We start from the raw sequence: 115,343 nt of genomic DNA, 5'->3' as shown, positions 1-115,343 counted from the left end.
CGCCGATCGGCTTGCCGTAATATCGCCACTGCCCGAGCTTCTGTGCATACTTTGCGCCGTCGGCAGCAAGCGTGGCACGAAGTCCCTGCAGCATTTTCTTCCACCGCTCGGCAGCGTCCTCGCCCAAGAGCGAGGCGTCGAACGTCATACCGGCTCCCACGTTAACGGCAGAAAGTTTTTTCAGCAGTTCTTCGTCAGCGTCTGCCGGCGGATTGACCTGCATCAGCCTATTGGCGGTATTGAAAAATTCGTCCGGCGTCATGGAAAGAACCTTGTCTATCGGAACAAAGTCATTTTCCTTCGCATACCGTCCCTGCGGCGCAGTATATCGCCCATCCTCGCCATAGGCAGAGAGAGGAAGAAGCTGCATTTGATCCTGAATGGCATAAACATGGGGGAGATCCTCGTCGCCGGACAGCACGACACGGGCGATCGACCACACCGTTGCGGTAGGCACGTCCACGCGCGTCACCCCGTCAGGCAGTTCGCCCTCCCAATCGGGAAGCGCAATCGCATAGGCGCCCGCCGTATCCAGCACGGCAGCGGTGTTCGTCCATGCATCCAAAATCTGCACGTTGCAGAAACGATCCGTTTCCGGCAGGACATAGATCATGGGTTCTGCACCGATATCGAGCCATGCCTGCGAATAGACGGTATCGACGTTCGGCGTCACAACGGTGCGGAAAGAGGCATCCGCCAGCTTTTTTGCGTGGTTGAACTGATTGACAGGCGCACGGCTTGCCACGGTTCCGTCCGTATTGGTCGATAATGTCTTGGTTGCATCCGTGAGTACCAGCGGGAACGCATAGATATACGCTTCGCCGACCGTTTCCCACACAGCATCGGTATCCGGCTGTGTTTTTTCGGCAGAGCAGTCGGAAAAAATTCCGCATGTCAGCAGCGTGAACACCGCTAGAAGTGTTGCAAGCATCTTCTTCATTTTGTTCTCCTTTTCTGCTTTCTTGGCCGCTTTTGCTTTTTCTGTGTGTCGTTTATGGCTCTTTCTAAAAAGGGGCTGTGGATAAAACGCTCTCGCATTTTCCCAGCCCCTCTTCTCACTTGCCGCAGAAATACTCGTATGTACGCCGAAGCCCCTCGGCGAGCGTTGTGACAGGCCGCCAGTCAAGACCGCGCCGTGCGCGGCTGTTCGAGAGCATCGATTTGTAAATATCGCCCTCTCTCTCTGCACCGTACTTCGGGACGATCTCGCGTCCGCAGATCTCCGCAAGAAGAGAGACAAGCTCCCGCAGACTTGTCTCCGTCTGCGTTGAAAGGTTGTAAGCGGCATTCACTTCTTCGGTCTGAAGCGCCGCCCGGATGCCCTCGGCGACGTCGCCTGCATAGATGAAGTCGCGCGTCTGCTCGCCGTCGCCGTAGATCGTGATGTCACGCCCTTTTGCCACCGCCTTGGCGAAGATGCTGATGACGCCGCCCTCACCGCCGTCGCCCTGCCGCTCGCCGTAGACGTTCGCAAAGCGCAGAACGACGTACTCCATCCCGTAGAGCTTATGATACATCTCAAGGTATTTTTCGACCGTCAGCTTCGAAAGTCCGTAGAACGACATCGGCTCCGTCGGCTGCGCCTCGCGCACGGGCAGGTCGTCCTCCTTCACATCGCCGTAAGCGGCGGCGGTCGAAGCGAAAATGACACGCTTGACGTTCGCCGCACGCGCCGCTTCCAAGACATGCACCGTACCCAAGAGATTTTCACGCGTATCAAGCAGCGGATCCTTGATCGACGTATCGACCATCGTCTGCGCCGCAAGGTGAACGATGGCGTCGAAAGCCCCCGCCGCCACGACCTTCGGCAGTTCTCCATCCAAAATATCCATCTCGATGAGCTGCGCTTCCGGCGGCAGATTCCCGGCAAGCCCCGTCGACAAATTGTCCATCGCCGTGACGCTCTCCCCCTTTGCGAGAAGCGCACGCACAAGATGCGAGCCGATAAAGCCCGCACCGCCGGTCACCAGTATATTCAAATGCAGCACCTCCTAAACAAAATGCAGCCATGCCGCATTTTCTCATGCGAACTCATTATAGCCCACTCATGCGGATGCGTCAAATCAGATCGACATACCGCGCCACGGCGTCGCGCCAATCGGGCAGGCGCGAGAAGCCCGCATCATCGAGACATTTCTTCGACAGGCGCGAATTCTTCGGCCGCTTCGCCTTCGTCGGATATTCCTCCGTCTTGATCGCCTTCACGCGCGTCGTCTTGCCCGCACAGCGAAGCGCCTCTTTCGCAAGCTCCGCCCACGAGCAGACGCCCTCGTTCGTCGCGTGATAGACGCCGTATTTCTGCGTCGCAATCATATCGGCGAGCAGCACGGCGAGATCTCTTGTATACGTCGGCGAGCCGATCTGATCGCCGACGACGGAAAGCTCTTCATGGGTTTCGGCAAGGCGCAGCATCGTCTTGATGAAGTTCTTGCCGTTTTCCCCAAACACCCATGAGATGCGCACGATGAACAGCTCTTCAAGCGCTTTTTGCGCCGCCTCTTCGCCGAGGAGCTTCGACTCGCCGTAGACGTTGCACGGCGCTTTTTCATCGGCAGGCTCATAAAAATCCTCGCCCGTGCCGGGAAATACATAATCGGTGCTGATGTAGAGGAGCTTCGCGCCGATTTCCTTCGCCACGCGAGCAAGCTCTCCCGTCGCCGCCGCATTCACCTCGCGGCAAAGCTCCGGCTCATCCTCCGCCTTGTCCACTGCGGTATATGCCGCGCAGTGGATGATCGCCGTCGGCTGATAGTCTTCAACGAAACGGCGCATGGCAGCAAAATCCGTCAGCGAAAAGTCCTCAATCCCTACGCCCTTCGCCGCAACGCCGCGCGACAAAAATTCCCGCACGACATCAAAGCCCAACTGTCCGCTCACGCCTGTGACAAGTACCTTCATCTAAAACTCCTTTCCTTATGCCCAACGCACCCGCGCTCTTCCTTTCCGCCGTCAGTCGATCACACGCACCGTCCGCAGCGTCGCATCCGCAGCGCCCGTGACCTTGAGCCCCGCCGCCCGCATGGCTTCCATATAGCGGCAGACGTCCGCCGTAAAGACCTCACCCGTACAGATCACGGGAATGCCCGGCGGATAAAAGGCAATCGTCTCCGCAGCGATACGTCCTGTTGCATCGTGCAAAGGACACGAAACAGCGCGGCGATAGAACGCTTCGCGCGGCATGAGCGCTAAGGGCGGCGCAGCAGGCAGCAACACCTCAGACGCACACTTCTCTACGGTGCGCGATGCCGCACGCCCCGCGGGCGGCTGTATCAGCATCGCAGTCTGCGCAGTGCGCCCCGCATCCGCTGCGTCCTTCGCCAGCGCACGCAAAGCCGCCAAGAGACGCGCTGCACTCGCCTCCGTATCGGCATACGTCAAAAGAAACAGCACGTTTCGCGCATCGAAAAGCTCGGCTTCGATCTTATACGCGCGGCGCAGGATGTGCGCCGCCTCAGCGCCCGTAAGCCCAAGTCCCGTGACCGTCACCGTGATCTTCAGCGGATCGAGCGCAAATGCGCCCGCGCCGCCCATGCGCTCCTCGCCGAAGCAGAAAAGACCCGCGATGCCATTGATCTCGTAGCGCAGCTCCCGCGCAAGCCCCACGGCGCGCGCAAGATACGCCGCACCCGCCTCCGCCATCTGCAGCCGCGCAATGTCCAAGGACGCCATTAAGAGATAATTCGGGCTTGTTGTCGTCAAAAGACGCATCGCCCGCTGCACGCGCTCCTTTTCCACGCGCGTTTCTCTCAGCAAAAGAAGCGACGCCTGCGTCATCGCACCCAAAAGCTTGTGCGTGCTCTGTGCGACAAGATCCGCGCCTGCCGCCATCGCCGCTTCAGGCAGCTCTTCAAAAAAAGCGAGATGTGCGCCATGCGCCTCGTCGACAAGGAGCGTCATACCCGCTTCATGCACGATCTCAGCGATGCTGCGCACGTCGGATGCGACGCCGTAATACGTCGGCGATACGAGAAAGAGCGCCCGCGCCTCAGGATGCCTGCTGCACGCATCGCGCACAGCTTCAACGGAAAGTCCGTGCGCGATGCCGAGCGCTTCGTCAACTTCCGGCTCAATATAAATGGGGCGTGCATCCGCAAGCACAAGGCCGCCGAATACGGAGCGATGCGCGTTGCGCGGCACGAGCACAGCGTCGCCCGGCGAGAGCGCCGCAAGGAGCATCGCATGGATCGCCCCCGTCGTGCCGTTGACGGCGAAAAACGCCGCATCCGCGCCATAGAGCGCGGCGGCGAGATCCTGCGCCTCCTTGAGACAGCCCCTCGGCTCGTGCAAGTCGTCAAGCTCATCCATCAGCGAGACTTCTTCTCGAAGCCCCGTCTCCGTCACAAGCTCACGCAGCAGCGCATGTGCGCCTGCCCCCTGCTTATGCCCCGGCGTATGAAAGGCAAGAGCGCCGTCTTTTCGATACGCGCACATGGCGGCGGCAAGCGGCGCTCTCTTTTGACTTTCGTCTGCGATCACTTCTTCGCTGCCTGTTCCGCTGCCAGCACATTCGGACGGAACGGCAGACGCAAGTGTATGCAGGTACCCTTGCCGATCTCGGAGATGATGTTGAGTTCCGCACCGATGATGGCGGCGCGCTCTCTCATGCCGAGAAGTCCGAACTGCCCGTAAGCGCTGCGCGATACCGGATCATTCACGTCGCGATCGTCGTCAAACGGCTCTTCTGCGTTCGGCACAGCATCCTCTTCCGCGTCCGGATCGAAGCCCCTGCCCTCGTCCTTCACGGTGATGGCAAGCGCCGACGCTGTATAGAGTATACGCACCTCCGCCTTCTTGACGCCCGCATGACGGCTGACGTTGTTCAACGATTCCTGCACAATGCGGAAAACGCTGACTTCTGCATACTTCGCGAGCTTCTGCTCCTCGCCCTCCACGGCGATGGAAGCATCGAGCATACCGCGTTCACGCATCTTGCTGATGAGCTGGCGCAGCGCCGGCTCAAGACCGAGATCGTCGAGCGACATCGGGCGCATATCAAAGATGATCTGGCGTATATCCGTCAGGCAGCCGCGTATCTGCTGACGAAGCTCCTGCAAGCCGCGCTTTGCCTCCTCGGGATCGCGGTCAACCATGCGCTCGATGATCGACGCCTGGAAGATGAGGTTCGCGATCTCCTGCGCCGAACCGTCATGCAGCTCGCGCGAAACGCGCAGGCGCTCCTCTTCCTGCGCCTTGATGATCTGCGCACCGATGAACTTGCTTTTCTGCGCCTCCTCAATCTGCCAAACGACGCCGTTGATCTGGTCGCTCAGATAGCTCAAGACCGAGCCGATGCAGATCGCCAGATGCTCCGCCGTCTTCAAAATATCCTTCAAACCGTGCAGGCGAAGCTCCAAAGCATCGCGCTGCGCACGCAGCTGACCCTCCTTCTCCCGCGCCGCACTGAGTTCAATCTGGATGCCCTTGACCGACTCGTAATACTCGCGTATGCGCTCCTCGGAATAATTGCCGAAGTCACTGCTCGTCTCAGCGAGCTTCCTCTTCTCCCGCTGCTCGATCTCCGAAAGCTCATCGACCTTCTTGATCGTCTGTCGCGTGAGTTCGCGCAGATCCTCAAGCGTGCGGCGGCTCGTCTCGACCTCGCCGCGCGCCGCCTCATAGATGTCAAAGATCTGTGTCTTATTCATCTCGATGGTACTGACCGTATTTTTTAGAATACTATCCAGCGACTTGGCGCTGAGCTTGTCGATCACGCCGCGAGGAAACTCCAGCGCGGTACTCTCCTGCCCCATAATATCGCCGCCCCCTTTTTCAACGAATATTTCATCTCATTATATAACAGACATTGCCTCGTGTTCAAGGATGAGTTTAAGCACAAACCGCTTGCTTTTCCACCCTGTTGCCGTTAAACTAAGAAGAAGCACTTTTACTACTATATCCCATCGTGAAGGAGAATTGACATGAGCATTTTTTCCAGATTCCTGCCCAAGAAAAAGCCGCCGGAAATCAAGAACAATATTCCGAAGGAAAAGGCGAACATCAAGAAAACATTCGCCGTCTACTGTCATAAGGAGCACGGCACTGCGGGAGACAAACTCTGCCCCAAGTGTACGGCGCTTCTCGCCACCGTGCTGATGAAGATGAACCGCTGTCCTTACGGCATCACAAAGCCAATCTGCGACCGCTGTGAAAATCCGTGCTTTTCGAAAAGTCAGAACGTCGAGTTTCGTAAGATCATGACCGCAAATCAGAAGAGTATGCTGCTTCGCCATCCGATCATGACGATCAAACACAAGCTCGCAAGCATGGGCGTCGACTACGCCCTCAAAGAGCGCGACAAAAAGGAGCAGCAAAAGATCGAAGCGAAAGAAAAAGCTGCAAAGCGCCGCGAAGAAGCGCGCAGCAAAAAAAAGAAGTGAGGATCGCCCCTCACTTCTTTGCGATGACGCCCGCAAGCTCTCGCACACTGTCGTTCAAAGCGCCGAGCTTCGCTTCGATGCGCACGAGCAAAAACGCCGTGACCGCCATCGGGAAGCCGTAGCTGCCGAACGCCGCCAGCAGATCGCTCATCTCATCACCCCCTCGCACGCATACATGCAGCGAGGGGGGCTTTTCCTATCATGGCTGTCGGCTAGGCAATCACATTCCTTAGCTCACCGATTCCCTCGATCTTTACGACGACCTCATCGCCTGCCTTGAGCCAGACGCGCTCTTTTTCCGGCAGTCCAAAGATCACACCGTGCGGCGTGCCTGTGAAAATGACGTCGCCAGGCTCGAGCGTCATGCACTTCGAAATGTAGCTGACGATTTCGGCGGGCGAGAAGATCATGTCCGCCGTCGTCCCGTCTTGGCGCATCTTCCCATTGACGAACGTTTGAATAGCCAAGCGTGATATGTCGATCTCCGCTGCGGGCACGATATAGGGGCCGAGGGGTGCAAAACCGTCGGGCGTCTTGCCGAGCAGCCACTGCGATGTACGCCGCTGCAAGTCACGCGCCGTGAAATCGTTGCCCGCCGTATAGCCGAAGATGGCAGCGGCGGCTTCTTCTGCCGCCGCATCCTTGATACGCCTGCCGACGACGACGACCAGCTCCGCCTCATAATCCAACTCTTTTGCGCCTGCGGGCAAATATACTTCACCGCCGGCAGCGTTGAGCGCATTGCTGAACTTGCTGAAGAGCGCAGGATACTTGGGCGCACCGAACGGTACCTCCGCGCGATGGCTCGCATAATTGAGTCCGACGCAGAGGATCTTGCCCGGCGCCGTCACGGCAGGCGCAAAGCGTATGGCGTGCGCCAAAGGTTTCGCGTGCTGCAAGATGCTTTCGATCTGCGGTGCAATCCTTTCCCAATCGGAAAAAATCTCCTGCCATCCCCAGCTGTAACCGACGGCGCTGACATCGACGATCTTTTCCCCGTCGCTTGCACCGATATGAACATCCCCGTTCGCCGTATAAAAATTTAAGAGTTTCACGATCATTCCTCCTCGTATAGATATTTTTATTTATACGACACATTCTTCGCCATTCCCGCAAAATATTTTAGAAAATTCAAAACCGATATTGTATTTTGTTTTCTGTCATGTTATAATAAAGCCGTAAAGAGGAGAAAGGACGGATAACGTCGGCAGCGAGGACAAGCCTGCATGCAGGTTGGACTCCGCAGGCAAGGCAAGTGTCGGTCAGCCGAAAGAGGCTCTTCTCAATATAGTTACACGAAAGGTGTGAGGTTTATTGAGGAATAGGCTTTTCCTTCTCCACCTGAAGGTTTTCGGCTAGGAAGTGCGTCATTTGCAGACAGATGCCGCAGCGAGGAGCGACGAAAGGCTCCAAGGTCTTGCGGAACAAGGCACAACGTCGAAAACAACGGTGGAGAAGTCCGTGGCAGCTTTCACCTTGTCGATGCGTACGCAAAGGTCATTCAGTAAATTGCGCAGTCCCCATCGGAACCGAGATACCTGCCGAGCTTGGGATTTTGAACGATGACGAGTGATGCATCCAACTGTGATATTCCATCACAACTGTTCGATCGAACCGCTTTATACAGCACGGAAGCCCCTCGACGAGGCATCCATGCACGACAACTGAATACGAAGGAAAAGGGTATATGACGATGAAAAAGTAAACCCGCCGACAGATTCCTATGAGATTTCTGCGGCGGGTTTATTGTTGTTTCAGCTTCCCTCGTACGGACGCACGCGCAAATCAAGCCCCCGCGCCTCACACAATGCACGGCATTTTGCGATTTCTTCCGCGCCCTCGACCTTTTCGACGATCGTGAGGACGACGTGTCCTGCGTACGCCTTCATCTTCTCGGCAAAAGCGAGCATCGCTTCGAAGGATTCGATGCCGAACTCGCTTTGCGTCAGCGCCAGATAGCGCTCAGCGTTCGAAGCGTTGAGGCTGATGGAAACCGTGTCGAGTATGCCGCCCGCGAAATCTGCCGCCGTGTCGCGTCCGTAGACAAGGTCGGAAAGTCCGTTCGTATTGACGCGCGTCGGCATCTCGGGATGCTTCTCTTTGACGAAGTGCAGCAGCTCGATGAGGTCGGCAAGCCGCATCGTCGGCTCACCGAAGCCGCAAAATACGACTTCCTTCACATAGTCCCACGGCGCAGCGATAAGCGCCGCCTTGACTTCCTCGACCGACGGCTCCTTGCCGCCGAGCCACAAGCTCATATCTGCTGGCATATCTTTCATCGTGCGCAGGCAGAAGGTGCATGAGCATGGACATTCATTCGTGATGTTGACATAGAGTCCGCGCTTCCCTTCGGGACGGCGCTTGAGACTCTCTTCGGGCAAGAGATACTTCCCCCGCTCGACCATATAGACAAGCATAAGTACATTTTCCTTTCAAATGAAGCAGCTGCCGCAGGCGTATTGCCCTGCGGCAGCTGCTTTTTCCTATCAATCCGCGCGGCGGTCATTGAGCGGTACAGGCACCCGCCAATAGACGACAGCCATGACGATGGCGAGGATCGTCGCCGCGACGGCAAGCCCCGCCCAGCCGTTCATCGTGAAGCCGTCAACGATGTAGCCGACGGTACAGGCGCTGACGACGACGAGCACATAAGGGATCTGCGTCGATACATGGTCGATGTGATGGCACTGCGCACCCGCAGACGCGAGGATCGTCGTATCAGAAATCGGCGACGCATGGTCGCCTGCGACAGCGCCCGAAAGGATCGCCGCGACGCAGAGGGAGAGCACGGGGCTGTCCGTGCCGACGATGGCGAGCGCGATCGGAATCAAGATGCCGAACGTGCCCCACGACGTACCCGTGGCAAAGGCCAGCCCTGCGCCGACGAGAAAGAATATGACGGGCAGGAACGTGACGACGCCCGCATTGGCGCTGACGAGCTGACCGACGTAACCGCCGAGATCAAGATATTTGTCGCTGCAAATCCCCGACAGCGTCCATGCGAGGCACAGAATGAAGAGCGCCGGCGACATCGCCTTGAAGCCAAGAATGAAGCTCGTGCAGAAATCATTGAAAGAAACGACGCGGCGCGGCAAATATAAAAGTCCCGTAAAGACGAACGCAATGAATGAGCCGAGTACGAGCGACTTCGACGAATCGCAGTTCGCAAACGCTTCGGCGACGCTCAATCCATCGTGGATGCCGCCCGTGTAGAGCATCCCGTAAACGCACGCGGCGATGAGCACCGCCAAAGGCAGCAGAAGATCGTAGATCTTGCCCCTGCCCTCGATCTTCTCTTCCTTGACATCGGCGTACTCCGGCGGAATATAAAAACTCTCCGCATTCTTTCGGATCGACGCGCCCATCTCGGAAAAGTCCTTCTCCGACCATACGAGGAAACACATGAAAACGAGCGTCAGCCAAGCGTAGAGGTTGATCGGGATCGTCTGCAGGAACAGCCCGAAACCGTCGATGCTGCTTCCCTCGGGCAAAGACGAGCCGACCGCCGCCGCCCAGCTTGAGATCGGCGCGAGGATGCAGACGGGAGCCGCCGTAGCGTCGATGATATAAGCGAGCTTCGTACGCGCGATCTTGAACTTGTCCGTCACGGGGCGCATGACCGTGCCGACCGTCAAGCAGTTGAAATAGTCGTCAATGAAGATCACGACGCCGAGAAGAGCCGTGATCGCGAGCGCGCTGCGCCTGCCCTTGATCGTGCGCACTGCCCAGTCGCCGTAAGCCTTCGTCGCGCCTGAGCGCGTGATGGCGGCGACGAGAATGCCCAAGATTACGAGGAACACGAGGATATTGACGTTCGCTCCAACCTTGCTTTCCATGACGGCAAACATCGTGAGAACAGCTTCCAAAACATTAAAATTCGCGTAGAGCATCGCTCCGGAAAAAATGCCGATGATCAGCGACATATAGACTTCCTTCGTCGCGAGAGCCAGTACAATAGTAATGACCGGCGGAAGGACAGCCCATGCCGTCTCTGCCATAAAATCCCTTCCTTTCCTTTGGCAAATCTCTTGCCATGATACGAAATCCATTATAATACAGATTATTTTCCGTGGCAATGAGATTCGCAAAGCGACGCACCAAAGGGGATGTGCGTCCCAAAAAGCGCAAAAGACAGCAGGCGCGAAACCCGCTGTCTTTTGTGCCAGTGCTTCTTATATAAGCGACTTCGTTTTAGGGAACGCTGATAAAATGAAGTCGCCCGGATTTGCACAGATGCGCTGTTCCTATCGAGGATTTGTGACGACGAGAGGACAGTGCAGATGTGTGAAGATGGGTGGCTGAATTTATCCGTGTTTCCTTAGATCGCATGAAAATTCACGAGACGTGCGCCGAAAATGCCATCGACGGCAGTGATCTTCTGCAAAAGATCTTCCGGGATGTCGTGATCGACGGTCAGCACCATGACGTTCGTGCCTTCCTTGTCCGTCCTGCCGACCTGCATACTTGAGATGTTGACGCCGCGCTCGCCCATCATTGTGCCGACCGTGCCGATGACGCCGGGACGATTGATGTGCGGGCAGATGAGGATGCGCTCATGCGGATCGACATCGACGCGATAGCCGTTGATCGAGACGATGCGGCCTTCCGTACCGAAGAGCGTGCCTTTGACCGTCGTCTCTCCCTTCGCCGTCTTGACGCATACGGAGATGAGGTTCTGGAAGTCCTGCGATTCCTTGTGCTTGACCTCGCGCACCTTGATGCTGCGCTCCTTGGCAAGGCTCGGCGCGTTGACATAGTTGACGTTGAACTCAAGGACGGGGTTCAGCATACCCTTGATGACGCCCGTCGTGAGCATCTGCGTGTTGACCTCGGTGATATCGCCGCTGTATTCGACGGCAAGCTCCGTGATCGCGCCGTCAGCCAGTGAGCATACCGTACAGCCAAGGCGCTCGGCAAGGTCGAGATAGGGACGGATGACGTGCATGACGTCCGCCGACACGGGCGCCATGTTGACCGCCGTCAAGACAGGCTCGCCCGAAAGCGCCGCGCGTATTCCCTCCGCCACGTCGAGAGCGACGCCGATCTGCGCCTCGACCGTCGATGCGCCGAGATGCGGCGTGAGGATGATGCCCGGTACGCCGACGAGCGGATTGCCCTCTTCCAAAGGCTCGCTCGTAAAGACGTCGATCGCCGCGCCCGCGACATGCCCCGCCTTCACGGCGTCGGCGAGATCCTGCTCGTTGATGATGCTGCCGCGCGCGCAGTTGACGAGACGTACACCCTTCTTCATGCGTGCGATCGCCTTCTTGTCGAGCATATCCTTCGTATCCGGATTGAGCGGCATGTGTACCGTAATGAAATCCGCCTTCTCGATCACTTCGTCGAGCGTGCCGACCGCGACGCCCATCGCCTTGGCACGCTCCTCGTTGATGTACGGATCGTAGCCGATGACGTTCATATCAAAAGAGAGCGCACGCTTGGCGACGCCCGAGCCGATGCGGCCCATGCCGATGACGCCGAGCGTCTTGCCGCGCAGCTCGACGCCGACATACTTCTTGCGGTTCCACTCGCCCTTCTGCATCGTCTCGTTGGCGATGGGGATGTTGCGGCTCATCGCGAGCATCATCGCCATCGTATGCTCCGTCGCCGCGATCGTGTTGCCGCCCGGCGAATTGATGACGATGATGCCGCGCGCCGTCGCCGCCGCCACGTCAATGTTGTCAACGCCGACGCCCGCGCGGCCGATGATCTTGAGCTTCGCCGCCTTGTCGATGACGTCCTTCGTCACCTTCGACGCCGAGCGCACGATGACAGCTTCAAAATCGCCGATGATATCCAACAGCTCCTCATGCGAAAGCTTCGGCTTCTCGACAACCTCGAACTTCGGGGAAAGAATGTCAATCGCTTTCTGAGATACGCCGTCTGCCACAAGAATTTTCATACTCATCGCTCCTCTACGACTAGATGTTCACTCCACAAATAGTATCATACCATTTTTTCAGCAACTTATCCAGTGGACAATCGTATGGCAAGCATACTTACCGGAAAAACAAAGATTCACTTGACGAAAACACGACGAAGGGGGTAGAATTGAATGTATATTTATCTAGGAGACATTTTTTCAATCTGTCAGGAGGTCTTTCTGTGGAAGCGAATCGCATTTACAATTTCAATCCCGGCCCCGCCGCCCTGCCGCTCGATGTGCTCAAGGAAGCGCAGGCGGAGTTTCTCAATTTCGGCAACTCGGGCATGTCGATCCTTGAGATCTCGCACCGCGCCAAGGCGTATGACGAGGTGCACAATCAGGCGAAGGCGGATATCCTCTCACTCATGGGACTCGGCGACGACTACGACGTACTCTTCGTGCAGGGCGGCGCGAGCCTCGCTTTCGCTATGGTCGCGATGAACTACGCGACGAAGGAGAAGAAGGGCAGCTATGTGCTGTCGGGCAGCTTCGCGACGAAAGCTTATGAAGAAGCAGCGCTCTTGGGCGTCGGCGAGATTGCGGCTTCCTCGAAGGACGGCGACTTCCGCCATGTGCCGACGCAGGAAGAGATCAAGCTCGACCCGAACGCAGCGTATCTGCATCTTTGTTACAACAACACAATTTACGGCACGGAATATCACTACATTCCCGAGACGGGCGAAGTTCCTCTCTTTGCCGACATGTCGTCCGACATGCTCTCGCGTCCCCTCGACTTCAAGAAGTTCAGCTTCATCTATGCGGGTGTTCAAAAGAACCTCGGCCCCGCCGGCACCTGCCTCGTCGTCGCGAAGAAGTCGCTGCTCGAAAAGAGCCCGGAGACGCTTCCCACGATGCTTCGCTACTCGACGCATTACAAGAAGAACTCCCTCTACAACACGCCGCCCGCCTTCGGCATCTACATGGTCGGCAAGGTCGCTGCATGGATCAAAGCGCAGGGCGGTCTTTCCGAAATGGCGAAACGCAACGAGAAGAAGGCGGCGCTGCTCTACGACGCAATCGACAGCTCCGACGGCTTCTACAAGGGTCATGCGGACAAGGACAGCCGCTCTTTCATGAACGTCACCTTCCGCCTGCCGAGTGAGGAGCTTGAAAAGAAATTCGTCGCCGAAGCCGCAGAATACGGACTCGGCGGCGTCAAGGGACACCGCTCCGTCGGCGGCATGAGGGCGTCGATCTACAACGCGATGCCCTACGAAGGCGTCGCCGCCCTCGTCGACTTCATGCAGAAGTTCCGCAAGGAAAACTGAGCAGACAATGAAACCATCCATACCGCTAGCGCAAATTCGTGAAAAGTTGCTGGCAGATGCGAACTTTGCTGTAGAATATGAACGTCTACAACCACACTATAAACGGAAAGCTCAGCTTATAGCCGTTCATGCCAAGCAAAATATCTGCACGATACAATTCTCTGGCAAAAAACTTCGATAAATGCGTACAAAAGAGCCGCCCGAAGCTGGAATCCAGCTTTGGGCGGCTCTTTTATATGCTTTTCTTACATCATTGTGCCGTCACGATGTCGGCTTCGAACATGCGGTTCCACGGGAAGTTGACCTTTATCTCGCGCAGTGCGGGCAAAGGCGGCAGATTGTTATCGGCGAACTCGCGCATCATGCGGTCAGCGCGGTACTGGACGCCGAGGATCTTGTCGTCGAGGCTCATGTAGACGCCGCTGCCGCGCAGCCAGCCGAGCTGACGCGCGATCGTGTTGCGGACGTTCGCCTGATATGCCCAGTCGTCCAAGTAGCGCGTGAGAAGCAGATTATCCCGCGCATCGTCTGTCATGCGTTCGGCAAGAAGCCCTTCGGCGACGGCGAACCCCGTGCTGTTCGTCGGCGTGTTCCAGCCGGAATAGGCGCGCAGCTTGAACAGCAGATCTTCGCGCTTCAAGCCTTCCATCAGCGCGTTGTCGGCGCCGTTCGCGTAAGCGACGTCGGCGATGCCGACGGGATAGCCTTTGGCGATGTAGTCCTTGAGCAGATCGAGGAAGTACTGTGTGCCGTCGCGCACTTTTCCGTCGTTCGTGCGGTCGTTCGCTTCATACGTCTTGCCATTGGGATTCGTGTTGACGAGCAGGACGTACTCCGACTTCTCGGGCTTCGGGATCAGTACGGCGCCCGCCGCCGTGGCAGCGGCGCGCACCGAATCCTCGATATGCTCATCCGAGTACGCAGGCACGGTGCGTCCGCCCGTCCCCTTGTTGTAGCGCACATGGATAAAGGGCATCTTGTGCTCGATGTTGTTGACCGCGCGAGAGAGCAGAAGCAGCCCCACCTCATCGATGCCCGACATCGTCTGGAACTTTGAAGGTCCGAGTCCGTCGCTGTATGCAAGCAGCTTCCTGCCTTCCATGTGCGTCTGTGAGTACGGTGCATTGTCGTCGCGCCCAAGCACGAAGTAGTCGAACACACCGCTCTTCGTGAAGTCGATGAGTTTTTCGTTCGCCGCAAAATTCTTCGTGCGGCGGCTCATCCAGTCTGCCATAGACTTTTCGGGAATCAGCTCTTTCAAAAAAGCGTATTCTTTCTTTTCCCGCGAAGTCAGACCTTCGACTTCCTGTTTATCCGTCAGCAGCGTGTAACGGAAGATGTCCGCGCCGTAATTCTTGTAGTACCCCGGCTCTTCCGACCCCGATGCTTCGCCCGAGCGCGGCGTGCGCATGATCGAGCCGAATACATAAAGCGGCAGCGCCGGGTGCGCAGCACGGAACGCCTCGAAGTTCTCCAAGCGTGCCATGACCTCAGCACTTGTATAGTCATGCTTCCTTGAGCCGACAAGACTGCCGTAAAGCATGGAGTCCGACGAGATGACGGCAGCGCTGACGGAGGACGCCTGTTCTTCCGCCCAAGCCCAAAGTTCCTCGGGATGCCCGAGATCGGTACGGCTGCCAAGCATATCGTCGGGCGGCACGACGACTTCGTAGCCAAGTTCGCGCACGACGTCTGCCGTCTGCTTATCCGAGATCGGGCGATTGTCATGCGGAATAAACAGGATGCGCTTCTGGCGTGACATCTCCTCCGTCTTATCCTTTTTGCTCGCCTCAACGGCAGGCAGGATGAGGAAGGCGAGCGCGAGCAAAAGCGCTAAGACCTTGCATGTTTTCTGCAATTTGCACTTCCCTTCTTTTTACCATGAAGCCCCAAGAGGTCAAGCCGAAGGTGCAGACCGATTGGCTAGGCTTCTGTAAGGGCGGCGCACAATGTCCACAAAGTGGACGTTTGTGCGTGTAGTTCACTCTGCCGGAGCCTCTTCAGCCGCAGCGTCGGCGCGCTCTTCCTTCATCTTGTCGCGCATATCCGACCACAGATCCTTCGCACGTTCGACCGTCACGCGCTCCTTCGTCTCAAGCTCCTTGTTGTGCATGAGCATGGACAGATACCTGCCCGCCGTGTCGTAGTCGCCCAAGCGGAAGTGGATGGCGCCGATCAGGTATATGCAGTCGGCTTCCGACATCTGCCCCTGCGGAAACACTTCGCGCGAGCGCGATTCGATGTAAAGCTTTCCCGCTTCCGTCAGGAACTTTTCCTCGTTTTCTTTGTCGCCCGCCTCGCGGTAGAGCCATGCAAGCGTGAGGTTCAAACCCGCCTTATGGGCAAACGTCTCCCTCGTGAACTTCGTGTAGAAGATCGCGAGCTTCAAAGCCTTGATGGCGTCGTCGCGCGTGCGCTGCTCCGTGAACTCGGTCGCTGCGTGGCGTTCGGCAAGGAAGTCTTGAATCTCTTTCTTCTCCTTGGGCGAAACGCCGTTCAAAAAGTGACGCTCATCCTCGGCATAGCCGCAGTGTTCACAGACCCATATACGATAGTAGTAAGGATTGATGTCCTTGTAATGCGTGCAGAGATCGTTGTCCACTGTCTCCGTGATGAGCCGTGAGCGCACCTTCGTCGCACGCGTTTCCATGCTGCAAATCGGGCACGGTTTCTTCACTACATAGAGATAATCCTTTTCAGCCATTGTATCAGCTCTCCTTTGCTTTTTATCCGCCTCTGAAATTTCAAATCGGCTCGCCCAAAGGGTGCATACGACTCGGCATTTCATATAAGGCGGGCGGACATCGAACATGTCCATAAAATTTATATCTGCACGGACGGCAGGTCTTTCCCGCCGTCCCATTGCATACGCTACCTTTCGTACATTTCGCACAATCTTCTGAGCCGCTTCGCATCTTCTTCGGCGTGCGCGAAATCCTTGAGCCGCCAGCGCCAGTTAATACCGACGGTGCCGGGCACGTTCATGCGGCTGCGGCTGTCGAGGGCGCGCACGTCCTGCATCGGGATGACGACAAGCCGCGCGTTCGACGCATAGGCGAACTCGACGAGCTTTTCACAGATCTCCTTCGGTCGATCGACGCGCGCATTCAAAAGCTCCGCGACCGCCGCCTGCGCAGGCGCATCGAGATCCTGCGTGAACCAGCCGACCGTCGTGTTGTTGTCGTGCGTACCCGTGTAGACGATGGCGTTCTCGGGCACGGCGAGCCCGACGCGGCGCATCTCGTTGAAGTTCAGGCAGAAGTGCAGAACCTTCATGCCGGGATAGCCGCAGTCGTCGCGCAGCTTCTCGACTGCATCGGTGATGATGCCAAGATCCTCCGCGACGATGGAAAGATTCTTGACCGACTTCTCCATCTCGTCGAAGAACGCCTTGCCCGGTCCCTTGCGCCAGCAGCCGTTGACCGCCGTCTTTGCCTTGCCGTCGATCTCCCAATACGCCTCGAAGCCGCGGAAGTGATCGAGCCGCACGACGTCGACGAGTGAACAGAGCTTTTGAAAACGCTTCTTCCACCAGCTCCAGCCGTCTTTTTCCATCGCCGCCCAATCGTACTGCGGGTTGCCCCAAAGCTGCCCCGTCGCGCTGAAATAATCGGGCGGCACGCCTGCGACCGTCTTTGCCGTACCGTCCTCGTTGAGGCAGAAGAACGATTGATGCGCCCAGACGTCCGCACTGTCGTGTGAAACGAAGATGGGCATATCACCCATGATGCGAACGCCCTTCCTGCACGCATATTCATGCAAATGACGCCACTGTTTATCAAAGAGATACTGCCAGAACTTTTGGCAGCCGATCTCATCCGCCAGACGATCCCGTGCGGCGCGAAGCGCAGCGTTTTGCCTTTCCTTCAGTTCGGGCTTCCACTCGAACCAGGGTGCGTCCTTCATCTCAGCTTTTAAGGCTTCAAAGAGCGCATAGTCGTCAAGCCATGCGGCTTCTTTGCTGCAAAAGTCTTGGTATGCGGCGCTTTCTTCTTGCTTTTGAAAGTTTTTCCATGCGCGTTCCAAGTGCTTCTTCTTGAATCCCCAAGCACGCTCGAAGTCAATGAACGACGTCGTGCTGTCAGCGGCGACTTTCACATCACGCGCCGCTAAAAGCCCGTCGTCAATGAGCATGTCGAGCGATATGAGCATGGGATTGCCCGCAAACGCCGACGGCGATTGATAGGGCGAATAGCCAAAGCTGCTCACCGGACCGAGGGGCAAAACCTGCCAAATCTTCTGCCCTGCTTCAGCAAGGAAGTCGACAAAACGGTAGGCGGCGCCGCCGAGATCGCCGATGCCGTACTTCGACGGCAAGGACGTCGGATGGAGCAGGACGCCTGCCTCGCGCGAAAAACGGCGCGTCTCCTGCACCGCTTCGTAGATGTGCGCAGAAAGCGGTGCGAGCTTCACGGTCATGACACCGCGCTGAATCGCTGCCGTTTCTTCCGGCGCAAGCGCATCACGCATCGTCCCCTGCACGAAGTCGCCGACGTTCAAAGAGACCTTCGCCTCCTGCGTGCGGCTGCGGTTGACGACGATGACGAACACCTCATTTTTCGCCGATGCGCCAAACTCGTCCGTACCGTTTCGGATTGTACGTGCGTAAGCGAGGACGTTGCCCTCACCTGCGAGCGGCAGGATGTCGCCCGTTTGAAGCGCCGTATGCTCATTCCTTAAGCGGATGAGCTTCTTGTACCATTCGCGCACCTTCTCGTCGGGATTCTTCCAGTCGTAAGGGCTGCGGTTGTATGGGTCGCGGAAGCCCTGCATACCGATCTCATCGCCATAGTAGATGCACGGCATCCCCGGATACGTCATCTGTAGGAGCGCCGCGAGCCGCAGCCGCTCGACGCCGAGCTTGTAATGTTCGGCGTCGAGCTTGAAACGCGACTGATGGATCGCCGGCATACCGTCGTAAAACGGCGCTTCTCCAAGAAGCGTGACGGCGCGCTCTACATCGTGACTGCCGATGAGGTTCATCATCGCGTAGAAGTTTTCCTTCGGATAGTTCTCCCGAAGGCTCTCCAAAAGGCGCATCGCCTGTCGTCCGTCGATATAGTTGAGCAGGAAGTCCAAAACGGTCTTGCGGAACGGATAGTTCATCGCCGAGTCGATCTCCTGTCCGCAAAGGTACTCACGCGGCACGCCGTAGCTGATCTTGTTCGACGCATCCTCCCAAACCTCGCCGATGAGAATCGCATCGGGATTCAGAGATTTCAGCTCACGATAGAAGCTCTGCGTAAACTTCGCGGGCAGCTCATCGACGACATCGAGCCGCCAGCCGCCAATGCCCATCTTCGTCCAATAGTGCAAAACGCTGTCCTCGCTGCGGATCACAAAATCCATGTAAGAAGGCGTCGTCTCCGACACGTTCGGCAACGTCGAAAATCCCCACCAGCTGTCGTATTCATAGGGATATTTGTGGAAGTTGTACCAACTGTAGTAGGGCGACTCCTGCGACTGAAACGCACCGAGGCTGTCGTAATTGCCCTCGCGGTTGAAGTATATGCTGTCGCTTCCCGTATGACTGAAAACACCGTCCAAGACGATGCGTATGCCCAAAGTCTTCGCTTCATTCACGAGGTCTTGAAACTCTTCGTTTGTACCGAAGATCGGGTCGATCTTGTGGTAGTCGCCCGTATCGTAATGGTGGTTGCTTGGCGATTCAAAGACGGGATTGAGATAGATGACGGAGATGCCAAGCTCCTTCAGGTAGGGGAGCTTCGACTTCAGACCTTTGATATTGCCGCCGAAGAAATCGTACTGCACGATCTCTCTTGTATCGACGTCCTTGTAGTAGCATGGCTGGTCGCCCCAGTGCGCGTGTACGACGGCGCCCTTCTTCTCAATGATCGCATCTCCCTCGCGGCAGAAGCGGTCGGGGAAGATCTGATACATGACGGCGTGCTTCGCCCAATCGGGCGTCTTCGCGCCCTTGTTGAACACGGTGATCTGAAAGGACGGCGGCGCGTTGTCATAAATGCCGCCCATACCGCCCAAATGCTCGCTGTTGTTGCCATAGTACCAAGTGCCTGCGGACGTGGCAACGATGAAGTAGTACCAAAGCAGGCAGCCGACATCAGGCAGGTCGATCTGCGCAGAGTAAAAGCGCTCTTCTGCGCCTTCCGCTGATTTCGCCGCGAGTTCGATGAGCCGCTCTCCTGCGCCTTCCTGCCAAAGGCGCAGGATGACCTTCGATACTTCATCCTTTGTCTTAATGCGAATGCCGAGCTGCACGGAGGATGATGCCTCAGCAGGTCCAACGGGCGAGCGGTAAAACACATCCTGCGAGTTGTGCTCCGCTTCTCGCTGCGCCATAATATCGCCTCCTAAATTCTTCGAAGAAGCCAAGACGTACATATCTTGCGCTCATTCGCTTTCTCCTTCTTATTTCGTCGTTTCTTTGTACAAAGTTAATAGGTGGGAAAGGCACGAAAGCCCAACGCAAGCGTCGGGCTTTGCCAAATCTCACTTCGCCAGGAGTTTTTCATAGAGCGCCTTGTATTCTCCTGCCGATTTTTTCCAACTGAAATCCGCCTGCATGGCGTTTCTGACGATTTTCGGCCAGATTTCCACGAGGTTGCTGCATTCGCGAATGGCACGCTTTACCGCATACATCATTTCATGCGCATTATAGTTGTGGAAGAGGTAGCCCGTACCCTCGCCCGTCTTGTTGCTGAACTGCGTGACGGTGTCCTTGAGACCGCCCGTCTCGCGTACGACGGGAATCGTGCCATAGCGCATGGCAATGAGCTGCCCGATGCCGCACGGCTCATAGTTCGACGGCATGAGGAATACGGTCGCGCCCGCATAGATGCGCTGCGCAAGCTCGTTCGAGAAGCGGATGTTCGCCGAGACCTTGCGCGGGAAACGCCACGCAAGCCCCTTGAACCAATCTTCGTAGACCTTGTCGCCCGTGCCCAGCACGACGAACTGAATATCTTCGTGCTGCAGGATCTCATCCATGACGCGCACGATGAGATCGAGCCCTTTCGGCGGCACGAGGCGCGAAACGAGTGCGATCAGGGGAATATGACGGTTCTCGGGCAGACCGAGCTGCCGCTGCAAGGCGACCTTATTGTCGAGCTTGCGGTCGAGAGACGTCACATCGAAGGTTTCGTAGATGTCCTTGTCCGTCGCGGGGTTGTAAACCTCGTAATCAATGCCGTTGATAATACCGTAAATATCGTTGCTTCTCTTGCGTAAAAGTCCGTCAAGCATTTCGCCAAAGTATTCGTACTGAATCTCTTGGGCATAGGTATGCGATACCGTCGAGATGTAGTCGGCGTAGGTCAGACCGCCCTTCATGAAGTTGACGGCATCGTAAAATTCCAAGTCGCCGTTCGTAAAGTATTTCCAGTCAAGACCCAAGACGTCATGCATCACGTTCTTAGGAAAGACCCCTTGATACTTGAGGTTGTGAATCGTATAGATCGTACGAATCCGCTCGTAGCGTTCATCGCCCATGTGTTCGAGCTTCAAGAGTACGGGGACAAGACCCGCGTGCCAGTCGTTCGCGTGGATGACGTCGGGCCGGAAATCCATCGCATCGAGGAGATTCAAGACGGCGCGTGCGAAGAAGGAAAACCGCTCGGCATCGTCGTCATAGCCGTAGAAGCCCTCGCGATAGAAATACTCTTCGTTGTCGATGAAGTAATAGGTCACGCCATCCTTGACGAGGCGATCGAGCCCGACGAACTTATCGCGCCATGCAACGGGAAGCGTGCCGTCGTAAAGATGCTCCATCTGATCGATATATTCCGCTGCGATCTTGCCAAACTTCGGCATGACGACGCGTATATCCACACCCTGTTTGACCAGTTCCTTCGGGAGAGATCCGGCAACGTCCGCCAAACCGCCGGTCTTGGCAAAAGGCACAGCCTCGGCAGCAACATAAAGTACCCGCATGATATAAACCCCCTTCTGTGCTGCGGCGCTGCCAGCCTCGCCCCGCAGCGCAACACCCTTTTATCGTTATCCCCCGCCCGCTTCCTTGAAAGGCACGGGATGAATACTGTTCCCCTCGTTGATTTCGATCGATCTTACTGCGCGGCAGCCGCTTTCTTCTTGCCGTTCTTTTTCGGCGGCTCTGCCTTTTTCATGCTCTTCGTAGACTCTGTCTTGCGCGAACGCGCCTTGACGGCAGTCTTTTTCTCTTCGCTCGCCTTAGCTGCCGCCTTTTGCGGCGCGGCTTTTGCCGCCGGCTGCTTCGCCTTTTCCTGCGCCGCCGGGCTTTTTGCTGCCGGCTTCTTCGGCGCCTTTGCCTTTTTTTTCTCCACGCCTTTGACGACAAGGACAGCGTCCTCTTCCTCAGACACGGAACGTTTGACAAAAGGGACGGCGTCTCTGTGCCTCAAGTAGATCGTCGCCATCGGCGGCACGGTAATGACAAGCGACTGTTCGCGCTCATGCCAGCCATAGTCCTCCGTATAAAGCTCGCCCTCATTCTTCACGCCGGAACCGCCGAACTCCTCGGCGTCGCTGTTGAACACCTCGATGTAAGCGCCCTTCTTCGGCACGCCGATGCGGTAATCATGGCGCACCTCCGGTGTGAAGTTGCAGAGGACGACGATGAAGTCGTCGGGGGCGTCGGACTTTCGAACGAATGTGATGATGGAATTCTCACTGTCGTTGCAGTCGATCCACTCGAACCCGTTCCAGTCGAAATCGACTTCCCAGAACGGACGGTTTTCCGTGTAAAACTTGTTCAGCGCACGCGAGTATTCGAGCATCTTCGTGTGCATCGGGTATTCTTCGACGAGGTGCCAATCGAGACTGTCGTCGTAGTTCCACTCGATGAACTGTGCAAACTCGCCGCCCATAAAGAGGAGCTTCTTGCCCGGATGCGCCATCCAGTAGCCGAAGAAGCCGCGCAGTCCTGCAAATTTCTGCCAGTAGTCGCCGGGCATCTTGCTCACGAGCGAGCATTTGCCGTGCACGACCTCGTCATGCGACAAAGGAAGCACAAAGTTCTCGCTGAACGCATACATGAAGGAGAACGTGACCTTGTCCTGATTCCACTTGCGATAGATGGGATCAAGGCTCATGTACGAGAGCATGTCGTTCATCCAGCCCATGTTCCACTTGTAATTGAATCCCATGCCGCCCATGTAGACAGGCTTTGAGATCAAAGGCCACGACGTCGATTCCTCCGCAATCATCAGCGCGTTGGGATGGAACTTGAAGATCGCTTCGTTGAGCTTCTTGATGAAGTCCATCGCTTCTAAGTTGCCCGTGTCGCCGTACTTGTTCGGCTGCCACTCGCCATCCTTCCTGCCGTAGTTCAGGTAGAGCATGTTGGCGACGGCGTCGATGCGCAGACCGTCGATATGGTACTCCTCGAACCAGAACATGGCATTCGAGATGAGGAAGCTCTGTATCTCCGTCCTGCCGTAGTCGAAGTTCGTCGTGCCCCATTCCCAATTCTCAGCGCGCTGCTCGTTATCTGACTCGTAGAGTGTCATGCCGTCGAAGTGGCGAAGTCCCTGCTCGTCCTTGCAGAAGTGACCGGGCACCCAGTCCATGATGACGGCGATGCCATTCTTATGCGCCGTGTCAACGAAGTAGCGGAAGTCGTCCGGCTCGCCATAGCGGCTCGTGACCGCATAGTATCCCGTCGCCTGATAGCCCCACGATCCGTCGAACGGATGCTCGCAGAGCGGCATGATCTCGATGTGCGTAAAGTTCATCTTCTTCGCGTAGCCGACGAGCTGATCGGCAAGCTCGCGATACGAAAGGTACTCGCCGTCGAGCGTGCGCCGCCACGAGCCGAGATGCACCTCGTACGTCAGCATGGGATTTGCATACGATGGATGCGTCTTTTTGCGCTCCTGCCACTTCGCATCGTTCCATTGATATTTATTGAGGTTGTACAGGCGCGACGCCGTCTTTGGCTTTTTCTCCGCATAGAAGCCGTAAGGATCCGCCTTCATGATGTGCGGGCCGCCCCACTGCGGCTCAATCGCGTATTTATAGACCTCGCCTTCTTCGAGCCCTTCGATGAAGATCACCCATATCTCGCCGTCGCCGATCTTTTGCATCGTATGCGTGCGCGTGTCCCATTCGTTGAAGTCGCCGACGACGCTCACGGACTTCGCATGGGGCGCCCATACGGAAAAGCGCACGCCCTGTTTGCCGTCCTGCTCTAGGAAGTGGGCGCCGAGCATCTCGTAAGCATGGTAGTTTGTCCCTTGGTGGTATAAGAATAAATCAAACTCACTCAAAGCAGATACGTTCACAATAATTCCTCCCAGCTTAGAAAAACTCTCGAAAGTATGGGGAAGCGGCAAAGCCTTGCCTTACCTGTCAGACGATAATTACAGGCTTCACATGCCAAATATCATCTGCATACTCCTTGATCGTGCGATCCGAGGAGAACACGCCCGCGTTGGCGATGTTGATCGCCGACGACTTGAGCCATTCCGCTTGATGCTCGTACTTGCGGTTCATGTTCTTATGCGCCCGATCGTAAGCGCCGAAATCCTTCAGGACGAAGAATTCGTCGTTGCCCTGAATCAGATAGTCGCGCAGCGAGTGGAAGTCGCCGTAAGTGCCGTCAACAAGCTGCGAGACGACAAGGCGCACAGCAGGATTCGTGTTGAACTCGTCCCATGCCTTGTAGCTGCCCGTCGCATAGTAGTTCAGGACTTCTTCTGCACGCAGACCGAAGATCTCGCAGTGTTCACGACCGACCGCCTGGCTGATCTCGACGTTCGCACCGTCGAGCGTGCCGAGCGTCAATGCGCCGTTCATCATGAACTTCATATTGCCCGTGCCCGAGGCTTCCTTCGACGCCGTCGAGATCTGCTCGGAGATATCGGCTGCCGGATAGACGATCTCGCCGATGGAGACGCCGAAATTTTCGATGAACACGACCTTGAGCACGTCGCTGACGTCCTTGTCGTTGTTCACCTTGTCGGCGACGGCGTTGATGAGGCGGATCGTCTCCTTCGCGATATAGTAGCCCGGCGCTGCCTTGCCGCCGAAGAAGCGCGCCGTCGGGGGGATGCTGAAGCGTTTGTTCGTCTTCAGCTCGTGATAGAGATACATGATATGCAGGATGTTCATGATCTGGCGCTTGTACGAATGGATGCGCTTGACCTGAATATCAAAAATCATGCCGGGATCGACGAGAACGCCGCCGTGCGCGTGTATGAAGTCAGACAGCTCGCCCTTGCGGAGCCGCTTGATCTTAGCCAGTTCCGAAAGGAACGATTTGTCCGTCACATGGTCATTGAGACGCGAAAGCTCTTGTGGAGCTTTCTGCCATGCGTCGCCGATCGCATCGTCAATCAGAGCCGTCAATTCGGGATTCGCGCCGATGAGCCAACGGCGGTGCGTAATGCCGTTCGTCTTGTTGTTGAACTTCTTCGGATAGTAACGGTTGAAGAATTTCAGCGTATCGCTCTTTAAGATGTCCGTATGAATCGCCGCAACGCCGTTGACGCTGTGGCTGCCGACGATGGCGAGACGCGCCATGTGTACCTGCCCGTCCTCGATGATCGAAAGCTCCCGCACCATCTGCTCGTCGTTCAAGAAGCGCTTGCGCACTTCTTCCAAGTGGCGGCGGTTGATCTCGTCAATGATCATATAGATGCGCGGCAGAAGCGGACGGAACATATCGACAGGCCACTTCTCCAGCGCTTCGGGCATGATCGTATGATTCGTATACGCCATCGTCTCGCGCGTGATCTGCCACGCCTCATCCCAGTCAATGCTCTGTTCATCGACGAGGATGCGCATGAGTTCGGCGACGGCGACCGCCGGATGCGTGTCATTGATATGAATGGCGATCTTCTTCGCGAAATCCCTAAGTTCCATGCCGGAAGCGAGATAATGGCGCACGATGCTCTGCACGCCCGCCGATACGAAGAAATACTCTTGGATGAGCCGCAGGCGGCGTCCCTCATAAGAGCTGTCATCGGGGTAAAGATACTCCGTGATGCTCTCAACGAAATTGCGGTACTCCTTCTTCGCCTGAATCTGCTCGCGCGTCATCGTGCCGTAGTCGGAGAAGTCACGGTTGACTTCGGCGTTCCAAAGGCGCAGCGTATTGACCGTATTGTTGCGGAACCCGACGATCGGCACGTCGTAAGGGATCGCCATGACGGTCATATAGTCCTCATGCACGAGAGCGAGGCTGCCGTCCTCTTCTTCCTTCATGTAGGCGTTGCCATTGAACTTGACATTGACCGCCTTGTCTGCCTTGCGGTACTCCCACTCAAAGCCGTTGCCGAGCCAGTTGTCCGGAATCTCCACTTGGTTTCCCTTGATGATTTTCTGCTCGAAGAGACCGTATTGATAACGGATGCTGCAGCCATGCCCGGGCAGCCCCAAGGACGCCATCGAGTCGATGAAGCACGCAGCAAGACGACCCAAGCCACCGTTGCCGAGACCCGCATCCGGCTCTTCGGGGAAGCAGTTGCTGAGATCGACGTCGAGCTCTTCCAAAGCGTCATGGAAAAGCTCCATCTCCCCGAGATTGACAAGATTCGAACGCATGAGCCGACCGAGCAGAAATTCGATGGAGAAGTAATACACCTGCTTGTCGCGGCGGTTCATATACGCCTTGTTCGTCTTGACCCAATTCTCACTGATATACTGCTTCACGACGGCAACGATCGTCGCATAAACCTCATGCGATGTGAGCTCGGCGAAATCCCTGCCCCACAGGATATGCGCCGTAGCCAGGAATCTTTGTTTCAAACCTTCCTTTGCCAGCCCCAGCTCATTCCTCTTATTTGCCATGAGATCAGTCCTCCTAACTTGCTTTGGCAGTCACATGGATCTACACGCCTTTTTTCTTTCGCGAGGCGAGAAACCGCTGCTCGAAAAAATCCACTGCGGCAAACATCCGCCGCCCGGCTTGATACAGACTGCTGTCTTTTCTTACTGCATATTCACCGCTGACGAAAAAGCCGCTCCGACGCGCATCCCCGCCTTAGTCCAACAGGCAAGCGCCTCGGAGCGGCTTTCCGACCCGCCCGAAAGGCGGGCGCACCTTCGATCAAATCACAACATTCTTGTTGACGATCAGCGGATAGTTCGGCGCTCCCTTGAGCCAGCGCCCTTGCGTGATCACTACGTTCTTGTCGCAGATCACGTTCTCGACGAGCACATTCTCCTCAAGATCACATTTTTCCATGATGATGGAATTTCGAATCTTCACCCCCGGCGCTACGGTCACGCCGCGAAACAGGATGCTGTTTTCGACTTCGCCATAGACGACGCAGCCATTGGCGACGAGCGAGTTCTGCACATGCGATGCCGCCTTGTACTGCACGGGTACGCCGTCCTTCGACTTCGTGAAGATGAAGCCGTTCTGCATAAACAGCTCATCCCAGTTCGCAGGTTCGAGCGCCTCCATGCTCGCCTTGTAGTAGGACGACGTCGAAGAAACGCACGCCGTATAGCCCTCGTGCATACAGCCGTACATCGTATAACGGTCGGCGCGGCGAATGATGCCGTCGAGCACGAGATGCGTGCCGCCGTGCTCATACGTCGATCGCACCATTTCAACGAATACGCGCTTTTCCATGAGCAATGCGCCGTTCGAGACCTTCGAGCCTTGGTAGATGACAGGCTTCAAGGCGATGTCCTCGACGAGACCGTTCTCCGCCGTCTCAATGACGACGCCCTCATCCGGCTCCTCTTCCGTTGCGATGTTGTAAACCATCGTGATGTCGGCGTTCGTATTCTGATGGAAGCGCAGTACCGGCGCGAAGTTCATGTTGTAAATGTAGCTCGCACTCGCGAGAAGCACATACTTTTGCGCACTGTGTTCGACAAAATCGATGTTGTGGTAGAATGTCTTGAGATCGCCGGGGCGCGTGTCCTTGTCATCCTTTGCAAGCGGCAGATAGAAAAGACCCTCGTGACGCCTTGCAAGATCCCAATCCTTGCCTGAACGCAGGTGATCCATGACTGAACGCGACTGCGAGGGCAGCACGATGCCTACATGGCTGATGCCGGAGTTGACCATGCTCGAAAGCACGAAGTCAATGACGCGGTAACGCCCTGCGAACGGCATGGAGCCGATGGGGCGGCTCTCCGTCAGCTCTTTGATGCGACCGTTGTCCTCATGCAGGTTGATAAGACCCATGACCGTATTCACAATGTTTCACTCCGTTCCCTTAAATTCCTTTTGCAAGGATTTCAGCCCGCCTGCTTGCTGCCTGTCTGCGCCATGACAACCTCATTTTCCGGGATGACGGCGATCGCGCCCTCTTCTCCCTCGACCTTAGCGCCGGCGGCAATCGTCGCCCCCTGCGCTATGATCGCATGATCGATGACAGCGCCTTCCTCGATCCTTACAAACGGCATGATGACCGAGTTCGTGACGCGCGCGCCCTTGCCGATGCGCACGCCCTGGAAAATCACGGAATTTTTCACCTCGCCGAATACCATAGAGCCCTCGCTCACCATCGAGCGGGTCACATCGGCTTCGCGTCCGACGTAGTGCGGCGGCAGCGATGGATTTGACGAATAGATGCGCCAGCTGCCGTCAAGGGCAAACGGCGGCTCATCCTGCAGGAGATCCATGTTCGCCTGCCAAAGGCTCTCGATCGTGCCGACGTCCTTCCAGTAGCCGTCGAAAGCGTACGTGAAGAGACGCGCCTTGTCCGCGAGCATCTTCGGAATGATGTTCTTGCCGAAGTCATGGCTCGACATGCTGTCCTTCGCATCTTCTTCCAGATACTGCTGCAGGAACCTGCGGTTGAAGATGTAGATGCCCATAGATGCGAGGTTCGATTTCGGCTCGGACGGCTTCTCCTCAAACTCGACGATGCGCCCATCCTTGTCAGCGTTCATGATGCCGAAGCGCGACGCCTCTTCCCAAGGCACTTCAATGACGCCGATCGTCGCTTCCGCCTTATGCCCCTTGTGCGCTTCGAGCATCCACGAATAGTCCATCGTGTAGATATGGTCGCCGGAAAGGATCAAGACGTATTCAGGATCAACGCTGTCGATGAAGTTGAGGTTCTGATAGATAGCGTCCGCCGTGCCCTGATACCAGTCGGCGCCCTTCTCCCGTGCGTACGGCGGCAGGATGAATACACCGCCGTCCTTCTTGTCGAGATCCCATGCGCTGCCCGTGCCGAGGTAGTTGTGAAGTTCCAAGGGGCGATACTGTGTGAGCACGCCGACCTTGTCAATGCCGGAATTGGCGCAGTTGCTCAAAGGAAAGTCAATGATGCGGTATTTGCCGCCGAACGGAACGGCAGGCTTCGCAATCTTCTTCGTCAAGGCGCCGAGACGGCTGCCTTGACCGCCGGCTAAGATCATCGCCAAGTATTCTGTTTTTCTCATGTGAATCCCTCCCGGGGCATGCTGTGGCACGCCCATATTTCTGCCCTTACTGAACCAGCAAAATTATGCCCGCCCCTGCGGGAAAGCGAAGGTCTTTCCTCTCGTGATCTTATGTTTCTGTTATTGTTATTATTCCACAAAACACATGGATTTCCTGCCGCATCCCGCGGGGAAAATGTTTTTTCTTGATTTTTCAGACGCTTGTCCACGAGCGGCGAGACCTTTCACTAAAACGGGAGACCCTCTCAGAAAAACAGCATGGCGATCGCGCCGATAAAGGCTGCGATGCCCACGCCGCGCAAAAAGCCCGAAACGATCTTGCCGAAGCTGCCAAGATGCTTTTCTGCAAGCGGCTGCAAAAAGAATAGCAGGATCGCCAGCGCGGCGATGAGAAGCGGCACATCGTGCCTGTAGAGCGCATAGCTAAGCCCCAAGATGACGAGCGTGAGGTTGCGCTTCGTGTTGCGCCCGCGCGTCTCCTGCGCCGGATCTTTCGGCGGCGGCTTGGGGATGCGCCTGTAGTGATACGACTCGCTCATGCCAGCCTCCTATAGCCGAGACGCACTCGTGCAAAGCCCGGAAAGTTTCGCGTAAAGATTCTTGCCGGGGCAGAGCGTCGAGTTGAAATCTCTATGTCCGAATACCGTACCCGCACCGGGTTTCAGCTTGTACCGATGCGAAAGCTCGGCAATGAGGCGCATGGCGGCGTCAAGCTGCACCGTCGTCGGCCCCGCCTGCTCGAAGTCGCCGACGAGATTGATGCCGATCGACGTCGCGTTGTGATGCCAGCAATGCGCCCCCACAGCGTCGAGCGGTCTGCCGCGTTCGATGATGCCATTCTTATGCACGACGAAATGATAGCCGATGCCTGACCAGCCGTTTTTCAGATGCCATTGGTGGATCGTCGCCGCCGACACATCGCGATCCGTATCGCCGATGTGGTGCAGAATGATGCTGTCCGTGAAACTGCGCTTGTCAAGCGATAAAAACTTCAAATTTGTTTCGACGACATGCACGCCGTTTGAAACGGCTGCCTTCGCATCCTCGGGAATGAGGATGTTCGGCGCGATGCACGCGCCGGCGGCAAGAAGGACCGTGTTTTTAAGGAAATTTCTGCGATTCATATATGGGATACCCGCTTTCCAGTTTTTCGTTTACCATGAAGCCCCAAGAGGTCAAGCCGAAGGCGCAGACCGATTGGTTAGGCTTCTGTAAGGGCGTGAGGACCTATGTGCAGCGTACTTCTTTGATGAACCTACCGCAGGAAACGGGCTAGAAATCGCATCATGCCATTTCGTGTGACGGCTGAACATAGGTCCTGAAAGTTTACGTTGGTTCTGTGATGGTGCGCGTCGTCCAGCCGCCCGCGCCATCGAGATGCAGCTCTCTTTCGTGCTGTGAAAAGAGCGCCGAGCGATGTCCGACGCTCACAATGCCCATCGCAGGCAGCTCGTGCGCCAGCATCGCATAAAGCGCCTTCTCCCGCGCCTCGTCGAGCGCACTCGTCGCTTCATCAAGAAACGCCCACGCCGGGCGCACGAGAAGGATGCGTGCAAAAGCGATGCGCTGCTGCTCGCCGAGCGACAAGATATGGCTCCAATCCGCCGTCTCATCAAGGCGCGCGATGAACTGCTCCATGCCGCAGAGACGCAGCACGCGCTCCATCTCAGCGCGCGGCGGCTCTGCCGTCAGCGGATAGCAGACGGCGCGGCGCAAAGAGCCGAGCGGCAGGTATGGCTTCTGCGAGAGAAAGAGCCGCTTCTCTTCCGCAGGAAATGCCGCCGAACCTCGCGCAAAGGGCCAAAGCCCCGCAAGCGCACGAAGAAGCGTCGACTTGCCCGCGCCCGAAGCCCCCGTGACGAGCAAAGATTCTCCGGCAGCAAGCGAAAGCGAGCAGTCCTTCAAAAGATCCGTGCCGTCAGGCAGCGCAACGGATAGCTCCCGCACAGAGAAGCCGCCCGCAGACGACGCAGACGTGACGGCGCTCTCTGCGCCGTCGACTTCCTCGATGTGCGCCGTGAAGCCGCTGAGTCGGCGCACGACAGCCGCATAGGCAGCAATCGAGCCATACGCCTCAACGAAATACGACAAAGCGCCCTGCACTCTGCCGAACGCCGAAATCGTCTGCATGAGACCGCCCAGCGCCATCTCGCCGCCGAAGTAGCGCGGCGCCGCCATGATGAGCGGCACGATGATCGCAAGCTGCGCATAGCCGTTGATGTAGAAATTCAAGATTTTCGTCTGGCGCATAAACTCGCGAAAGTTGCCGATGACGCGTGCGAAGCGCTCCTTGAAGCCGCGCACTTCCTGCATCTCGCCGCCGTAGAAAGCGATGCTCTCGCTGTTTTCACGCACACGCATCATGCTGAAGCGAAAATCCGCCTCAAAGCGCTGCTTCTCGAAATTCAGCCCGATGAGCTTTCGTCCGACGCGATGTACGCCGACCGTGCCCACGACAGAATAAATCAGCGAGAACCACAGCATATAGCCGTAGACATGAAACTCCCAGCTGCCGATGGGAACGGTCAAAACGCCCGACAGATTCCAGAGCACGACGGCAAACGCCACAAGCGTCGTCAGCTGCTTCAAGAATCCTACGGAAAGCGAAAGCGTCAGCTCGACGAACTGATCGATATCCTCCGATATGCGCTGGTCGGGATTGTCCGTGCCCTCGACGAGCGTTTCGAGCTTATAGTACGCGCGTTTTTCCATCCAACGTGCGAGGTAACGCTCCGTAAGCCACGAACGCCACTTGATCTGCAGCATCTGCCGCAGATAGATGGCATAGACAGCGACGGCAATATGCAAAAAAGCGAGGCCAGCAAACTTGCCGACGAGCGGCCAAAAAAGCTCATACTCGTAGCCTTGTAAAGCGTTGTAAAACTCGTTGTACCAATCGTTGATCAAAACGAGCATACCGACCGTGATGAAATTCAGCGTAACGACGACGGCAAGCAGCCCGCGCGCCTTCCACTTCTCCTCAGAAACCCAATAGCCGCGAATCAGCTCACGGCAAATGCGCCAAACGCTCTTTTCTTCCACAAACGCTCCCCCTATCCCTGTTTCTGCGCCGATATCAGCCATTGATACGTACGAAGCTCCACCGGATCGACATCCGGCATCAAAAAATCCGTCAACCGTTCCAAAAGCGCCTGATCCCGCTCGCCGTCGAAAAGATCCGCACGAGCAATCTGCTGCGGTTCAAGCCCAACGCCGCGCAGGAGCGCCAAGCTCTCTGCGAGCGTGAAAAAGCGCAGGTGCGTGCGGTCAAGAATCCCCTCTTCCTCATACGTCCAGCGGCCGGCAAACATCATGCGAAATACAGACACATGCATGACGTTTGGAATGCTGACGACGACATGACCGTTCGGCTTCAACAGGGCGGCGAGATTCTTCATCGCCCGCCACGGATCGCGCAGATGCTCAATGACATCGCCCAAGATGATACAGTCAAACTTTTCATGCCACAGAGGCTTATGCAGCGTTTCCACATCCAGCGCCTCGACGACAGCGAAACGCCTCGCAAACGCCGCCGCCTGCTCATCAAATTCAATACCGCAAAGCTCCGCATTCGGATTCCTGTTGCGAACAGCAAGGAGCGTCGCCCCGCAGGCACAGCCGACCTCAAGCACGGAAAGCTCCGGCTTTTGAACATCCATCATCTGCAAAAGGTCCATGCGCGGTATAAAAGAATACGGATACCGAACCCCATATTTGCGGAAAAACAATTCCGTATCGCGCATACCGTAGGCAGCCGTTATGCCATTTCGATGCGCAAACGCCCCATGCGCGGCAACACAGAAGCGCCCTTCTTTCCAAAAGCGCAGGCAAAGATCGAGCATGAGAAACGGTATGCTTTGAAACTCTTCAGAAAAACATCCCTGCTCCAGCAAAACTTGGCGCTTCGCGAAAAAGCAAAAATCCAACGATGCGAAAACAAACGACGTCCTCTGCTCTGCGGACAAGCTTTCAGCAAAGCGGCAAAGCCCCGCTGCATCTTGATAATCCGCACACGGTTCGGCGGGAAGTTCCTGCTCCTTGCCCACCCCCACGGATTCTCGCAGCATGGGAAAAATCAGCGCCGCCCCGTCAAAAGCGGCAGCCGCCCGCTGCATAGCGCGAATCGCCGGCGGCATGAGAAAATAAGGCGCTGTCAAAAACAGCACATCTTCACCGCGCGCATGGCGAAGAGCCGCATTGCAGGACGCCGCTATGCCTGCGTTCCTGCCGTCAAACAGCGTGCCGCCGCCTTCCCCTTCCAAAAACGCCAAGACCGCCGGATCCTTCCCGCAATACATGAAGATCTTCTCACAATCCCCCTGCGGATAATTCTCGTGCAGATACGCCTGCATCATGCGCGCTTCCTGCAAATCCCCCGTCAAAAGCAAAAGGACGGTAAGCATATACTCCACCTCATTCCTATGGGAATCCTTCTCATGTTCTGCACTGCTTTTCAGTATAACGACTTTCATCGCTTCACGCAAGAGCTTCCGTATGCTACAATGAGAGAAAGTTCTCCCTCTTTCGCCGCCGCCCTGATGGAAAGGAAGATTTCCCATGCCGTCCTATAAATATCTCCTGCTCGCTCTCGTTTTCCTTGCACTCGTGCTGCTCTACCGCTGGATCCCCAGCCGCAAGATCTGGGCGATCTTTTCGCTTACGCTCCTTCTTACAGGCGCGGCGGCATTTTGGAGTTTCCCGCCGCCGCCCCCACCGAAGATGACGCCGGAAGAACGCGCCGAAATCCATCAACAGCAGGAGATTTTCAGCGCATGGTACGACGAGCATAAAAAAAACATCACGCAGCTCGACTACAACTGGCAGCAATACCACAACACGCTTGAGAGCTTCAAGGAAGGCGCCATCGACATCCAGACAACATACGTGCGGCTCACGCAGCTCGCCAAGGACGCCAAGCGCACACAAAGCGCCGTCGATGCACACGTCCCGCCGCTCGCGCTCACGGGAATCAACTACGATCTCGTCGCCGCCGTGCGGCAAAAGACGCTCGCCTACGCCGAAGCGCAGCAGCAAGCGATCAGCCGCACGAAAAACGCCGCTGACCCTGCGCAGCTCCTCACGAGCAGCCCCGCCGAGCAGAGCCGCATCTTAGAAGACACGATGATCCGCGAATCCCCCCCGGGACTTTTTCTCGCCGAAGAGATCAGCGCACTCCGGGAAAATCTCACAATTCCACCGGAAAAGGACGAATGACGAGGCATACTGCCCCACAAGCGAAACCTTTTGGAGCGAGCGTCAAGAAGCCCGCCCATTCCCCCTTCGACCAAGATTCTCGTTCAAATGAAGCGCGTTTGAATCTTGCTCGTTATTTAGAGGAATGGGCGGGCTTTACGCCTTCACGTTGGGCGGTGCAGCACACGCCTCTTGCGTTAATTTCTGCGTTACGATTCAGCCATTTCTCGCCGCCGCCACACGCGCACGATACACACTGCGCAGACGATACCAGAGCATCGGCACGACGAGCATCGGCACGCCCAGGTAGAACGCCTCACGAAGATCCGGCGTGAAGGCGAGCACGACGAGACAGACCACCTGCGCCCAGATGCCAAAGAGCGTCACATAGGGAAAGAGCGGCGTCTTGTAGCGCAGCGTATGCTCAAGCCCCGCCGCGATGAGATGTCGGCGGAAGCGATACTGGCTCCAACAGATCGAAATCCAAGCGATAGCCCCCGTGCAGCCGGAAACAGCGAGAAGGTACGTATAGACGGCAGAATCGGGATTGCATGTATAAAGGAGAATGACGAGCCAGCACGCGCATACCGAGACGAGGATCGAATTGCGCGGCACGCCCTTGCCGTTGATCTGCCCGAGAAAAGCCGGCGCCATATCCATGCGTGCGAGCGAGTAAAGCGCCCGTGCGCTTGAATAAAGACCCGAGTTCGAACACGACACCGCCGCCGTCAGCACGACGAAAGCGAGCGCAGCCGCCAAGGAATCAAGCCCATGCGCGGCGAGCGCCGCCGCAAAGACGCTCTCCGAAAGTCCCGCCTGCTCCCACGGCAGAATCGAAATCAAAAGAGATATGGGAACGATATAGAGGGCGATGATGCGCCACGTCACATTGCGCACGGCGAGCGGAATGCTCTTCTCCGGCTCCTTGCACTCGCCGGCGGCAAGACCGATAATCTCCGTTCCCTGAAAGTTCACAAGAATAATGACCATCGTCAGGACGATCGCCCACCAGCCGTTCGGCGTAAAGCCGCCGCTTCCCAAGAGGATGCGCGTACCGATGAAACCCTCGCCGCCGAACAGCCCAAGGCAAATGAGGAGAGCCACGGCGCTGAACGCGACAAGAGCGAGAATCTTCACGAGCGAAAGCCAAAACTCGCTCTCACCGAACTTATCCACGCGGAAGAGATTCAGGACGGTCACGACAAGACCGAAGAACACAGCCCACCAGAGCTGGCTGACTTCAGGTACGAAATTGTTCATGATGATGCCTGCGGCAATCATCTCCGACGGCACATACGCCATCCAGTTGAGCCAGTACGCCCAACCTACGCCGCACGCCCACGTCGAGGAAATATTCTCTCGCGCATAGGCGACGAAAGAACCCGAAACAGGTTTCGCGACCGCCAGCTCCGCCAAGGAGAGCATGACGCAAAGCACGATGACCCCGCCCAAAAGATACGCAAAGATCGCCGCAGGTCCCGCCTTTTCAAGCACATAACCCGTGCCGAGAAAGTAGCCGCTGCCGATGACCCCGCCGAGCGAAATCATCTGCACATGCCTGTTTTTCAGCCCTCTATTCATCTGCGTTCCATTCATGGCCTTGATAACACAACCTTCCTTATAGAGGGAGCTAACCCCCCTGGAAAAATCCCCTGCACAAATACAGCTTACGCTCAATATACACTAAAAATCGACAAATGCCAAGCGGATATTTTGAAAAAAATCGGCTTGTATTTGCCGCGGACTTTCCCCTCGTTTCACGAAGGATTCTATGTTACTATATATGGTGGAAAGGCGTACGTACGCAACGAAAATACGGGCTAACTAAGGAAACTATCATGAAAAATTTTACGACGATTGAAACGAACGGCAAGGCGGAATACGAGATCCAACGATCGCGTTTCATCGCAGAAGCCGTTCATGCAGCGACGGAAGAGGACGCCCGCGCGTTCCTCCTCTCCTGCAAGAAGAAGTACTACGACGCGCGTCACAACCCGAGCGCTTGGGTGCTAGGCGCAGGCGGCGAAAAGCAGAAGTCGAATGACGACGGCGAGCCGGGCGGCACAGCCGGCAATCCGATCCTTGAGGCGATCAAAAAGCGCGGCTTGACCGATACGCTCGTCGTCGTCACGCGCTACTTCGGCGGCATCAAGCTCGGCGCGGGCGGTCTCATCCGCGCCTATGGGCACGCCGCGCACCTCGCGCTCGAAGCCGCCATCCTCGTGCGCTGCCTGGAACTTACGCGTCTCGCCGTGACGATCGACTACACGCTTCTCTCGCTCGTCGAAAATTTCGTGCGGCAGGAGAATCTTCGCACGGATGATACGATCTACGAGGAGCAAGCGACGTGCATTTTGCTGTTGGAAGAAGAGCAGCTCGCCCCGACAGAAGCGGCGCTGACCGATCTCACGGCAGGCAGAGCCGCTTTCGAGAATCGCGGCACGGTTCAGGGCAAGTCGGCGGTTTGAAAAGCGCAAAACCTGCCGGAAGCCGGGCGAAGCCACAATATTCGGCTTGCATGAGATGCGATTGGAAAATGTACCCAACAACATCACCGATCCCCTCTTTCCTGCGCCAGTCCGGAGGCGGCACGCATCAAGCATCGCATGGCTTAGAGCAACATTCCGCAAACTTTGCCGTCCACAAGATTCCGACAGCATAAGAGCCGCCCGCGCGACAACGCGGGCGGCTCTTATGCCGGAAACCCTTTCTTACACTCTCGGATCACGCAGAATCGGTTCGACTACCTGCGGAAACCTCGCGCGCAGATAATTGCTGATCGTCTCGCCGATGAAGCGTTTCGCCACGCTGTCGGGATGCAGGCCGTCGGTCGTGTAGTCATCTTCGAGCTGCCCGTGCGCATCGGAAAGCACCGTCGTGACGTCAACACAGTAAGGCTGCGACAGGATCCAACGGTTGATGAGCGCCTGCTCGTCGCTCCAATCGGCGGGCGGCGTCTGCGCATACTGGAGCTTCGCGATCTTCGCCGGATTGAGCGAGGTGGCCGTCGCGAAAACAGGCGTGATGCCGCGCGCCGTACACTTGTCGCGAATCCGTGCGAGCACGGCGATGACGTCCGCCGCCTTACCGCCCACGCGATAGTTGTTCACACCGCCCATGATGACGAGGATGCGCGGGCGAAAGGGCAGCACATCGCGCTCAAAACGCGCTTCCATCGCCTCTACGGTGTCGCCCGAGTAGCCGAGGTTTTTGATTGGAAACGCGGCATATGATTCCCAGTCGTACAAGACGCGGTCAGGCCCGTTGACAATGGCGCCGCCGCCGTGCGTGATGCTGTCGCCGAGGGCAGCGACGACGACGGGGGTCTTGACCTCAAACGGCACATTTTCCGACCATGCGCCGATAGGCTGACGCGACGCATCGAGGGCGCGCACCTTCCAGTAGTAGCTGCCGGGCGTCGTGAAGCCATAGGTATCGTAGCAGGTGAGATCCGTCGAATAGAGGATATGAAGAAGCGACGGCTCCTTCTTGCCGCGCTTCCACACGGATACTTCGTACTCTTTTGCACCGAACGCAGCAATCCACGAATACGTCGGATAGAGCGGCACATAGTCCATCCGATCAAACTCACTTGTCGGCAGGGGCGCTGCCGGCTCCTTCTCACCCAGCTCAAGCGCAGCCGCAGGCGTAAACGCAGAGCGCCCGTTGCCGTCGTAGTCGAGCGCGCGCACGCGCCAATAGTGATTCTGATCGAGCCAGCTGCGTCCGACGAGCGAAAGTTCCACGCCATTATTGAAAATATGCGCATCGCGATAAACGATTTTCGCCTTCTCGCCCACGCCCTCTTCCACGACAATCTCGTAGCGCACAGCGTCGGCGACGGGCTTCCATGTAAGACGCAGCTTCTTCGGCGTCTGCCGCGCCGCCATTTTCACATTCCCGCGCATCGCCATCGGCTCCTTTGCAGCTTCTCCCGCTGCAGTATCTTGGGACAGAGACTTCTTTTCAGCGTCTTTTTCCGCACCTTTCGGTTGCTCATTCGCATCTCCCGCTTTCTCTTCTGCGGGAGCGTCCGCTTCCTTCTGCGCCGTATCGCGCGCAAGTATGACCGTGCGATCCTTCGTCACGGTCATGCGAGCCGCCGTATGCGCTTCGCCTGCCGAAGACGCTTCTAAGGTCAGCGCTCCCTGCGGCGCAAATGCTGCCGCCGCAAGGCAAAAAACCAAGGCGGCGGCGCTTTTTTTCCAAAAACAATGCGTTTTTTTCTGCAAGATCAACCCTTCTCTTCCGGATCGAGCGGCATGGGGCGGAACTGGCGCGATTCGTCATACTGCATATTCGTGATGATGCGGCCGAGGCGCGTACCCGACAAGAGGTTCCACGTCCACTTCAAAAGCACCGTGATGTTCGTATGCGCACCCGAAAGCCGCAGCAAGTGAACGAACATCCAGACGACCCATGCAATGAACCCCTTCATCTTCGTGCCGTTCATATTGACGACGGCTTCCGTCCTGCCAATCGTCGCCATCGCTCCTTGATCCTTATAATGAAATGTTTCGAGATTCTCATCGCCTGCCAACAAGCGTTTGATATTGCGCGCAGCGACGGCGCCTCCCTGCGTCGCAACGGGCGCGACCGTCGGCAGGGGCCGCTCCGTGCCGTGGCAGAAGGAAGCGCAGTCGCCGATGGCGAAGATATCGCGCTCGCCTTCCACTTGCAGCTTCTCGTTGACGATGATGCGTCCCGCGCGGTCACACGCGAAGCCGAGCTTGCCGATGATCGGCACAGCCTTGACCCCCGCCGCCCAAATCACCGTATTCGTCGGAATGACCCGCCCGTCCTTCAAGGTCAGGCTGTTCTTGTCGCAGCCCGCGACCTGCGTGTTGAGCATGACGTCTATGCCTTTATTCTCCAAGACACGCACCGTTTCCTGCTGCAAGTCGGGCGGCATCATGGGCAGAAGCCCTCCCGTCGCTTCGACGAGCTTGACGCTGATCTCATCGGGCGAGAGGTTGTGATACTCGTCCTTCATGATGAGGTTGATGACTTCCGCCAAAGAGCCGGCAAGCTCGACGCCCGTCGGCCCGCCGCCGACGACGACGAAGCTCAACATGCGGCGGCGCTCCTCCTCGTTATGCTCTATCTTGTTGGCGCGCTCGAACATGTGAATGACATGGTTGCGGATGTGCAGCGCCTCCTGCAAGGTTTTCATCGGGAAGGAGTGTTCCTCGACGCTCTCCATGCCGAAAAAGTTCGTCGTCGCACCCGCCGCAAGGACCAAATAATCGTAGGGCACTTCCCCGTGATTCGTAATGACGACCTTGCGCTCCTTGTCAAGTCCGCGCAGCTTCGCCATGAAGAGATCGACGTTCTTATTATGCCGGAAAAAGGCGCGGATGGGATAGGCGATCTCGTCGGTTGAGAGAAGCGACGTGGCAAGCTGATAGAGAAGCGGCTGGAAAAGGTGGAAATTGCGGCGGTCGATGATCGTGATGTCAAGACTCTTATCCTTGGCAAGCTCGCGGACGACCTTCACTCCGCCAAAGCCTGCGCCGACAACGACAATGCGTGTTTTGCTGCTCATGGTTTTACTCCCTTCTGGGTGCGGGGATGCTCCCCGACTTTGCCGAGGCGAGGCAGATGCAGCCGCTTCAATCAACGGCTGTCATTCTTCCTGCGCTCTAAAAACTTATCGACGTATAAATTTTATATATAGAAAAAGCGGCGCAGGGGCTTATGCCCTCACGCCGCTCTCGCTTCCCTGTCATTTTTTCTCCTGCTCCTCGCAGCTTTCTTCGTCATACTTTATTCTGCCCTTTCCCCATAGCGTCCATCCGATGCCCCCGTCATCACCACTTCGGCAGAACTTCAAGCCAATAGCCGTCGGGGTCGCTGATGAAGTAAATGCCCATCGCCGCATTTTCGTAGCAGATGCACCCCATCTCCTCGTGCAGTTTGTGCGCCGCATCGAAGTCGTCGACGCCAAAGGCGAGGTGGAATTCGTTGTCGCCAAGGTTGTACGGCTCCTCGCGCCCCTTGAGATGCGTCAGTTCAAGCTCGTGCGGCGTCGTGCCGCCGTCGCCCAAGTAGACGAGCGTGAAATCCGGCAGCTCCTTTCGGCGCACTTCTTTCAGCCCCAGCGCTTTCTCGTAGAAAGCAAGCGAACGCTCCAGATCGCGCACGTTGATGTTGTTGTGCAAAAACTTGAATTTCATACTGTCTTCTCCTCACTGTTCCATATCGAAGAATGTAAAATTCCTGCAATAGTCAATCACGAGGAATTTTTCCTTGTCCTTGCCCTCGCCGCCCAGATTCTCGCAGAAGCGCATGCCTCTGCCAAGCATCTGACTGAACTTGCTCAGGGAATGAACCTTGCGGAAAAAGACGAGATTGACGACCGGCGGCATATCGAAGCCCGTATCCAAAACATCCACGGATACGGCGATGGTCGGCTGCTCTTCCTGCGCTGAAAAAGCATGAACCGCCGCCGCCAGATCGGGCGTACGCGCATCGAGCGCACGAATGAAGTCTGCGCCATATTCGGGATGCAGCCGCTGGAATATGAAAGCGATGGCTTTCGCCTGTAAGCTGTTCTTCGCGAAGATGATCGTCTTGCCAAGCTTGCCGTCCTTCGCTTTGAAACCATGCTCCAAGAGATTTTCGAGCATCGCCTGGATCTTCTCCTCGCTGAACAGCCAGTTGTTCACGGCTGGCAGATCGAAATCCTTGCTGGTGATCGCCCCCGTATCGGAATACTCCATCTCAGCAATTGTGCGCTGCTCATCCGTGAGTTCGGCGTAGCGAAGGTGCGAATCCATGAGTGCATCCGGCGCTTCGTCGCGCAGCGTGAAATCAACGAGCCAGCCGTCCCGCCGCGCTTCCTCGATGCTGTAGACGAACGTCGGCTTGCCCGGCGCAAGGTCGTAGAAGCGATAGACGTCCGCCTCCCCGGGCGCCGACGGCGCAACGGAAGAAAAGCCCAAAAGGATGGCGTCAAAGTAGCGCAGGAGTACGAGATGATCATCGTAAACGCTCGGATGCGACTCGTCGATGACGACGAGATCGAAGTGTGCGGGATCGTAAAGGCGTGCGCCGTCCTCCGTACGATTCTCGTTCACGGCGTCCATCATGGCGGTCGCCGTCGCAAAGACGATGTCCGCCTGCTCTTCTTCGCGCACATCGCCGAGAAGATCGACGCTCTTCATGTCCGGCAGGATCATGGCGAATTGATCGTATGCCTGATGCACAAGCTCTTCGCGGTCGGCGAGGTAGAGCACCTTGCCGATCGCTTTCTGCTGAAACAGCGCCTCGATGGCGCCCGCTGCCATGCGCGTCTTGCCCGTGCCCGGCGGCGTGGAAACGAGGAGACGGCGCACGCCTTTATGCACGTCCTCGCATATATGCCAGACGGCTTCCCTTTGATAGGGGCGGTTCACGATGCCGCTTGAGAGATCCGGATGGCTCTCGGGATCATAGAGACGACGAAAGCCCATGCGCCGCTCCAAGTCGATGCGCGAAAAACAGCCGGAGATGCGGCGCAGGGCGTCGCGCCGCTCATCCAAGAACCAATACTTCCCTTCATGCAGGAGAAAAAGGTACGGGCGCTCGGCATATTTTTTCTCGATCAGCGCCGCCCATTCCTTCACCTGCGCCACGCCTTCTTCCAAAGACTGCGCCGTCTTGACTGCCATGACGGCAAGCGGCTTCTTCTCTGCATCGGTGAAGAGGAAATCGACCGGCGGCGCTTTCTTCCCCGCGCCTTCGATCGCACAGTTCATGAAGCAGTCCTCATCCAACGTCCAGCCTGCCTGCGCACCATCGACCAGCAGATAGCGGCCGCGGCACTCGGCGACGAGATCCGGCGGTACGCTGACAACTTCACCGTTGTTATTCTTTTGACGAAGCTTTGCAAGACGCTCCGCCGTCTCGCGGTTCTTCTTACGCCGCGGCAAGAGGGCGCCGCCCTCGAACGGCTCCTTGTAAAGCGCACGAAGTTTCAGCGGATCCTTGACCTTTTCCCTGCCGTCCGCAGACAAGAGCGTTTCGTCAAAGGGGCGCGGGGAGAAATCCTCTGCATAACACGCCGCCAGCCATGTGAGCGAGCAATGCAGCGCACGCAGAGAGAGTACGGCGGCTTCACGCGGGACATCTATGCTGCGGTAGGCGACGATATTGCCCAAGTGCAGGATGTAATGCACGATGGCGTCCATCCCCTCGGGGCGCAGCTTTTTGAGCGTCGGCTCATGAATGAGACGCGCGATCGCCTCATGGTACGGCAGCGCCAGATCCGCATCATGCGTGAACATCCAGCGCACTGCCAGCTTCAAGGCGCGCGCCGCCAAGACCGTACTCTTCGGATATGACGTCTTGAGACTCTGCTCCGCCTCCATCGCCGTCTTTGCGATGGCTTTATAATTCTTTTGCGCTAACAAAAAATCAAAATTCGATGCCATGTCCTCACCATTCTTTCCCTAGATATGGCTGCTCAGCCAGAGCGCCGCTCCAGCCAGCCGCTATTCCCCCTTGCGAAAGTTGTCCTCTCAGCGATTTCCCCGCACGCCCTTCCCTTCCTTGCGGCGTGCGCCTATATGTTTTGCGCTGTCCGCTTTGCGCGGCTGCGTGAGATCGACGATCTCATCATGCTCCTTCTGCGGTTCGCGTCCGAGGCGGCAGAGGACGCGCGTGATGCGCACGCCCTCCGTCTCCTCGACGAAAAACTGTGCATCGGCAAACGTCGCCTTCTGTCCGATGCGCGGCGGGTTCTCAACGTGCGCGGAGAGCCAGCCGCCCACGCTGTCGATGTCCTCTTCGTCAATAGCGACTTCCAAGACGTCCTCCAGCTCCTCCAACAGCATCTTGGCGTCAACGGAGTAAAGGCGCGCGCCCTTCTTTTCCACCAGAGGGCGATCCGTATCAAATTCATCTTGGATATCGCCGACGATCTCCTCGACGACGTCCTCGATCGTGACCATCCCCGCCGTACCGCCGTACTCATCGACGACGATGGCGAGCTGCGAACGCTCCTTCTGCATCGTCTGCAGCAGGCGGCTGACCGCCATCGCCTCAGGAACGACGAGCGCGCGGCGTGCAAGCTTCCGAAGATCCGGCTCTTCCTTTCGGTAGAGCGTCTCTAAAAAGTCCTTGATATGCAAAAAACCGATGATATTGTCCTTGTCTCCATCGCAGATCGGATACCGCGTGAGCCTTTCTGCCATCGCCGTATGAATGCTCTCTTCGATGGAATCCTCAAGGTCGAGGCAAATCATATCCGTGCGCGGAATCATGATCTCGCGCACAGAAAGGTCGGCGAAATCAAAAACATTGTCAACGAACTCCAACTCCGTCTTGTCAATGAACCCCTGCCGATGACTCTCCTCCATGAGAACGCGAATCTCTTCTTCCGTATGCGCCACATCTTCGCCCTTCGTCACGACGGAAAAGCCCATGCGCTCTTCCGCCCAATTCGCGACGTGGTTCAGCAGCCAGACAAAAGGATACATGACGCGCTGAAACACGAGAAGCGGCAAGGCGACCGAAAGCGCGACGCTCTCCACCTTGCGGATCGCGACGTTCTTCGGAATCAGCTCGCCCCCCACGATGTGCAGCGACGTAATGAGAAAGAACGCCAGCGCAAAAGAAACGGTCGCAACTGCGCTCTCCGGCACGCCCAGCCAAGAAAAGGCAGGGTGCAGAAGCGAGGCGACGACAGGCTCGCCAAGCCAGCCAAGACCCAAGGAAACGATCGTGATGCCGAGCTGTGTGACGGAAAGCGCCACATCGAGCCGATTGACCAGCTCCTTCGCATAGGACGCGCGGCGATTCCCCTCGGCGATGAGCACATCGAGACGCGAACTGCGCATCTTGACGATAGAAAACTCCGCCGCGACGAAGAACGCATTGCCGAGTACGAGCAAAACTACGACAAACAGCTTGAACCCAAGCAAAAAAGGATCTTCCAAGAACACTCCCCCAGAAAAACGCGAAACCCATACCTTTCGGTATATCTGTCTTTTAATATATTCTACGGCAAGTTTTTATTTTCCTGCCGCTTTGTTGTTTTTTGGAACGGAATTCATAATCTGCTGCGCGGACGGCAGCGGCGCATACTCGGCGAGAAACGCCGCCATCTCCGCCTCAGAAAGCACCGGTGCGCCAAATCCCGAGGCAGGGCGTGCGGCGGCGCTGTTCGCCCGCGGCGCTGCATCGCGCGGCGCGGAAGCGCTCTTTGGCGCAGCCGCTCCGCCTATGCGTGCATTGAGCTTAGGCTTGCCGTCCTTGTCATCGCAGCTCATGCGGCAGCGCGGATAGTTCGAGCAGCCCCAGAAGTCGCCGTTCTTGCCGCTTCGTTTGATGAGCACGCCATTTTTGCAGCGCGGGCACGGATGCTCGCCCTCGCGCTCGATCTTCGCATCGAGCGCCTTCGCCACAAGGCGGCGCGTAAAGGCGACCTGCGCCGCCAGAAACTCTTCGAGCGTACCCGCGCCGTCCGCCATCGAATGCAGCTTGTCCTCCCAGAGCGCCGTAGCGTCGGGATAAACGAGATCGTCAGGCAGGGCGTCGATGAGAAGATACGCCGCATCGGTCGGATAAAGCAGCTTCTTCTTGCCCTTCGCCGTGAGGAAACGGCGCTTGATGAGATCGTCGATGATCGCCGCCCGCGTCGCCTCCGTACCGATGCCGTAGACGTCCTTCAAGCGTTTCTTCGCCTCGGGATCGAGCACATACTTATGGATCTCCTTCATGCCCTGCAAAAGCGTCGCAGGCGTAAAGCGCGGCGGCGGCTTCGTCTCGCGCTTCTTGAGCGCACCGCCCGCATACGTCACGAGGTCGTCCTTCTTCAAAGGCGGCAAAACGCCGCCCCCCTCCTCTTCACCATCCGGCGCACCATCCTCCGCCTCTTCACCCGCCCCCTTCTTCGCCGCACGATAGAGCGCACGCCAGCCTGCCTGAAGTTCACGCCGCCCATTGGCGGTGAACACCTCGCCGTGATAGTCGAGCGTCGCGCGTGTCTGCTCGTAAATATGCTCAGGGTAAAACTGCGCGATGAACGCCTGCGCGATCAGGCGGTAGATGTTTTGCTCCGTCTCCGTGAGCGTCCCGAGCCGCGCACGCACCGTCGTCGGAATGATCGCATGATGCGCCGTCACCTTCTTGTCGTTCCACGCGCGGCTCTTGATCTTCGTGTCCGCGCCGCCCGCCCAATGCGACAGAGCCGCATCGTCGCCATCGCGCAAATGGGCGAGGATCGCCGGCGCATCCTTTCGCTGATTCAGCGGCAGATACTCCGAGTCCGAGCGCGGATACGTCGTGAGCTTCTTCTCGTAGAGCTTCTGCGCCGTATCGAGCACGAGCTGCGGCTCATAGCCGTACTTTCTGCCGGAAAGCACCTGCAAAGACGAAAGTGAAAAAGGCAGCCGCTGCCCCTCCGTCTTTTTCGTGCGGCGCACGTCCGTCACGCGCCCTTTTGCCGGCGGCTCGGCAAAGCCGAGGAGCCGCGCTTTCGCCGCCGCCGCATCGACAAGCCTGCCCTCGCGGTCAAGACCCGCCTCTTCCTCGCGCGGCTTCCATACGGCAGAAAACTCGCCGTCCGCATGGCAGAACTTCCCGCGAAGCTCGAAATAATCCACGGGCTTGAAGCCTTCGATCTCGCGCTCACGCCGCACGACGAGCGCCAAGGTCGGCGTCTTGACCCGCCCCACAGGCAGGACGAGCCTCTTGTGCCCCGCGCGGCGCGCCGCCAGCGTATAGGCGCGCGAAAGATTCATGCCGATCAGCCAGTCGGCGCGGGCGCGTGCCAGCGCCGACTGCTTGAGCGCGTAGAAATCACTGTTTTCGCGCAAATTCGCGTTCGCTTCACGAATGCTCTTTTCATCGAGCGCGTTGAGGAGAATGCGCTTGACCGGCTTTTGATTGCCGACGAAGTCGAGCACCTCGTCGATCAAAAGCTGCCCCTCGCGGTCGGGGTCGCCCGCATGGACAATCTCATCGGCGCGCGCGATGAGATCCTTGACAATGCGAAACTGCCGCGCCGCAGACGACGCGACGACAAGCTGCCACTCGGCGGGTACGATCGGCAGATCCTCCACGCGCCAGAACTTATACTTCTCACTGTACTCCTCCGGCTCCTTCTGCCGCAGAATATGTCCAAATCCCCACGTCACAGCGCCATCCGCCGTTTCCAGCCAGCCGTCGTGCGAACGCAGCGGTCCTTTGAGACACTTGGCGATCTCGCGCCCCATGCTCGGCTTCTCCGCGATATAAAGCCGCAAGCGACCACCCCCTTTCCTCGCCCAAGCGTTTCTCTCATGTAAATCAAAGATTTTCTTCTATTATACCACACGAACGGCTTCATTGACAGCATGGTGCTGCATTGTTATAATGGCAGAAACATGGTCGCCGCCTTCGGGCGGCTTTTTATCCTGTAGGAGGCGTCTTTATGACAGAAAAAACTTTCCCCGTAAGCCCCGCGCGGCTTGAGGAAATCATCCGGCAATATCCAACGCCCTTTCACATCTACGACGAAAGAGCCATCCGCGAAAACTTCCGCCGCTTCAAGCGCGCGTTCTCCTGGGCGCCGCACTTCACCGAGCACTTCGCCGTCAAGGCGACGCCGAATCCGCGTCTCCTGCAGCTCCTCTCCGAAGAAGGCGCGGGCACGGACTGCAGCTCCATCGCCGAACTCATCCTCTCCGAAGCCGCCGGCATCAAAGGCGAAGCCATCATGCTGACCTCGAACGACACGCCCGCCGAGGAATTCCAAAAGGCGCGTGAACTCGGCGCCATCATCAACCTCGACGACATCAGCCACATCGACTATCTCGAAAAGCATGTGGGCCTCCCCGACTGCCTCTCCTTCCGCTACAATCCCGGTTCGCTCATCGAAGGCAACGACATCATCGGCAAACCGACCGAAGCGAAGTACGGGCTTACGCATCACCAGATCTTCGACGCCTATAAAATCGCGCAGGAAAAAGGCGTGAAGCGCTTCGGTCTGCACACTATGGTCATCTCGAACGAGCTTCGAAACGAAGCTTTCCTCTTCACCGCAGAACTCATGTTCAACCTCGCTGTCGAGATCAAAAAGCGTCTCGGCATCTCACTCGAATTTGTCAACCTCGGCGGCGGCTTCGGCATCCCCTACCGCCTCGAAGAAACCGCCATCGACGTCGAGCGCGTCGCAAGCGGCATCGAAGCGCTCTACAAAAAGATCATCGAGCCGGCAGGCCTCTCCGGCCTTGCCATCAAGGCGGAATCCGGCCGCTACATCACCGGCCCTTACGGCTGGCTCGTCGCGACGGCGCTGCACGAGAAAAAGACGTACAAAGACTACATCGGGCTCGACGCCTGCATGGCTGACCTCATGCGCCCCGCGCTCTACGGCGCCTACCACCACATCACCGTCGTCGGCAAAGAGGACGCTTTCTGCGACCATATCTACGATGTCACAGGCTCGCTCTGCGAGAACAACGACAAATTCGCCATCGACCGCAAGCTGCCCAAGATCGAGATCGGCGACCGCATCGTCATCCACGACACGGGAGCGCACGGTCACGCTATGGGCTTCAACTACAACGGCAAACTCAGAAGCGCCGAGCTGCTCCTTCGAGAAGACGGCAGCATAGAACGCATCCGCCGCGCCGAAACCTTGGACGACTACTTCGCCACACTCGGCATCCCCGGCGGTCTGATGAAGTTTTAGCCTTATATCTCTCGGCGCCTGCAGTGATATGCTGCGCCTGCCGAATCTTTTTGTAAAGGATGAACAACGTATGGATCTCTTTCGCAGGAAAAGTATCGATGAACTGCAAGCGGCGGCGGCAGCTTCAGGAATGCTCAAGAACCTCGCCGCCGTCGATCTTTTGATGCTCGGCATCGGCGCCGTCATCGGCACGGGCATCTTCGTGCTCACGGGCGTCGCCGCCGCCAAGTACGCAGGGCCTGCCGTGCCGCTGTCGTTCATCCTCTCGGGGCTTACATGCGCCCTCGCAGGTCTCGCCTATGCGGAATTCGCCTCCATCGTGCCGGCGTCGGGCAGCGCCTACACCTATGCCTATGCCTCCTTGGGCGAGTTCATCGCCTTCATCGTCGGCTGGAACCTCATCTTAGAATACACCGTGACGTCGAGCGCCGTCGCCGTCGGCTGGTCGGGCTACGTCGTCGGCCTCTTCGCCTCGGCGGGGCTTCATCTTCCCCATGCGCTCGTCGTCTCGCCGGAGGAAGGCGGCGTATTCAATCTGCCCGCCGTCCTCATCACGCTCTTTTTGTCGTTTCTCCTCGTGCGCGGCACAAAGGAAAGCGTCAAACTCAACCGCATCCTCGTCTTTGTCAAGCTCGGCGCAATCTTCCTCTTCCTCGCACTCGCCGCGCCCCACGTCGAGGCGGCGAACTGGGAGCCATTCCTGCCGTTTGGCTACAGCGGCGTCGTCTCGGGCGCGGCGATCGTATTCTTCGCCTATATCGGCTTCGACGCCGTCGCAACGACGGCGGAAGAGTGCCGCAACGCCGCAAGGGATCTTCCCGTCGGCATCATCGGCTCGCTCTTCATCTGCACGCTGCTCTATGCCGTCGTCGCCGCCGTCCTCACGGGCGTCGTACCGTATTCGATGCTCGACACAGCGGAGCCCGTCGCCTTCGCGCTGCGTCACATCGGCTACAACGTCGGCTCCGCCATCGTCGCCGTCGGCGCGATCTGCGGCATCACGACGGTACTGCTCGTCCTCCTCTACGGCCAGTCGCGCATCTTCTTCGCCATGAGCCGTGACGGCATGGTGCCCGCAAACGTCTGCAAAATTCACCGCCGCTTTCACACGCCGTATCGCGTGACGATCCTCGGCGCGATCTTCGTCTCCGTCATCGCGGGCGTCTTCCCCATCGGCATGATCGCCGAGATGGCGAACATCGGCACGCTCTCCGCCTTCCTCATCGCCTCCATCGGCGTCATGGTACTCCGAAAGACCGAGCCGAACCTCAAGCGCAACTTCAAATGCCCTGCCGTCTGGATCATCGCGCCGCTCGCCGTCCTCTCCTGCGGCTACCTCATGGCGAACCTGCCGCTCGCAACATGGCACCGCTTCGGCTTCTGGATCCTCTTCGGTCTTTGCGTCTACTTCGGCTACAGCCGCGCCCACAGCGTCATCGGCCGCCGCGCAGAAGAAGCGGAAAAGCCGTGAGGCGGTGAAAAAGCGGCGGGCGTCTTCTTATGAAACGTATCCGACATTTTCTCTCCTTTTTGAGAGGCTTGACACGCCGGGATTATCTATTGGAATAGGACGTCGCTTTTTGTTCATCTATAACGAACAGAATATCGCTATTTATAAAATCTGTCGATTATAGTCGACAGATTTTATAAATTCCTATTGATTGTCGGTTATAGAAGTATAAAGATGGTGCAAAAATCTATATTCAAGTCGCCTATCTTCTCGCTTCGGAAGAAACGACGGCGAGGGAATTTGCTCCTTACGATAATGTGCGCGACAACTACCCGAAATATGTCCTCTCGCTCGATGAATTCGACGTGAGCCGAGACGGCATAAAGCATTGCAATATCCGCGATTTCCTGCTCGCGGACACTGGGTAGGCGCCGCGCTGAGAAATTTCCCCTTGAAAAAAATCCTCATATCGTCGATAATGAATAAGACCATTTCAACCGAAGGGAGCATGACTATGACAGAGCGCGAACCGCTGAAACATACATGCAGCTTCTGCAAACGCAAAGTTACCGTGCATGAACAGTATGATATGCCGATTTACGACCCGAACACGGGCTTTGCCATCTGCAAGAACTGCGTCAAAGACATATACCATTACATTGAGGATCACGAGGCAGCGAGCGCGGAAAGGGAGAAGCTCAACTTTGCCGACCAGCTCGATGCGATCTTGCAGAAAAACAAGCCGCACATCATCAAAGCGTACCTCGACGAGTACATCATCAACCAAGACCGCGCCAAGAAAATCCTCTCCGTCGCCGTCTACAATCACTACAAGCGCATGAAGTACGGCTACATGAACGAGGACGGCACGGACATCGAGAAGTCGAACGTCATCATGCTCGGCCCGTCAGGCTGCGGCAAGACAGCGCTTCTCTCGCATCTGTCGCGGCTTCTCGACATCCCCTTTGCCGTGACGGATGCGTCGAGCCTCACAGAAGCGGGCTTCGTCGGCGCAGATGTAGAAGTCGCCGTCCGAAATCTCTACTATGCAGCGGACAAGGACATCGAAAAAGCGGAACACGGCATCATCTATCTCGACGAGTTCGACAAGATCGCGAGAAAATCCGGCGCAAACAACTCGATCACCGCCGACCCCGGACACGAAGGCGTGCAGCAGGCGCTTCTCAAGATGCTCGAAGGCTCCGTCGTCGAATTCACGGCGCGAGGTCAGAGGAAGCACCCCGAAGCGCCGACCATCAAGGTCGATACGAAGAACATCCTCTTCATCGTCGGCGGCGCTTTCGTCGGCATCGAAGATGTCATCGGAAAGCGTCTCAAAAAAGATGCGGCAGGCATCGGCTTCGGCGCAGAGGTCGAGGGCAAGGAAAAAGACGAAGCCAAACGCTTCGATGAGCTTATCCATAAGGTGCGCCCCGAAGATCTCATGCAGTACGGCATCATCCCCGAGATCATCGGCCGCCTGCCCGTGATATGCACGCTCGAAACACTCTCCGAAAACGACCTTCTGCGCATCCTGACAGAGCCGAAGGACGCGCCCGTCAAGCAATATGAGAAGCTTCTCGCGATGGATAACGTCGAGCTGGTATTCGAAGAAGATGCGCTTCGCGCCGTCGCAAAAAAAGCGATCCAGCGAAAGACCGGCGCAAGAAGCCTCAAGGGCATCATCGAAGACACGATGCTCGACGTGATGTTCGAAATCCCGAAGTCCGCCGAGAAACGCCGCGTGACGATCACGAAGGAGTGTTTGAAAGACGGCGCCGAGCCGAAAATCGAACGACTGGCATAATAAAGAGACACCCTCGATGAGCGATGCCCATCGAGGGTGTCTCTTTACTATGCCGCCCCGCCGATCTTTTTCCGCGGCTTATCGAGCCAATCGGTGATCGGAAATAGCGTCGAGCGAAAATCCGCCTTGTCCATGAGACGGTCGATTTCAAAGAGCACGAGGATACGCGCCGTGCCGCTCGGCGAGTATTCGCTGTGATAGCTGCGCGAAGCAGGCAGATCGACGACGAGATCGCGCACGCGGTCATAACCGAGGAGACGCAGATTGACAGAACTGTGCAGCACAAGCTCATCCTTCCAGTTGCGATAGGTCGTCTCTCTGTACTCCGTGACAGCGAAACCCGCGATATAGTCGGCATCCGTTTCCTCAGCCGCCCGCTTGAGACGCTCGGCGAGCGATCCTTCGCCGCCGTAGATGATCCGCATCGCCTGCTCTATTTCTGCATCGTCCGCATACCTCACAGCGCGAAGCGTCTCATTGAGCGGCACGCGAAAGTCGCGCACGACGCGCTCCTTCATCGCATCGACCACGGAGATCGGCATGGAGCGCGGCGCGATGGGGCGCAGAAGAACGATATGACGCTGCCCGACAGGCGCGGCGCGAAGCACCTTGTCAGAAAAGCCGGCACTTGCAGCCGCAGCCTGCGTCGAGGCGCTTCCCGCTTCTTCCGCCAGTCTTGCCGCAAGCGCAGAAGATGTGCCAAAAACTGCAAAAAGCGAGGAGAAAAGCATGACTGCAAAAATCATCGCAAGAGTGCGCCGCATGTTTTCTCCCCCCATTCATCTCAACGATCAGCCATTCGACGAAGAATGCTCTCCCTCCGACGCTGCGACGACGACAGAAACGGCGCCGTCGCCCGTGACGTTGAGGCAGGTGCGAATCATGTCGAGGATGCGGTCAATGCCGGCGACGAGCGCAAGACCCTCGAAGGGAAGCTGCGCCGCCTGCAAGACCATCGCGAGCATGATAAGTCCCGCCCCCGGCACACCCGCCGTGCCGATGGACGCGAGCGTACCCGTCAGAACGATCATCGCCATCTGCTGGAATGTGAGGTCGATGCCGAATACGTTCGCAATGAAGAGCGAGCAGACGCCCATGTAGAGCGCCGTGCCGTCCATATTGATCGTCGCGCCCAGAGGCAGGACGAAAGAGGCGATCTTACGCGAGACGCCGAGCTTTTCCTCACAGTTCTTCATGTTGACCGGCAGCGTGCCCGAACTTGAGCATGTCGTAAAGGCGAGCATCATCGCTTCCGACATGCCGCGGAAGAACTTGATCGGACTCATCTTGCCAAAGACGGAAGCCATCGTCGAGTAGACGAGCACCGCATGAATGACGCTGCCGATGAAAGCGCAGAGAATGACGGAAAGCAGCGGCAGCAGCACCTTCGGTCCGTTCTTCGCGACGACGGGCAAGAGCAGTGCAAAAACGCCGTACGGCGCAAAGGCCATAATCATGCCGATCGCCTTGTAGCAGACCTCGGCGCAGGCGTCGAAGAAGCCGATGAGCTTCATGCCGCGCTCGCCGCCGACCTGCGTGATCGAGACGCCGATGAAGAGTGCGAAGATAATGACGGGCAGAATATCGCCCTTCGCCATCGACGCGATGGGATTCGTCGGCACCATGTTGACCAAGACCTGCATGACGGACGGCGCTTCCTTCATCTCGGGAGCCGTACCGCTCAAAGTAAGACCGACGCCCGGATGGATGACGCCCGCCACAGAGAAGCCGATGATGATGGCGATCGCCGTCGTCGAAAGGTAGATGCCGACCGCTTTGGCGCTGATGCGCCCGAGCGTCTTCGTGTCGCCAAGACTCGTGACGCCGACGATGAGCGACGAGAATACGACAGGCACGATCATCATTTTGATGAGGTTGATGAATATTGTGCCAATCGGTGCGATCCACCAGTTGATGAAGCCGATGTACTCTTCCCCGACGGCAAGTCCAACGACGACCGCGAGAATGAGCGCGATAAAGATGCGAGCAGAGAGATTCAAAATTTCCACACCCTTTCGTAAAATTAGGAAAAAGGATTCGGGGCAATTCCTCCAAGAAGAAGTTCTTCCCGGAAACGCGTGGAACTGTCTGATTTCCTCTTCATTATATCAAATTCTTCCGCTTGCGTCTAATTTACTGTTGATGTAAAATACCAATAGCAAAAATACAAGCATTTTCCCCTATAAAATTACTGGAAAACTATACACAACCTTGACAAGGGAATGTACTTCAAGACTATCGTTCCTCTCATCCTCAAAAATTCCACTGACATGATCTCGGAACAGAATCTTCGTCGTTTTCGTTATTTATTTTTTCTGTATTTAGAAACTACCGTTATACCATATTTAAAAACTACCGTTATAATTGTAAAGATAGTAAGATAAAGAACGTACTTCACAGATATATTCATGATGAAAATAATCGTATCAAGAAGCCTCTTCCCAAATGCTCCTGTGGCTGTATCTGCATCTTTTTTACTCGGTTCTTGTCGAGTCACTACGCTGTTTATTATACGTAAATCCGTTTCTTCATTTCGATCAAAAGCCTCTCTGCTTGGGTGGTGAAATGAAAAGGTAATCTCTTTCGAACAATTAACAGTAGAAAATCCACGTACATAAAGTATTTCTCCATTCTGTGCTATCGTGTAATTCGTTAAAATCCATTCTGTATTCCCTAATTCTTCTGCGCCAAAATTTATAACCTTAATAGCTCCATTTCCTGCTTTTTCCATTCCTTCTGCATAATTCCTCGCAAAATCCTGCATATCTCCCACTTGTACTATATTTTTGAACTCCTTATCGACTGAGTTATGGACATTAATTAGCAGTACATTTTCATCATTTATTTGATACCCATATTCCTTTATCCCCTTTTTTACTACTATTTGATTGGATATATCAATCCAACTGTCACTTCTCTCAAAGGAAGTTTTTGCATCGTCCAATTCGAGCGAACTCGCTCTACAAAAAGATGGAATCAACGTAAATGCAATCATTATTAAAAAAATTTTCCACATAAAGTAAAATCCTCTCTTTAGATGCTACTTCCTTGAGGAATCAGGCGATGTTGACGCCTGTCACGCCATCGATACGGCTGATCGCCTCGGCGAGCGCGACGCCTTTGATCTTCGCATGATTAAACAACTCAAATTCGATAATGAGCGCTCGTTCCTCACTTTGTGAATGCATCGTCTTGACAGTGTGTACCGTGAGATGGAAATCTTCCAGACACTCATTGATCTGGACGAGCTGCCCCGGCAGGTCACGCGTAAAGACCGTCAGAAGAATATGATTTTCGTGCAGCACCCACTCGTCGATACGGGAAAGCGCGCCGAGCGTCACGAATACCAGCCCCGTCGCCAAAAGCGCCGCCGTGTAGTAGCCGCCGCCTGTGGCAAGCCCAACGCCTGCGACGACCCAAAGACACGCAGCCGTCGTCAGTCCCGTGACCGTCAGCCCTTCCTTCATGATCGCGCCCGCGCCCAAAAAGCCGATGCCCGAAACGACCTGCGCCGCAAGGCGCGCGGGATCCGCGTTCGTCCTGCCCTCAACGCCTTGATAAATCGCCGTCGAGAGGAGCATGACGAGGCAGGAGCCAAGGCACACGAGCATATTCGTGCGCAGTCCCGCCGATTTGCGGCGCGACTGCCGCTCGTAGCCGATGACGCCGCCAAGCACGCACGAAAGCGTCAAGCGCAGGAAAACCTCCCATTCAGATACCATAGCAGCTCCTTTCTCAGCGATTCATACCACGATCTTTCATAAGTTATCCCCAGTTTTGTCCACTTTGTGCATAAACCCTGTGGAAAAGTCCCTCATTTTTCAAGAAAAATGCTGTTTTCTCATCTTGTGCAGAACTTATCCACAGGCTTGTGCATTACATGATACCTATGAAATGCTGCACGATGAGCGACATGACGGCGACGGCGATCCAACAAAAAAGTCCGAGCGTGATGGGACGCACGCCGTTTTTGAGGAGGGCGGCGAAGTCTGTGTTCAGTCCGATGGCGCTCATCGCGAGTACGATGGCGAACTTGCCCGCCTGCCCTAAAAAGTGCGTGAGCGCTTCGGGCAGAACGCCCGTCGTATTGACGATAGAAGCGACGACAAACCACAGAATGAACATGGGAAACACGCGCTTCAGGCTGAATCCCTTGCCTTGCGCCTTGCTGTCCCGCGCCGCAAAAAGCGCGAAAACAAGGCATACGGGCACTATGCAGAGCGCGCGCGTGAGCTTGACGATCGTCGCGTAGCTGCCCGCTTCATGACTATACGAGTAGCCTGCCGCAACGACGGACGACGTATCATTGATCGCCGTGCCCGCCCACATGCCGAAACCGAGGTCGCTCATGCCCATGAGATGTCCGAAGAAGGGGAAGATGAATACGGCGAGCACGTTGAACAGGAAGATCGTCGAGATGGAAAAGACGATGTCCTTGTCCTTCGCGCCAATGACGGGAGCCACCGCCGCGATGGCGGAACCGCCGCAGATCGCCGTGCCCGCGCCGATCAGCGTCCTCGCATCGCCCTCGACGCCAAGAAGCCTTCCCGCCCCCCACGCGACGAAAAAAGCTGTCGCAAGCGTCGACGCCATGACAGCAAGCGACTGCGAGCCGACCGTCAAGACGTGGTAGAGATTCATCTCAAAGCCTAAGAGGATGATCGCATACTGCAAGATCTTCTTGCCCGTGAAGCTGATGCCCGCCTCGAAGTTCTTCGGCCGCGCAAGACGTGCAAAGCACATGCCGAGAAGGATACCAAACACAGGTCCGCCGATGATCGGGAAGAACTGCCCAAGGATATACGCAGGAACGGCAAAAAGCAGCGCGTAGACGATGCCCCGTACATATTCACTTTTCATTCTGAAAAACATCTCCTTTGAAAATTGCCGCATTCTTATATTTAGAAAGCATTGACAAATGTATACGCTTTTAGTGTACCACTTTTTCCCTCACACTCAAAGTTTTTTCTGCCAGCGAGAGAACGGCATACGCATGAGACTGGCGTTCAGATAGCGGCTGTCGTCGGAGACCTCTTCGCCGAGCCAAGGCGGCGCTTCAAAGGCTTCGTCTGCGGCGGCAAGCTCGATTTCAGCGACGATAAGCCCCTCGTTTTCCCCCGAGAAGCAGTCGATCTCCCAGAGATGCGCACCGTATCTTTCTCTGTAGCGGCGCTTTTCGATCCAAGGACGCTCGCAGAGCGCAAGCATAGCGCGTGCATCGTCCGGAGGAATCGCATATTCAAACTCCAAACGCTCGACGCCTCGCGTCGGTCCCTTGACGGTCAGATAGGCGCTTTGCCCTGCAAGGCGCACGCGCACGGCACGCATCGCATCTGCTGCAAGGTATCCCTGCGCGATTTCTGTGCCTTCGCCCCGCGGCTGCCAAAGCTCCTTTCTGACGAGGAACTTGCGTTCAATTTCCTTTGCCATACAGCTCCTTTCCGCTTCCTCAGCAGCACAGGAAGCTTTCCGAAAAAATAGAAGCCCTCCGCAAAAAGGAGGGCTTCTGTCGTTCAGCGTGCGCCGACGATGTACTCGACGAGGTAGAGCACGATCGGGATCGTCACGCAGAAGATACCGATGAAGTCGATGTAGACGCCCGTCTTGATCATCTTCGTGATCGGCACATAGCCCGATGCGTAGACGATAGCGTTCGGCGGCGTCGATACCGGCAACATGAACCCGAGCGACGAAGAGAGCGCGATGCCGACCGCGACGGGAATCGGGCTGAAGCCCGCAGCCATAGCGGCAGTAACGCCCAAGGGGCCGATCATGTTCGTCGCCGCCGTGTGCGACGAAAGCTCCGATAAGAGAAGCGCCATGACGGAGAAGATCGCGACCATCATGAAGAGCGACGGCTCGCCGCCCATCCAGCCGACGATGCAGTCGCCGACCCACGTCGAAAGCCCCGTCTTATACATCATGCCGCCCATCGCGAGACCGCCTCCGAAGAGGATCAGCGTGCCCCACTCGATGCCGGCGGCTGCATCCTTCCAGTTCAGCGTGAACTCGCGCTCCTTCCAGTTGACGGGCAGGAAGAAGAGGATCAGTGCGCCCATCATCGCGGCGATCGCTTCGGGGAACAGCTTGCCGTACATCTTGAGGATCGGCGACTCCGGTCCCAAGACGATGTTCAAAATGCCGGGCGTGACCCAGAGCAGGACGGCGACGATAAAGCCGACGAGCGTGTTCTTCTGCGCCCGCGTCCAGCCGCCAAGCGCACGCCGCTTCTCGGCGATGAACGCCTCTGCGCCTTCGATGCGCTTGACGTCCGCGGGGAACATATTGACGAGAATCAGATAAGCGATGATGAAATAGACGACCATAGCGACAAAACCCCAGATCATCCATTCAAAGAAGGAGATGTGTATGCCTGCCATCTGATCGAGGAAGCCGAGCATGATGATGTTCGGAGGCGTGCCGATCGGGGTCAAAACGCCGCCGATGGAGCACGAATACGCCGTCATGAGCATGAGACCCGTGGCGTACTTGTACTCGTGCAGCTCGATCTTTTTGCCGTTCGCGGCGAACATCTCCTTGATCGCTTCCAAAAGTCCGAGTGCGATCGGGAACATCATCGCCGCCGTCGCCGTATTGCTGACCCAGCCCGAGCACAGCGCACAGGCAAGACCGACGGCGAGGAAGATGCGCCTGGGATTCGAACCGACCCAGGACATCGACAAGAGGGCGAAAGCGAACTTTCGGTCAAGTCCGTGCATCATCATGCCCTTGGCGATGATAAAGCCGCCCATGAAGAGGAAGATCATCGGATTTGCGAATGCCGCATAGGCGTCCTTTGCTCCCACAACGCCGCAGATAACCGCAAGCGTCGGACCCAGGAGCGACGTCACCGGAATCGGTATCGGCTCCGTGATCCACCAAAGCGCGATCAGCGTCATGATCGCCAAAAGCTTGTGCGCCGGAAGCGGCAGATCGGCAATCGGCGTGATCATGACGAGAATGGCGCAGATCGGCCCGCAGATCATGCCGAAGGTACGCCGTTTCCGATCAAACGCCAACTCAGCCTCATGAATCTTGTCGCCTTGGCTTTTTGTTTCCGTACTCATTTAGTAACACCTCCATTACGTTGAAGCGAACGGTATGGAGCACCCGTCCCATAACTGGCGGTTATCCCCGTATAACACACCAGAATTATTACTCTTTTATGATAATATAAAGCACGCGATTTTACAATAGAAAAGATACGTTTCAAAAGGAAATACGAACTAAAATTTGCCAAATTTATTTCAAGGAAGCACGGATAAAATCCTCCTAATCCTGCCCGAAATGGAAAATATCATTTGCGTAAAGAAACAAGACCTTTTATAATAAGAAAGTATCATGCGGGCGAAACCTTGTCCGCAGTCGCGTGCCGCCGCACATGGCGGATGCACATGAAAATGTTGAAAAAGAAGGTATGATCTTGCAGAACCATTCAACGCCCCCTGCCGCGCCGAAAAAGAAGCGGCGCATCTTGCCGTACGTCGCTATCGTATTCGTTTTCTTTGCTGCGGCTGCGGCGGGCGCACTCTTCGCCTCGACGAGCCTCTTGGACAAGGATTCGCCGAAAGCGGATGAAGAACATCTCCTGACGGCGAAAGACAAAGCGACCATCATGATCATGGGCGTCGATCAGAGAGAGGACGACGTCGGGCGTTCCGACACCTTGATGGTCACGATGATCGACCCCAAGAAGAATCAGGCGGCGCTCCTCTCCGTACCGCGCGACACGCGCGTGAAGATCAAGGGGCACGGCTACGACAAGATCAATGCCGCCTACGCTTACGGCGGGCATAAGCTCAGCGAGAGCACGGTCGAGGATCTTTTGGGCGTGCGCATCGACCACTACATCATCATCAACACGCACTCCTTCCAACGCATCATCGACGCCTTGGGCGGCATCGACATCAACGTGGAAAAGCGCATGTACTACGAAGATCCGTGGGACGATGACGGCGGTCTTTTGATCGACCTCAAGCCGGGGATGCAGCACATGAACGGCAAGACCGCCGTGACCTATGTGCGCTATCGCGACGAAGAGGGCGACATCGGCCGCATCGAGCGCCAGCAAAAGTTCATGAAAGCCGTGATGGAGAAGGTCACATCGCCCGCTATCGTCACGCGTCTGCCCGCTGTCATCAAGGAAGTCATGGGCTCGATCGAAACCGATCTCTCCTTCCGCCAGCTCTTAGAGTTTGCAGGCACGCTGAAGGACGCGCAGAAGAACGGGCTCAAAACCGATATGGTGCCGGGACGCCCGCTCTACATCTCAGAGATCAGCTATTGGATCCCCGACATCGTGAAACTCCGGCAGACCGTCGCCAGCACGCTCGGCATCGACGTCAACGCTTCGATGCGCGCCGCTATGGAGCGCGAGAGCAGCGAATACGAAAACTCGATTCCCGCAGGCGCTACGGAAGTTCCCGCAGACGACCATTCGATCGGACGCATCAAGGAGCGCACGAGTGCAGGAAAAGCGGAAAGTTCCGCCAAGGAGCAGCGCCGCACGGATGCGAGCGACAAGGACGATAAGAGTACGGGCAGCAAGGAGCGCACGACAGCGCCGCCGGAACGCAGAAACACGACCGTCGATACGGACGCACCCCGCACGCGCACAGATGCAGCGGATGCTGCGCCGTCAGCAGACAGCGCCGTCCCCGTTCCCGGCGGCACGATCCCGCAGAAAACGCAATGACGCAGCCTTGTGCATAGAGACACGACATAAAAAACGCCCCGTCATAAGCCGCAGTCGCGGCTTATGACGGGGCGTTTTGCGTGCAGCCTATCCCTCGACGATCGGCACGCCGCTCGACGTGCCGAGCCGCGTCGCGCCGGCGGCGAGCATCGCTTCGGCAGCCGCGCGGTCACGCACGCCGCCCGACGCCTTGACGCCGAGAGCTTCGCCGACGCTCTCGCGCATGAGCTTCACATCCGCTGCCGTTGCGCCGCCCGTCGAAAATCCCGTCGACGTCTTGACGAAATCCGCGCCCGCCTCCTTCGCCAAGCGGCACGCGCGGCGCTTCTCCTCGTCGGTCAAAAGACACGTCTCGATGATGACCTTCGTGAGCGCCCTGCCCTTCGCCGCCCGAACGACGGCTTCGATATCCGCCTTTACATAAGCGTCGTCTCCATCCTTGAGCCTGCCGACCGCGATGACCATATCGACCTCTTCTGCGCCGTCCGCGATCGCCCGCTTCGTCTCAAACGCCTTGACCGCAGACGGCGTCGCCCCCTGCGGAAAACCGATGACCGTGCACACCTTGACCCCGCTCTCTCGGAGCGCCTGCGCCGCAAATGCCACCCAGATCGGACTGACGCAGACAGAAGCAAAACCGTGCGCCTTCGCCTCTGCCGTCAGCTTCTCCAAATCAGCCTGCCGCGCATCCGTCCGAAGCAGCGTATGATCGATGCACTTCGCCAATTCCATCGAATCCCTCCCTCGGATAAAGAAAGCGGTCGCCTAAAGTCACATGCGCGGATGAACTTACGGGCGAGCCTGCATTCTTTATATGCGGCTTTTCAGACCGCGCTCTCTTCAATCGTCAAGAAATTGATGAAACCCGTGATCTCCAGCACATCTTTCACATCGCGGTTCACATGCAGGAGCTTCATGCTGCCCTGCTTATTCATCTGCTTCTGCGCCACCAAGAGGACGCGCAGACCTGCCGAGGCGATGTATAGGACATCTGCAAAGTCGAAGATCAACTCTGCCGTATCGGCGATACCCGCGCCGATCACCTTGTCCAGCTCCGCCGCCGCAAGGGTGTCCAAACGGCCGGAAAGTGCGATGCGCCATACGGCGCCTTGATGCTCCTCTTTTATTTCCACTCGATGCGCTCCTCTCAAACTGCAAAATGTTCCCCTGAAAATTATAGCGGAAACGGTATCGCCGAATCAAGTCTTTCCATCCAAGCGCTTGCGTATCGTCAGGATATTCTTGCCATCCTCGCGGGCATAGTGCATTTCATCGACATTCTTTTTCGCGAGAAATACGCCGAGCTTGCCGACTTCACGCTCTTCGGCGGAAAGGGTTGTATCGGGATCGCCGCACGCGAGCGGGTCGTAGTATGCGCCCTCATCGACAAAGGTGATGCGGACAGCGGACGGCGTCTCTTCCACCGCCGCGCAGATCGTCACGCAGCCTTCGCCCGCGCCGTAGGCGTGCGTGGCGATGTTGACAAAGATCTCCTCGACGGCAAGACCAAGCTGCATCTCGGCTTTTGGGGGGCATGACAAAGGCGCAAGCAAAGTTTCGATAAATGCGTTGACGCGCGCGAGATTTTCCAACGTCGCTTTCATGCAGATTTTCTCTGCGCCGTTCGGTATCGCCCCAGCGCCGACGCCTTCTTTTTCAGCGCGTCCCTTGTAAGAGAGCGCAAGCATCGTGATATCATCCGACTGCTCCGCCGCACCCACGAAGCGGTTGAGCGACGCGCGCACAGCGGCGAGCAGTTCCCTAAGATGCGGAGGCTCTTCGCAGACCTCCATAAGGCTGGAGAAGAGCCTCTTTTCGCCGTAAAGCGCGTCCTCTTCATTCGCCGCTTCGGTCACGCCGTCGGTGTAGCAAAAGAGCACGTCGCCGGCACGCATCGTTGTCGTCTGTGCGACGTAGTCAAAGCCCTCCATGCCGCCAAGCACGAAGTTGCGCTCTACGTCGAGCGGCTGGAAGCCGCCGTCTGCCGCACGGATGAGGACGGGCGGCGTATGACCGGCGTTCACATAAGAGAGCGTGCCGTCTCTGAGATCGAGCACGGCGATGAACGCCGTGACGAACATCATCGTTTCGTTGTTCTGGCAGAGCTGTTCATTGGCGCGGACGGCAGCGTCTGCGAGATCGTCGCCCGCTTGAAGCGCCTGCATGACATTCTTCAAGATGACCTTGGCGACGACCATGAAGAGCGCAGCGGGGATGCCCTTGCCCGATACATCGGCAATCGTAATCACAACGTGATCGTCGTCGAGCAGATAAAAGTCATAAAAATCGCCGCCGATCACCTTCGCCGCGTCCATCATCGCATAAATGTCGAAGTCTCGGTGATCGGGAAACGGCGGGAAAATATTCGGCAGCATATTTTCCTGAATGCGGCTTGCAACGGAAAGCTCGGTCGCGATGCGCTCCTCCTTCGCCGTAATTTCAGCGAGGTTCTTCATATAGCGCACAAGCTCATCCGTCATGGCGTTGAAGGAGATGGCAAGGCTCTCGATCTCGTCGCCCGTCTTGATATCGAGCTTTTTCTCCAAGTTGCCGCCGGCGATCTCGCGCACGCCGTCCGAAAGTGCGCGAATCGGACGCACGAAATGCTCTGACGCCCTGCGCCCCGCATAGATCAGCACGAAGAACAACAAGGCTACGACGCAGGCGATCAGAAGCGTCGTGCGCACCATGTAGCCGTCGAGCTTTTTTACACTCGCGTCGGTCATCCGGCGGATCGTCGCATCGTTTTGCACGGCGGGCGCGATGACTTCCTGCTTCGGGATGCCGACGGCGCATGTCCAGCCCATGCCTGCGATGGGCGCATAGGCGACGTCGTACAGCGTACCGCCGACGACGATCTCCGTGAGCCCGCGCCCGCCCGCGGAGATCTCACGCGCTGCGAGCGCCAAAGGAGCCTCGGCGGTGCGTCTGAGATCGAATCCTTCATCGACGTTGACAGCCAATTCGCGCATAGCCGTGTCGCAGGTATTTGCGTCAAGCGTCGAAAGGATCACTCGACCTTTTCGATCAATGACAAAAGCGAATTGCCCTTGATAATCGCTGACGGCGTCGATGATCTTCCGAAGATCGGCGACGTATGCGCCCATCGCCACGACGCCGGCGAACTCCCCCTGCCGCTCATACGGCATCGAACAAAAAAGACAAAGCTCGCCGTTGAGCGCATCCTTCTCCACGTCGGAAAAAACCAGCCCGCCGCGTTCCTTTGCGAGCTTATACCACGGGCGCGTGCGCGAGTCAAAATGTGCGCCCTGCAAGTCGGAGTAGGTGTCGGTCAAAATCGTGAAGCCGCTTTCCGAGGCGGCGAACGCCGTGACCATGAAGCGATTGAGCCGCATGAAGTCGAGGGCAAGCGGCGCGATGTTGGCGGCATAGCCAATCTCTTCGGCAAGCGCAGCATCCGTGCGATCGACATCGGCGGCAAAGAGCAGCTGCGGCGTCAGCTTGCCGCCGTTTCGCGCGTCGGGCGGCAGGACGGTGTACGGCGTGCAGCTCTCCGGCTCCGAGGCGATGCGGCTCATCTCGCTTGAGAGGATCTCTACGTCGCGGCGGATGCTCTCCAGCTTGCCGTCAATATCGTTCGCCTTGTCGTCCACGATGTTTTGCAGCTCGATCTTCTTCTGCTCCAGCAGAGCGGCGGAGCTGCTCGTCGTCGCTTCGCGTCCGATCTCCCTGCCGCTCTCGACCGCATCGAGCCGTGCGCCGAACATGCCGTAAAAGCCGATGAAGCTCAAGATAACGAGCGTCGAAAGGCTCGTCGACAGCACGACGAGAATCATGCGCCCGCGTATATGGAGCCTCGTCCATCGTTTGAGATTCATGGCGCTTCCCCCTCAGAGCGGCGCGTCTCGACAAGATCGCGAAGATTCGCCGCCGCAGGAGAAAGCGCGAAAGCATCCGCATCGATCGCAACGCCCATAGGATTGTGCAGAACCATCGTTTCCTCTCCCTTGCACAGCGGGAAAAAGCCCGTGAAGAAGTACCCCATCGCACGCAAGACCTCGTAAGCGGCGACAGCGTCCGCATCGGCGAGATTCAAAAAGACGTTCGCCGTCTGCAAATCCGCTCGGCGGCTGCGTTCGATTTCCCGCACCCGCACTTGGAGATCCGCCCCCGCGCGATGCACGAAGATGGACGTGCATCGCTGACGATCATCGTACTCTGCCAAGAGTGCGCTCTTGCCGCGAAGCGCACCGCACGCGGTCGAGATCGCTGCACGCCGATGAAGCGCAGCGTAAATCATCTCCGCCGCACCTCTGCATACGGCAGGTACGAAGATCCTGCACGGCAAAGCGTCAGGCAAAAGGACTTTCACGAGCAGGATATGCGGATGCTTCAAATTTGTATCCTTTGCATACGAATACTGTCCCTCGGTCAAGAACTCCGCCATCAAAAGAGCGGTCGGTGAAAAGCCCAGCTCTTCCAAGCGGCGCTGCGTAATGTCGTGATACGCGACGCTTCGGCAAAAAAGCGCACGAAGATGCAGACGCTTCGCCTGCTCCACCGCCCTTCGAAAAAGCTGCGGCATGACGCCTGCACCGCGATGCGCCTTGCGCACGATGCCCGTCGCAATCGTACCGCAGTCGGCGTCGATGTGCAGCGCAAGCATGGCGGCGATCTCGCCCGCACTTTCGGCAACGAGAAAATGTGTACGTCCGCCCGCGTGCAGCTCTCTCAAATATTCCGCGCGATAAAAATCCGGCTGGAAGTAACTCGCGCCGTATTCTTCGCGAATGCACGCGACCAAACCCGCCGCATCCTCCGGCGCAAAGTCGCGCAGCAAAATATTCGGCTTTGCCATGACATCACCCTCCTGCCTCTTGTCCGCATTTCATGCGCACAGTCAAATTATTGACGCCGAACGTCGTCTTGTAGTGAATCGCTTCCGCCGCCTGCAAAATCATCGCTAAACCCAAGGCGTCGCCGAGCGCCAAAGGATCCTGTGTCTTGCGATGCTCATAATAGTCCAGCGGATTGAACAGCTTGCCGCCGCTTCGTATGCGCAGCACGACCGCAAGACCGTCCGCCTCCGCGAGCACGAGGAGCCGCACGTCGATCATCGCGGCATTATCGTCCGCAAAAGCGTGCTCGCGAATGCTTAAAAGCATCTCCTCGACAGCAAGGCAGACGAGCAGATTATCCTTGTGTACGACGCCGTTCTGCCGACAAAACGTCTCGATTGCTGCGCTGCTTGCAACGATCTCGTGCGCATCCGCACGCACAGAAAAGGAAATGTAGCGGCCGTCACGCTCGGCGCGTCTGTCCTGCAGAAGAAGTCCCGCATAGCCGCGACGCGCATAGAACGGACGCACGAGGAAAAGGATCGCCAAAGGGATCAGCGCGGACAGCGTGTATGCCGACCATACGCCGACAAGACCGAAATGTTTCGACAAAAGCCATGCGGGTACAAGAAGAAAGAGAAACGACTTGCCAAAGATCAATACATTCGCGAGCTTCGTAAAGCCCGCCGCCTGATAATAGAAAAAGAGCAGGTAGCACCACATCGACGGCACAAGACTCACGGCGAAGATATGGAGCGCCTGCGTTCCGAGTGCGGCTTCCGCCGCGCCGCTCATGCCAAAGGCGCGGCAGACTTCCATCGGAAAAAGGACCATCACCGCAGAGGTCAAGAGCATCAGGAAAACGCCGATGCGGTGCGCCTGTCTCTCGATGCGGCGCACGCTGACCGTATCCATCTCCTGTGTAAATACGCTGACGAAGCCCGCCGTCGCCTGCGCCAAACCGCCGAGGATCACGAGCGCGAAGTTCTCGATCGCCGTCACGACCGAAAGCGCAGCAAGGCCGCTGCTTCCTGCGGCGGCGACGACAAGCCGATTCAGAAACAGCAGCCGGAAAAAGATCAAAAGATTGTTGAGCGCCGACGGCGTACCGCAGCTTGCAATCTGGCGAAGAAGCGCGGCGTTCATGGAAAACGACGGTCGAAACGCATCCTTTGCGAAGAACAGACGCGTGATGCCGACGGCGGACGCGCCGACCGTAGCGACCGCCGTGCCCCAGACGACGCCCGCAACGCCGCAGCCGAAGCCGCATACAAAGAGCAGGTCGAGCGCGATATTCGCCGCCGCCATGCCAAGAAACACCACGAGCAGGAGCCGCAGCTTGCCCAAGAGCTTCAGAAAATTGTACGGCAGGTAAAAGAGCGTCGTGCCGAAACCGCCCAGAAGACAAACGACGCTGCAGCGATACGCCTCTTCATACAATTCCGGCGTACAGCCCAAGAGAGGCAGCAGCACATCGAGCCAGCCGCAGCAAAAGCCCCCCGCCAAAAGCGCGAGAACAACCCCCAAGAGCGCCGACAGAGAGAACGCTTCATTCGCCGCCTTGCCGTCGTCGCGCCCCAAGGCATAGGCGCAGACGGTCGAACCGCCGACGCCGACGAGTGAGCCGAGCGCCGCGAACACCGAATAAAACGGCACGATGATGCTCATGAGCGCCAAGCCGTCTGCACCGAAGAACGCGCCCGCCAAGACACTGTTCGCGATCATGCTCGCCATCGCGCCAAACATCGCGAAGATCGACGACGTCACATGCTTGAAGAACACACGCTGCAAAAATATTTCGTTGTCCGCGAGAGCGTTTTTCTCATTCATGTTCCATGATTTCCCGAATCTTATCCTTGTAATTCCCCTTGATAAACGCACACGTCAAGGGCGACTTGGCAAAAAGACTGCCGTAATTCAGCGAGGTCGCCGGACAGCGGTTGCACAAATACTTGTGCGGACATGCCGCGCACTCCGCTTCATGCTCGAACACATCGCGGTAAGTGTACGCCATATACTGCGCGAGCGGCGAATCGTTCAGCGCTCTCTTGATGTCGTACCCGCCCGTGAGGATATTCGGCGCCTTCTCCTCCATCTCCGTGCCGCACATCGGCATACACGGCAGAAGTCTGCCGTCGGGCAGAAGATGTGGGAACAGCTTGCTCGCTTCGCAAAGGCGTTCGCCCTCCTGCGCTTTCGTGCCGCAGCCGCCCAAGGCAGGCAGCGTATAATTCCCGCCCGTCGCATGGAAACAGCCTGCGAGCTTCACGGCGCGAAACGGCATACCGTCGCGCTTCATCTGCGCAATCAGATCCAGATAAGCATTCAAAAGCCGCGCCGTCTTGACCTCCGTATTCTGCGTCTTTTTCCAGTTGCCCGTATTGACGACGTCGGACACGCGCCAGAAATCGACGTCAAGCTCCTTCATCAGCCGATAAGTATCATCGAGCGCGTCCATGCTCTTTTCATGCAGCACCGTCGTAACAATGACGCCGTAGCCGCGCCGCTTGAGCCGCCGGATCGTCTCTATGGTTTTTTCCTCCGCTCCCGTAAGACCGCGCATCCAGTCGTGCCGCCCCACGCCGTCGAAGCTCAGGAGAAAAGAATTCAGATGCAAATGACGGCTTTCTAATTTATCGAGAAATGCGTCGGTAATCAAAAGTCCGTTAGAAAAAATCTCTTCAATATAAATGCCCTCGTCGATCAGCATATCGACAAAATCCCAGAAGTCACGACGCACAAGCGGCTCGCCGCCCGTCAAATCGACCATAGCGATGTTCGCTTCCTTCATCTGGCGCACGACTTCTTCGCACTGACGCATCGTCGGCTCGCCGTAGATATTTTCATCGCAGGAGATGTAGCAATGACGGCAGCGCAGGTTGCAGTTGCCGGTGATCGACCACGTCAGACTGTGCGCCATCAAGGTGTCGGCATAGCGATACTTCTGCTCCTCAAGAAGTCCTTGATCGCCCGAACGCTCCTCCAAAAAGCCGAGATCAAAAAGCTTCTGCCCCGCTTGGCGCATACTCTGCGGCAAGAGCGGATCGTCTATAGAAACGCCGGGCTTCGTCAAGATCTCGATGGCTTCCTTCTGCATACGCGTAAGAGGAAGCGTCTTGCCATACTCGCCGCTCCATGCCTGCCAATCGTAGAGCGCGAACTCGCGGTCGCGCCAACCGCGCAGACGATAGCGGGGCTTCAAAGTCACATAGCGCATAGTTTCCTCCTGTATTGTTCGAAAAGTAAACGGCTTAGAAAAACAGCCGCCCGCCGCAGATGCACGGCGGGCGGCTGTAGCTTTCGGGACGGTGAAATTGCGGTCTTAGACCTTCGCGCTTCCCTTGATCGTCTCGTGCGTACCGGCGTCTTCGCCCTTGCACGTGACCTTGCCTTTGTTGATGCCGCCCGCAACAGCGTCAAGCGCCTCATCGGACAGATCTTTCGCATCAGAAGCGAGGTATGCTTTCGCTTCGTCAATCGAGATGTCGAATCCCGCACTCTTGGCGATCTCGCCAATCTTCTTGAGATCTTCGTCGGATGCGTCTGCGATATCCTTGCCGCCGAGCACCTCGTTCATGCGGCTGCGCAGCGTCTCATCGGAAATAACCTTTGCGTAAAAATCTGACATTTTGCTCATGATCGTTTTCTCCTTTTCTCTATATGTATGACCTAAAAACTCTCAAAGGATTTGCACCGAGCGATATGCGTCGGCTTCTCCCGTACGACATGCGTTACTTCTTGCCGAGCGAGCCGAGACCGCCGCCCTTGCCGCCGATGTTGGCATGACCCTCGATCTCGTCGTGCGTGCCGGCATTCTTGCCCTCGCACTCAATGACGCCCTTGTTCACGCCGCCCGCGACAGCATCGAGCGCCTCGTCGGAAAGTTCTTTCGCCTCGGCGGCAAGATACTCCTTCGCCTCATCGAGCGAGATGTCAAAACCGGCTTCCTTGGCGATCTCGCCGATCTTCTGAAGCTCTTCGTCTGTGAGATTTGCGATGTCCTTGCCCGCAAGCACTGCGTCAACCTTGGCGCGCAGCCCTGCATCCGAAACGACCTTTGTGTAGAAATCCGACATTTTGCTCATGATTGGTTCCTCCTCTGGATACATGAAATTTCTTCGAGCGAGACGCCGAGCAGAAGCCGCTTACCGGCGCTCATCTATATCTCTGCACGAGGCAGCGGATATACAGATTCAGCAGGCGGAGAGTCCGCCGTCGATAGTGAAAACCTGTCCTGTGATGTATGATGCCTTGTCACTTGCGAGGAATGCGCAGATTTCTGCGACTTCCTCGGATTTGCCGAAACGCTTCATCGGGATGCGTGCAAGAAACTGCTCCCGCTGCTTCTCACTGAAGCCTTCTGTCATTGCCGTGTCAATGAACCCCGGCGCAACGGCGTTGACTCGAATTTTTTTGGCGGCAAGCTCGACGCTGAGCGCACGCGTCATACCGAGGAGCGCCGCTTTCGACGCGCAGTAGCTGCTCTGCCCCGCGCCGCCGCGCTCGGCGTATACCGAGCTGACCTCGATGATCGAGCCGCCGCCCGCACGCATGAGCGGCAAGATCACGCTCTGCGTCGCATGAAACGCGCCCATGAGGTTGCTTTCCAGAACGGCGCGCCACTCTTGTGGCTTCGCCGCGTGAAAGAGGGCGGGCTTCGTGATGCCGGCAGCGTTCACGAGAATGTCGATACCGCCGAGCGCGTCGATCGCGCCTTTCATCTGCGCGGCGATTTCTTCCGCCGCCGTCAGATCGAGAGAAAAGGTATGCAGCGCCGCCTCACGCGCCGAAAGCTCTTCAAGCGCCGCGCTCTTTCGGCGATAGCTGCCCGCGACGCGCGCGCCCTCAGCTAGAAAGAGCCGCGTACAGGCAAGCCCGATGCCGCCGGATGCGCCGATGACGACGGCGCGTTTTCCGTCTAAGAAGCCCAAACCTTACACCTCCATGCGTGCGGCGAGATAGTTGCCATGCACATCCAGCCCCGTCGCCACAATCGAGCGAATCTTGCCGCCGCACTCGCGCTCGCCTCTGAGGAGCGCCGCTCCCAAGGCGATGTTTTCCAGATAGCCGCAGTTCAGGGATTCGCCGAAAATGCACTTCGCGTGCATCGCCCGCACATCGCCGAGCGCTTCTCGACGCGCCGCCTGCTCTTTTGCGTCGAAGCCGCCGCCGTTTTCCGCCGTCAGCACGAGATCGGGCGGCGCATCTTGCCGAACGTAGGCGAGCGCGGCTGTCATCGCCCGCACAGCAGCTTCTCCCTGCGCGTCCGAAAGACGGTTCACATAGGGATAAACAGGGAGTGCGGCTGACGCAAATTTCGTGATGCGGCAATAGCTTTTCGCCGACGATTTCGCCGAGAGCAGCAGCGTCACCGCGCCGCCCGCTATTTTTTCCGACGAGAGCGCCCCCGCCGCATCAAACGATGCGCGAAGCTCAGCCGTCGGATCTTCCACCGCGCCGCAGAGGATATGCGGGGCTTTGCCGCCTGCAAGAAGCAGCGCGGCGTATTCCGCTGCATCGCCCGCGAGAAGCATCGTACTCGGCCCTTGCAGACCGTGGACGATGCAGACCTGCCCTAAGCAGGCGTTTGGCACCGTGTAGGAAAAGACCGTAGGGCTGGCGAGAAGCGGCGCGCCTTCGGCGACGGAATCGGCAAAAGCCGCGTTGTTCTCGACAGGGCCGTAGCCCGAGGTGAAAATCGTACCGATGGCGGCACGGTCAGCTTCAACGTCTGCGTCGGCAAGCGCCTGCGCCGACGACGCCACCGCCAGCTTGGCGTAGCGCGGCGCACGGCGCACCTTCGACGACGGCACGCCCAAGTCGAAGTCAAACGCTTCGGCAAACGCCGCGCCGTCGGGCGCAGAAGCCGCCTTTTCTCCCTGCAGCAGCCTTGCCGCTGTCGCGATCAGCTCTTCTTTTGAACGGACGGACGGCGAGAGAATCCCGATGCCGTCAATGTAAACCGATGTCATACCGCCCGCTCCTTTCCCTTTTCGTATCGCCGCACGACGAGAGCGGCGCTGTTTCCCGAAAACGCAAAACTGTTTTTGATCGCATACTCGGCGTCGAGCGCGAAGCTCTCGTCGGACAGCCGAAGATTCTGAGCGTCTCCGATGCGCGTCGCAAGGCGCGGCATCGGGATGTACTTCTGCTCTATCAAAGAGAGCAGCACACTTGCCAGCTCGATTGCTCCCGACGCACCCATGCAGTGACCGAGAAGCGCTTTCGTCGAGGAGAGCGCGATCTCATGTCCGACATCGCCGAAGAGCTTTTCAAGCGCTTTCATCTCCATCGCATCATTCGCGAGCGTTCCCGTGCCATGCGCGTTGATGCAGCCGATGTCGGCAGGCGTTATGCCGGCGTCTTTGAGCGCATCCTGCATGACGCGGTACGCGCCTTCGCCGTCGGGGCGCGGGCTTGTGATATGATAAGCGTCGTTGCCGAGCGCATAGCCCGCGATTTCGCCGAGGATTCGAGCGCCGCGCGCCTTTGCTCCTTCGAGTGATTCAAAGAGGAAGAACGCGCCGCACTCGCCGATGTTGATGCCGTCGCGGCTTTCGTCGAAGGGATTCGACGTATCCGCAGACAGCGACTTCAAGGCATTGAAGCCGTATGCCGTGACGATAGACAGTGCGTCCACGCCGCCGACGATCGCACGCTCTGAAAGACCGTTTCGGATATAGTCGAGCGCCATGCCCGCCGCCGTCGTCCCCGCCGCACACGACGAGGAAACGATGGAAAGGCTGCCCTCCACGCCAAGGAGTGATTTGGCGTATGCCGAGAAGTCATTCATGTGCGCGATGAAGGAATCGCTTCCCTCCGCTCCCGCTTTCTTTCGCAGGCTGTGGCGGTAAAACGCATCGGAGCTGAAGATCAGCGTGCCGAAAAACATGCGGCACCGCGTTCCCCACGAGGCGATTTCCTCCTTCGTCAGCCCCGTATCTTTCAAAAAGCTCTCTGCCGATTGACGCAGCAGCTCGAAGTAGCGACCATTCGGCTCGTCCGCCGCTGCAAGTCCCTCGACTTCGCCGAACTGTGCGGTCGAAAGCCCCGACGGATCAAACGCCGTACACGAACGGATGCTGCCCGCGCCGTCAAAGCAAGCCTTGGCAAAGGATTCGCGGTCACGCGCCGCGCCTGCGGCAAGACCCATGCCCGTCACGACCACGCGCCGGCTCATAGCGGCTGCTCCGCGTGCTCGGTCACATAGTCGGCGATCGCTTTCACCGTGCGCAGTTTCGCCATCTCCTCGCTCGGGATTTCTCCCAAGCCCCAAGTGCTTTCGATCATGACGACAAGCTCCAAAGAGTCAATGGAGTCCAGCCCGAAGGACGGCTCGCCCTCTTTCACCTCGCCGAACAGCGGGGAATTTTCATCGACGCCCTCCAGCTCGGAAACATCGAGATCCATCGTCTTAACGATCTTGTCGTAAACTTTCTGCTCCAGTGGTGTCAATGTTCTTCCTCCTAAACATATAATGAATGGTACGATGCGACGATACGGTGACGCGGCCAAAAACCTTTTCGGAAAACGCGTGCGCCCGCTTGTTGTCCGCATAGACGGTGTAGGCGGCACGGTTGCATCCCTTCTTTTGAAAGGCTTCCATCGAACGTGCGACGGCGAGAAAAATGCAGCCCGTGTTTTGAAACTCCGGCGCAGCCGACAGGTGTTCGAATACCGCGCTTCGCTCATCGGGGCGTATGACCAGACTGTACGCTGCGAGCTTTTTTCCCTGTTCACCCGCATGGACGAGCAAAAAACTCATGTCGCGGTCGAGCGCTCTTCCCTCATTGTCGAAGAACGGGCGCACGTCCAAACGATTGCCGTATTCGTTGTACGAAGAGTTGTAGAGCGCATCTATGAACTCTGCCGGCGCTTCACTGAACGAGTAAGCGATAAAACCGAGTCGTTCAATGAGAGCGCAGAGCCGATTGCCCTTTTTCTGCATGAACTTCTCCCAGTGGGACAAATCCTTTTCGATGCCGGAGCGAAAGCTTGTGCTGACGTTGCCGACCCAAAAGCCCGCCTTTCGGATGAGCTTGTCGAGCGGCGCAAAATGCGCTGCATCTTCCGTCAAATTGATCCATAGCTCCTTGTCTGAGCGCTTGAGCGCTTCGGCGATCAGGAGTTTCGCGGCTCCCTCGCCGCGCCGCTCGGGTACGGTGAAGATTTGCGCGATGCGATCCGTATCGCCCTCATCGGTCTGTGCGAGGTAGCCGCACGGCCCCTTTTCGTCAAGCAGGATGTAGAGTGCGCCCGAGCCGGAGTCCGCCGCTCTCGCACAGAGATCGGCGTATGCCGTGCGATGATCGCCGAAGAGGCAGATGTAGTCCGTGTACGTCCCCTCGATGATGCGCGGCTTGTGCAAGAGCGTCGCCTCCCTTTTCTCATTCGTCCGTCTTACTTCTTCTCATCCGGCTTTCGCATGTGCGGCGAACCTGCGGCTGCGACGTGCATCAGCTCGTCATCCGTAAGCTCGCGCTCTTCAGCGCTCGGCTCTTCGATTGCAGCGGCAATCCTCTGCCAGATGCGCTCTTCGAGCTTCGCCCGACCGCGCGAAAAGTCCGCCTGGCGGAAGCCCCGTTCCATTTCATCCATGATGCAGCATCTCCTTTCTGTTTCTTATCTTGTGTTTTCCATTCTCTTGTGATTGCCTTCTCGCTTATATATACGAAACGTCAAGGAGAAAATCGCCGCTTTAGGAAAAAATTTTTTCAGAGATTTTTCGGCATTTGTCGAGCAGACGGCGATAGCGATGGCTGACAGCGTTCGCCGTCGAGCCCAGGACGGCGGCGACTTCATCGTTGTCCATATCGAGCGTGTAGCGCATCTCCAGAAGATTGCGTTCATCCTCCGTGAGCTGCTGCAGAATCTCATACGTTCGCTCGCTCGCGGGATCGTCGAAGCTCCCTTCCGTCCGAGCCGCTTGCGTCGGCTGCATCGGCTCGGGGAACTCGGCGACACTCAGTTCCTTGCGCCGATACGCCTTGCGGAAGTAATCGTTGACCTTGTTGTGCGCGATCGTACCGAGCCATGTCGTGATCTTCGCGCGTGAAGCATCATACTTCTCCCAGTTCTCCCACGCCGCGATGAATACGTCCGCCGTCACTTCTTCGGCATCCGCCGCCGAGAGCAGACGACCGTAGATATAGTTGTAGATCTTGCGCCAATGCTCACGATAGACTGCCTCAAACCGGAGCTTCACGTGCATTTTCCCTAAGATGTCTCCCGTCATGGTTCCTCCTGTCTCTGCAAAAACTGCAAAACTGTTCCATCCTTGTTACGCCACCTGACGCTGCACGAGATCAGCGAACAAGCCTCCCTTCGCCAGCAGCTCATCGAAAGCGCCGCTCTCGACGATCACACCTCGATCCATGACGAGAATGCGGTCGGCGTCGCGGATCGTCGACAAGCGATGCGCGACGATGATGCGCGTCGCTTTCAGCCGCTTGAGGCTCTCGGTCACGATCGCCTGCGTATGGTTGTCAAGCGCGCTCGTCGCTTCGTCGAACACGAGGATCGCAGGCTTGCCCACGAGCGCACGCGCGATCAAGAGGCGTTGGCGCTGCCCGCCCGAGATGTTCGAGCTGCCCTCGCTGATGACCGTCTGCATCCCCATCGGCATACTGCGAATATCGTCGGCGATGCCCGCCGCCTCCGCCGCCACCCAGGCATCGTCCTGCGTAAGCGCCATCGTGCCGACGATGTTCGAGAAGATGTCGCCCGTCATGAGCTGTCCGTTCTGCAGCACAACGCCCATCTGCGTGCGCACAGAAGCGAGATTCAGCTCCGCGAGATCCTGCCCGTCGTAGTAAATCGCGCCGTGCCGAGGCTTTTCAAATCCCAAGAGCAGTCGCACAAACGTGCTCTTACCGCAGCCCGAACGCCCGACGATGGCGACCGTTTCGCCCGGCTCGATGCGCAGGCTGATGTCCTTCAAGACATCGGGCTTATCCGCGCCATAGGAAAATGTCAGATGCTCAATGCGGATCGCGCCCGTCAGAACTTCGGCATCGACGCGCTCATCGCTCGCCTCGGGGCGCTCATCCAAGATCGCCTTCATATTCTCAATATGCGGGCGCACGGAGAAGAACTGCACCGCGAGCGGAATCGCCGCATTGAGCGTCGCATTCAAACCCGCGAAAGCCGTGTGAAACGCCATGAACTGCGCGTAACTGATCACCGTCTTGTACGGGTCGTGCCCCTGTTCAAGCGCCATGCGCATGTCGTAGGCGACCACATAATACAGCGCGATGTAAAGGATGAGCGGCTGTACGCTTGCCAATATAAGGCGATAGTTCTCCTGCCAGCGCAGCTTGAGGTTCCACTTCCACTCCTCGCCGAACGCACGGCTCCAAAGGTGGAACGCCTGTCCATCCGCGCCTTGCAGCCGGAACTTCGCAAGACCGATGAAGATCTGCTGTACGACGCCCGCCGTCTTATTGTGCGCAGCGACGCGCTTTCGCTGAAACGACAAGACGTTTCGCGAGATCACGGCGACTGCCGCTGCATAAAGCCCCCAGAGCACGACGGCGATCACCGTGAGCTTCAAGCTGTAATAGCACATGAGGAGCAGGCTCCAAAAGGAAAAGGCGAGGTTGAATACGATATTCAAAAGTTCGCCGCTCAAGATATTCTTGATCGCCACGACGCCCATGAGCCTTTGCACCAACTCTCCCGACGGAAAGCTGCGGAAAAAGCGCGTCGGCAGCGCGAAGAGCCGCCCGAGAAGCGCCGCTTCGACACTCATATCGACGTTTGTCGAGATACGTAAGATCGCAACGGAGCGTGCGATGGTCACGGCGAGCGTCGTAAAGCTCGCGAGGATGACGATCTGCGTGACCGTCACGAGTCCTTGGTAGTCGAAGATCGGCAAGATGTCGTTGAAGATGGTTTCCGTCACCATCGGTGCGATGAGCGCCACAACACCCGCGATGAAACTCGCGAGGAAGATCACCTGATAGTCCTTCTTCCACAGACGCACGGCGATGAACTTCAGGAGATCCATAGGCGTGAGCCTCTCCGTCGGCAGCCCCGCATAGCAAGCGAAAGCGTCCGTGTCAATCTCTCGGGCGACCTCGGGTGTGAGCGGCTTGCCCTTCGGGAAGCTCCGACTGACGATCTTATACTGCGTCGGCGAGATCGGCAAAAACGCCGCAAGCTCCTTTTTCCTGCCGTAGTAGCCGAGAATCACGCCGCTGTCCTTTTCATACCAGCCCTCTTCCAAATGAATCAGACGCATCGCCATCCCCGCCTTATCGACAAGACGGCGAATCAGTCCGATTTGATCGAGTTTCTTGGCGATCTCAGGCGCGATCTTCAAACTGCGCTCCGGCATGGCGAGAGCGTGCGCAATACAGCCGACGATGAAAGCGGCGTCCTCGCAGACGACGCTTTCAGAAAAAGCGCCCGCGCGAAAGAGCGAATCCTCATCCATCAAAAGTGCAACCGATTCGTCGAACAGGCGAATCTCTGAGCGCAGGCGCAGCTCCATCTGCTTCTGGAAGCGAATGTCCTCCGAGCCGAAGTGGACGCCGATCAGCATGGAAAGGATCCGCTCGTGCTCGGCAAACGTATGGCAAAGCGCCGCCGTGTCGTCCATCGCGCCGTCGAGCATCGCGCCCGACTCCCAGAGCTGCAGCATATCGTCGCCAAGGTTCGCGAGCCGCTCAACCCAAGGAAGCTCCGCGAGCTTGGCGAACCAGACCTTCATCTGCGGCAGATGAAAGTCGGCAGAATACGCCGAAAAAGCCGCAGGCTCCACTTCCGTATCCGAGACTGCATAAACGCCGATCTCAATCTGACTAAACTCGTCAAACGCCGGATAAACGACCGCCCCCGCGGAAAGTTCCATCAAAAACATCTGGCGAAAAGCGGCGGCGTTCTTCGTCACCGCATAGACTTCCACTTTTCCCGCTGTAATCTTGAGCATCTGCTCTTCTCGGCATGGGAACCGCTGTCCCGCTAAGAGCTGCATGTCAGTCCTCCCCTGCTCCCGTTTCTCGCAGCAAGCGGCGATACGCGCCGTCCGCCTGCATCATCTCGCGGTGCGTACCGCGCTCCGCCACCCGTCCGCGCTCTAAGACGATGATCTCGTCGCAGTCGCGGATCGTCGACAGGCGATGCGCGACGATGAAGCACGAGCAGCCGCGCCGCCGGATATTTTGCAGCACCTTCATCTCTGTCACGGGGTCGAGCGCACTCGTCGCCTCGTCAAGGATGAGCAGCGCAGGATTTCTCGCCAAAGCGCGCGCGATTTCCAAACGCTGGCGCTGCCCTCCGCTGAAATTCGTGCCGCCCTCGCTGACCTCGCTCTCGTAGCCGCCGTCGAGCCGCAGAATGTCCTCGTGAATACACGCATCCTTCGCCGCCTCGATGACGTCGGCACGCCGAATCGACACATCAAAGAGCGTGATGTTTTCCTGCACCGTGCCGCTGAGGAAAAAGATGTCCTGATTGACGACGGCGACCGAGCCGGTGAGCACGCTCCTCGGCACATCGCGCCGCCGCACGCCGTCGAAGCGGATCTCCCCCGACCATTCCTCGTACAGCCCCGAGATGATACGCGCCACGGTCGATTTGCCGCTGCCCGAAGGCCCCACGACAGCGACCCAGCGTCCCGGCTGCAAGGAGAGATCGAAATGTTCTAAGAGCGGCGGCTCCAACGGACTGTAGCCGAAGGAAACATCCGAAAGCTGCAGCGCCCCCGCCAAACGATGCGGCATCGGCGCCGCATCGACCACATTCGCCGCGCCGTTTTCCTTCGCCAATACGCCGCTTGCCGCATCGTCGGCATCTGCCGCATAATTCAGCGAATCAATCGGATAGCGGCGCACATCGTCGAGGCGGCGCAGCTGCATCTCCGTCGTCTGCAGCGTCGTTCCGAGCGTGACGAGCTTGTTGATCGGACTTTGAAAATTCGCGATAAGATGCTGAAAAGCGATGTAAATGCCGGCGGTCATGACGCCCTCCATGATGGAAAAGCCGCCGACCGTCATGATGACGGCGGTGTTCAGTCCCGCCAAAAACGCCGGCAGCGCGGATGCCGTCAGCGACCAAAGCTCGATCTCCTGCGCGCTCCGCAGCACCTTCGCATGGTAGCCCGCCCACTTCGAAAAAAGGTCTGCTTCCGCACCGTTCGCCTTGACCGTCTCAATCATGAGAACGCCGTTCATCAGCGTGCCGTACTCCTTGCCAGCTTCCTGCTGCACGCGCATGTTGAGGTCGGTGATCCTGCGCCGAAGCGCGAGAAACACGCCGATCTCCGCCGCGCTGAAGCCGAGGCCGATGAGCGTTAGGGAGACGCTGTACTGCAGGAGAAGCAGCAGAAAAAACATCGCGACGAAGAAATCAAGCGCCGCCGTCGCCGCCGCGTTTGACAAGACGGCGGCGACGGACTCGTTGAACGCGATGCGCGAAGCGACCTCCGCCGCATAACGCTGCTCGAAAAACTGCATGGGCAGGCGCAGCGTATGCCAAAAGAAACTCGCGGAGTCGGCAAGCGTCAGCTTCTTCTGCCAGCGCGTGAGAACACGGGCGCGAAGCGCCGTCAAAGCGCCGACAAGACCGATGGCGCAGACCATCGCCAAGATCAGATTAAACAGCCAGTCGGGATGACGCGCCGTCAGAATCTCATCCAAAAAGATCTGGTTGAACACGGGCTGCGCCAAACCCGGCACAATCATCAAAAGCGTGAGGATGCTCACAAAAAGCACTGCCGCACGGTCGTGCCGCAGCTTCTTCGCGATCGCATGAAATACGCTGTACGGCGCACCCTCGGGACGAAAGTTCTCACCGGGACGAATCTTCAGCGCGATGCCCGTAAACGACGTGCGAAACTCTTCCCACGGCACCGTGCGCCGCCCGACGGCGGGATCGTTGAGGTAAGCTCTGCCGTTCTTGACGCCTTCAAGGACGACGAAATGGTTGAACTCCCAATGGATAATCAGCGGGTACTCCGCCTTCTTCACAGCATCCGGCGTCATCTGCACGCCCTTCGCCGTACAGCCGCGCCCGCGCGCCGCTTTCAAAACGCAGCTCGCATTCGAACCATCGCGGTTCACGCCGCATTCGGCGCGCAATTTCTCAAGCGGCGCCCACAGCCTGTAATGCGCCAAGATCATGGCAAGCGCCGCCGCGCCGCACTCGGTAGCCTCCATCTGCAAGATCGTCGGCACCTTGACGCGCAGCTTCCTCGCACGCTCGCCGCCAAACATTCGCTTTATCCAATTCATGGCGTCACCTTGATCTCAGCCATTGGCTCACCTTGTAGAACACCTTCTCAATCGGCGGCTTGCGTTCGATGACGATAGACCCTTTACAGAAGCTGCCCGCCGTGATGTCTGGCCGATCGCCGACAACCGATGTCCAGAGATATTCGTTTGATTCATCTTTCACGAGGTCGAAACGCACCTCCATCAAGGCGCTTTTCTTCTGCTCGGCGATCCACTGGGCGAGGTATGCGTTGCCAATCGACTTCTGCGCTCCCTGCGCCGACAGCGGGTACTGCGACACTTGGCGCACGATGCCGACGAGACTGCCGGACTCCGCCACCTCGGCGCCGCTCGGCGCGACCTGCACGAGCATACCCTGCTTGACGCGCTTGCCCTTCTCAACAGGAATATACAAAACGCCCGTCAGTTCATCAATGCCTTGCGTCAAGCGAATGCGGCAGATCGGCATCCCCCCCGAGATCACCGTGCCGTCGTCGACCATGACCTCGTCAACGATGCCGTCATAATCGCTGTAAATACTCTCCGTGACGAGCTGCTGCTGACGCTTCTGATCGTACTGATAGGCATAGCTCATCGCCTCGCGCCCACTCGTCGCAAGCCCGAGACCTTGACGCGCCATCGTCGCATCCATCGACTTTTCCGCCTGTTCGACCTGCGCGATCAAGTCGCCTTTGGCGATCGGCATACCGTACTTCGCGTAAACATGGACGATCTTGCCGCCGCTGATATGCGAAACATTCACCGTGCCGGCGGCGTCCATGATGAGCCCCATCCCCTCGACCGCCACCGTAAACGAGCCGAACACCGCCCAGAGCAAAATCGAGCCGATGAAAATAGCGACCGCCGCCAAGAGCGCCCACCCTGTCGGCGATGTGACCGAGACCATTTTATCCAAGCGGTCGGGGGAGCGCAGCTTATCCAAAGCCTCACGGCTGAACAGCAGATTGTTCTCCTTCGTCATGCGCCCTCCTCCAACTGAACGGCAGCCTTCGTGCCGGATTCCAAGCCTTCCTTGCCCGAGGTGATTACGACATCGCCCTCCGAAACGCCTGCTAAGATCTCGATATATTCCTTATCCTGCACACCGACGCTGACCTCGCGCATCTCGATCTCCTGCCGTTCGTTCCAAACGTAGACGAGCGGATGCTCCGACAGCGGATTTTCCACCGCCGCCAGCGGCACGGTCAAAGCGCGATGCTCCTGAAATGAGCGAAGCTCCACGTTCTTGTACGTTTTCATGTCAAGAATCCCCGACGAGTTATCGACGCTCCAAACCACACGGCGCATCTCGGCAGGCTCAGTAAGCGGCGGCTCGACGGAAACGACCGTCGCCGTGAAATCCTGCTTCTCGCCGCGATTGCCGACGCCGTACGACGTATCGTAAGCTTTCTGAAAATCTTCCAGCAGGATCGAAACGCCGACCTTCTGCCCCACGGGATACCAGCGCGCCAGATAGTCCTTAACCGTCTTGGAAAAACGCAGTGCGCCGTTGTTTCCCACAAGAACGAGCGGCGTGCCTGCCTTGACAAAAGCGCCCGCCGCCTGGTAGACGAGCAGGACTTTGCCCGAAATGGGCGCCGTCACCTGTTGGTACGACTCCTGCAGGAGAAGCTGCTGCTTTTGTGCCTCAAGGGCGGCGACACGCGTGATGAGCGCTTGATACGTCGTATACATCGCCTCAAGCTTTTCCTTCGACGCCGCCTCTTGATTCCAAAGACGCTGGTAACGCTCATAGTCGTTTTTCGCCTGCTGCAGCTTCGCCTCCGCTTCCATGATATTGCTGTCCATCTCCTGAACCTTCAGCGGGTACTCGCCGTTTACCAGGCGGCAGACAACCTCGCCCGCTTCGACGTCGTCGTTTCGCTTGACCGTGATCGATGCGATGCGTCCGTCGATCAAAGATACGGTGTCCGCCATATCGGGCGACTGCAGCGTCATCGTATCGAAGCGCAGGATCGGGTGCAGCATACGCACCGTCGCGCGTGCGCCCGTAAGCGTAATGCGGCGGTCTTCGAGCTGACGCGCAATCTTGTTTTCACCGAAATGATTCAGATATGTCCCGTAGATCATCAAGCCTATGACGAGGCTCATCGTCAGAGCCAGTCCGATCAAAAGAATCCGCTTCATGCCACTCTCCTCTTCATCGCCTCATTGTGCATGAACCGCCGGCACGGGCGCAGCGGCGACGCCCATCGCACGCTCCAGCGCCGCCTTGTTCAAATTGTATTCATAGAGCGCCGTATAATAATTCGTCCGCGCCCGCACGAGCTTTTCCTGCGCATCCGTCACCTTGAGCATGATATCGACGCCCTCTTTGTAGCGCACTTCCGCGAGGACATTGTTGCGCTTCGCCTGCTCGACGGCTTTCTCTGTCGTATGAATCTTCTCTTCTGCCGTTTTCATGCCGCGGTACGCTTTCTGTATATCAAGGCGAATCGTGCGCTCGGTCTCCTTCTTGTCGGCAACGAACTTTGCCGTCGCTTTTTCGGCAGCCTTGACGTTCGCCGCCGTCACTTGATTATCAAAGACATTCCACGAAAGTTCCGCGCCCACCTGCCAATTCTCGCTGCGATCATCGCCAAACGGCGCATCGCCTGCAATCGTCCTGCTCAAGACGCCCGCAACGCGCGGTCGCGCCGCACTCTCTGCGACACGCTTCTGCGCCTCTGCCTGCTTGATGCGACAGTCCGCCGCCGTGCGGTCAGGGCGGTTCTGCAGCCCATAGTCGATGCAGTCGGAAAGCGTCCACGCATACGGCTCGTAAGTAAAAGCATCGATCAGCTCGATCTCCGCATCTTCAGCAAGACCGAGCACAGAGCGAAGCGTCGTCTCAGCGACGGCAAGCGCCCCTTGCGCGCTCAGAAGATTCTGCTCATAATCCGCCATCTGCACCTGCATCTCTAAGACATCCGAACGCGCCACCGTTCCCTCGTTGAATTGAATATTGAGCAAATGCAGCTGTTCGCTCGCCATGCGCACGGCGCTTTCGGCGACCTGCAAGAGATTTTTCCTCTGCAGCACATCGTAGTACGCCTCGATCGCGCGGAAGCGCACTGCCTGGCGCTCGCCTTCGACACCGAGCGCCGCCGCGTCCGCCTGCGAGCGATACTGCTGCACGCTGCCCTCGATCTGCCCGCCCGTATAGAGCGGGATTTCGAGATTCAAACGATTGCTGAAACGTCGGTCAGTCGAAGCATAATCCTCGCCGCCCAAGCGCAGCGCCTGCGAACTCCATGTAATCTTCGGCCCCGCCGAACGCCGCGCACTCGAAAGCTGCCAAGCCGCCGCCTCCGCACTCGCCTCCGCCGCCGCAATCGTCGGATCCAAAGCCAGCGCACGCTCCACGCTCTCCGCCAGCGAAAGCCGCACCGCCGCTTCCCCCGCACTGAACACGCCGCTCAGAAGCAGGCACGCCGCCAAACATTTCAAAGTACGTCGTTTTATATCCATAGATATACAGACCTCATTCAACGAAATTATGTAGACACCAACCTTATATGTGACACCTATTATAACATAGGACATTGGGCTTTGTCTAACGCCATGATATCGTTTATTTATAGGATTTAAGACTTATATTTGTAAATAGGGCAAAAAAAATGGGGCTGGCGCACATAAAGCATGTGCGCCAGCCCCATTCCGCTCCGTCCATTGACGGCTTTGCTTCCATCCCGCTTCAGCAGGCTCAACTGAAATCCGGCTTTTCAAAAACAGCCTCGTAGTCGGTAACGCCTCGCGCGATGGCTCTGGCGAATACGTCGGCTTTTTCCACAAGGAGTCTGGCTTCGGGCAAATGGTCGATGAACGCCATCTCGACGAGAACGGCGGGCATAGCGGTCGCATGAAGCACGATGAGTTCAGGGCGCTCCTTGACGCCGCGGTCTGTCGTGCCGAGAGATCTCGTGATCTGCTGCTCGATAGTGTGCGCGAGACGTTCTGCCCTTCCGCCGCACGCATAAATGAGCGTCTCGGTGCCATGCGCCTCGCCGTCCGCTGCATTGCAGTGGAGACTGATGAAAATGTCGGCGCACCACTTGTTCGCTTCATCGGTTACAGCGGCGTTCCAACGCTCAATATGGCAGCTCTCCCATGCGAGATTGTCGCTCTGCATGAGAAATACTTCCATGCCGACAAGCTCCAGGTAGAGCTTCACCCGCGCACCGATGTCGGCGGCGACGTCGCACTCTCTTAGCCCAAGTTCGGCATTGACCGCGCCGCTGTCATAAAGAGGATCGTGTCCCGGATTCAAAAATACACGCATTTTCCCACTCCTTTTCTTCTAGCTCCCGCGCTTTTTGCGCTTCGGCAGCATACATGCGTGAACAGAAGAAAATATATCTTTTTCAAAATAAAGGAAAATTATCCTATAGAATATCTTCAAAATCGTCTTACCTAAAAGTGGAAATCTACCGATATCATAATTGAGAAGGAGGACAAGGCGCAGTTCTCCAATCAAGAAAGTTTACGCAAGTCACACGAGAAAGGTTGATGTATCATGGGCTTCTTCCAAAACGGAAAAGCTGCGGCGGCGCCCGCCGTTTCAACAGGGTCAGCAGACGATATTTTGAAGTTGGAGCGCTACTTAAAGACGCTTGCTACAGGCAAGCTCGATGCACCGGCGCCCCTGGTGAGCGCACCGGCTCTACAGTCTTTAGCCGGAGCATTGCAGGCGTTTGTCTCACAACAAGAGCAGCAGGCGCGCCACATCACATTGGCACTGAACAGCAGTCTTGCACAGCAGATCCACTCTTCCATTATGCTCAACAAGCTGTTTTTCAATTTGACGGACATCGCGAGCGGTGTGCAGGAAGTCATGGAAGTCATTCGCGGACTGGCAGCGTCGATCAACGACATCGCCTCCATGTCAACCGATATTGCCAAGCAGACGACTTCGGGGCAGGAAACGATGGGCGCAGCGGGCGAAACGATCATGGGGATGGCGGCGGGCAACCGCGTCGTCGGCGACAGCATCAGCCTCATGGTGCAGCGCATGGATACGCTGACGAGTTCCACGGCGAACATCAACACCCTCGTCGCAACGGTCAACGGTATTTCCGAACAAACGAACCTTCTCGCCTTGAACGCCTCCATCGAAGCGGCGCGCGCCGGCGAGCACGGACGCGGCTTCGCTGTCGTCGCGGAAGAAGTCAGGAAGCTCGCCGTGCAGTCGAAAGAATCCGTCGAAGAGATTCGCGCCCAGCTCACGTCGATTCAAAACGAAGTCAAGAGCCTTGGCGGTCAGTTTGACTCGATGGATGAGACTTTCACAAAGAACTCGGAAAACATCGAAGCGACGGAAAAGCAAGCGGGCGCCATCCGCGATACCTTCACGGAAATCAGCACATCTATGGAAAAACTCGCGCCGTTTGCCGAGCAACAGTCGGCTTCCTTCGAGGAGATGACGGCGTCGCTGACCCAAGCTGTCGACAACATGCACACAGCGAAAGATGAAGCGAAGGAATGCAACACGAGCATCTTCCATGTGCTGATGGAATCGAGTTCCGTGCGCACAGACTTCCTCAAAGGCGGGCTGGCTCTTCAATCGAATGATATTCTCGACCTCGCCAAGACCGACCATCTGATCTGGTTCGCACGCATCAATCAGATGCTCTTGGGCAACGTACAGCTCAAATCCGCCGACGTCTTGGACTACACCAACTGCCGTCTCGGTCACTGGTACAACGGACAAGGCAAAGAGAAGTACGGCGGCACGCCGGTCTTCGAGGGGCTGGAAGCAACGCATGAGCATTTCCATAACCTCTGCGCAGAGGCCATCGACGCATACAACAATCACAACGAATATAAAGTACACGCTCTGCTCCCCGAAATTGAGCAGGCTTCGAAGGTCGTTCTGGACACATTGGATCAGCTCAAGAGCATGTAAATGTTCAGGACATCGCTTTTTCATACAATGTACGCTGATTTACGCGGCTTTGTTCCATATATCGCAGAGGTATGGAACAAAGCCGCTTTTTCCTTGCATACGCTAAACTTTTACGGGCTGTGCTGCGGTTTCTTCCATATTCCTTTACCGGACGATCTTTGTTCGGTTAGCGTTTCCGTTTTGCAGGAATAAGAACCGGCAAAGCAGAATAAAGGAATCGCCGGAAAATGCAGCGCCTCTTGAACGAAATCACCGACATGCTCATTTTGCGAAAAGATGCGCGTTTTCCATGAATGTGCGATCACAGCCAAAGGATTTGAAAGGAGCCTTCCCCATGAATCATTTTGATTTTGACGAAATCATCGAACGCCGCCATACGAACAGCCTCAAATACGACTTCGCCGAAGAACGCGGCTATCCCGAGGACGTTCTGCCGTTTTGGGTCGCTGACATGGACTTTCGTGCGCCGCAGGCGGTGCGTGATACCATTCGCCAACGCGCCGAGCATGGCATATTCGGCTATTCGAGTCCAAAAGACGACTATCATGCAGCGCTCGAACAATGGTTCAGCACGCGCCGCGACTGGCAGCCCGGAAAGGATGCGCTCGTCATCACGCCGGGCGTCGTATTTGCGCTCTCTATGGCGGTGCGTGCTTTTACCGCGCCTGGTGATACCATTCTCATAACCGAACCCGTCTACTATCCGTTTTTCAGTGTCGTCGAGGGCAACGGGCGCACGCTCGCCCAAAGCACGCTGCTCTTCGAAGACGGCGCATATCGCATGGATTTCGACGACATCGAGAAGAAGATCGAGGAGCGCAAGGTGAAGCTCTTTCTCCTCTGCAGCCCGCACAATCCCGTCGGGCGCGTCTGGCGGCGCGAAGAGCTGGAGCGTCTGGCGGCGATCTGCCTCGCACACGACGTCCTCGTCGTCGCCGACGAGATCCATGCCGACTTCGTGCGTCCTGGCCACAAGCACACGCCTTTCGCCGCGCTCTCGCCCGAGACTGCGGCGCGAACGATCACCTGCACTGCGCCGAGCAAGACATTCAACCTCGCAGGGCTGCAGCTCTCGAACATTTTCATCACAGAAAAAAGCCTGCGCCAAAGATTCCAGAAGGAAGTCTTCAGCACAGGCTACGGCGAACCAAGCCTTTTCGGTCTCTTGGCGGCGCAGGCGGCATACAGCGAAGGCGGTCCGTGGCTCGACGCACTGCTCGCTTACCTTGAGCAGAACATCGCGCACACGAAACGCTTCCTCGCCGAGCATCTGCCCAAGGTGCAGCTCATCGAGCCGGAAGGCACCTACCTCTTGTGGCTCGATTTCCACGCCTACGGTCTTGAAGCGAAGGCTCTCGACCGAAAGATCATCAACGAAGCGCGGCTCTGGCTCGACGACGGCGCAATCTTCGGCAAGAGCGGCGCAGGCTTCCAGCGCATCAATATCGCCTGCCCACAGGCGACGCTCACGAAGGGTCTTGAGGCGCTCGCACGCACGTTCGGGTGAGCTTTTCTAGAGGAACTGCGCCATATAGACCGGCAGGCAAAGGACGTCCTGCTCTCGCTGCAAATCCTTCGTATAGATCAGATACTTCTCATCGACATGCTGAGAATATCGGTTGAAAAAGACATCGAGAGAAGTATGGCGTTTGTAGCCGGATGATTTGACCTCCAACGGACAAATCTTGTTTTTCCGAGGTACAAGGAAATCAATCTCATACAGATTGGTCTTCCTCTCATTGGGAAAGGTATGGTAATAGAGCTGTCTGCCGTTGGCGGCGAGCGTCTGAGCAACGATGTTTTCATAGAGATAGCCGAGATTTGCCGGCAGGCGATCGCCCAAAAGCTTCTGATATATGATGTTGTCGGTAAATTCCTGATCGCGGAAAGCGAGCGTCGTAAAAAGCCCCGTATCGGACAAGTAGAGTTTGAACCGTCCGAGGTCTTTCGATAAGGAAAGTCCGGCGCTCGGCTCGCTCACATGATACGCCGCCAAAACGGTGCGCGAATCCAAAAGTTCGGCAATCAGCTGCGCCCATCCCTGTGTTCGATTCCGTCCGAGTGCGCCCGCCAGTGAATAGCGTGAAGCATGTCGGTGCAGCTGCGCAGGAATGTTCGCAAACAGCTGCGATAAGCGTCCTGTACCGTCGATCTTATGAAAATCAGCTTCATAAAGTTCCACGATGGCACGCTTGATCCGATCGACGTCAACAAAATTTTTGGCTGAAAGGTATGCCGCCACTGCCTGCGGCATACCGCCGATCAGCATGTAGAGGCGGAAGGTTCGCATAAGTTTGCGGTGGGCAGCGCTTCCCACCGCTCTTTTTTTCTCATACATCCGGCGCAGCAGCGGCGCCGTCGCTTCATCGTCAAACGCCCAAAGGAATTCCTCGAAATCCATCGGATACATAGAAAGCCGATATTCTTCACTCGGAATCAGAATGTCCTTGACACTTTTGCGGATGGAAATGAGCGATCCCGTTTCGATATAGTCATACCTTTGATCGTGCACCAGCGCCTTGATGGCTTGACGTGCCAGCGGACAAAGCTGCACTTCGTCAAAAATGATGACAGATTCCCGGGGAAAGAGCTGTACGCCGCTCTGCAGCTGCAGCTGCAGAAAAATATAATCCAAATCGGAAACATCGTTGAATAGGTCGTACGTCTCCCTCGAACAGCGGGAAAAATCCAGCCGGATATAGCTTTTATATTCGCGCCGCGCGAATTCTTCTACGATCGTAGATTTGCCCACACGCCTTTGTCCCTCGATCAGCAGGGCGGATGCGCCGCGCTGCTCGGTTTTCCATCGTGCCAGTTTGGAATAGATTTTTCGTCGAAACATGTGTCGTTCTCCCGCTGTCTACATGAACTGCTCTGCTTTGCAGAGATCGTGCAGCTCCCTTAAAGGAACCATGCAAATCCATTCTAGCACAGATTCAGCAGCCAGCCAAATCTTTTCAGCAAAAAACCCGTCGTTCTGCTAAATCTTTTTTGAGAAAATCCCAGCAAACAGCCAAATATTTTCTCAAAAATACCCGTCATTTTGCCAAATCTTTTCGACCGATCCATGCGGATGCAGCTCGCAAAAAGATCGCTCTTCTCACCACTGTCTTCTGTGCAGCCGATCCAGCCCCGCCCGCAGCAAAATCAAGAAGGAGAAGATTTCGAGCCGCCCCAAGATCATGAGGAACCCTGCAAATACCTTGACCCAGCCGGGCAGCAGCAGGAAGTCCTTGCCGCCGTAGAGGAGCGTCACAACGGTTCCCGTGCCCGACAGGCAGCCGACGGCGAAGCCCATAGCGGGCAGGGTGTCGATATGCGCGAGCGCGAGGCCAAGCGTCGCGAGAATCAGCACGACGACATAGAGAAAGAAGAAGCTCAAGATCCTGCCGTGGAGTTTGTGCGGCACGGACTTGCCGTCGACCTTGATGTTGACGATCATGCGCGGGTGGATCGTGCGCAGGATCTCCACCTTTGCCATCTTGATGAGCACGAGCAGGCGCATCGCCTTGAAGCCGCCGCCGACGGCGCCGATCGAAGAACCGAGCGTCGCCAAGAGAAGCAGCACGGCATGAGGAAAGGTCGGCCATGCGGCAAGCGGCGCAGCGGCAAAACCCGTCGTCGTCGCGAACGAGATCGCGTGGAAGAATCCCATGCGAATGCTCTTTTCGACATCGTAGACGCCGACGACGGCGAGATAAAGGGCGAGCGCCGCGCCGCCTAGGAATACGACGAGGAGGAAGAAGCGCAGTTCCGCGTCGGCGAAGAGCGCACGCACATCGCGCCGCGCCGCCGCGCGCTGCCACAGGATGAAGTTCACGCCCGCAAGAAGCATCGCGGCTTCCGCCGCAAGTTCCGTCGTGACGCCGCTTCCCTTCAGCACGATGCCGCGCGGATCAAGTCCTGTCGTAGAGATCGAGGTCAGGGCGAGCACGACACTCGACAGGAAACCCTCGCCTGCGAGCAGGAAGAGACCGATCGAAAGAAGCGTCAGAGCGGCGTAAAGAAGCGCCATCTTTCGCGCCGCCGCATTCATGCGCCGCAAGAGCGGGCTGAAGTTCGTGCTCTGCCGCGCCGAGAGCGTCAGCCCGAAACAACCGCCGACCTGCGGCATGATTGTGACCAAAAGGCAGAGGAAGTACATGCCGCCGATCCAGCCTTGAAAGATCTGCCAGAAGCCGAGCGAGCTTTGAAGTCCCGTCGGCGTAAAGAGGAGCGCTGTCGTCGTGAACGCTGCAACGCTCGCGAAGAAAGCGTCAGCAGCGGAAAGCTCGCCCGTGAGAAAAAACGGCAGAGCGCCCAAAAGCGAGTTCAACAGCCATGCGGCGAAGAGGAATACGGCGCCGTCGGTGACGCTGATCGTCCGGCGATGCCCCTTGGAGAGATGCGAAAAGACGCGCCAGAGGACGAATGAGAGCGCCGCAGGCACGCCGAAGGAGAGCGGGTGCTCGTCCTCCCAGAAGATCGCGAGACCAAAAGCGACAAAGAGCGCCGCGCCTTCCAAAAATGCCATGCGCCCGAGCAAAAAAGCGATGATGCGCGTATCCATATCAGTCCTTGCCCTTGAAATACTTCATGACCTTCTGTGCAAAGCGCGTCTGGATGAAGAGAATGGTTCGGTCGCCGGGCAGAAGCACCGATGCGCCGTTTGGTATCACGGCTTCGTCATCGCGCACATAGGCGCAGACGAGGCATTCGCGCGGCAATCGCGCGTCCATCAGAGGAATCCCTGCGACGGGTGCGCCGTCCTGCACGATGACCTCAACGGCTTCCGCTTTCGCACCTTCGAGAAGTGATACCGATACGACGCCGCCGCGCCGCGCGAAAGCAAGGACTTCGGATGCGGACAGAAGGCGCGTCGGCAGAACGATGTCGACGCCGACCTTTTCCATGAGATCGACGTATTCGCTTCGCGCGACGCGCACGACCGTTTTCTTTGCCCCCAAATGTTTGGCTAAAAGCGCGAGCATAAGGTTCAGCTTATCGTCCTCCGTCAGGCAGACGACGGCGTCAGCATCGGCGACGCCCTCTTCCATCAAGAGGTCAATGTCCGTGCCGTCGCCGCAGATCGCAAGACCGTTTTCGAGATTTTCCGCCGCGAGGCGACTGCGCTCGCGATTGGCGTCGATGATCTTTACAGCGACGCCCGCCTCGTCGAGCATCTTGGCGAGGAAGCGGCCCGTGCGCCCCGCGCCGATGAGCATGACGTGTTCGAGCCGCCTTGCGTCGCGCTGCACGAATGTCTCGCTGAACTTCTCGATCTCCGTGGGATCACCGATGAAGTAGGCGTTGTCGTGCGGCAGGAGACAGTCGTCGCCGTGCGGGATGATCATGCGATGGTCGCGGAAGATCATGCCCGCGAGGATCGCCTTAGGCATTTCGAGATCTTTCAGAGGGATGTTCGCCAAGGGCGAGTGGCGCGTCACCTTCGTCTCGAAAAGACGCACCTTGCCGCTCGCAAAGTCCTCGACGTCGAGCGCGGCGGGCGTCATGAGGATGCGATAGACCTCGCGCGCCGTAATGAGTTCGGGGTTCAGCATGAGGTCGATGTCGAAGTTCTGCTTCAGGTATTCCTTCGCCTCAGAAAGAAACTGCATGTCGCGGATGCGCGCGACCGTGTGCGTGATGCCGTGCTTCTTCGCGAGAATGCACGCGACCATGTTGACCTCGTCGCCCGCCGTCACGGCGATGAGGATGTCCGCCGCGCGGATATCGGGATCGTTCATCGTGATGGGGCTGGCGCCGTTCGCCGTGATCGTCAGCACGTCGAGCGTATTTTTCGCCGCTTCCAGGCGCACTTCATCCTGATCGACGAGCACGACGTCGAACTCCTCATTGGAAAGAAGCTCGGCGATGCTGTAGCCGAGCTTTCCCGCACCGACTATAACAATGCGCAAGGCAATTCCTCCTTTTGAGATATATGCACAAAAAAGCCAAGGGAGCCGCCGCCGTGCGAATTTGCACGGGCTTCCCTTGGCTTTTTGCACCCTTTGCCTTATTTTAACCCATTCGGCGCGGCGGTGCAAATCATTTCAGCGAGATAAGCTCGTAGTCGCGCGTGCCGAGCCCGATCTTCTCGCCATGCACGAGCGTTTCTTCCCAACAGACGTTGGGATTCGTGTCGAGGAAGTGGTCGTGATGTTGATGCCAATCGGGCTTGGCGAGGTGATCACCGAGCTTGCTGTTGCGGATCGGCTGCGCCTTGAGCGCCATGTCGACGCACGCCTGATCGAGCGCGATAGGGTCAAACGAAGCGAACATGCCGATGTCGGGCAGAATCGGCGCGTCGTTCTCGCCATGACAGTCGCAGTGCGGCGAGATGTCACGCGCGATGCTGATGTGGAAGCACGGACGCTCCTGACAGACCGCCTGCGCGTACTCCGCCATGCGGCGGTCGAGGATGTCAGCGGCGTCCCAGACCTCGTTGTAGAGCGCGTTGAAGGTACACGAGCCGATGCAGCGGCCGCAGCCCTTGCAAAGCTCCTTGTCGACGACCGCCTTATTCCCTACATAAGAAATCGCATCCGAACCGCATTCCTTCGCGCAGCGGCGACAGCCGCGGCAGCGCTCCTCGTGTACGCCGACCTTGCCCGACGAATGCTGTTCCATCTTGCCCGCGCGGCTGCCGCAGCCCATGCCAATGTTCTTGATCGCGCCGCCGAAGCCCGTCTGCTCATGCCCTTTGAAGTGCGTGAGACTGATGAAGACATCGGCGTCCATGACAGCACGGCCGATCTTCGCCGTTTTCAATACGATGGCGTTCTTGATCGGCACTTCCAACTCGTCCGTGCCGCGCAGCCCGTCGCCGATGATGATCTGACAGCCCGTCGTCGTCGGATTGAAGCCGTTGATATTCGCGCAGTCGAGATGCTCGGGCGCATGGCGGCGGCTGCCCGGATAGAGCGTGTTACAGTCCGTCAAAAACGGGATGCCCTTTTCCTCTTTCACGAGATCGGCGACAGCCTTCGCGTACTGCGGGCGCAAAAACGCAAGATTCCCCATCTCGCCGAAGTGCATCTTGATCGCGACGAAGCGGCCCTCAAGCTCGATCGTTTTGAGTCCCGCCGCAAGACACAGCCGCTGCAGCTTCTTCGTCAAACTCGTGCCAACTTCCGTACGAAAGTCGGTGAAATAAACTTTTGCTTTCTCTGCCATTATATGTACCTCTTTTCATGCTCTTGGCATATTTCCCATGCAGAAGAAGCTCCTGCCTGTCTATCATACCATAGTCCACATGAGAAGTATATGAAATCTGCGATTCTCATGCGCTTTGCCTTGACCTTGAGAACTTTACTCCGTAGAATAGTGCTATGGAATTTATTGGAGAAGAATTTGTGTGCCGACCCGAAGAAGGTCGATGGCTGGAACCTTTTATGGAACTTTGGTTCTAAATCTTATCATTTTAAGGAGGCGTTTATTTTGACAGCAAAAAGAACGATGCAGGGATTGATGGGTGCGCTCATGGCGCTCATGCTCTTGTCGGGCTGCGGCCTGCAGGCGGATGATGCTTCGCATTCGGTGGAAGCGAAAGCGGAACAGACGGCGGATATGGAGGGCGTCGAAGGGACAGCGCCAGCATTTAAGGCGACCGCATTTGACGGCTCAGATGTCGCGATCAATGCTGCTATGGACAAGAAACTCTACGTCATCAATTTCTGGGCTACATGGTGCCCGCCGTGCCGCGCCGAGATGCCCGAACTCAACGAGTTCGCCAAGAAGCATGACGGCGAAGTCACATTCTATGCGATCAATCTCCAAGAGCCGAAGGATACGGTTGACAAGTTCCTCAAGGACAACGGCTACACGATGCCTGTGCTCCTCGACCTCAACGGAGAAGCGGCGGACATCTATCGCGTCCGCGCCATCCCGACGACGTATGTCATCGACCGTGACGGCACGATTCTGCTGAAGAAGATCGGCGGCACGACGGCGGCGGAGCTGGAAACGGCGCTCTTGCGCGCGGCGAAGTAGGGGGGATTCTTTGGAAGCGATTTCTTTCGGCGCAGCGTTCCTCGCCGGCGCCGTTTCCTTCGTTTCGCCGTGCGTGCTGCCGATGCTGCCGACATTCCTGCTGATCCTCGCAGGCTCCAGCGGCACGGCGGCAGGCGGCGCCGCCCCCGCTTCATCGGCAAAAAGCGCGGGCCGTATGCTCTTTCGCAACGTCTTTTTCTTTCTCCTGGGCTTTGCTGTCGTCTTTCTCGCGCTCGGCGCGACGGCGACCGTACTCGGGCAATTTCTCGCCCGACACCTCGCCCTCGTAGAAAAAGCCGGCGCTTTGCTGCTCGCGCTCTTGGGACTGTTCCTCTCGGGGCTTATCAGTCCGCGCTTTCTCTACCGCGAGTGGCGTCCCTTTCTGCACCGCTCATCCGAAGGGGCTGTCGGCTCCTTTCTCCTAGGCATGTCGTTCACCGTCGGCTGGACGCCTTGCACGGGACCGATTCTCGCGGCGATCTTCATCTACGCAGGGAGCCGCACGACCGTCGTCGAAGGGCTTTGGCTGCTCGGCTTCTATGTGCTTGGCTTCGCCCTGCCTTTCCTCGTGCTCGCGCTTCTCTGGCATCGTCTTGAAAAGCGTGTGCGCACCCTCTACCGCTTCCTGCCTGCGGTACAAAAAGCGGCGGGGATTTGTCTCGTCGCACTCGGCGTCATGATGTGGTTCGGCTGGACACTGCGCCTTATGGGCTGGCTCTCCGCTTTCGTGCCGTTCTCTTTGTAAGAATCGCCGAGGGTATCCGTGCTTCCTATCGCGCGTCCATGCTTTTCCATGAAAAAAATTTGACGCTGCCGCAAGCGGCGTCGGAAAGGAGTGTCCCATGCAGATATCCAGCCGATTCACCATTGCCGTCCACATGCTTGCGGCACTCGCTCTCTTCGAGGATGATCGCCGCGTCACGAGCGACTTCCTCGCAGGCAGCATACAAGTCAACCCTGTCGTCGTCCGCCGCCTGCTCCTCATGCTCAAGGGAGCAGAACTTGTCAGCGTGGCGCGCGGCAGAAACGGCTCGCGTCTCGCACGAAACCCGTCGGAGATCACACTCTACGATGTCTACCGTGCGACGGCGCTCTTAGAGGACGGCAAGCTCTTTCACTTCCACGAGCGACCGAATCCCGCCTGCCCCGCCGGGCGCACGATTCATGCCGCCTTGGACGGCAGGCTCTTCGACGTGCAGCAGGCGATGGAAGAAAAACTCCGTGAGATACGTTTGTCCGATATCGTCACAGATATGAAAGCGGCTATGAAAAAGGCGCAGCCCTAGTGCTGTGCCTTTTTCGCTTGAGATAAGGAGGAACATCTTTATGCGTATGTATGATCTCATCACGAAGAAAAAACGCGGCGAGCCGCTTGCCGCAGAAGAAATACGCGCCATGATCGAGGGCTTCACGACGGGCAGGATTCCCGACTATCAAATGGCAGCGATGCTCATGGCGATCTGCTTTCGCTCCATGACGGAAGAAGAGATGCGTGCGCTTACGCTCGCTATGGCGGCTTCAGGCGACGAAGTCGATCTTTCCGCATTCGGCGCATCCACCGTGGACAAGCACTCGACAGGCGGCGTAGGCGACAAGACGACGCTCATCGTCTGCCCCATCGTCGCGGCGGCGGGCGGGCGCATCGCCAAGATGAGCGGGCGCGGTCTCGGTCACACGGGCGGCACCGTCGATAAGCTCGAATCCATTCCGGGCTTTCAGACGACGCTCTCGCGCGAAGACTTTTTCGCCGTCATCGAAAAGACAGGGCTTTCTCTCATCGGTCAATCCGGCGAACTTGCGCCCGCCGACAAGAAGCTCTACGCGCTGCGCGACGTCACGGCGACCGTCGATTCCATCCCGCTCATCGCCGCATCCATCATGAGCAAAAAGCTCGCGGCGGGCAGTGCGGCGATCCTGCTCGACGTCAAGACGGGCAGCGGCGCCTTCATGAAAACGCTGGAGGACGCATTGGCGCTCGCCCGCGCTATGGTCGCCATCGGCGAGAGCGCGGGCAGGAAAACCGCCGCCGTCATCACCGATATGGATGCGCCGCTCGGCTTCGCCGTCGGCAACGCGCTCGAAGTCGCCGAAGCCGTGGACGTGCTGCAGGGCAGAGGCCCCGCCGACCTTAGGGAAGTCAGCCTCGCGCTCGCCGCCGACATGCTGCGCCTCATTGGGCGCGGCGACTTCGCGGAGTGCCAAAAGCTCGCGGCGAATGCCGTCGCAGACGGCAGCGCCTTTCGCGCCTTCGCCGCTATGGTCGAGGCGCAGGGCGGCGATGCAGCGTACCTCACCGATCCATTGCGGCTGCCGCAGGCGGACTTCCGGCGCGAAATCCTCGCCGAAAGAGACGGCTATATCACGCGCATGGACGCCGAAAGAATCGGTCAAGCCGCCTGTATGCTCGGCGCAGGCCGCGAGACAAAGGACAGCGTCATCGACCATGCGGCAGGCATCCGCCTCATGAAAAAAACGGGCGACGCCATAAAAGCGCACGAACCGCTCGCCCTGCTCTACACGAACGACGAAAGCCGGCTCGCACCCGCAGCCGCCTGCTATAGACGCGCCGTTGCGATCAGCGCAAAACCGCCCGAAAAGCGTCCGCTGATCTTCGCGCGCGTCACGAAGGACAGCTTCCAAAACGCCGAAAAGCCGCACGAGCCGACGGCGAAAGAAGCGTTGAGCGCCGCCCTCTTCGAAGAAGTCGCCGCCGCCATGTCGCACCGTACCCAAGAAGGAGGCAGCACAGATGGACGATAAGGCGCTCATCGAGCTTGCCAAGCAGGCACGCGCCCACGCCTACGCCCCCTACTCCGGCTTCGCCGTCGGTGCGGCGGCGCTCTCTGCCGACGGGCGCGTCTTCTTGGGCTGCAACATCGAAAACGCATCCTACGGTCTGACAAACTGCGCCGAGCGCACCGCCATCTTCAGCGCCGTCGCGGCGGGGGCGAAAGTGTTTGAGGCTCTCGCCGTCGTCGCAGACGGCGAGCAGCCATGTTCACCGTGCGGCGCTTGCCGCCAAGTCATCGCTGAGTTCTCGATCAAGCGCATCATCCTCGCGAATCTCGCAGGAAAAAGCCGCATCGTGACCGCCGAAGAGCTTCTGCCCTACGCCTTTTCCCTCGACAACAACAAAACATAGAAACACCGTGCCCATGCGTCTGCCCCGTCTCCTTACACGGCTAAAAGTATGCCGTCGGCGGTCGATTCTCCGCTTGTCAACAGTTTCCTAGAAAATTTATAGGAAACTGTTGACTTTTTGACCTTTCATCTTTATAATGAGAATCAGTAAAGGAAAGCGACCATCCTACAAAGGAGATGAAGATCATGCATGAAGCAGGACACACCTTTTTGGCACGAATGGGAAAGACGAAGCTGCGCCCGGGCGGCATCGACGCGACGAACTGGCTCTTGGAAAAGGCGAAGATTCAGCCCGCCTCCAAGGTTCTCGAAGTCGCGTGCAACATGGGCACGACGATGCTCCTCGTCGCCAAGCGATACGGCTGCAAGGTCACAGGCATAGATTTGGATGAAGCGGCGCTCGAAAAGGCGCGTGAAAACATCCGTGCAAACGGCTTCGAAAAACAGCTCTCGGTCGTCTGCGGCAGCGCTTTCGATCTGCCCTTTGAAGATGCGAGTTTCGACGTCGTCATCAACGAGGCGATGCTCACGATGCTCATCGGCGAGGACAAAGATCGTGCCCTCAAGGAATATTCGCGCATCCTAAAGCCCGGCGGCGTGCTTTTGACGCATGACGTCGTATTTCGCGAAGAGAACCCGCAGGTGCAGCACGAACTTATCGCCGGACTCTCCAAAGCGATCAACGTCCATGTCGAACCGCTGACACTTGCAGGCTGGAAGGAAAAGATCGAAAAGCACGCCTTCCGTACGGAGCAAAAGTACGGCGCAATGACGCTTCTCGATCCGCCCGGCATCCTGCACGACGAAGGCGCGAAGGGCGCTTTGAAGATCATGACGAACGCCATGAAGAAGGAGAACCGCGATATGTTCACGACGATGTTCGACTTCTTCCACGACCACGCCGCCCAGCTCGGCTATGTGGCAAACATCAGCACACGACTGTAACCGCCGCGGGATAAAAAATGGGGCTGCTGCACAAAATAAATGTGCAGCAGCCCCATCTTTCTTTGGCAAGATGCGCTTTTTCAATAATTCTTCTTGAGCTGTTCGAAATACGCCTGCGGATGATTGCAGACGGGACAGACCTGGGGCGCCTGCGGCGATTCACAGACATAGCCGCAGTTGCGGCACTGCCAGATGATCTTCTCGTCCTTCTTAAACACCTTCTCATCCTTGATATTTGCAAGCAAAATGCGATAGCGCTCCTCATGCTCGCTCTCGATCTTCGCCACAGCCTCGAAGAGACGCGCAATCTTCGTGAAGCCCTCTTCCTTCGCGACCTTGGCAAACTCGGGATACATCGAGGTCCATTCCTCGTGCTCGCCGTCTGCGGCTGCCTCAAGATTCTCCGCCGTCGTGCCGACGCCCGCGACGAGCTTGAACCAAATCTTTGCGTGCTCCTTCTCGTTGCCCGCCGTCTCGGCAAAGAGCGCCGAAATCTGCTCAAAGCCGTCCTTCTTCGCACGCGACGCATAGTAGCCGTACTTCGTGTACGCCTGCGACTCCCCGGCAAATGCCGCCCAAAGATTCTTCTCCGTCTGTGACCCTTTCAGTTCCATAGCAAATCCCCCTTATCGAATGCTTAGGGAAACGCTGATAAAATGAAGTCGCCCAGATTCGCACAGATGCATCGTTCCTATCTAGGAGACAAACCGCAGGCGTAGCGGCGCTACGTCGAGGATTTGTTGACGACGAGAGGACGGTGCAGATGCGTGAAGATGGGTGGCTGAATTTATCAGTGTTTCCTTAAATACGGTCTTTCTCGTATCATAGCACCGCCAAAGAATACCGTCAATCCCTATTTATTTAATATGAAATGATTCTCGTTTGCTCCGCTACATATTCCGAGCGCGCCTAAAAAAACACGGCTCTCTATACGCTCATAATGAGTGTATAGAGAGCCGTGCTGCCATCTTTTACGGTGTAAAGATAATATTCTTCTCGAACCACATTTTGATCGGATAGCCTTGATAAATGATCGGGGCGAAGCGCATACCCCAAAGCGCCTCTTCGGCGGCTTGCCGAAAACCAAGATTGGGGGCGTCGGAGAGTATGCGGACGCTTTCGATACTGCCGTTGGTGTCCACGAGAATCCTCGCGCTTATCGTAACGACGGAAGAATAGCCGAGAGCGCGGGCTTCTTCCGGATACTCCGCTTGTGCATCGCGCAAGATTGTGTAGGATATGCCGGAAGACGCTTCCGCCGTGTATGAGCCGTCTCCGTTATCCGAAAATCCTGCGCCAAGCCCCGCAGATGCGCCGCCGTTTCCTTGTCCTTCGCCACTTGGAGAGCCGCCGCGTCCCTCTCCTTCGCCTGTATCGCCTGCTGTACTGCCGGCGCCTTCGCTGCTTGCCTTCGAAGGAACGCCTGCCTTTGCAGCGACCGTCGTACTCGCCTGTGTAGTGGCAGGAGCCTCAGCCGGCGTCGTCGATACGTCGGCGAGCGTATGCGTCGCTTGCTCGCTTTGCGCAATGGCTTTCTGCACATCTTGCAAAGCTGCTGCAGAGGTCATGCGTATCTTCGGACCGCTTGCCGCAGGCACAGCATCAGAGCCTGCGGCATCGTCGCCGCCTGCAGCGGCAGAAACAGCGCGTTCGGAGATGATGCCGACTTCCAGAGCGGGCGGCGTACTGTCCCGCTCTGTCATCCAGTCCAAGCCGACAAGATGCACTATGACAGCAAGCGCCGCATGTGTGAGCAAAGACAGCAGGAAGCAGAACATCCAAGGTCGTTTCTTCATGCAAACTCACCCTTTGGAATCCGTAGCGATATAAACCTTGCTAATGCCCAAGTTCTTCACGAGATCCATGACTTGGACGATCTTCCCGTAGGCGGCGGCTTCATCCCCGCGCAGAATTACCGAAATATCCTCGCCCTTTGCCGCATCTTGCTGCAGCCGCTCGGCTAGCCCTGCGAGCGTCATAGGCTCCTGTTCATAGTAGAGCGTACCGTCCGCTGTGACAGTGACGGGGATATTGCGCGTCATGCTGACCTTTGCCGAAGCGGTTTGCGGCAATGTCAGCGGCACACTCTTCTGCACGACCATAGAAAGCATACTCATCATGAAAAACACCAAGAGGAAGAAGATAATGTCGATCATGGGAATAATCATGAGCTGCGGGCTCTTCTCTTCGGGCAGGAGATCAATCTTCATCATGCGTACCCCCGACGAGCGCCAGATACATAGACGACGTATATTCTATGCCGGCAATGATGGCATTGGCGCGATGCGACAGCCATGTGTAGATCGCAAGCGCTAGGATAGCCGCTAAAAGTCCGCTCGCCGTGGCGATCAGAGCTTCACCGACGCCGCCCGTGATGGCGAAAGGCTGCCCTTCAGAGATCGCAAGCACGCTGAACGAGCCGATCATGCCCGTGACAGTGCCTAAAAGCCCCAAGAGCGGCGCCATCGTCACGATGACGCTCAGATACTCCAAGTAGCGGCGCAGCTCAAGAACCTTGCGCTTGGCGGCTGCCTGTACGATTTCTTCCTGCCGCGCTTTGCCGCCGCGCTCTGCCAATGCGGTGAGAAGTACCTCACCCACCGCGCTGGCGTCCTCCTCGCACAGCGTTTGCGCCGCCTTATAGTCCTCGTCACGCAGCGCTTTCATCAGCCGTCCGTCGAAGTCCTCGATCTTTGACTTCTGCTTCTTATAGTAAGAAAATCTCTCAAAGGCAATCGTCAAACTGATGAGAGAAGCGAGCAGGATCGGGTACATGACCAGCCCGCCCTTGAAAAACAAATGAAGCAAATCCATAAATCACACTTCTTTCTCGATCAGAAGGCGTATTTCGCACCAATAAAGTAGGTGCGCGGCATACCGGGAATCAATGTATACATACCAAAGCCGGCAGTCTCATAATACAGCTTATCAAAGACATTCGTCACGCCGCCATACCATTCCAGGTCTTGGTTTTGCTTGAACTTAAAGCTGATGTCCAAAAGTCCGTAGGACGTCATGCTATTGTTAGGATCGTGTTTGTCCGATTCCTTCACGAAATTATTATAGCCGCCAAAGAATGTGTATTTCAGTGCGGCGCTCCATTTCTTGTCAAAGGTATAATTCGCCTGCAAAAGAGCCTTATGCTGCGGTACATACTGCAAACCACTGTTCGTAAAATCGATCGCATCCGCGCCATGCTCATCGACGAGCGCTCTGCCTTTCGCCGTATAGCGCCGCTCCCCATGCAAATAGGTATAGCCCTCCGTAAGTTCCAGCTTGCCCAGCCGTTGCTGCAAGGACAACTCTATGCCATGACGCTTGGTATTGAACATATTATACGTCTTATACTCCGGACCGTACGGACCGAAGAAATAGGGGCGGTTCAATTCATTGGACGTTTCTGTGGCAAAGAGTGTCAAGCTGACGGCAGAGATGCCGATCTTATCGCGCATACCGATCTCATATAAGTGATACTTTTCTTCTTCTGCGGTCGTCGCTTTATATACCTGCTGATATGGATCGGAATACACCTGATCGCAGATCTGCAGACCATCCGGACTTGTAAAGCCTCTCTCCCAGCGTGCAAAGACGCGTCCGACAGGACCGTATTGATACGCAACGGACAGTTCTGCGGCGGTATTCCAACGATTGGAAGAATCCTTGCCGCCGATCGGTCTTCTCTTTGTGCCGCCATCTTTATCAAAATCCCAGATGAGTTTTTCACGCCGGATGCCTTGGGTAAAGGTAAATTTGTCCCGCTTCATTTGATTGAGCAGGTAAAGCGCCTGCGTTTCCTTATTGTACTGGAAGGACTGTTGCTTTCTCCCCGACTGATATTCCAGATCCGAACTCTGCCGTATCCAATCAATGCCGATAAGCAAAGAATCCTGCTTCCCGTAAGCATAATCAAATTTCATGCGTGCGCCGTAAGAATCATGCTTCATCTTGCCGTCAAGAAGCCGTGTATTTTTATACCAACCGTCGGTATAGAAAAAATCGCCGCTGAATTTCAGCCGCTCGCTCAAATTTTGATGGTAGGTGAGATTATAGGTATCGAAATCGCGATCGCCGTTTAGATAGTCTGCAGCAGAGGCGGGTCGATGATGTCTGCCATCGCGCTCTATTTTGCTTCTATTTAGATTTTGCAGAAATTTACTCGCTTCATTGAGATGGCTATAGCGAAAAGTTACCGAATGATCGGCGTCAGCATCGTAACGCAGACCTGCGAACGCATAATTGCTGTTGCGGTACGTATCGACAAAGTAGAGGTCGCGCTGCAGGCGTGAATAACCGCCCTGCAAGGTGAGCTTGTCGCCGACTTTATCGCCGTAATTCAAACTCATGCGATAGCCGTCCGAATTCCATTCCGTCGTGAGCGTGCGCTGCGGCTTGTTCATGCTCCTGAGGTTCGTCGTAATGTTGATGATGCCGCCCGCCGCGCCGCTGCCATAGATAATCGAACCGCCGCCGGGGATGATCTCGATCTTTTCGATCTGTTCGACAGGTACATAGTCATAGTTATTTGGCAACGGATGATTGACCATCGTCGTGACGGGCGCGCCGTCAATCAAAACTTGCAGATTGCGCTCGGACTGATCGCCTTGCCCGCGAATGTCAATATTCCCCCAACCCGACGCCCCGACGCTGATACTGGGCTGATCCTTTAAGATGTCAGAAATCGTCTTATAGCCTTTTTCCTCGATCGCTTTCTTCGTGATGACAATGATTTGCTTCGTGTCGCGCAGCTTTTCGATCTCCATATAGTCAGGACGCACGTATGTATCCGCCAGCTTAATTGTTTTCTCCGGATCTGCCTGCTTCTTTTCCACGGCGTCCGCAGCCTCTGCAGGCGGGGTTCCTATACCCCCCCATGTATATAGACTGCATACAAAGAGCGCTGCTGCATACGGTGTTCTTTTAACTCTCATCTTCATCGTCGTTCCCCTCCAGAACCTTTATGATATTTGTGAAATAAAAATTGAAGAATCATTTATAATTACAAATATTATGAATGATTCCTTGGAATTTTATCATTAAAGATAACGAGTGTCAATATTGATAATATTCCCTACAACTTTCTTGATTGACAATGCCTATAGAGCATGGTATCCTTGCAAAAGAAGTTATCAAACGATATGTTTTTAATATGATGACATGGATTTCCTGCACGAAAAAGAAAGGAAGGTCTGCAATATGCATCCTTGGAAGAAAAAATGTCTGACCCTCGCCGTCGTCTGTTCCATCGCAGGAGCAGCTCCCGTTTATGCAGCGGAAAAGAGCGCCGAAGCGGACGCGAACACCGCAGTCGCTGCAGAAAACTTGTCCACTGGGGGGGGGGCACGATCTCGGTGAGACGACCGTCACCGCGACGAGAATCTCCGAGCCTGTCAATAAGGTTCCGGCGAACGTCACCGTCATCACGGCGAAGGAGCTGGAAAAGCGGCATGTATTCAGCCTGCGCGAAGCGCTGGAAAGGGAAGCGGGCATCTACGTCTCGCCGACGGCGGACGTAAAAGACGGCTTGAGCCTGCGCGGTTTCGGCGGCACGAATATCCTCGTCATGTATAATGGACAGCAGCTCAACAACTCCTTCGATGGCGGCGTCAACTGGGATTCCATCCCTCTCGACAACATCGAGCGCATCGAGATCGTGCGCGGCGCAGGATCCTCGCTCTACGGCGGGCACGCCGTCGCCGGCGTGATCAACATCATCACGAAGGACAAAGAAAAGCCGGGGATTCATGGAGAGGCGAATCTTTCTTACGGCAGCAACAATACATGGAAGCGCGGCGTCCAAGTCTCGGGAAGCGAGGGACGCGTGTCCTTCCGTCTCGGCTATGAAAAGCGCACCTCAGACGGCTGGGCGGGCTATTTCGTCACGCCGAGAGTTTCTTCGGGAAACAAAGCGGGAACCGTCACGGGCAATCTTCCCCAAGCTGCCAACGGCAGATATATCATCGGCAGCCGCGGCGCTAAGGATAAAAAGAGCGAGAACACTTTCCTCGATCTGAAGTATGCCTTTGAAGCGGAGCGCTCCCTCGACTATACCTATATGCACAATTCCTACCGCTACTCTTACCACGATCCGTTCACCTACCTCAAGAATCCGGACGGGACGCCGGCTTTCAGCGGCATTCTGCGCCTGTCTCCCAAACGGTATATTGAGGTGGATCCGTCGGACTATCTCGGCTACAACGGTGAGCGCGGACAGGACATCCATAAGCTGCGTTACGAAGATGCAAAAAATGATTTCAAGGTGGGCGTCGGCTACAGCGATACATACAAAGACGGCTACTCTTCGACGGGGGATGCGACAAGCATCAACTGGACGGGTGCAGGCGGCAGGACGGAATATCCGAACCAGAATTATAATGTGGATCTTCAGAAAAAGTGGCAGATCAGGAACAACACGCTGCTCGCGGGCGCTGCATGGATGAAGGATACGATGCGCTACCGTTCGTATCGTTTGTCAAACTGGAAGGATTGGCGTTCGGTCGTCGGCGCACCAACGATGCAAAGCGGCGGTTCCATCATCTCGACAGCGCTCTTCGTACAGGACGAACTTGCGCTTGATGCACGCTGGAAACTGCAGCTTGGCTTGCGCTATGATAAATTTAACAAGCAGGACGGCTATTCCTATGTGAAAACCGTGCGCAAGGATTATGAAGATCGGACATTTTCTGCTTGGAGCCCTAAGTTGGCGATAAGCTATGAGCCGCAAAAAGATACGCTCGTATTCCTGAGCTTCGGCAAATCCTTCAATCCGCCGTCCATCTATAAGCTCTACCGCCGCGCCGGCGACAAGATGTCCTCGGTACAGGCAAATCCTGAACTGACGCCGGAAACTTCGACGACGTATGAGCTTGGCGTCAAACAGAAGATCAATAAAAATACATCCTATGGCGTTACGCTCTTCCGCGTTGCCACCGATGACAAGATCGCGCTGGCGACACTTGGCGGTGTCAAAGCCTACTACAATATGAACTCCGCGATGGCTAAGGGAATGGAACTTGAAGTCAAGCATCGCCTGAGCCGCGATTGGCGAACCTACCTCAACTATACGTTTGAATCAGGAGAACTCACCCACGGCGGCGTGACGGAACGCGATTGGGATATTCCCAAGCACATGCTGAATTTCGGCGTTGACTACACGCATGGCAATTTCAACGGCGTTCTCGATGCGCAGTATGTAGGTGCGCGTCAAAGTGTTGACTCGATCACAGGGGAATATGGCTCGGAGGACAGCTTCTTCCTCACGAACCTCTATCTCAACTACAATGTTGATAAAAATCTCAAGCTGCAGCTTGCTGTGCGCAACCTTTTTGATCGCAATTTTTACGCCTATGAAGCGACAAGCGGACGCACATACACGCTCGGCGCTTCGTACGCTTTCTAAAAACTGCGGATATACACAGCGTTTTTAACGCAAAAGAAAGGATCCCATGAGACTCATCTATCGTCTGCATCGCTGGATCAGCGCCGTCTGCGCCGTCTTTTTCCTGCTGCTCGTCCTGACAGGACTGCCGCTGCTCTTTAACGGCGACGCTGCGCGTTGGAATGCACTGGAGCCGCGTCCCGATTTTGGCGAGGCATCACCTCGCGTGCTCTGGGCGGGGGCGGCGGCAGGAATTTCCCGCATCGAGCGAGAGCAGCCTGAGCGCAGAGTGCAGTCGATCGCTGTTTATCCCGAACGCGGGCTGCTCATCTATCGACTCACGCGCACCGAAGGGGCGCACGGCGGACGCGGTGCATCGGCTTTGTCTTATGCGTATGCGCCGCAGGATGATGCACTCGTACCTTGGTCGAGCGGTGCCGTCAAGTCGCCTGCACTCGCTTCGTTCATGGGCTGGATGCACCATCTGCATATGCGCCTTGCCTTGGGCGAGGGCGGCATGATCTTCCTCGGAGTCATGTGCTTTTTGAGCTTTCTGTCGCTTGCAGGCGGTGCGCTGCTCTATCCGTCTTTCATGAAGCGGCGGCTTTTCGGCGGTATGCGCGGCGGTGCATCGGCAGGCAGCTTCTTTGACTGGCATATCTTCCTCGGCGTCCTCACTGCGGTCTGGGCGGGGCTTTTGACCTTGAGCGGCGTCGCCATAGCCGCCTATATTCTCGGCTATGGCAGCTATGCCAGCGACGCGGCAAAAAGTGTGCCGCAGCGTACGAGCGCACCGCCTGCGATCACCCTCACCGAGATGCTGGCTTATGCCGAGGAGCATTTTCCTGCGCAGGATCTTCTGCGCCTTGAGGCTGCAGATGCCGCTTCGCCTGCCGTACTGACCTTGGCGGATGCTGCAAGACCGCAGATGTTTCGCGGGCAGGACGTCTATTTGCTGCGCGGCGAGGACGGCGACATTGAGCATTTCACGAAGCCGCTGCCGCGCTGGCTCGTCGTTTGCGATGCCGTGCGCGACCTGCACCTGCATAACCATGCGACGATGTTCTTGAAGATCGTCTGGGCGCTTCTCGATCTCTTATGCGCTGCCGTCATCGTCACGGGCTTTCTCGGATGGCTGCAGCGCAGCCGCCGCAGTAAGGAGCGGCCGCCCGTGTTCGATGCTCACGTCGGAACAAGATCTGTGCCGTGGAAGGAGCCGCTGTCTTTCGCTGCGCTTTCCCTCATCGGCATGACCGCGCCGCTCGGTGACACCTTCGCAGGCAACATGATCGGCTCGGCTGCGTGGCTCATCCTCCTCGCCTATGCTTTCGCCCTATGGCGGCGCGGCAGGCGGTAGCCGACGCTCCTCGTTCTTCCGGCGTTTGCATGGGACGGCAAAACGGCAGTTTCGTCTTCAGGCGAAGCTGCCGTTTTTCTTTGGCGTCGGTTTCGGTGCATATTTTTCATTTTCCTCTTGACAACGGGGAAATTCCTTACTATAATAAATTCATAACGATTAAACAACTACTTAATTAAGAGGAGGAACCCCCATGAAGAAAAGCTATAAGATCGAAGTGGACTGCGCAAACTGCGCCCAGATGATGGAGGACGCCGCGAAGAAGGTCGAGGGCGTGACGGATGCGACAGTGAATTTCATGGCGCTGAAGATGAAGGTCGAGTTTGCCGACGGCAGCGATCCCGTCGAGGTCATGCCGCGCGTTCTGTCAGCTTGCCGCAAGGTCGAGAGCGACTGCAATATTATATTTTAAGGAACCGCGGATAGAAGGAAGCCGCCCGAATGCGTGAAGAGGGGCTGCTGCATTTATCCGTGAATCCTTAAGGAAATTTCCTAACCGTCCGTTTCGTATCACGCCGCCGGAAAGCAGGTGTTCTCTTGAACAAGAAGCAAAAAAGAAATCTCATCCGCATACTTCTGGCGGCATCTTTGATGATCGTCATGAATTGGCTGCCCGTCGAAGGTTTGCCGCGCTTTTTCTTTTACGTCGTGCCGTACCTCATCATCGGCTATGACATCCTCGTCAAAGCGGCGAAAGGCGTATGGAACCGCCGTCCGCTTGATGAAAACCTTCTGATGTCGATTGCGACAATCGGCGCGATGGGGCTTGCCGTCTACGAGGACGGCGACTACGTCGAGGGCATCGCCGTCATGCTCTTCTACCAAGTCGGCGAATGGTTCCAAAGCTATGCCGTCGGCAGGAGCCGCCGAAACATCGGCGAGCTTATGGACATTCGCCCCGACTACGCCAATGTGGAGGATAACGGCAAGCTATGCCGCGTCGATCCCGATGAGGTCGAGATCGGCACGGAGATCATCGTGCAGCCGGGCGAGAAAATCCCGCTCGACGGCATCATCACCGAGGGTGCATCGACGCTCAACACAAGTGCGCTGACGGGCGAGAGCCTGCCGCGCGATGTGGAGAAGGGGCATACGGTCGTCAGCGGCTGCATCAATCTCACGGGCGTCTTGAAGATTCGCACGACGAAGGAGTTCGACGAATCGACGGCGTCAAAGATCTTGGAACTTGTCGAGGACGCCGGCTCACGCAAGTCGCGCTCGGAGACATTCATCGCGCGTTTTGCCCGCATTTACACGCCGATCGTCGTCGCAGCGGCGATTCTGCTCGCCATCGTGCCGCCTGTCGTGCGCCTTGCTGCACTCGATCTTTCACCCGATTGGGGAATTTGGATCTACCGCGCCTTGATTTTCCTCGTCATGAGCTGCCCATGTGCGCTCGTCGTCAGCGTTCCCTTGAGCTTCTTTGCAGGCATCGGCGGCGCAAGCCGCGAAGGCGTGCTCGTCAAGGGAGCGAATTATCTCGAAATGCTTGCCGAGATCGATACGGTCGTCTTTGACAAGACAGGCACGCTGACGCGCGGCGTATTCGAGGTCAATGCCGTACACCACGGAACAATGGAAGACAAAAGGCTTCTGGAGCTTGCCGCACTCGCCGAAAGCGCTTCCTCGCATCCGATCAGCCGCAGTCTTAAAGAGGCTTACGGCAAGGAAATCGACCGTTCGCGCGTCACGGACATGCAAGAACTCAGCGGCTTTGGCGTGACGGCAAAGGTCGACGGCATCGAAGTCGCCGCCGGCAACGGCAAACTCATGGAGCGGCTCGGCATCGAGTACCGTCCATGCAGTCACCCGGGTACGATCGTACAGATGGCGATCGCGGGCGAATATGCCGGTCACATCGTCATCGCCGACGCGGTCAAGCCCACATCGAAAGCCGCCATCGAAGGTCTGCACCAAGCGGGCGTAAAGCGCACGGTCATGCTCACGGGCGATGCGCGTACGGCTGCCGAAAAAGTCGCAGCCGCGCTTGGCATCGACGAGGTCAAGAGCGAGCTTCTGCCTGCGGACAAAGTGCGGGAAGTCGAGCGGCTGTTGGATGAAAAATCGTCGGCGAAGAAGCTCGCATTCGTCGGCGACGGCATCAACGACGCGCCCGTCCTGAGCCGCGCCGACATCGGCATCGCTATGGGCGCGATGGGTTCCGATGCTGCCATCGAAGCCGCCGATGTCGTCTTGATGGACGACGATCCGCAGAAGCTGCCGAAAGCGATTCGCATCGCCAGAAAGTGCATGACGATCGTGCATCAGAACATCGTCTTTGCCATCGGCATCAAACTCCTGTGCCTCGTGCTCGGCGCCGTCGGCATCGCAAACATGTGGTTCGCCATCTTCGCCGACGTCGGCGTCATGGTGCTCGCCGTCCTAAATGCCCTGCGTGCGCTCTTCGTGCGCCGCCTGTAGACGGCATCTCATCGCTGCACCGCGCCGCAGGCATCCGACGGGCTTCATTTTATCAGCGATTCCTTTACAGTATATGATATAATAAAGAAAGCACGGATATATTCCGTGCTTTCTAAGCATACCCGTTGAACTGCGGCAAAGGAGACTGCTATGAAAATTCTCGTTGTCCTAAAAGTAAAAAATCATCATAAAAAGTGGCTGCAAAAGAGCGCGGCAGACGCTGAGCTTCGCTTCCTTCCCACCGATCAGGTGACAGAAAGCGACCTCGCCGACGTCGATGCCATCATTGGCAACGTGCCGACAGAACTTTTGCCTGCGGCAAAGAAACTGCGCTGGCTGCAGCTCAACACGGCTGGGGCGGACATCTACTGTAAAGACGGGTTGTTGAAGGATGACGTCCTCTTGACGAACGCGACGGGCGCTTATGGTCTTGCGCTCTCTGAGCATCTCCTCGCGCAGCTTCTTGCGATGATGAAGAAGCTCTATCCCTATTATGACAACCAAAAAGCGGGGCTTTGGCGCGATGAGGGCGCCGTCGCCTCGATCGAGGATGCGACCGTGCTGATTCTTGGCATCGGCGACATCGGACGCGCGTTCGCCCGTCGCGTCAAAGCGCTCGGCGCTTACGTCATCGGTGTGCGCCGCCGCGCCGGAGCGAAGCCTGTCGGCATCGACGAGCTTGGCACGATGGCAGAGCTTCCCGCACTCCTTGTACGCGCCGACGTCGTCGTGTCCGTCTTGCCGGGGACGAGCGAGACGACAGGGCTTTTCTGCAAGGAGCGTTTCGCTGCGATGAAGAAAGGCGCCTACTTCCTGAACATCGGACGCGGCAGCGCCGTCGTCACCGACGACCTCATCGAAGCAGTGCAGGCGGGACGTCTCGCAGGCGCGGCGCTCGACGTCACCGACCCCGAGCCTTTGCCTGCCGATCACCCGCTTTGGCGCACGCCGAACGTCTACATCACGCCGCACATCTCCGGCGACGATCACTTGAGCGCAACACAGGACAAGATCGTGCAGATCGCCGCGAGAAATCTCAGCGCTTTCCTGCATGGCGTATCGCTCGAAAATCTCGTGGATCGCAATACGGGCTACAAGCATTGAGGAGGGATTCCGATGCGTCAATGTATGGACATGAAGAACCTGCACCGCAGACTGCGGAAAATTCGCGGACAAGTCGAGGCCATCGACCGCATGATCGAGAAGGACATCCCGTGTGAAGACCTTCTCTCGCAGATCAATGCCGCAAAAGCCGCTCTGCACAAATGCGGTCAAGTCGTTCTCGAAGGACATATCCAGCACTGTGTCAAAGACGGCATCGCGCACGGCGACGCGGAAAAGACCGTAGAGAGCTTCACCAAAGCAGTCGAACGCTTTGCCAATATGGGATGATAAAACCTCAGTCAAAAAGGCTTCCGGGCAACAAGCTCGGAAGCCTTTACTTATGATAGACCAAACATTACGGTGACGCCCCAAGAGGTCAAACCAAAGGCAGAGACCGATTGGCTAGGCTTCTGTAAGGCGTGAGGACATATTTCAGCGTGCCACCTTGATAAAGCTGCGCAGGAAGCGGGCGAAAAAGCAACCCATGCCATTTCGCGTGATGGCTGAACATATATCCTGAAAGTTTATTCCTCGGGAACCTTCGTCATAAGTTCCAGACTGCGCTCTTCGTTCATCGTGCGGCACATCTCGATGAACGTATCAAGCGGCACGTCTTTGCGCTGTTCGTTCGTACCGCGCACGTTGATGGATACGGTGTTTTCCGCAGCTTCCTTATCGCCGAGCACGAGGATATAGGGATCCTTGTAGTGCTTGAAGCCCTTGATTTTCTCGCGCATGTTCTTGTCGGCATAATCGACCTCGAAACGGATGCGGCTCTTGAAGAGCTTTTGCGCGACCTTCTTCGCATAGTCGTTGTGCTCGGGGCGGATCGGCACGATGCCGACCTGCACGGGACTGAGCCAGAAGGGGAACGCGCCCTTGAAGTTCTCGATGAGGACGCCGATGAAGCGCTCCATCGAGCCGAAGATCGCGCGGTGCAGCACGACGGGCTGCTTGTGGCTGCCGTCCTTGGCGATGTACTTGAGGTCGAAGTTCTGCGGCAGCTGGAAATCGAGCTGCAAGGTGCCGACCTGCCACTCGCGGCCAAGCGCGTCCTTCATCTTGAGGTCGATCTTCGGGCCGTAGAAAGCGCCGTCGCCCTCGTTGATCTCGTAATTGCCCTCGCCGTACTTGCGGTCGAGGATCGCCTTGAGCTCCTTCTCGGCGATATCCCACGTCTCAATGTCGCCCATAAAATCGTCGGGGCGCGTCGAAAGCTCCGCCTTACAGCTCATGCCGAGCGTCGAATAGATCTCGTCGGCGATATCCATGATGTCGCCCATCTCAGCGGCGATCTGATCTTCCATGAGGAAGGTGTGGTCGTCGTCCTGACGAAAGAGCTGCACGCGGAAGAGACCGTTAAGCTCCCCCGACTTCTCCTTGCGGTGGATGACGTCGACCGTGTTGTAGCGAATCGGCAGATCGCGGTAGGAGCGCGTCTTGCGCTGGTAGATCTTGATGGCGTTCGGGCAGTTCATCGGCTTGATCGCAAACGTGTCGTCCGCTTCGATATCGCCGTCTGCACCGGGAATCAGGAACATATTTTCCTTGTAATGCGCCCAATGACCGCTCGTGACCCAGAGGCGCTTATTGTTGATGACGGGCGCGGAAACTTCCTGATAGCCGTGCGCCTCATGAATGCCGCGCCAGAATTCCAACAGTGCGTTGAAGAGCTTCCAGCCGCGCGGCAGCCAGTAGGGCATACCGGGCGCCGTCTCGTCAAACATGAAGAGGTCGAGCTGCGGTCCGATCTTCTTGTGGTCGCGTTCCTGCGCATCCTTGATGAAAGCGAGGTGCGCCTTCAGCTCCTCCTTCGTCGGGAAAGCGTAGGCATAGATGCGCGTGAGCTGATCGCGCTTCTCGTCGCCGCGCCAGTAAGAGCCGGACATCGAGCGAAGCTGCCATGCGGCAGACAACAGCGCGGCAGAGTTCTCGACGTGCGGTCCGCGGCAGAGGTCGACGAAGTCATCGCCCGTGCGGTACGTCGTCAAGATCTCGTCGTCGGGCAGATCCTCGATGAGTTCGACCTTGAACTTCTGATCGGAAAAGAGTGCGAGCGCGTCCTTCTTGGAAATCTCCTCGCGCTTCCAATCTTCCTTGCGCTTCAAGATCTCCTTCATCTTCTCTTCGATGGTCTTGAGGTCGTCGTTCGTCGCCGCACGCGGCAAGAGAAAGTCGTAGTAGAAGCCATCGGCGATCTCCGGTCCGATGGCGTACTGCGTCTCCTTGCCGAAAACTTCGATGACAGCCTTTGCAAGCACATGTGCCAACGAGTGGCGGTAGACGTGCAGAAATTGTTCTTTATCCATGCTGTTTCCCCTTTATTGGACATTTGTACAATCGCTATGCGCAGAAAAGCGAGCGGCGCCTTGCACAGTTTCTTCTATTATTATAGTGCAAAACGATAAATTTGTCACGACGCGCTCGAATATCAAAGGAATTCGGACAGCTTGCTTAATTGCAACAGCCAAGCGGGCAGTTTCCAAATGCGCTGATCGCCAAGAAATGTGCGATGCACCCTTTACAAGCAGCAAGAGATATGATACACTAGCGAAGTACCTTTGAGGAGAGGTGTCCGAGTGGTCGAAGGTGCTTGACTCGAAATCAAGTGTGCAGCAATGTACCGTGGGTTCGAATCCCACCCTCTCCGCCATTGAAAAATAAGGCTTCGTGGAGATTTCCACGAAGCCTTTTCTGTGTCCATTTTGGGGCGAAAAATAGGATTTTGGGCACATTTTGGGCACTAGAGATTTTGAACTCGTTTTTTGATGCTGTAAAATTTGCGACTACGACATAGAAAAAGAGGATGCCGTGCAGCATCCTCAGATTCGTTCGTGCATCACTTTTGAACTCTTGGAAGGGTCTGTTTGATTTCCTTCTCAGCGGACGAAAAGCTCTCTTTTGTCCCTTGTCCGATGCCTTTTTTGCAGAATACCCGTGTTTGTGGTGGTATCCATACCCTGTTATTTGCATGGACAGGCGGGACGAGGGGACAATACTCTGGTGGACAGTGCATCACTTTTCGGAGAAACGTGATGCACCTTTCTCCGTTATAGGAGTGCCAGGTACTTGGACTGCTCGTCTTTTGCAATACTCAGCGCGTCCATCGCGGCTTCGGCGGAGATTCCCATGCGCTGGATCAGGCTCTTGATGTTTTTCAGGCGTTCTGTCTCTGCACCGCGCACCTCTCCTTGCATAGTTCCTTCCGCAACACCTTCGTTATACAGTTCTTCCATTACCCTGCACATAGCTGTTACCCCCTTTTCATCTTCTTTGAAAAAACGCGCGCGCTCAGCAAGCACATCACTGTACATATCATTCGGATCACTGCAAAAGAAGTCATGCATGAGCTTTCCGAGCGGGCGTTCACTCTGACATTCCCCGTTGACGTATAGAATGTGTGCGCCGTCGTCGAAAACCTCCTCGGTGTCCTCGAATGTTCGGCGCACCTTGTAGAGCGGTTTCCCTCGTTTCCATACGTCATGCTCCGTGATGAAGATGACGTATGTTTCGGGCAGATCGGGGAAGAGTGTTCCTTTACTGACCTCACGGGAATCAATCATGCTGCTGTTGAATCTCGCACGACGGGGAACTGCTCCCTCGTCGCTGCGCTGTATCTCTACATCGTAGATGTTCTCGCCATCCGTTGCGAGTGCATCAAATCGTACGGCACGTCCGTATAGATTTGGCACACTCTGTTGCGTGATGACCTCCGTCACGATTAGACGGTTATTGCCCATGACGGCACGGAGTACGACCTCCATACAGGGAATATTCCCATCAAAGCAACTGTTAAAGAACGTGTCATCCATCAACCGAAGCTGCTTGATCTTCTCAAGGTATCGACTTTTCTTTTGTTCGAGTTCAATGATAATCACCTCAAATCAAATGATCTACCTATATCTTATAGGGATTTCCTCTTTTTTGCAAGATTGTCATTTCTCTTGCGTGCCAAAAACGTAATTTTTTCAGGACGGTCTTCTTCCAGATGAATTTGTATTTGTTGCGACAGATTCGATCTTGGTTCCGTCGATGAAGATGTGCTCAAGCGATATGACGCCGAGCGTTTGCAGGAATGAGATTTTGCATGTGTGGTTTGGTGATAGCGATGATATAGAAAACGAGGATGCCGTGTAGCATCCTCGCATTTAATTTGTGGGTCGTAATACATAACAAAACGACCGCAGACGGAAAAGGTCTGCGGTCGTTTGCTTGCTGTCGTTTCACCGCTTGCGGCTGATTCGCATCGGTAAGCGGCTTCTTAGAAGCGGTAGGTGACCTGCGCCCTTGCGAAGTTGCCGAGCTTGAAGGTCTCGGGGCCGTGCAAGGTGTCGCGCTGGTTTGTGCTCTTGGCGTCGAAGGTGTAGAAAAGCTCCAAGAGCCAGTTCTTCGCGGGGACGTAGCCGCCGCCGATGGAGAAGCTTTCGATGCCGTCGAGGTAGCGGTCGGGCAGGTAGTCCGTACCGTTGCCGCCGAAGAAGGAGCCGTGCTCGAAATGCTTGTAGTCCACGAACGCATTCCATGTGCCGGGCTTGTCCATATCGGCTTCGCCGATGTCAAGACGCGCCGTCCAGAAGGTCGGCACACCGCCGTCCTGGTGTCCGCGCGGCGTGAAGATATCGGTACGCGCAGGATGATCGAAGGTCGAATGACCGTTCATATACTTGCCGAATGCGGAGCGATTCTGCCCGTAGTCGAAGGAAACGGCGGTCTTCTTGCCGACCTGCCACTTGGCGCCGACGCCGATGACGTTCGCGAGTTGGTCGAACGTATGCTCATCGTTGCCCTTGCCGTTCGCTGCGAGAATCGTATGGCTCTTATCGCCGACGGAGCGCAGATACCATGCCGTCACGCCGAGATTCGGCGCAAGCTCTTTTCTGACCTGCAGGTAGAACGCCTTGTCGATCGGCGGGATATCGTCCTTTTCAAGGACGACGCCCGTCGTCTTGATGAGGTTGCCGACAACATTGCCTAAAGAAGCGCGAGGCAGCTTGTTGCCGGATTCAGCCTCCGATACGATCTTATCAAGAAGCTGAAGATACTCATAGCCCATCTGGCTCATATTGGATAAGCCGTAATTGCTGTTCGCATCTGCAGAAGGCTTTTGGTAAAGCTCCTCTTTGAAGAACTTTAGGACATCGACATTCGTAAGCTTATATTTGTACGGGCTGGGTTCACCCCATTCATATTTATCTTCGTAGGTGCCAACCACGCCGTCAAATGTATAATCGTCGGATTTCGTTGTCCAATCGCTTGAGGATTTCCCCCGCCCGGAAGACAGCTCCCAAACCTCGCCCAAGGACTGACTCGTAGGGTTTCCCTCAGAATCGAATTTGTAGTCTCTCCAGTTTTCCCGCGCCCTGTATTCCGCAATCTCTTTATAGGTGCTTTCCACTTCCGCAGAATGCTTCTGGAAATACGAGCCATCGGACTGCAATGCGTCGGGATCGGTCGGCTTGATGGAAAATTTCTTTTCCATATCCCTTGCCCACGCCTTGCCTGCTGGGGTGGTTTCTCCCTCGGGACCGTTGAAATTCACCGGCGCCTTCTTGATCTTTACATTGCCATGCGAATCTTTGATCCTATAGTAGACATAGGAACCAAACGTCGGCGGGCGCAGCGGAATGGTTTTCTTCGCAAGATCGCTGCCATACGCCTGATTGACGATGGACTGCATCCGCTTCAATACTTCCATTTTGTCCGCAATCGTCGGAGCATCCTTGAGCTGCTGATAGAAGTATAGATTCTGCGTCTGCGCCGTATCGCCTGCCGCCTTCGCAGCAGCATACGCCTGATCGCCGGCATCAGCTGCATGCGCCCGATCCGGCACATCCCGATCAAGTCCGAGGAACTCGGCGGCTGTCGGCGGCCGATAGAACGACTGATTTGTCACATGCGTATATGCCGTGTCCGCTACACCTGTCGAGTGCTTGAATGTACCGAAGCCCAAGCGCACCTGCATATCCTTCGCAGTGTTCGTATAGACGGCACGCACGCCGTCGTATTCCTTGCCGAACCAATAGCCCGTGACGCCCATCGGCTCTTGGATGCGGCCGAGCGCAAAGGTCCAATCCTTCGCCTTGTGTGTCAGAGCCGCACGCTCCAGCCGCGCTTCGCTCAAGCCCTTCTTTTCGGGCAGACTTTCTGCCGTATCGACGTCGCCTCTGCCCGACAGGCTGCCGACGACGGTGAGATCGGTGTTCTCGCCGAGACGTGCGCTTGCGCCGACGCGCACGCGCTGCTCGAACGCATGACCGTCCGCATCAAGCATATTCTTCTGCGCCGCTTCGCTGACGGAAGAATTCTCTGTATACGTTGACTGCGGGCGATTCGTGCCGTTGTGCGCGTTCCAACGCATCTGATAGTCGCCGAAGAACTCGACGCCTTCCTTGCGGCTCTCATCGAAGTCTTTGAGCAGGAAGCC

Annotated in this window: 91 protein-coding genes and 1 tRNA gene (2 of these 92 only partly in view); 23 read left to right on the top strand and 69 right to left on the bottom strand. The window is 56.9% G+C overall.

Going from position 1 to position 115,343, the window contains the following annotated elements:
- From ACO5Z0_RS01590 to ACO5Z0_RS01570, 5 genes are all read right to left on the bottom strand, one after another.
- Positions 1–940: the 5' portion of a DUF1254 domain-containing protein gene (locus tag ACO5Z0_RS01590; RefSeq protein ID WP_485648929.1), read on the bottom strand. The gene continues 434 nt to the left of window position 1, outside the view; the window shows 940 of its 1,374 coding nt (coding positions 1–940); it begins with the start codon at positions 938–940; its stop codon lies off the left edge, out of view.
- A gap of 115 nt (positions 941–1,055) precedes the next feature.
- Positions 1,056–1,979, bottom strand: coding sequence for an NAD-dependent epimerase/dehydratase family protein (locus tag ACO5Z0_RS01585; RefSeq protein WP_485648928.1), 924 nt, complete (start codon positions 1,977–1,979; stop codon positions 1,056–1,058).
- Between the two features lie 79 nt (positions 1,980–2,058).
- A complete protein-coding gene (rfbD, locus tag ACO5Z0_RS01580) occupies positions 2,059–2,898 on the bottom strand; it encodes a dTDP-4-dehydrorhamnose reductase (RefSeq protein ID WP_485648927.1) in 840 nt (279 codons plus the stop codon).
- Between the two features lie 51 nt (positions 2,899–2,949).
- Positions 2,950–4,476, bottom strand: a complete 1,527-nt coding sequence (locus ACO5Z0_RS01575; RefSeq protein WP_485648926.1) for an aminotransferase class I/II-fold pyridoxal phosphate-dependent enzyme — start codon at positions 4,474–4,476, stop codon at positions 2,950–2,952.
- Positions 4,473–5,750 (bottom strand): sensor histidine kinase, encoded by a 1,278-nt coding sequence (locus ACO5Z0_RS01570; protein WP_485648925.1) that lies wholly within the window; start codon positions 5,748–5,750, stop codon positions 4,473–4,475. The genes ACO5Z0_RS01575 and ACO5Z0_RS01570 overlap by 4 nt, the downstream gene beginning before the upstream one ends.
- A gap of 168 nt (positions 5,751–5,918) precedes the next feature.
- Here ACO5Z0_RS01570 and ACO5Z0_RS01565 point away from each other — a divergent pair, with 168 nt between their 5' ends.
- Entirely contained in the window at positions 5,919–6,377 is a 459-nt protein-coding gene (locus ACO5Z0_RS01565) for a nitrous oxide-stimulated promoter family protein (protein ID WP_442672873.1), read from the top strand.
- A gap of 10 nt (positions 6,378–6,387) precedes the next feature.
- Here the strand turns inward: ACO5Z0_RS01565 and ACO5Z0_RS01560 are convergent, their stop codons facing one another.
- From ACO5Z0_RS01560 to serA, 5 genes are all read right to left on the bottom strand, one after another.
- Entirely contained in the window at positions 6,388–6,528 is a 141-nt protein-coding gene (locus tag ACO5Z0_RS01560; RefSeq protein WP_442672874.1) for a YvrJ family protein, read from the bottom strand.
- A 61-nt stretch (positions 6,529–6,589) separates the two neighbouring features.
- Positions 6,590–7,438: a fumarylacetoacetate hydrolase family protein gene (locus ACO5Z0_RS01555; protein ID WP_485648924.1), complete on the bottom strand. Its 849-nt coding sequence runs from the start codon at positions 7,436–7,438 to the stop codon at positions 6,590–6,592.
- 693 nt (positions 7,439–8,131) lie between these two features.
- Positions 8,132–8,794: a TatD family nuclease-associated radical SAM protein gene (locus ACO5Z0_RS01550; protein ID WP_485648923.1), complete on the bottom strand. Its 663-nt coding sequence runs from the start codon at positions 8,792–8,794 to the stop codon at positions 8,132–8,134.
- A 69-nt stretch (positions 8,795–8,863) separates the two neighbouring features.
- Positions 8,864–10,375 carry a Na+/H+ antiporter NhaC family protein gene (locus ACO5Z0_RS01545; RefSeq protein ID WP_485648922.1) on the bottom strand — a complete coding sequence of 504 codons (1,512 nt, stop codon included), beginning with the start codon at positions 10,373–10,375 and terminating at the stop codon, positions 8,864–8,866.
- 320 nt (positions 10,376–10,695) lie between these two features.
- Positions 10,696–12,279, bottom strand: a complete 1,584-nt coding sequence (gene serA / locus ACO5Z0_RS01540) for a phosphoglycerate dehydrogenase (protein WP_485648921.1) — start codon at positions 12,277–12,279, stop codon at positions 10,696–10,698.
- 203 nt (positions 12,280–12,482) lie between these two features.
- Between serA and serC the strand changes: the two genes are divergently transcribed.
- A complete protein-coding gene (gene serC, locus ACO5Z0_RS01535; RefSeq protein ID WP_485648920.1) occupies positions 12,483–13,571 on the top strand; it encodes a 3-phosphoserine/phosphohydroxythreonine transaminase in 1,089 nt (362 codons plus the stop codon).
- Between the two features lie 250 nt (positions 13,572–13,821).
- Here serC and ACO5Z0_RS01530 read toward each other — a convergent pair whose 3' ends face one another.
- From ACO5Z0_RS01530 to ACO5Z0_RS01475, 12 genes are all read right to left on the bottom strand, one after another.
- Positions 13,822–15,429 (bottom strand): DUF4127 family protein, encoded by a 1,608-nt coding sequence (locus ACO5Z0_RS01530; RefSeq protein ID WP_485648919.1) that lies wholly within the window; start codon positions 15,427–15,429, stop codon positions 13,822–13,824.
- A gap of 123 nt (positions 15,430–15,552) precedes the next feature.
- The gene (locus tag ACO5Z0_RS01525; RefSeq protein WP_485648918.1) at positions 15,553–16,275 is read right to left on the bottom strand and encodes a DUF2225 domain-containing protein; all 723 of its coding nucleotides are present in this window, start codon (positions 16,273–16,275) and stop codon (positions 15,553–15,555) included.
- 167 nt (positions 16,276–16,442) lie between these two features.
- On the bottom strand, positions 16,443–19,892 hold the full coding sequence (gene malQ / locus ACO5Z0_RS01520) for a 4-alpha-glucanotransferase (protein ID WP_485648917.1): 3,450 nt from the start codon (positions 19,890–19,892) through the stop codon (positions 16,443–16,445).
- Positions 19,893–20,042: 150 nt separating this feature from the next.
- Positions 20,043–21,482 carry a glycogen synthase GlgA gene (gene glgA / locus ACO5Z0_RS01515; protein ID WP_485648916.1) on the bottom strand — a complete coding sequence of 480 codons (1,440 nt, stop codon included), beginning with the start codon at positions 21,480–21,482 and terminating at the stop codon, positions 20,043–20,045.
- A gap of 134 nt (positions 21,483–21,616) precedes the next feature.
- Positions 21,617–23,812 (bottom strand): 1,4-alpha-glucan branching protein GlgB, encoded by a 2,196-nt coding sequence (gene glgB, locus ACO5Z0_RS01510; protein WP_485648914.1) that lies wholly within the window; start codon positions 23,810–23,812, stop codon positions 21,617–21,619.
- 67 nt (positions 23,813–23,879) lie between these two features.
- On the bottom strand, positions 23,880–26,321 hold the full coding sequence (locus tag ACO5Z0_RS01505) for a glycogen/starch/alpha-glucan phosphorylase (RefSeq protein ID WP_442676427.1): 2,442 nt from the start codon (positions 26,319–26,321) through the stop codon (positions 23,880–23,882).
- 259 nt (positions 26,322–26,580) lie between these two features.
- Positions 26,581–27,687, bottom strand: coding sequence for a glucose-1-phosphate adenylyltransferase subunit GlgD (glgD, locus tag ACO5Z0_RS01500; protein ID WP_442676428.1), 1,107 nt, complete (start codon positions 27,685–27,687; stop codon positions 26,581–26,583).
- A 41-nt stretch (positions 27,688–27,728) separates the two neighbouring features.
- Complete coding sequence (locus ACO5Z0_RS01495) at positions 27,729–28,883, bottom strand: glucose-1-phosphate adenylyltransferase (RefSeq protein ID WP_442672989.1); 1,155 nt, start codon at positions 28,881–28,883, stop codon at positions 27,729–27,731.
- A 245-nt stretch (positions 28,884–29,128) separates the two neighbouring features.
- Positions 29,129–29,422: an antibiotic resistance protein MarC gene (locus ACO5Z0_RS01490; RefSeq protein ID WP_485648913.1), complete on the bottom strand. Its 294-nt coding sequence runs from the start codon at positions 29,420–29,422 to the stop codon at positions 29,129–29,131.
- Positions 29,423–29,431: 9 nt separating this feature from the next.
- On the bottom strand, positions 29,432–30,007 hold the full coding sequence (locus ACO5Z0_RS01485) for an N-acetylmuramoyl-L-alanine amidase (protein ID WP_485648912.1): 576 nt from the start codon (positions 30,005–30,007) through the stop codon (positions 29,432–29,434).
- Between the two features lie 202 nt (positions 30,008–30,209).
- The gene (locus ACO5Z0_RS01480; protein ID WP_485648911.1) at positions 30,210–31,925 is read right to left on the bottom strand and encodes an ABC transporter ATP-binding protein/permease; all 1,716 of its coding nucleotides are present in this window, start codon (positions 31,923–31,925) and stop codon (positions 30,210–30,212) included.
- An 11-nt stretch (positions 31,926–31,936) separates the two neighbouring features.
- Positions 31,937–33,286 carry a methyltransferase domain-containing protein gene (locus ACO5Z0_RS01475; protein WP_485648981.1) on the bottom strand — a complete coding sequence of 450 codons (1,350 nt, stop codon included), beginning with the start codon at positions 33,284–33,286 and terminating at the stop codon, positions 31,937–31,939.
- Positions 33,287–33,440: 154 nt separating this feature from the next.
- Between ACO5Z0_RS01475 and ACO5Z0_RS01470 the strand changes: the two genes are divergently transcribed.
- Positions 33,441–34,097 (top strand): hypothetical protein, encoded by a 657-nt coding sequence (locus ACO5Z0_RS01470; RefSeq protein WP_442672800.1) that lies wholly within the window; start codon positions 33,441–33,443, stop codon positions 34,095–34,097.
- Positions 34,098–34,292: 195 nt separating this feature from the next.
- Here the strand turns inward: ACO5Z0_RS01470 and ACO5Z0_RS01465 are convergent, their stop codons facing one another.
- Positions 34,293–35,672, bottom strand: coding sequence for an amino acid permease (locus tag ACO5Z0_RS01465; RefSeq protein WP_442676410.1), 1,380 nt, complete (start codon positions 35,670–35,672; stop codon positions 34,293–34,295).
- 242 nt (positions 35,673–35,914) lie between these two features.
- Here ACO5Z0_RS01465 and ACO5Z0_RS01460 point away from each other — a divergent pair, with 242 nt between their 5' ends.
- Complete coding sequence (locus ACO5Z0_RS01460; RefSeq protein WP_485648910.1) at positions 35,915–36,544, top strand: YigZ family protein; 630 nt, start codon at positions 35,915–35,917, stop codon at positions 36,542–36,544.
- 243 nt (positions 36,545–36,787) lie between these two features.
- Here ACO5Z0_RS01460 and ACO5Z0_RS01455 read toward each other — a convergent pair whose 3' ends face one another.
- The 6 genes from ACO5Z0_RS01455 to ACO5Z0_RS01430 form a co-directional block, all read right to left on the bottom strand.
- Positions 36,788–38,308 (bottom strand): SGNH/GDSL hydrolase family protein, encoded by a 1,521-nt coding sequence (locus ACO5Z0_RS01455; protein ID WP_485648909.1) that lies wholly within the window; start codon positions 38,306–38,308, stop codon positions 36,788–36,790.
- A gap of 2 nt (positions 38,309–38,310) precedes the next feature.
- Complete coding sequence (locus ACO5Z0_RS01450) at positions 38,311–39,621, bottom strand: NAD(P)/FAD-dependent oxidoreductase (protein ID WP_485648908.1); 1,311 nt, start codon at positions 39,619–39,621, stop codon at positions 38,311–38,313.
- Positions 39,622–39,886: 265 nt separating this feature from the next.
- On the bottom strand, positions 39,887–40,252 hold the full coding sequence (locus tag ACO5Z0_RS01445) for a VOC family protein (RefSeq protein WP_442672795.1): 366 nt from the start codon (positions 40,250–40,252) through the stop codon (positions 39,887–39,889).
- Positions 40,253–40,264: 12 nt separating this feature from the next.
- Complete coding sequence (locus tag ACO5Z0_RS01440) at positions 40,265–42,490, bottom strand: DEAD/DEAH box helicase family protein (RefSeq protein WP_485648907.1); 2,226 nt, start codon at positions 42,488–42,490, stop codon at positions 40,265–40,267.
- Between the two features lie 87 nt (positions 42,491–42,577).
- Positions 42,578–43,996, bottom strand: coding sequence for a hemolysin family protein (locus ACO5Z0_RS01435; RefSeq protein ID WP_485648906.1), 1,419 nt, complete (start codon positions 43,994–43,996; stop codon positions 42,578–42,580).
- A 75-nt stretch (positions 43,997–44,071) separates the two neighbouring features.
- Complete coding sequence (locus ACO5Z0_RS01430; RefSeq protein ID WP_485648905.1) at positions 44,072–46,306, bottom strand: DNA topoisomerase 3; 2,235 nt, start codon at positions 46,304–46,306, stop codon at positions 44,072–44,074.
- Positions 46,307–46,473: 167 nt separating this feature from the next.
- Between ACO5Z0_RS01430 and ACO5Z0_RS01425 the strand changes: the two genes are divergently transcribed.
- The 3 genes from ACO5Z0_RS01425 (at position 46,474) to clpX (ending at position 50,993) form a co-directional block, all read left to right on the top strand.
- Positions 46,474–47,736 (top strand): diaminopimelate decarboxylase family protein, encoded by a 1,263-nt coding sequence (locus tag ACO5Z0_RS01425; RefSeq protein WP_485648904.1) that lies wholly within the window; start codon positions 46,474–46,476, stop codon positions 47,734–47,736.
- A 70-nt stretch (positions 47,737–47,806) separates the two neighbouring features.
- The gene (locus ACO5Z0_RS01420; RefSeq protein WP_485648903.1) at positions 47,807–49,207 is read left to right on the top strand and encodes an amino acid permease; all 1,401 of its coding nucleotides are present in this window, start codon (positions 47,807–47,809) and stop codon (positions 49,205–49,207) included.
- 493 nt (positions 49,208–49,700) lie between these two features.
- Positions 49,701–50,993, top strand: a complete 1,293-nt coding sequence (gene clpX, locus ACO5Z0_RS01415) for an ATP-dependent Clp protease ATP-binding subunit ClpX (protein WP_442676342.1) — start codon at positions 49,701–49,703, stop codon at positions 50,991–50,993.
- 47 nt (positions 50,994–51,040) lie between these two features.
- Here the strand turns inward: clpX and ACO5Z0_RS01410 are convergent, their stop codons facing one another.
- The 7 genes from ACO5Z0_RS01410 to ACO5Z0_RS01380 form a co-directional block, all read right to left on the bottom strand.
- Complete coding sequence (locus tag ACO5Z0_RS01410) at positions 51,041–51,757, bottom strand: hypothetical protein (RefSeq protein WP_485648902.1); 717 nt, start codon at positions 51,755–51,757, stop codon at positions 51,041–51,043.
- 27 nt (positions 51,758–51,784) lie between these two features.
- The gene (locus ACO5Z0_RS01405) at positions 51,785–53,002 is read right to left on the bottom strand and encodes a dicarboxylate/amino acid:cation symporter (RefSeq protein WP_442672244.1); all 1,218 of its coding nucleotides are present in this window, start codon (positions 53,000–53,002) and stop codon (positions 51,785–51,787) included.
- Between the two features lie 293 nt (positions 53,003–53,295).
- Positions 53,296–54,009: a hypothetical protein gene (locus tag ACO5Z0_RS01400; protein WP_485648901.1), complete on the bottom strand. Its 714-nt coding sequence runs from the start codon at positions 54,007–54,009 to the stop codon at positions 53,296–53,298.
- Positions 54,010–54,049: 40 nt separating this feature from the next.
- Positions 54,050–54,715 carry an MgtC/SapB family protein gene (locus ACO5Z0_RS01395; protein ID WP_485648900.1) on the bottom strand — a complete coding sequence of 222 codons (666 nt, stop codon included), beginning with the start codon at positions 54,713–54,715 and terminating at the stop codon, positions 54,050–54,052.
- 154 nt (positions 54,716–54,869) lie between these two features.
- Complete coding sequence (locus ACO5Z0_RS01390) at positions 54,870–55,853, bottom strand: YeiH family protein (RefSeq protein WP_442676346.1); 984 nt, start codon at positions 55,851–55,853, stop codon at positions 54,870–54,872.
- Between the two features lie 96 nt (positions 55,854–55,949).
- Complete coding sequence (locus ACO5Z0_RS01385) at positions 55,950–56,423, bottom strand: CYTH domain-containing protein (protein ID WP_485648899.1); 474 nt, start codon at positions 56,421–56,423, stop codon at positions 55,950–55,952.
- A gap of 83 nt (positions 56,424–56,506) precedes the next feature.
- The gene (locus ACO5Z0_RS01380; RefSeq protein WP_485648898.1) at positions 56,507–58,060 is read right to left on the bottom strand and encodes an SLC13 family permease; all 1,554 of its coding nucleotides are present in this window, start codon (positions 58,058–58,060) and stop codon (positions 56,507–56,509) included.
- 350 nt (positions 58,061–58,410) lie between these two features.
- Here ACO5Z0_RS01380 and ACO5Z0_RS01375 point away from each other — a divergent pair, with 350 nt between their 5' ends.
- Positions 58,411–59,688 (top strand): LCP family protein, encoded by a 1,278-nt coding sequence (locus ACO5Z0_RS01375; protein ID WP_485648897.1) that lies wholly within the window; start codon positions 58,411–58,413, stop codon positions 59,686–59,688.
- Between the two features lie 87 nt (positions 59,689–59,775).
- Here ACO5Z0_RS01375 and deoC read toward each other — a convergent pair whose 3' ends face one another.
- The 21 genes from deoC to ACO5Z0_RS01270 all read right to left on the bottom strand — a co-directional run bounded on the left by deoC (position 59,776) and on the right by ACO5Z0_RS01270 (position 82,982).
- A complete protein-coding gene (gene deoC, locus ACO5Z0_RS01370; RefSeq protein WP_485648896.1) occupies positions 59,776–60,420 on the bottom strand; it encodes a deoxyribose-phosphate aldolase in 645 nt (214 codons plus the stop codon).
- Between the two features lie 92 nt (positions 60,421–60,512).
- Complete coding sequence (locus tag ACO5Z0_RS01365) at positions 60,513–60,821, bottom strand: STAS domain-containing protein (protein ID WP_485648895.1); 309 nt, start codon at positions 60,819–60,821, stop codon at positions 60,513–60,515.
- Between the two features lie 66 nt (positions 60,822–60,887).
- The gene (locus ACO5Z0_RS01360) at positions 60,888–63,527 is read right to left on the bottom strand and encodes a SpoIIE family protein phosphatase (protein WP_485648894.1); all 2,640 of its coding nucleotides are present in this window, start codon (positions 63,525–63,527) and stop codon (positions 60,888–60,890) included.
- On the bottom strand, positions 63,524–64,507 hold the full coding sequence (locus ACO5Z0_RS01355) for a GNAT family N-acetyltransferase (protein WP_485648893.1): 984 nt from the start codon (positions 64,505–64,507) through the stop codon (positions 63,524–63,526). Before ACO5Z0_RS01355 ends, ACO5Z0_RS01360 begins: the two co-directional genes overlap by 4 nt.
- Before the next feature lie 4 nt (positions 64,508–64,511).
- A complete protein-coding gene (locus ACO5Z0_RS01350) occupies positions 64,512–66,317 on the bottom strand; it encodes an MATE family efflux transporter (RefSeq protein WP_485648892.1) in 1,806 nt (601 codons plus the stop codon).
- Complete coding sequence (locus tag ACO5Z0_RS01345) at positions 66,310–67,704, bottom strand: radical SAM protein (protein ID WP_485648891.1); 1,395 nt, start codon at positions 67,702–67,704, stop codon at positions 66,310–66,312. The genes ACO5Z0_RS01350 and ACO5Z0_RS01345 overlap by 8 nt, the downstream gene beginning before the upstream one ends.
- Positions 67,705–67,809: 105 nt before the next feature.
- The gene (locus ACO5Z0_RS01340; RefSeq protein ID WP_485648890.1) at positions 67,810–68,115 is read right to left on the bottom strand and encodes a hypothetical protein; all 306 of its coding nucleotides are present in this window, start codon (positions 68,113–68,115) and stop codon (positions 67,810–67,812) included.
- Positions 68,116–68,218: 103 nt separating this feature from the next.
- Complete coding sequence (locus tag ACO5Z0_RS01335; RefSeq protein WP_442672257.1) at positions 68,219–68,572, bottom strand: Nif11-like leader peptide family RiPP precursor; 354 nt, start codon at positions 68,570–68,572, stop codon at positions 68,219–68,221.
- A 108-nt stretch (positions 68,573–68,680) separates the two neighbouring features.
- On the bottom strand, positions 68,681–69,418 hold the full coding sequence (gene fabG, locus ACO5Z0_RS01330; RefSeq protein ID WP_485648889.1) for a 3-oxoacyl-ACP reductase FabG: 738 nt from the start codon (positions 69,416–69,418) through the stop codon (positions 68,681–68,683).
- 3 nt (positions 69,419–69,421) lie between these two features.
- Complete coding sequence (locus ACO5Z0_RS01325; RefSeq protein ID WP_485648888.1) at positions 69,422–70,459, bottom strand: beta-ketoacyl synthase chain length factor; 1,038 nt, start codon at positions 70,457–70,459, stop codon at positions 69,422–69,424.
- Positions 70,456–71,667, bottom strand: coding sequence for a beta-ketoacyl-[acyl-carrier-protein] synthase family protein (locus ACO5Z0_RS01320; protein ID WP_485648887.1), 1,212 nt, complete (start codon positions 71,665–71,667; stop codon positions 70,456–70,458). The genes ACO5Z0_RS01325 and ACO5Z0_RS01320 overlap by 4 nt, the downstream gene beginning before the upstream one ends.
- Positions 71,664–71,942: an acyl carrier protein gene (locus tag ACO5Z0_RS01315; protein ID WP_442676359.1), complete on the bottom strand. Its 279-nt coding sequence runs from the start codon at positions 71,940–71,942 to the stop codon at positions 71,664–71,666. Before ACO5Z0_RS01315 ends, ACO5Z0_RS01320 begins: the two co-directional genes overlap by 4 nt.
- Positions 71,902–72,855 (bottom strand): GNAT family N-acetyltransferase, encoded by a 954-nt coding sequence (locus tag ACO5Z0_RS01310; RefSeq protein ID WP_442672262.1) that lies wholly within the window; start codon positions 72,853–72,855, stop codon positions 71,902–71,904. The genes ACO5Z0_RS01315 and ACO5Z0_RS01310 overlap by 41 nt, the downstream gene beginning before the upstream one ends.
- Positions 72,856–72,887: 32 nt before the next feature.
- Complete coding sequence (locus tag ACO5Z0_RS01305) at positions 72,888–73,085, bottom strand: hypothetical protein (protein ID WP_485648886.1); 198 nt, start codon at positions 73,083–73,085, stop codon at positions 72,888–72,890.
- 100 nt (positions 73,086–73,185) lie between these two features.
- A complete protein-coding gene (locus ACO5Z0_RS01300) occupies positions 73,186–73,698 on the bottom strand; it encodes an RNA polymerase sigma factor (protein ID WP_485648885.1) in 513 nt (170 codons plus the stop codon).
- Between the two features lie 69 nt (positions 73,699–73,767).
- Entirely contained in the window at positions 73,768–76,464 is a 2,697-nt protein-coding gene (locus ACO5Z0_RS01295; protein ID WP_485648884.1) for an NHLP bacteriocin export ABC transporter permease/ATPase subunit, read from the bottom strand.
- 1 nt (position 76,465) lies between these two features.
- On the bottom strand, positions 76,466–78,721 hold the full coding sequence (locus tag ACO5Z0_RS01290) for an NHLP family bacteriocin export ABC transporter peptidase/permease/ATPase subunit (protein WP_485648883.1): 2,256 nt from the start codon (positions 78,719–78,721) through the stop codon (positions 76,466–76,468).
- A gap of 4 nt (positions 78,722–78,725) precedes the next feature.
- A complete protein-coding gene (locus tag ACO5Z0_RS01285) occupies positions 78,726–79,682 on the bottom strand; it encodes a hypothetical protein (RefSeq protein WP_442672267.1) in 957 nt (318 codons plus the stop codon).
- Positions 79,679–80,848 carry an efflux RND transporter periplasmic adaptor subunit gene (locus ACO5Z0_RS01280; protein ID WP_442672268.1) on the bottom strand — a complete coding sequence of 390 codons (1,170 nt, stop codon included), beginning with the start codon at positions 80,846–80,848 and terminating at the stop codon, positions 79,679–79,681. The genes ACO5Z0_RS01285 and ACO5Z0_RS01280 overlap by 4 nt, the downstream gene beginning before the upstream one ends.
- Before the next feature lie 21 nt (positions 80,849–80,869).
- Positions 80,870–82,171, bottom strand: a complete 1,302-nt coding sequence (locus tag ACO5Z0_RS01275) for a TolC family protein (protein WP_442676355.1) — start codon at positions 82,169–82,171, stop codon at positions 80,870–80,872.
- 235 nt (positions 82,172–82,406) lie between these two features.
- Positions 82,407–82,982 carry an N-acetylmuramoyl-L-alanine amidase family protein gene (locus ACO5Z0_RS01270; protein ID WP_485648882.1) on the bottom strand — a complete coding sequence of 192 codons (576 nt, stop codon included), beginning with the start codon at positions 82,980–82,982 and terminating at the stop codon, positions 82,407–82,409.
- A 234-nt stretch (positions 82,983–83,216) separates the two neighbouring features.
- Here ACO5Z0_RS01270 and ACO5Z0_RS01265 point away from each other — a divergent pair, with 234 nt between their 5' ends.
- Together ACO5Z0_RS01265 and ACO5Z0_RS01260 are read left to right on the top strand one after the other, a co-directional pair.
- Positions 83,217–84,605: a methyl-accepting chemotaxis protein gene (locus ACO5Z0_RS01265; protein ID WP_485648881.1), complete on the top strand. Its 1,389-nt coding sequence runs from the start codon at positions 83,217–83,219 to the stop codon at positions 84,603–84,605.
- Positions 84,606–84,939: 334 nt separating this feature from the next.
- Complete coding sequence (locus ACO5Z0_RS01260) at positions 84,940–86,112, top strand: MalY/PatB family protein (RefSeq protein ID WP_485648880.1); 1,173 nt, start codon at positions 84,940–84,942, stop codon at positions 86,110–86,112.
- A gap of 6 nt (positions 86,113–86,118) precedes the next feature.
- Here ACO5Z0_RS01260 and ACO5Z0_RS01255 read toward each other — a convergent pair whose 3' ends face one another.
- From ACO5Z0_RS01255 to ACO5Z0_RS01240, 4 genes are all read right to left on the bottom strand, one after another.
- Positions 86,119–87,447 (bottom strand): ATP-binding protein, encoded by a 1,329-nt coding sequence (locus ACO5Z0_RS01255; protein ID WP_485648879.1) that lies wholly within the window; start codon positions 87,445–87,447, stop codon positions 86,119–86,121.
- Positions 87,448–87,705: 258 nt separating this feature from the next.
- Positions 87,706–89,154, bottom strand: a complete 1,449-nt coding sequence (locus ACO5Z0_RS01250) for a potassium transporter TrkG (protein ID WP_485648878.1) — start codon at positions 89,152–89,154, stop codon at positions 87,706–87,708.
- Between the two features lies 1 nt (position 89,155).
- Complete coding sequence (trkA, locus tag ACO5Z0_RS01245; protein ID WP_442672275.1) at positions 89,156–90,502, bottom strand: Trk system potassium transporter TrkA; 1,347 nt, start codon at positions 90,500–90,502, stop codon at positions 89,156–89,158.
- Positions 90,503–90,632: 130 nt separating this feature from the next.
- Entirely contained in the window at positions 90,633–91,760 is a 1,128-nt protein-coding gene (locus ACO5Z0_RS01240; protein WP_485648877.1) for a DUF362 domain-containing protein, read from the bottom strand.
- 264 nt (positions 91,761–92,024) lie between these two features.
- Between ACO5Z0_RS01240 and ACO5Z0_RS01235 the strand changes: the two genes are divergently transcribed.
- From ACO5Z0_RS01235 to ACO5Z0_RS01210, 6 genes are all read left to right on the top strand, one after another.
- On the top strand, positions 92,025–92,576 hold the full coding sequence (locus ACO5Z0_RS01235; RefSeq protein ID WP_442672277.1) for a TlpA family protein disulfide reductase: 552 nt from the start codon (positions 92,025–92,027) through the stop codon (positions 92,574–92,576).
- A gap of 10 nt (positions 92,577–92,586) precedes the next feature.
- Positions 92,587–93,321 (top strand): cytochrome c biogenesis CcdA family protein, encoded by a 735-nt coding sequence (locus tag ACO5Z0_RS01230; RefSeq protein ID WP_485648876.1) that lies wholly within the window; start codon positions 92,587–92,589, stop codon positions 93,319–93,321.
- 97 nt (positions 93,322–93,418) lie between these two features.
- The gene (locus ACO5Z0_RS01225) at positions 93,419–93,862 is read left to right on the top strand and encodes an Rrf2 family transcriptional regulator (protein WP_442672279.1); all 444 of its coding nucleotides are present in this window, start codon (positions 93,419–93,421) and stop codon (positions 93,860–93,862) included.
- Positions 93,863–93,902: 40 nt separating this feature from the next.
- On the top strand, positions 93,903–95,336 hold the full coding sequence (locus ACO5Z0_RS01220; protein ID WP_485648875.1) for a thymidine phosphorylase: 1,434 nt from the start codon (positions 93,903–93,905) through the stop codon (positions 95,334–95,336).
- Positions 95,326–95,718 carry a cytidine deaminase gene (locus tag ACO5Z0_RS01215; protein ID WP_485648874.1) on the top strand — a complete coding sequence of 131 codons (393 nt, stop codon included), beginning with the start codon at positions 95,326–95,328 and terminating at the stop codon, positions 95,716–95,718. Before ACO5Z0_RS01220 ends, ACO5Z0_RS01215 begins: the two co-directional genes overlap by 11 nt.
- Before the next feature lie 185 nt (positions 95,719–95,903).
- On the top strand, positions 95,904–96,662 hold the full coding sequence (locus ACO5Z0_RS01210; protein ID WP_442672282.1) for a class I SAM-dependent methyltransferase: 759 nt from the start codon (positions 95,904–95,906) through the stop codon (positions 96,660–96,662).
- An 80-nt stretch (positions 96,663–96,742) separates the two neighbouring features.
- Here ACO5Z0_RS01210 and rbr read toward each other — a convergent pair whose 3' ends face one another.
- The 5 genes from rbr to ACO5Z0_RS01185 all read right to left on the bottom strand — a co-directional run bounded on the left by rbr (position 96,743) and on the right by ACO5Z0_RS01185 (position 101,590).
- Complete coding sequence (rbr, locus tag ACO5Z0_RS01205) at positions 96,743–97,276, bottom strand: rubrerythrin (protein WP_442672283.1); 534 nt, start codon at positions 97,274–97,276, stop codon at positions 96,743–96,745.
- Between the two features lie 357 nt (positions 97,277–97,633).
- A complete protein-coding gene (locus ACO5Z0_RS01200) occupies positions 97,634–98,458 on the bottom strand; it encodes an energy transducer TonB (protein ID WP_485648873.1) in 825 nt (274 codons plus the stop codon).
- Positions 98,459–98,464: 6 nt separating this feature from the next.
- Positions 98,465–98,875, bottom strand: a complete 411-nt coding sequence (locus tag ACO5Z0_RS01195; RefSeq protein WP_485648872.1) for an ExbD/TolR family protein — start codon at positions 98,873–98,875, stop codon at positions 98,465–98,467.
- Complete coding sequence (locus tag ACO5Z0_RS01190) at positions 98,862–99,476, bottom strand: MotA/TolQ/ExbB proton channel family protein (RefSeq protein WP_485648871.1); 615 nt, start codon at positions 99,474–99,476, stop codon at positions 98,862–98,864. Before ACO5Z0_RS01190 ends, ACO5Z0_RS01195 begins: the two co-directional genes overlap by 14 nt.
- A gap of 20 nt (positions 99,477–99,496) precedes the next feature.
- Positions 99,497–101,590 carry a TonB-dependent receptor gene (locus ACO5Z0_RS01185; protein WP_485648870.1) on the bottom strand — a complete coding sequence of 698 codons (2,094 nt, stop codon included), beginning with the start codon at positions 101,588–101,590 and terminating at the stop codon, positions 99,497–99,499.
- Positions 101,591–101,925: 335 nt separating this feature from the next.
- Between ACO5Z0_RS01185 and ACO5Z0_RS01180 the strand changes: the two genes are divergently transcribed.
- The 6 genes from ACO5Z0_RS01180 (at position 101,926) to ACO5Z0_RS01155 (ending at position 109,207) form a co-directional block, all read left to right on the top strand.
- Positions 101,926–104,058 carry a TonB-dependent receptor gene (locus tag ACO5Z0_RS01180; protein ID WP_485648869.1) on the top strand — a complete coding sequence of 711 codons (2,133 nt, stop codon included), beginning with the start codon at positions 101,926–101,928 and terminating at the stop codon, positions 104,056–104,058.
- Positions 104,059–104,104: 46 nt separating this feature from the next.
- Positions 104,105–105,394, top strand: coding sequence for a PepSY-associated TM helix domain-containing protein (locus ACO5Z0_RS01175; protein ID WP_485648868.1), 1,290 nt, complete (start codon positions 104,105–104,107; stop codon positions 105,392–105,394).
- Between the two features lie 193 nt (positions 105,395–105,587).
- Positions 105,588–105,806 carry a cation transporter gene (locus ACO5Z0_RS01170; RefSeq protein WP_485648867.1) on the top strand — a complete coding sequence of 73 codons (219 nt, stop codon included), beginning with the start codon at positions 105,588–105,590 and terminating at the stop codon, positions 105,804–105,806.
- Between the two features lie 125 nt (positions 105,807–105,931).
- The gene (locus ACO5Z0_RS01165; RefSeq protein WP_442673361.1) at positions 105,932–107,815 is read left to right on the top strand and encodes a heavy metal translocating P-type ATPase; all 1,884 of its coding nucleotides are present in this window, start codon (positions 105,932–105,934) and stop codon (positions 107,813–107,815) included.
- Positions 107,816–107,965: 150 nt separating this feature from the next.
- The gene (locus ACO5Z0_RS01160; RefSeq protein WP_485648866.1) at positions 107,966–108,919 is read left to right on the top strand and encodes a D-2-hydroxyacid dehydrogenase; all 954 of its coding nucleotides are present in this window, start codon (positions 107,966–107,968) and stop codon (positions 108,917–108,919) included.
- 12 nt (positions 108,920–108,931) lie between these two features.
- Positions 108,932–109,207 carry a metal-sensing transcriptional repressor gene (locus tag ACO5Z0_RS01155; protein ID WP_442673363.1) on the top strand — a complete coding sequence of 92 codons (276 nt, stop codon included), beginning with the start codon at positions 108,932–108,934 and terminating at the stop codon, positions 109,205–109,207.
- Positions 109,208–109,443: 236 nt separating this feature from the next.
- On the opposite strand, the gene thrS is transcribed toward ACO5Z0_RS01155, so the two are convergent.
- Complete coding sequence (gene thrS / locus ACO5Z0_RS01150) at positions 109,444–111,228, bottom strand: threonine--tRNA ligase (RefSeq protein WP_485648865.1); 1,785 nt, start codon at positions 111,226–111,228, stop codon at positions 109,444–109,446.
- Between the two features lie 256 nt (positions 111,229–111,484).
- Here thrS and ACO5Z0_RS01145 point away from each other — a divergent pair.
- Positions 111,485–111,572: transfer RNA gene (locus ACO5Z0_RS01145), tRNA-Ser, on the top strand.
- A 397-nt stretch (positions 111,573–111,969) separates the two neighbouring features.
- On the opposite strand, the gene ACO5Z0_RS01140 is transcribed toward ACO5Z0_RS01145, so the two are convergent.
- Complete coding sequence (locus tag ACO5Z0_RS01140; RefSeq protein ID WP_485648864.1) at positions 111,970–112,797, bottom strand: Rpn family recombination-promoting nuclease/putative transposase; 828 nt, start codon at positions 112,795–112,797, stop codon at positions 111,970–111,972.
- Between the two features lie 383 nt (positions 112,798–113,180).
- Positions 113,181–115,343 carry the end of a TonB-dependent receptor plug domain-containing protein gene (locus ACO5Z0_RS01135; protein ID WP_485648863.1) on the bottom strand. Its footprint extends 2,835 nt past the window's final position, so only the last 2,163 of its 4,998 coding nucleotides appear in the window; the start codon falls outside the window, past its right edge; it ends in the stop codon at positions 113,181–113,183.

The sequence above is a fragment of the Selenomonas sp. genome, assembly GCF_057272215.1.
This window is presented reverse-complemented; position numbering and strand designations above follow the sequence as displayed.

What these genes read in the sequence shown, in the direction of transcription:
- ACO5Z0_RS01460 (WP_485648910.1), top strand. Translation starts at nt 35,915, where the DNA reads ATGAAAAATTTTACGACGATTGAAACGAACGGCAAGGCGGAATACGAG.
- ACO5Z0_RS01490 (WP_485648913.1), bottom strand. Translation starts at nt 29,422, where the DNA reads ATGAGCGAGTCGTATCACTACAGGCGCATCCCCAAGCCGCCGCCGAAA.
- ACO5Z0_RS01380 (WP_485648898.1), bottom strand. Translation starts at nt 58,060, where the DNA reads ATGAGTACGGAAACAAAAAGCCAAGGCGACAAGATTCATGAGGCTGAG.
- ACO5Z0_RS01525 (WP_485648918.1), bottom strand. Translation starts at nt 16,275, where the DNA reads ATGGCTGAAAAGGATTATCTCTATGTAGTGAAGAAACCGTGCCCGATT.
- ACO5Z0_RS01445 (WP_442672795.1), bottom strand. Translation starts at nt 40,252, where the DNA reads ATGAAATTCAAGTTTTTGCACAACAACATCAACGTGCGCGATCTGGAG.
- serA (WP_485648921.1), bottom strand. Translation starts at nt 12,279, where the DNA reads ATGAAAATTCTTGTGGCAGACGGCGTATCTCAGAAAGCGATTGACATT.
- ACO5Z0_RS01275 (WP_442676355.1), bottom strand. Translation starts at nt 82,171, where the DNA reads ATGGATATAAAACGACGTACTTTGAAATGTTTGGCGGCGTGCCTGCTT.
- ACO5Z0_RS01550 (WP_485648923.1), bottom strand. Translation starts at nt 8,794, where the DNA reads ATGCTTGTCTATATGGTCGAGCGGGGGAAGTATCTCTTGCCCGAAGAG.
- ACO5Z0_RS01425 (WP_485648904.1), top strand. Translation starts at nt 46,474, where the DNA reads ATGACAGAAAAAACTTTCCCCGTAAGCCCCGCGCGGCTTGAGGAAATC.
- ACO5Z0_RS01390 (WP_442676346.1), bottom strand. Translation starts at nt 55,853, where the DNA reads ATGAAAAGTGAATATGTACGGGGCATCGTCTACGCGCTGCTTTTTGCC.
- ACO5Z0_RS01255 (WP_485648879.1), bottom strand. Translation starts at nt 87,447, where the DNA reads ATGTTTCGACGAAAAATCTATTCCAAACTGGCACGATGGAAAACCGAG.
- ACO5Z0_RS01470 (WP_442672800.1), top strand. Translation starts at nt 33,441, where the DNA reads ATGCCGTCCTATAAATATCTCCTGCTCGCTCTCGTTTTCCTTGCACTC.
- ACO5Z0_RS01260 (WP_485648880.1), top strand. Translation starts at nt 84,940, where the DNA reads ATGAATCATTTTGATTTTGACGAAATCATCGAACGCCGCCATACGAAC.
- rbr (WP_442672283.1), bottom strand. Translation starts at nt 97,276, where the DNA reads ATGGAACTGAAAGGGTCACAGACGGAGAAGAATCTTTGGGCGGCATTT.
- ACO5Z0_RS01325 (WP_485648888.1), bottom strand. Translation starts at nt 70,459, where the DNA reads ATGACATCGGTTTACATTGACGGCATCGGGATTCTCTCGCCGTCCGTC.
- malQ (WP_485648917.1), bottom strand. Translation starts at nt 19,892, where the DNA reads ATGGCGCAGCGAGAAGCGGAGCACAACTCGCAGGATGTGTTTTACCGC.
- ACO5Z0_RS01440 (WP_485648907.1), bottom strand. Translation starts at nt 42,490, where the DNA reads ATGGCATCGAATTTTGATTTTTTGTTAGCGCAAAAGAATTATAAAGCC.
- ACO5Z0_RS01375 (WP_485648897.1), top strand. Translation starts at nt 58,411, where the DNA reads ATGATCTTGCAGAACCATTCAACGCCCCCTGCCGCGCCGAAAAAGAAG.
- ACO5Z0_RS01240 (WP_485648877.1), bottom strand. Translation starts at nt 91,760, where the DNA reads ATGGCAGAGAAAGCAAAAGTTTATTTCACCGACTTTCGTACGGAAGTT.
- ACO5Z0_RS01485 (WP_485648912.1), bottom strand. Translation starts at nt 30,007, where the DNA reads ATGAATCGCAGAAATTTCCTTAAAAACACGGTCCTTCTTGCCGCCGGC.
- thrS (WP_485648865.1), bottom strand. Translation starts at nt 111,228, where the DNA reads ATGGATAAAGAACAATTTCTGCACGTCTACCGCCACTCGTTGGCACAT.
- ACO5Z0_RS01305 (WP_485648886.1), bottom strand. Translation starts at nt 73,085, where the DNA reads ATGGATGAAATGGAACGGGGCTTCCGCCAGGCGGACTTTTCGCGCGGT.
- ACO5Z0_RS01280 (WP_442672268.1), bottom strand. Translation starts at nt 80,848, where the DNA reads ATGAAGCGGATTCTTTTGATCGGACTGGCTCTGACGATGAGCCTCGTC.
- ACO5Z0_RS01220 (WP_485648875.1), top strand. Translation starts at nt 93,903, where the DNA reads ATGCGTATGTATGATCTCATCACGAAGAAAAAACGCGGCGAGCCGCTT.
- ACO5Z0_RS01175 (WP_485648868.1), top strand. Translation starts at nt 104,105, where the DNA reads ATGAGACTCATCTATCGTCTGCATCGCTGGATCAGCGCCGTCTGCGCC.
- ACO5Z0_RS01290 (WP_485648883.1), bottom strand. Translation starts at nt 78,721, where the DNA reads ATGAATTGGATAAAGCGAATGTTTGGCGGCGAGCGTGCGAGGAAGCTG.
- ACO5Z0_RS01450 (WP_485648908.1), bottom strand. Translation starts at nt 39,621, where the DNA reads ATGAGCAGCAAAACACGCATTGTCGTTGTCGGCGCAGGCTTTGGCGGA.
- ACO5Z0_RS01545 (WP_485648922.1), bottom strand. Translation starts at nt 10,375, where the DNA reads ATGGCAGAGACGGCATGGGCTGTCCTTCCGCCGGTCATTACTATTGTA.
- rfbD (WP_485648927.1), bottom strand. Translation starts at nt 2,898, where the DNA reads ATGAAGGTACTTGTCACAGGCGTGAGCGGACAGTTGGGCTTTGATGTC.
- ACO5Z0_RS01285 (WP_442672267.1), bottom strand. Translation starts at nt 79,682, where the DNA reads ATGACGAAGGAGAACAATCTGCTGTTCAGCCGTGAGGCTTTGGATAAG.
- ACO5Z0_RS01225 (WP_442672279.1), top strand. Translation starts at nt 93,419, where the DNA reads ATGCAGATATCCAGCCGATTCACCATTGCCGTCCACATGCTTGCGGCA.
- ACO5Z0_RS01465 (WP_442676410.1), bottom strand. Translation starts at nt 35,672, where the DNA reads ATGAATGGAACGCAGATGAATAGAGGGCTGAAAAACAGGCATGTGCAG.
- ACO5Z0_RS01195 (WP_485648872.1), bottom strand. Translation starts at nt 98,875, where the DNA reads ATGATGAAGATTGATCTCCTGCCCGAAGAGAAGAGCCCGCAGCTCATG.
- glgA (WP_485648916.1), bottom strand. Translation starts at nt 21,482, where the DNA reads ATGCGGGTACTTTATGTTGCTGCCGAGGCTGTGCCTTTTGCCAAGACC.
- ACO5Z0_RS01350 (WP_485648892.1), bottom strand. Translation starts at nt 66,317, where the DNA reads ATGAATGAGAAAAACGCTCTCGCGGACAACGAAATATTTTTGCAGCGT.
- ACO5Z0_RS01340 (WP_485648890.1), bottom strand. Translation starts at nt 68,115, where the DNA reads ATGTCAGATTTTTACGCAAAGGTTATTTCCGATGAGACGCTGCGCAGC.
- ACO5Z0_RS01320 (WP_485648887.1), bottom strand. Translation starts at nt 71,667, where the DNA reads ATGAGCCGGCGCGTGGTCGTGACGGGCATGGGTCTTGCCGCAGGCGCG.
- ACO5Z0_RS01505 (WP_442676427.1), bottom strand. Translation starts at nt 26,321, where the DNA reads ATGGCAAATAAGAGGAATGAGCTGGGGCTGGCAAAGGAAGGTTTGAAA.
- ACO5Z0_RS01160 (WP_485648866.1), top strand. Translation starts at nt 107,966, where the DNA reads ATGAAAATTCTCGTTGTCCTAAAAGTAAAAAATCATCATAAAAAGTGG.
- ACO5Z0_RS01155 (WP_442673363.1), top strand. Translation starts at nt 108,932, where the DNA reads ATGCGTCAATGTATGGACATGAAGAACCTGCACCGCAGACTGCGGAAA.
- ACO5Z0_RS01295 (WP_485648884.1), bottom strand. Translation starts at nt 76,464, where the DNA reads ATGCAGCTCTTAGCGGGACAGCGGTTCCCATGCCGAGAAGAGCAGATG.
- ACO5Z0_RS01170 (WP_485648867.1), top strand. Translation starts at nt 105,588, where the DNA reads ATGAAGAAAAGCTATAAGATCGAAGTGGACTGCGCAAACTGCGCCCAG.
- ACO5Z0_RS01565 (WP_442672873.1), top strand. Translation starts at nt 5,919, where the DNA reads ATGAGCATTTTTTCCAGATTCCTGCCCAAGAAAAAGCCGCCGGAAATC.
- ACO5Z0_RS01270 (WP_485648882.1), bottom strand. Translation starts at nt 82,982, where the DNA reads ATGCGTGTATTTTTGAATCCGGGACACGATCCTCTTTATGACAGCGGC.
- ACO5Z0_RS01185 (WP_485648870.1), bottom strand. Translation starts at nt 101,590, where the DNA reads ATGAGAGTTAAAAGAACACCGTATGCAGCAGCGCTCTTTGTATGCAGT.
- ACO5Z0_RS01475 (WP_485648981.1), bottom strand. Translation starts at nt 33,286, where the DNA reads ATGCTTACCGTCCTTTTGCTTTTGACGGGGGATTTGCAGGAAGCGCGC.
- ACO5Z0_RS01200 (WP_485648873.1), bottom strand. Translation starts at nt 98,458, where the DNA reads ATGAAGAAACGACCTTGGATGTTCTGCTTCCTGCTGTCTTTGCTCACA.
- ACO5Z0_RS01345 (WP_485648891.1), bottom strand. Translation starts at nt 67,704, where the DNA reads ATGCGCTATGTGACTTTGAAGCCCCGCTATCGTCTGCGCGGTTGGCGC.
- ACO5Z0_RS01210 (WP_442672282.1), top strand. Translation starts at nt 95,904, where the DNA reads ATGCATGAAGCAGGACACACCTTTTTGGCACGAATGGGAAAGACGAAG.
- ACO5Z0_RS01385 (WP_485648899.1), bottom strand. Translation starts at nt 56,423, where the DNA reads ATGGCAAAGGAAATTGAACGCAAGTTCCTCGTCAGAAAGGAGCTTTGG.
- ACO5Z0_RS01410 (WP_485648902.1), bottom strand. Translation starts at nt 51,757, where the DNA reads ATGCGGCGCACTCTTGCGATGATTTTTGCAGTCATGCTTTTCTCCTCG.
- ACO5Z0_RS01335 (WP_442672257.1), bottom strand. Translation starts at nt 68,572, where the DNA reads ATGAGCAAAATGTCGGATTTCTACACAAAGGTCGTTTCGGATGCAGGG.
- ACO5Z0_RS01250 (WP_485648878.1), bottom strand. Translation starts at nt 89,154, where the DNA reads ATGGATACGCGCATCATCGCTTTTTTGCTCGGGCGCATGGCATTTTTG.
- ACO5Z0_RS01560 (WP_442672874.1), bottom strand. Translation starts at nt 6,528, where the DNA reads ATGAGCGATCTGCTGGCGGCGTTCGGCAGCTACGGCTTCCCGATGGCG.
- ACO5Z0_RS01570 (WP_485648925.1), bottom strand. Translation starts at nt 5,750, where the DNA reads ATGGGGCAGGAGAGTACCGCGCTGGAGTTTCCTCGCGGCGTGATCGAC.
- ACO5Z0_RS01265 (WP_485648881.1), top strand. Translation starts at nt 83,217, where the DNA reads ATGGGCTTCTTCCAAAACGGAAAAGCTGCGGCGGCGCCCGCCGTTTCA.
- deoC (WP_485648896.1), bottom strand. Translation starts at nt 60,420, where the DNA reads ATGGAATTGGCGAAGTGCATCGATCATACGCTGCTTCGGACGGATGCG.
- clpX (WP_442676342.1), top strand. Translation starts at nt 49,701, where the DNA reads ATGACAGAGCGCGAACCGCTGAAACATACATGCAGCTTCTGCAAACGC.
- ACO5Z0_RS01495 (WP_442672989.1), bottom strand. Translation starts at nt 28,883, where the DNA reads ATGAGAAAAACAGAATACTTGGCGATGATCTTAGCCGGCGGTCAAGGC.
- ACO5Z0_RS01355 (WP_485648893.1), bottom strand. Translation starts at nt 64,507, where the DNA reads ATGGCAAAGCCGAATATTTTGCTGCGCGACTTTGCGCCGGAGGATGCG.
- ACO5Z0_RS01395 (WP_485648900.1), bottom strand. Translation starts at nt 54,715, where the DNA reads ATGGTATCTGAATGGGAGGTTTTCCTGCGCTTGACGCTTTCGTGCGTG.
- ACO5Z0_RS01180 (WP_485648869.1), top strand. Translation starts at nt 101,926, where the DNA reads ATGCAGCGGAAAAGAGCGCCGAAGCGGACGCGAACACCGCAGTCGCTG.
- ACO5Z0_RS01420 (WP_485648903.1), top strand. Translation starts at nt 47,807, where the DNA reads ATGGATCTCTTTCGCAGGAAAAGTATCGATGAACTGCAAGCGGCGGCG.
- ACO5Z0_RS01360 (WP_485648894.1), bottom strand. Translation starts at nt 63,527, where the DNA reads ATGAATCTCAAACGATGGACGAGGCTCCATATACGCGGGCGCATGATT.
- ACO5Z0_RS01555 (WP_485648924.1), bottom strand. Translation starts at nt 7,438, where the DNA reads ATGATCGTGAAACTCTTAAATTTTTATACGGCGAACGGGGATGTTCAT.
- ACO5Z0_RS01300 (WP_485648885.1), bottom strand. Translation starts at nt 73,698, where the DNA reads ATGCACGTGAAGCTCCGGTTTGAGGCAGTCTATCGTGAGCATTGGCGC.
- ACO5Z0_RS01215 (WP_485648874.1), top strand. Translation starts at nt 95,326, where the DNA reads ATGGACGATAAGGCGCTCATCGAGCTTGCCAAGCAGGCACGCGCCCAC.
- ACO5Z0_RS01190 (WP_485648871.1), bottom strand. Translation starts at nt 99,476, where the DNA reads ATGGATTTGCTTCATTTGTTTTTCAAGGGCGGGCTGGTCATGTACCCG.
- ACO5Z0_RS01400 (WP_485648901.1), bottom strand. Translation starts at nt 54,009, where the DNA reads ATGTGGAAAATTTTTTTAATAATGATTGCATTTACGTTGATTCCATCT.